Here is a 115343-nt window from a genome sequence, read left to right as displayed (position 1 = left end):
AGCTGTTGAACGCTTTTGCTTGATTGTTGGAAAAAGTGCGATATAATGAGTACAACCGATTCATAATTGTGAGCAGGGAACAAAGGAATTCCGCATGAACAAGAAAATCACGATCCGTGACGTTGCGCAGGCAGCAGGCGTTTCTATCAGTACAGTGCATCAGGCCCTGAACGACAAACCGGGCGTCAGCGATGCCACGCGGGAACACATCCGCATGATCGCCGACAATCTGGGCTACCGGCCCAACAAGATGGCTTCCGGCCTAAAGCGCCGCACCCAGCACATCGCTGTGCTGCTGCCAGATGAGAGCGGCCACAACCGCTTCTATTACCCGCCTCTGTGGCAGGGCGTGCGGGACTATCTGAAAAGCTCGGAAGACCTGAACGTGGAGTGCCGGGAATTCCGCTTTCCGAATGAAGTTGACCCGGCTTCCTCCGGCGCGGTGGAGCAGGTGCGCGCCCTGCTGGCAGAAGACAAACTGGACGGCCTGCTGACGGTGGGCCATCTGGAAGCACTGAGCCGGCAGGAGTGGCAGCATGTCCGCGACAGCGGTGTGGCGGTGGTGCAGGTGGGTTTCAGCAACCCGCAGTCGGCACCGCTGTGCAGCGTACAGCCGAACTACGAGGTCATCGGGCGGACAATGGCCGAGCTGATCTTCAGCCATATTCCTGTGTTCGGCAGCGTGGTGCTCTGCGCGGGCAGCCCGAAATGGGAGCAGCACGCCCGCATCGTGCAGGGCTTTGAGGATTACATGCAGGAGAACGGTGCGCAGAACCGCATCTATCTGGATCACTCCTGCTATATCAGCCCGGAGGCGCAGGCATCCATCCTGCATCTGCTGGAAAAGCCGGACGTTGCAGCCTGCTGCAGCGTGCTTTCGCAGAGCAGCGTGATGCTGGCGCAGGCGCTGCAGCAGTGCGGCAAGGCTGGCCGGATCTTTGCAGTGGGCAGCGATGTGTTTGCGGAAAACATGACGGCCTTGCAGGACAAAGTACTCAACAATCTGGTGCAGAAAAACCCCTATGCACAGGGATACCTGGGCATCAAGACACTGGTGGAGTATCTGGTGCAGGGCAAAGCGCCGGAGCAGAATACCATCTATGTTGGCTCCGAGGTGGTATTCCGCAGCAATGCCGTAATGTATGACAGCGGCAACTTCCGGGGGCTTCTGATTTAAAACAGAATGCAAACGAAAAGGGGCTGCTGCACAAGCTCCAACAAAAAGACCAGAGTTATTTAGCAAAAAGGCTTTACAACTCTGGTCTTTTGCTTTAACGTTGACAGTACGAAATGAAACGGATAAAGCAGGAAAAAGGGCTGCTGCACTGGCTTATATCCTTGTGCAACAGTCCTTTTTCCATGGAGATAATGGGGTAAATGGGAGAGAAAAATGAGCAGGTAAGAAAATAGCGATTTGCAGATCAGCCCTTATACTCGAGCTTACGGTAGCTGCGGCAGCTCTTCTCGATGAGATCCCAGTCTAGCTCGGCGCCGACGCCGGGGCCCTGCGGCACATGGATGATGCCGTGCTCATCGATGGGCAGCTTGCCCTTCATGGGCAAGGTATAGTTCTCTTCGGGCACAAAGTACTCAAAGTATTCGCAGTTCTTGATGGCGCAGCTGACATGCAGGTTGACCAGATCCATGTAGTTCATGGTGGTGGTGTGGATTTCGCAGTTCAGGCCGAAGGCTTCGGCCAGATGGGCGATCTTCAGTGTGCCGGTGATGCCGTCCTTCCAGCTGACATCCGCGCGGACGATGTCGGCGGCGTGCTGGGCGATGACCTGCGCCACGCCCCAGTGGCAACCGCGGGTGGTCTCGGTGGCAGCAATGGGAATATCCAGCGTGCGGCACAGCTCGGTGTATTTGTACAGTTCAAAGTCGCGAAAAGGCTCTTCGAACCACTTATAGTTCAGCTTTTCCAGCTGGCGGCCAACGGTAACGGCCTCGTTCAGGGTATAGTCGCCCACCGGGTCGCTCATCAGCAGGTAATCGGGGCCGACAGCATCGCGGATAGCCTGATGCACTTCCATGTCAAAGCTGACCGGTCCGCCCGGATGTGCCTTGTAGCCGGGGATGCCTTTGCTCTGGTAGTACAGGGCTTCGTCCACGTATTCCTTGACTGTGCCGTGGAAGTTGCCGCTGGCGTAGACCGGCAGGCTGTCGCGGCAGGCACCGATATACTTATAAAGAGGCAGGCCGGCTTCCTTGGCGCAGATATCCCACAGGGCCACATCCACCGGGCCGGGCAGGAACACCGGGAAAAACGCTTCGTGGCGGTCGATGGTCCACAGCTCCTGGAAGATGGCCTCGCGGTCATGGGGATCACGGCCCAGCACCACGGGACCGATGCTCTCCTGCAGGTAGGCTTCGCTCACAGCGCCGCTGCGGGCAGCCATACAGGTGGCAACGCCTTCAATGCCGGTATCGGTGGTCAGCTTGATGGCGATCACATCCCAGCCCATCTTAGCGCCGCCCTGACGCTTTTCGTCAAACAGGCAGCGGCCGCGCTCGACCCACCATGTCTCGAATTTGGTAATAATCATCAAAAGCACCTCTTTCTTTTTGGTACGGTGTGAGGGAAGAGAAATTCTTGGCCGAATCTTTGCTTTGTGGCAAAGAATCTTTAACGTTATAACGTTGATAAAAAATGCGAAACGTTTTGTATAATTATAATTCAAACATCAAAAAAAGTAAAGATGCTTCGGATTTTCGGAAAGAAAATCGGCACTTCGCAAAAACGGTTTTGATAAAAATTGTGCTATGTGTCAAAAATAAAGGCGAAACAGACGAAAAAATCTAAAAAATATTGACCTTGCGGTGGGAACGTGTTAAGATATTGACAATGAAAACTACAAAAACGTTTTTTGTAGCAGGGCGCGGCGAGGCACGAGGACGCTGCACCCACCCCGGTTCCACACACGATTTCAAAAGAGAGAAAAAAGGAGATTTCTTATGAAAAAGGCAATTTCTCGTCGTGACTTCCTGAAGGTCGTTGGTGTTTCTGCGACTGCTCTGGGCCTGACCGCATGCGGCGGTTCTTCCGCTTCTACCGCAGCCTCTTCCACCGCTGCTTCTTCTGCAGCGGGCGCAGGTGAGGGCGGCTCCGGCAACGACTTCACCCTGACCTGGAACGAGGTCAACGGTGAGGACTACGGCGCAACCGTGGGCGCACACACCTTTGCCGAGAAGATTGAAGAACTGTCCGGCGGCCACATCAAGATCGACCTGTATATCAACGGCACTCTGGGTTCCGAGGCAGAGTCCATGCAGGGCATCCAGATGGGCACTCTGGATATTTTCCGCGGCAACGCTTCCTCCCTGCCCAATTACGGTGCGGAACTGATCGGCACCACCGGCCTGCCTTACGTCTTCAAGGACATGGCACAGTTTGAGGATGTTGCCGAGAGCAGCCTGGGCGACGAGCTGCTGCAGAGCGTCGAGGATGCAAACTGCGGCTACGTGGCTCTGGGCTGGCTGGTCGAAGGCCCCCGCAGCCTGTTCATCACCCCGAAGGTCTACGATCGTCTTGGCAAACCCGATGCCTTCACGCTGGACAAGATGAAAGGCCTGAAGGTTCGCGTTCCCGAGACTGACCTGATGATCAGCACCATGGATGCTCTGGGAGCTTCCGCCACCGCAATCGCTTACTCGGAGCTGTATACCTCCCTGCAGTCCGGCGTCGTCGATGCCGCCGAGAACGGTGTCACTTCTTACATGAGCAACAGCTTCAACGAGGTCGCGCCCTACTTTATCGCCGATGCGCACACCTTCGGCTGCGGTGTCATCCTGATGAACGCCGACAAGTGGAACAGCTTCAACGACACCGAGAAGGGTTGGATCAAGGAAGCTGCTCTGGCAGCCCGCGCATCCTGCTACGAATACAATGAGAAGCAGGAGCAGGCATGCTACGATTCCTTCGGCGAAAAGGGCATCACCCTGCTGGAAGTTCCCGACATCGAGAAGTGGCAGGAAGCCTGCGCACCCCTGTACGAGAAGGAAAGCACCGAGGCACAGGATATCATCGCAAAGATCCAGGGCGGCAACTACTAAAAGTCTGCTCAGATCGATCCGGTACGAGCATTCCCCGCTGCCGACAGCGGCAGCGGGGAATTTTGGAAAAAGCAAAAATTAAGGAGCCGATTATGGACAAATTCAGAGCCGTGTGGGAAAAGGTCGACACCGCACTGTTCCAGATTCTGCGTCATATCTGCGCAGCGATCCTGGGTGCACTGGTGGCTGTGGTCTTTTACATCTTCTTCGGACGCTATGTGATGCACAACTCTCCCATGTGGGGCGAGCCGTTCTCCCTGCTGTGCCTGGTGTGGCTGAGCCTGCTGGGCAGCGTGCTGGTGGTGCGCAAGAACGAGCATCTGGCCGTGACCATGTTTGACGAAAAGCTGGGCAAGACCGGTGTGTTCCTCACCGACATCCTGTCTACTGTCTGCGTGGTGGGCTTTTCCATCTTCCTGATCGTGTACGGCATCAAGCTGGCACAGCAGGGCGCAAACAACAACATGGCCGGCATCAATGTGCCGTATTCCTTCATGTACAGCGCACTGCCCGTGACCGGCGTGCTGAACATCTTTGCCGTGCTGGGCCACTGGGTACTGGGTCGAAAGGAGAGCAAGTAAATGTCGACTGCAACGATCGCAACCATCCTGCTGCTGGGCGTATTCCTGGTGCTGGTGTTTCTCCGTGTGCCGGTGGTCTACGCCATCGGTGTAGCCTCTCTGCTGGACTTCTTCTATCTGAACATCAACCCCATGCAGATGGCTCTGAAATTTGTCAGTAACCTGAACTCTTATACCCTGCTGGCCGTGCCCTTCTTCATCCTGATGGGTGAGCTGATGAGCGCCGGCGGCATCACCGATACCCTGATCGCTTTCTCAAAGGAACTTGTCGGCTGGATGCGCGGCGGTGCTGCCATGGTCAACGTGGTGGCCTCCTTCTTCTTCGGCGGCATCTCCGGCTCTTCTTCTGCCGACTGTGCCTCTCTGGGCCCCATCGAGATCAAGATGATGGAAGAGCAGGGCTATGACCGCGAGTTCTCCACCTGCCTGACCATGGCGTCCTCCGTGGAAGGCATTCTGGTTCCCCCCTCTCAGAACATGGTCATCTTCACTCTGGCTGCTGCCGGCGTCACCACCGTTTCCATCGGCCAGCTGTTCGTGGCCGGCTACATGCCCGGCGCTGTGCTGAGCATCGTGCTGATGATCTACTCCTACTACTACTCCAAGAAGATGAACATCCCGGTCACCGGAAAGTTCAACCTGAAGAACTGCATCAAGGCGTTCTTCAAGGCCATCTGGGGCATGCTGGCTGTTATGTTCGTGGTCGTCGGCGTTATCGCCGGTGTCTTTACCACCACCGAGTCCGCCGCTGCTGCCGTTGTGTGGTCGCTGTGCGTCGGCCTGTTCATCTACAAGGGCTTCTCCTTCAAGGATATCCCCCACATCTTTGCAAACGTAGTGGAGACTCTGGGTAAGGTGCTGATCCTGCTGGGCGTGTCCGGTGCATTCACCTACCTGCTGACCTACCTGCGCATCCCCACCATGATTGCTACCGGTCTGTTCTCCATCACCAGCAACAAGATCATCATCCTGATCCTGCTCAACATCCTGATGCTGTTCCTGGGCTGCCTGATCGAGATGGCCTGCCTGATCCTGATGCTGACCCCCGTCATCCTGCCTATCTGGATGCAGCTGGGTCTGTCCCCCATCCATCTGGGCATCGTCATGGTGCTGAACCTCGGCATCGGCCTGCTGACCCCGCCGGTCGGCTCCACCCTGTTCATCGGTTCCGCCATTTCCGGCATCAAGATCGAGACTCTGTCCAAGAAGATGGTGCCCTTCTATATCACCATGTTCATCGCGCTGATCATCCTGACCTACTTCCCGCAGACCTTTATGTGGCTGCCCAATCTGCTGTACTGATTGCCGATGGAAACAGTAAAACTGCCGCTGGGGGCACGGCTCTGGTTTGCAGATGCCCCTGAAGACCCCAAAGGCATCGTGCTCATCTGCCCGGGCGGCGGTTACCAGTGGCTCTCGCCGCGTGAGGCCGAGCCGGTGGCCAACGCCTTTACCGCAGGCGGCTGGGCGGCGGCGGTGGTGTACTACACCGTCCGCGAAACGCCTGCGCAGCCCCCGCTGGGCACCCTGCCGGTGCGGCAGCTGGGCGAAGCGGTGCAGGCTGCAAAGCAGCGCTGCCCGGCACTGCCGGTGCTGGTGTGCGGCTTTTCGGCCGGCGGCCATCTGGCCGCAAGCCTCGGCGTGCACTGGAAGGAGCTGGGGCTGCCCCGCCCCGACGGCATGATCCTGGGCTACCCGGTGATCACCGCCGGAAAGTACGCCCACCGCGGCAGTATCCAAAATCTGGCCGGTTCGGACGATCCGGGCTGGTATTCGCTGGAAACGCAGATCACGGCAGATACGCCGCCTGCCTTCTTCTGGCATACCGTCACCGACTCGGAAGTGCCGGTGCAGAACAGCCTGCTTCTGGCAGGTGCGCTGAGCGCGGCCGGTGTGCGCTACGAAATGCATCTTTACCCCCGCGGAGTGCATGGCCTGAGCCTGGCAACGCCTGAAGTGGACGAACCGGCAAAACACCGCCTTGCAGACCCGCACATTGCCGGCTGGTTTGGGCAGTGCCTGGAATGGCTGGATACCCTGAGAACAATAAAGGAGTGACTTCCCATGGCTATGTGGAAAAACGACGACGAAATGTTCGCCCTGATGAAAGAAAAGCTGTATACCCCTGTGGTGGGCGATATTCTGGACCAGATGGGTTATAAGCACCAGTTCCTGCCTGCTTCCATCCGTCCGCTGGCAGCACAGGTGCCCACGGCACCCTACATCCTGCCCGGGGAGACCGAGGACAAGCGCCTGAAGGTGGCCGGCTATGCCTGCACCGTGCTGGAGAACGATGTCTTTGAGTACCCCGAGGATAAGCCGTTTGGCTATATGACCGAGGCGCTGGACGATCTGAAACCCAACGAGATCTACATTGCCACCGGTGCGCACAACAGCGCCCTGTGGGGCGAGCTGCTCACCGCCTGCGGCAAGGCCCGCGGCGCTGTGGGCGCTGTGCTGGACGGCTATACCCGCGATACCCCCAAGGTCATTGAGCAGAACTTCCCGGTGTTCTGCTCCGGCACCTGGGCACAGGATTCTTCCGTCCGTACCTATGTGTTCAAGTGGCGCTGCCCCATCGAGATCGGACAGGTCACCATCCACAACGGCGATATCGTGTTTGGCGACATCGACGGTGTGCTCATCATCCCGAAGAACGTCGCCCCCGAAGTGATCGAGAAGGCGCTGGTCAAGGCCAGTACCGAAAAGACCATGCGCAAGGCCATTGAGGACGGCATGATGGTCACCGATGCCTTTGCCAAGTTCGGAGTGCTGTAACATGGACGAAAAGCAGAACGCCTTTCAGATCGACCTTGCGGACAATGTGGCAACCGCCCTGACACCGCTGGTGCCCGGTTCTGTGGAGCTGCGCGGCGATGCCTGTGCTCCGGAGGTGCAGGCCACCACCGAAGTGCCGGTGGGCCACAAAATTGCCCTGCGGGATATCCGCAGCGGCGAGGACATCGTGAAGTACGGCGTCGTCATCGGTCGCGCAACGACGGATATCCCGGCGGGCAGCTGGGTACATCTGCACGTGATGCGCAGCGTGTACGACCAGCGTTCCAGCCATCTGGATGTCCGGACCGGTGCGCCCAAGGATACAAAATACGAGTAAAGGAGAGGCTTTTTTATGGATTGGAATGAACTGCAAAGCCTCACCTGGCCCGGCTACGCCCGCAAAAACGGCGCAAAAGGCATCCGGAACCGGGTGCTGGTGATCTATACGGTCAAGTGCGCCGAGTTTGTGGCCCAGCAGATCGTGGCAAAAAGCGGCAGCGCCGAGGTGGAGCTGCTGGGGTTCGACGGCTGCACCGATAATCAGTATGCCGTCAACCTGCTCATCAGCTTTATCCGCCACCCCAACGTGGGCGCGGTGCTGGCGGTGGGCCTTGGCTGTGAATATGTCCAGCCGGAATGGCTGTCCAAGATCGCGGACGAAGAAGGCAAGCCCACCAGCTGGATGTTCATCCAGAACGAGGGCGGCACCCAACCTACCGTCCGCAAGGGCGTGGAGTGGGTGCAGAGCGCACTCAAAGAGCTGGAGAACACCCCCCGCGTGGACATGTCGGTGAAGGATCTGGTCATCGGCGCAGAGTGCGGCGGCAGCGACTACACCAGCGGTCTTGCCGGCAACGTCGTGGTCGGCCGCTTCTATGACTGGCTGGTGGATCAGGGCGGCACCGCGATCTTTGAAGAGATCGTGGAAGCCATCGGTCTGGATCACCTGCTGCTCAAACGCGCCGCCTCGGAGCAGGCGGCAAAGGAGCTGCGCTATACCTATGATAAGGCGCTGGACTATTGCCGCAGTGTGCGACAGTATTCGGTCAGCCCCGGCAACTTTGCGGGCGGCCTGTCCACCATTGAAGAAAAGAGCATGGGTGCCGTCATCAAGAGCGGCTCCCGGCCCATTCAGGGCGTCATCAAGGTGTCCTGCCCGGCACCCCACCCGGGCCTGTGGCTGCTGGATTCCACCCCGGACCCCTACTGGATGCAGTTCGGCATCACCAACCCCAATGACAACGAAGGTCTGATGGACCTTGCCAGCTGCGGTGCCCACATCGTGTTCCTCGTCACCGGACGCGGCAATGTGGTGGGCAGCGCCGTGGCACCATGCATCAAGATCACCGGCAACGGTGCGACCTATGCCCGGATGGAAGGGGACATGGACTTCAACGCCAACCCCGTGCTGAAGGGCGAGTGCACCCAGAACGAGCTGGCTCGCCGCCTGACCGAGCTGGTGGTAAAAACTGCCGCCGGTCAGCCCACCAAGAGCGAAGCCCAGGGACACCACGAGTTCTTTGTACCGTATAAATATCAGGAAAAGCAGGTCGCTTTCAAGCGCGCCTGCGAAGAATGAGGAGGGCTGTTTCCATGGCAGCATTTACCGAAGAACAGATGAAGGAGTTCAGCATCAAGAACTGGTACGACCTGTCCGGCCAGGTGGCTGTTGTCACCGGCGGTGCAACGGGTCTGGGCCTTGCCATTACCCGGTGCCTTGTTTCCGCAGGCGCAAAGGTGGCCGTTGTGGCTTCCCGCGCTCCTGAGCTGGTGGCCGATACTCTGGCAGAGTTTGGCGGCAAGGCTGTGTACTATCAGTTCAATATCACCGATACCGACCACGCTCAGGAACTGGCCGATAAGATCACCGCCGAGCAGGGCCCCGTGAGCATCCTTGTGAACAACGCAGGCAACCATTGCAAGAAGTTTATCTGGGATATGACCGTGGACGACTACAAGCGCGTTCTGGATGTGCATCTGGTGGGTGCATTCGCACTGACCAAGGCTTTTGTTCCCCAGATGAAGGAGCAGGGTCATGGCCGCATCATCTTCCAGGCCAGCATGACCAGCTATATCGGCCAGCCCCAGGTGGCAGGCTACTCCACCGCAAAGGCCGGCTATCTGGGCCTGATCCACACCCTGACCGCTGAACTGGCCGAGTACGGCATCACCGTCAACGCCATTGCTCCGGGCTGGATCGACACCCCCATGTTCCACAAAGCTACCGACAACGACCCGCCGCGTCTGGCCAAGATCATGGGCCGCATCCCCGCCAAGAGCGTGGGCGACCCTATGGATGTCGGCATGTGTGCAGCGTTCCTGTGCAGTGACGCAGCCCGCTACATCAGCGGCACCTGCATCCCCGTGGATGGCGGTGCCCTGATCGGCTTCTGATGAAAACACGCCCACCCATCCGGAACAGACGGGTGGGCATTTTTGGAGGATATCTGGTATGAATAACCGTTTCAGCGAAGAACTTTTCCTCACAAATGAGGCGGGTAAGATGCTCTATCATAAGTATGCAGAGCATATGCCCATCATCGACTATCACTGCCATCTGCAGCCCTCCGAGATCGCGGAGAACAAGGAGTTTGAGGATCTGGGCGAGATGTGGCTGCGGGGCGACCACTACAAGTGGCGCTGCATGCGCACCTTCGGCATCGACGAAAAGTATATCACCGGCGATGCCAGCTACTACGAAAAGTACATGAAGTTTGCCCAGATCCTGCCCCAGCTGGTGGGCAACCCCATCTACATCTGGTGCGCACTGGAGCTGAAGCGCTATTTTGACATCGACGAGCCACTGACCGCTGCTAATGCGCAGGAGATCTACGACCGTACCAAGAAGCTCATCACCGAAAAGCACATGACCCGCCGCTGGTGCATGGAGCACAGCAATGTGCGTCTGGTGTCCACCACGGAGGATCCCATCGACGATCTGCGCTATCACAAGGCGCTGAACGAAGAAAAGATGTTCACCCGTGTGATCACGGCGTTCCGCCCGGACAAGGCCATGTTCTGCACCAATGCAGATTTCGCAGCCTATCTGGACAAGCTGTCTGCAGCCGCCCAGCAGCCCATCGGCAGCTTTGCCGACATGCTCGGTGCGCTGGAAAAGCGCCTGCAGTATTTCCAGCAGGTCACCGGCACCACGGTCAGCGACGACGGCATCCCCTACTTCAACTGGGCCGATTACACCCCTGCCGAGGTGGAGGGTATCTTTGCCAAGGCCCGCAGCGGCGGCAAGCTGACCCGGCACGAGATCGACCAGTACCAGAGCGCCTTCCTGTTTGAGATGGCCCGCATCTACAACCGCAATCACTACGTCATGCAGCTGCACATCGGCACCTATCTGGATGCCAACACCAGCCATGTGAAGAGCGTGGGTCAGTCCACCGGGTTTGACTGCTGCGACGATGCCGCTCCGGTCAAGGGCGTGGGCGAACTGCTGAACAACCTGACCACCATCGGCGAGCTGCCCAAGACCATCCTCTACCCGCTGGACGGCACCAAGATCGAGACCTGGGCCATTCTGGCTGCAGGCTTCTGCGATAACGGCACCAAGGCCAAAGTCCAGCTGGGCGCACCCTGGTGGTTCAACGATCAGGCTTTCGGCATCCAGCGCCAGTTCGAGGCCTGCGCCAACCTCTACCCCGTGTCGCTGTCCGTGGGTATGCTCACCGACAGCCGAAGCTTCATCTCCTACCCCCGCCACGAGCTGTACCGCCGTGTGCTGTGCAGCTATCTGGGCAGCCTGGTGGAGCGCGGAGAGTACTTCTCCGGCGAGGAAGAGCTGAAAAAGACCATTGAGAATGTCTGCTTCAACAATGTCAACGAGTTCTTTGACTTCAATGTCGAGATCTGATAGGAGGAGAGCACTATGGCAGATCTGAAAGGAAAAGCCGGTATCGTCACCGGCGGCAGCAGCGGCATCGGGTTCCAGATCGCGAATGTGCTGGCCGAGGCCGGCGCAACGGTCTATGTCATCAGTCGTACCGGAAAGCCCAAAGAGGGCGTGGGTGAAAGCGCCCCCGGTGTCGTACACCTGAAAGGCGATGTGGGCGACGTAGAGGCCATGAAGGTCATGGTCGCAGACCTTGCCGCAAAGCACGGCGGCTGCCTTGATTTTCTGGTCAACAACGCCGGTGTCAGCTTCAAGTGCCGCGCCGAGGACTTCCCCATGGAGCAGTTTGACAACATCATGAACGTGAACGTCAAGTACCTGTTCGAGATGAGCGTTGTCTGCTATCCCTATTTGAAAAAGAGTGCCGACAAGGGCCGCATCATCAACATTACCAGCATGAGCGCCCATCTGGGCTTCAGCGAAGTGGTGCCCTACTGCACCAGCAAGGGCGCTGTGCTGGCCATGACCCGCGCACTGGCTGTGGAGTGGGCACAGGACAACATCACCGTCAACAGCATTGCTCCGGGCTGGTTCCGCAGCAAGATGAACGAGCAGGTGGTGGATGCCGCCCGCGAGCAGAAGATCCTGAACCGGATGCCGCTGCACGCATACGGCGACACCCGCGATCTGGGCAAGATGGCCGAGTTCCTGGTGGGCGACGGTGCATCCTACATCACCGGACAGGATTTTGCTGTCGATGGCGGAGCACTGGCCTTTGGTTATTGATTCCTTGGTTTAGTTCAGGATATAATTGGCTGGAGGAGGTAATAGAGAAGCCAGAGCAACCGCGATGGAAAAACTCTTCAGCGAGAATCTGTAAATGAGAAAGGCCCATCTGTCTGCTGCAACGACGAGCATAGCAGACAGGTGGGCCTTTTTTCAGAACAGGGGATTTTTCTATTACATTATTCCGCAAAATATGGTATATCATTATACGAAGCAAAATTTTGAATGAACGCTCCACCGTTCATTGATGTAAAAGAGAGGTGTCTGCCATGACTGCCGTGATCTACGCTCGTTATTCCACTGACAACCAGCGAGAAGAATCCATCGAAGGCCAGATTCGTGAATGCACTGCCTATGCGGAGAAGAACGGCTTTAAAGGCGCACAACATTAAGAATTCGATGGGCGGGGAGATGTCCTACAATACGATTCAGCGGATGCTGAGTAATCGCCGGTATATCGGCGAATTGCGCTCGCGGGATGTGGTACAGCCCAATGCGATCCCGGCTCTCGTGTCAGAGGATTTGTTCAACAAGGTGCAGGAAAAGCTGGCAAAAAATAAGAAGGCCCCTGCCCGTCATAAGGCAGAGGAAAGCTATCTGCTCACTACCAAGCTGCACTGTGGTTGCTGCGGTGCTCTGATGTTTGGTGAAAGCGGCACGAGTCGGACGGGAGAAGTCTATCGCTATTATAAATGTGCCACCGCCAAAAAGAAGAAGGGTTGCAAGAAGAAAACCATCCGCAAACAGTGGCTGGAAGATTTGGTGGTCAACCAGACCATGCAGCTTGTGCGGGACGATGCCGCCATGGAATCCATCATCGCCAAGGTCATGGAACTGCAAGACCGGGAGAATACCAATCTTCCTCTTTATGAAAAGCAGCTCCGGGATGCGGAATCGGGTATCCAGAATATGCTCAATGCGATTCAAGCTGGAATCCTCACCAGCTCCACCAAGGAGCGGCTAGAGCAGCTCGAAGAAACCAAGCGTGAGCTTGAAGCTCGCATTGCGGAAGAAAAGCTGGCAAAACCCAAAATCAAAGAGGAATTTATCCGCTTCAATCGCAAGGGCAGGTTTGGAATACTGTTCTAACCGGCATATTTTGCGATATGCAATCCAACGATGTTGCAAACGCTTAAAAAGTTGGATTGCGATGGCTGATGCGCTTCCGCAAGTTGGACATGAGCCTGAAAGACCAGCGGCAGGCATTGGTGGATACGTTCATCAATGCGATTTACCTGTATGATGATAAGGTTCTCATCACCTTTATTTAACTATAAAGAAGGTACACAGACCATCACATTTGAGGAAGCGGCAGAAGCTGCTTCAAAGGGAAATGGTTCGGATTTGGATTGCATTCCTGCACCACAAAAAAGACAGCTTTTGATAGCTGTCTTTTTTGTTTTACATGACCGTTTCCCTTTAGTAGTAACCGCGGATAAGAGGACTTGAACAGGGCGGCGGCGCACAGCGGTCTGAACTGGACTATCTCATCTACAATGACCCGCTGGGCTACGCGGATTTGATTCTGAATGGCGACCCGGAGGAATACTTGAAGAATGCGGCCGGGAGCCACGGGCTAGAAATCTGAATGAATGCTGGACATTACCGCTTTTTTGAGCTGGTGATGTCCAGCATTTATTATTTGGTGTTGATCGATCAATTTTAATGGAATCTTTATATTTCTACAATTTTCTTTACGGCTCTTTTATCTATTCCATGCTAATCTTTATGCACACGGATAGGTAAAGGAGCTTTTATGATTCAATATCCTCGTTACAAGCGGCACCGTTTTTCTTCTTTTCAGGTCATTATTGCAGGTTTTGCGGCAGTCGATCTGGTGGGCGCATTGCTTCTGATGCTCCCAATCGCTGCACAGCAGCGGTGCGTTACACCGTTCCATGAGGCACTGTTTACCTCCACCTCCGCCCTTTGTGTGACCGGCCTTGTGGTACAGGATACTGGCAGCTACTGGTCGGCATTCGGGCAGAGCGTGATCCTTCTTCTAATCCAGATCGGAGGATTGGGTGTCATTACGGTGGGCGCTGCCTTTGCGCTGCTTTCCGGGCGAAAGATCTCCCTCAAGCAGCGCAGCACGATGCAGGAAGCTACGGCTGCCCCGCAGATGGGCGGCATCGTGCGGCTGACAGGCTTTATTCTGCGGATCACCGCCCTGTTTGAATTGGCCGGTGCTGCACTGCTGCTGCCGACATTTTGCGCCGATTATGGTTTGCGCGGGATCTGGTATGCGTTGTTTCATTCCATTTCGGCGTTCTGCAATGCCGGCTTTGACCTGCTGGGAACAGAGGGTGCAAAATTTGTTTCGCTGACACGGTATGCAGGTAACCCATTGCTTACCACAGTGATCGCGGCACTGATCGTCTTTGGCGGACTTGGCTTTCTGACATGGGAGGACATTTGTACATATCGCCTTGATTTTCACCGTTACCGGATGCAGAGCAAGGTGATCCTTGTCACAACGGCATTTCTTCTAGTATTGCCGACGCTGTACTTTTATTGCTTCGAGTTCACGGCAGGCTCTGCCCGGCAGCGCATTTTATTGTCGATGTTTCAATCCGTTACTCCCCGTACTGCCGGTTTTAACACCGCCGATCTTGCTGCGATGGGCAGCACTTCACAGGCGTTGATGGTGGTTCTGATGCTGTTGGGCGGTTCGCCCGGCTCTACGGCAGGCGGCATGAAAACCACAACATTTGCCGTTCTGCTGGCCAATATGTGGGCGACCTTCCGCCGCAGAGAAGATGCCGAATTTTTCGGGCGGCGCATAGATGGTTCCGCGGTCAAGAATGCTGCCACCATCGCAGGAATGTATTTGACGCTGTTCTTTCTCGGAGCCTTTGTCATTGCTGCAGCAGAGCAGCTGCCGATGTCGGTCTGTCTGTATGAGACTGCTTCGGCTGTGGCAACGGTGGGTCTGACATTGGGCATCACGCCGCAATTGGGCATCCTTTCGCAGGGGGTGCTGATCGCACTGATGTTTTTGGGACGTGTTGGCGGATTGACGTTGATCTATGCGGCATTTGGCAGCAGCCCTGCCCACTCTCGTCTGCCGCAGGAGAAGATCGCAATCGGATAAAGGAGACAAGTATGAAATCGATTCTTTTGATTGGGCTTGGCCGTTTTGGCCGCCATATTGCGCAGGAACTGAATGAGCTGGGTCATCAGGTCATGGCGATCGACAGCAACGAAGACCGTGTGAACGCCGTGCTTTCCTATGTGACGAATGCTCAGATCGGTGACAGCACCAGCGAATACTTTCTGCGCTCCCTTGGTGTTGGCAATTTTGATGTGTGTATCGTAACCATCGGCGGCAATTTTCAAAGCTCACTGGAAACAACATCGCTGCTCAAGGAGCTGGGCGCAAAGCTTGTGGTCTCGCGTGCAGAGCGGGATGTACAAGCCAAGTTCCTGCTGCGCAACGGTGCGGATGAAGTGGTCTACCCGGAAAAGCAGCTGGCAAAGTGGGCGGCGATCCGATACAGCTCCGAACACATTCTGGATTATATCGAGCTGCAGGACGACCACGCCATCATGGAAGTGACCATTCCGCCGGAATGGACGGATCGCACGATCGGTGAGATCAATATCCGAAAAAAGTATAACATCAATATTCTTGCGCTGAAAAAAGACGGAAAGCTTGATATGAACATCACGCCGGATACGCAGCTGTGCCGGGATGAAAGTATGCTGGTTTTGGGAAAATACGCATCGATCCAGAAGTGTTTCCGGCTTTAAAAAGGATAGGACGGATCATATGGATGTCGTTTTGTTGTTGATGGTTCTTGGAGTCATGTTGAGTGGTTTTTGGGCAGCAGATGCGCTGGATCACATACGGAAGGAGATCCTTCGACAGGAAGGAAAAAGACGTGGCTGGTGGTCGTGATCATCAAATTGTGCTATACTGTGGGCAAGGCAGGTGATTTTTATGAATCAGAACGACCCACCCACTGAACATATTCTGGCGTGTCTGTCGTCCTCTCCCTCCAATGCAAAGATCGTGCGGACGGCAGCAACGATGGCAAAGGCATTCGGTGGGACCTTTACAGCTCTGTATGTCCGGACTCCGGATTCGGATCAGATGGGACAAGAAGATCGTCGGCGTTTGCAGCAGCACATTCGTATGGCAGAGCAGGCGGGTGCCGACATCTCTACGATCTACGGAGATGACATTCCGCAGCAGATCGCAGAGTTTGCCCGCATCTCCGGCATTACAAAAATCGTACTGGGGCGCTCCAGCGTACATCGCCGCCATTTCTGGAGTGGACCGTCACTGACTGAAAAATTGACGCTGACTGCACCCAATCTGGATATTTATATCATCCCGGATGCAGCAGTGGAGCAGGATTACGGCTCTGGCAGAAGGCTGTTTGCCCGTTCCATCGTCCCATCGTTCCGTGACCTGCTGATTACGGCAGGGATTCTAGCCTGCATCACGGTGATCGGCTTTTTGTTCCTGCAACTGGACTTTGCGCGCTACAATATCATTATGTTCTACATGTTGGGTGTTTTGCTCACGGCTCTTACAACATCTGGCTATTCCTGCGGCGTTTTGGGTTCGATCGCCAGCGTTGCGCTCTATAACTTCTTCCTGACGGAGCCAAGACTGACATTCCATGCCTATGATCCGGGGTATCAAATCACCTTTGTGCTGATGCTGACTTCTGCCATCGTCACCTGTACGCTGACGACCCGGTTGAAAGATCAGGCAAAAATGTCTGCACAGGCGGCGTTTCGGACGAAGGTGCTGTTTGATACCAGCCAGCTTTTGCAGAAAGCGACCAACGAAGACGAAATTTTATCCCTGACGGCAGCGCAGCTTACCAAACTGCTAAACCGGAATCTGATCGTGTATCCAGAGCAGGATGGTTCTCTTGGACAGGGGCAAATTTTTAACACAGTGGAAGAAAGCAGCCGACTCAGTTTTGATTCTGCGCCGGAACGCAGTGCCGCTGAGTGGTGCTTTGCAAATAAGAAGCGTTCGGGTGCATCAACGGATTACTGTACCGATGCAAAAGGACTGTACCTTGCGATTCGTACAGGCAGCGGTGTGTTTGGTGTTATCGGCATCGACCTGTCGGAACGCTCCATGGATGCGTTTGAAAACAGCGTCCTGCTGTCGATCCTTGGTGAATGCGCATTGGCAGTGGAAAACCGTCGCATTGCGCTGGAAAAAGAACGAGCTACCATGCAGGCGCAGAATGAACAGCTTCGGGCAAACCTGCTGCGCACGATCTCGCATGATCTGCGCACCCCGCTGACCTCCATTTCCGGCAATGCCAGCAATCTGCTTTCCAACGGAGAAACGCTGGATGCAGAGACCCGGAACAAGATCTGCACCGATATTTTTGATGATGCACAATGGCTGATCGGTCTGGTGGAAAATCTGCTTTCCATCACCCGCATTGAGGATGGCCGGATGAATCTGCAGATCTCACCGCAGCTGATGGACGAAATGATCGAAGAAGCTCTGCATCATGTCAACCGGAAAAGCTGCGAACACACCATCACAACACAGTGTGGGGACGAGATCCTCCTGGTCAATGTGGATGCACGGCTGATCATGCAGGTCGTTGTCAATCTGGTGGATAACGCCATCAAATATACCCCTGTGGGCTCGGTCATTCGGATTTCGGCTTACCGGAAAGACCATCAGGTCGTAGTGGAAGTTGCAGATAACGGCCCCGGTATTCCGGATCGCGCAAAAGCACAGGTGTTCGAGATGTTTTATACCGGGCAGAGCCGTATTGCAGATAGCCACCGCAGCCTTGGCTTGGGCTTGCCCCTCTGCCGTGCGATCCTGACGGCTCACGGCGGAACATTGACCCTGTGTGACAACATTCCCAATGGCAGTGTCTTTTCCTTTGCATTGCCACAAAGTGAGGTGAACATTCATGAATAAGCCGTCCATTCTGGTCGTAGAGGATGATGTTCCGGTACGGTGTCTGATCACAACGACTCTGAAGACCCACGGCTATAAATATCTGACTGCTTCCAATGGGGAAACGGCGATCATGATGGCCACCAGCCACAATCCGGACATCATGCTGCTGGATCTTGGACTGCCCGATATAGACGGCATCGAGGTCATCCGCAGCGTCCGCACGTGGTCGAACCTGCCCATCATCGTCCTGAGTGCCCGGAGCGAAGATTCTGATAAGATCGAAGCACTGGACAACGGCGCAGACGATTATCTGACAAAGCCGTTTTCCGTGGACGAGCTGCTGGCAAGACTGCGTGTAACGCAGCGCCGATTGAATCTGTTGGCTTCTGACGGCATAAACAGTCCGGTTTTTGTCAATGGTCCTTTGAAGATCGACTTCTCGGCCGGGTGCGTCTGGCTGGGTGAGAATGAATTGCATCTGACCCCCATCGAGTACAAACTGCTGTGTGTGCTGGCGCATAATGTGGGCAAAGTGCTGACGCATACATCCATCACACAGCAAATATGGGGAAGCACGCAGGAAAATGATATTGCCTCCTTGCGTGTTTATATGGCAGCCCTGCGCAAAAAACTGGAACGATGCCCGAATGCGCCGCATCTGATCCAGACCCATGTTGGTGTCGGATACCGGATGCTTCGTGTGGAAAACGATGAAGCATAGTAAAAAAACAGGGTGCGCCCCCGAATAGAACGCACCCTGAAAAATCCATATACGATAGCGATATGTACAACAGGGAGTTCCCCAGCGGGAACTTCCTGTTTTTCGTTGTTTGCATGATGAGCCTGTTCCGCTGTTTATAAGATGCCTGTCTTTGGCCTGAACAATTTGCACAAAGAAATAGCGCAAAATCAGAAACCCGGAACCCTTTTTGAACCATTTTGGCCCCGAAAAGGTTCCGGGTTTTATGCGTTATTTTTTCATGGAGCTGTTTTGCAGCAGCCCCTCTCTGCCGTTAGCGGTTCTTATAAAGTTTCAGGTGCGGTCAACGCGCTTTTTGCCGAGGTATGCGGCCTTGACCTGTTCATTGGTCAGCAATTCAGCACCCGTGCCGGAAAGGGTCAGGGTACCGGTCTCCAGCACATAGGCATAATCGGCCACCTTCAGGGCCATGTTGGCGTTCTGCTCATTCAGCAGCACGGTGATGCCCTGCTGGTTCACGGTGCGGATGATATCAAAAATCTCCCGCACCACGATGGGCGCAAGGCCAAGGCTCGGCTCGTCCAGCATGAGCAGCTTCGGCTTGCTCATCAGGGCGCGGCCCACGGCCAGCATCTGCTGCTCGCCGCCGGAAAGGGTGCCGGCGCTCTGCCAGCTGCGCTCCTTCAGACGGGGGAACAGACTGTACACCCATTCAAGGTCTTTCTCGGTTTCGGCCTTATCCTTGCGCAGGTATGCGCCGATCTTCAGATTTTCCAGCACAGTCAGGTCGGCAAACACCCGGCGGCCCTCCGGCGACATGGCAATGCCGCTGGAAACGATCTGGTCGATGGGCTTGCCCAGCAGTTCCTGCCCGTTCCACAAAATGGAGCCGCTCTGTGCCTTTACAAGGCCGGAAATGGTGCGCATCAGGGTGGACTTGCCTGCGCCGTTGGCACCGATCAGGGTAACGATCTTGCTGTCCGGCACGTTCAGCGACACACCGCGCAAGGCCTGAATGCCGCCATAGGAAACATGTAAACCCTTGATCTCAAGCATCTTCGTCCACCCCCAGATAAGCGTCGATCACCCGCGGGTCGTTCTGCACCTCGGCGGGCGTACCCTCGGCGATCAAGCGGCCAAAGTCCAGCACATAGACCCGGTCGGAAATATCCATCACCAGATCCATGTGGTGCTCGATCATGAACACGGTCAGTCTGAAATCGGTGCGGATGCGGTCAATAAAGGCGGTCAGTTCTTCGGTCTCCTGCGGGTTCATACCGGCAGCAGGCTCATCCAGCAGCAGCAGCTTCGGCTCGGTGGCAAGCGCGCGCGCGATCTCCACCCGACGCTGCAGGCCGTAGGGCAGGCCGGTAGCCAGTTCATTGCGCACATCCTCAAGTCCCAGCACATGCAGCAGGTTTTCGCACTCCTCGCGCTGGCGCTTTTCCTCGTCTGCGTTCAGCCGGAAGGTGGCGCTCAGCAGGTTGGCCGAGCGACGGCAGTGCTTGGCGATGAGCACGTTCTCAAACACGGTCTGGCTCTTCCATAGACGGATATTCTGGAAGGTGCGGGCAATACCCATCTGGGTGATCTTATCGGGCGTGGGGGCGATCATGTGGGAATACCTGCCCGCGTTCTGGCCCTTATAGAGCTTTTTCATCTTGCCGTGGGGCGTGTTCTCAATGATCTTGCGTCCCTCGAACCACACCGCGCCGTTGGTGGGCGCATACACGCCGGTGACAACGTTGAACGCGGTGGTCTTGCCGGCACCGTTGGGGCCGATGAGGGAGACGATCTGATCTTTATCCACCTTCAGGTTCAGATTGTCCACAGCCACCACGCCGCCAAACTGCATCGTGGCGTTTTCAATGGTCAATACGTTTTCACTCATTTGGAACGCGCCTCCTTTTTGGCAGCTTTTGCAGTGGATGCGGGCTTTTTCTGGAACAATTCACGGTCGCCCATGATGCCCTTGCGGAAGAACAGCACCACCGCCATAATGATGATGCTGAACACCACCATGCGGAAGCCGGAACGCAGCAGCGGCACACGGAAGCCGCCGATCCAGGTCTCGTTGTCGAGGAAGCGCAGCAGCCATTCGGAGCTGGCGATGAACAGGAAGGACGCGATGATGGAACCGGACACCGAGCCAATGCCGCCAATGACCACGATCAGCAGGATCTCGTAGGTCATGCTGGATTTGAAGGTGGTGGCCTGCACGCTGGCCTGATACATGGCAAGCATTGCGCCGGAGATACCGGCAAAGAAGCTGCTGATGATAAAGCTCATGCGCTTGTGGCTGGCAAGGTTGATGCCCATGGCTTCGGCAGCGATCTCGTCATCACGGATGGCTTTGAAGGCACGGCCATAGGTGGAGTTGATGAGCAGCAGAATGATGGCGATGCACACGCCGGAGAAGAGGAAGGGCATCACGGTTTCCAGATGCAGGGTCGTGCCGCCCAGCGAAAGGTTGAAGCTGGCAAAGCTGGTAAAGCCGTACAGAAGGTTGGAGCCGTTGGTCAGCGGGCCAAAGCCCTCGTAAACCACGGCGGCACGGATGATCTCGGCAAAGCCCAGTGTAGCAATGGCAAGATAGTCGCTCTTGAGCTTCAGCACCGGCAGGCCGATGAGGAAGGCGAACAGCGCTGCGATAAAACCGGCCAGGATCAGGCAGAACACAACACCCAGCAGCAGGCCGAAGCCGCCCAGAGGTTTGGAGAGCAGTTCCGGGATGGAGAAGCCGATGCCGCCGTTTGCATAGCGCTGATAGATGGACTTCTGCGAAGCGGCGGGAATGGTGAGGATGGCGTAGGTGTAGGCACCCAGCAGCATAAAGCCTGCCTGACCCAGACTGAACAGGCCGGTAAAGCCGTTCAGCAGGTTCATGGAGACAGCCACCAGTGCATAGATGGCACCCTTGCGCAGCACGGTGAGCAGCATGGAGGGCACAAAGCTCAGGTTATCCAGTGCCAGCAGCACCACCAGCAGAGCGGCCAGCGCCAGTGCGGCCCGGAGATAGATGCATTTTTTCTCTTGTTTCATGGTCATCACACTTTCTCGGTCAGGTTTTCACTGAACAGGCCGGTAGGCTTGACGGCCAGCACCACGATCAGCAGTGCAAAGGTGAACGCATCACTGAAGGTGGTAGCGCCTGCACCTTTAATAAGGCTCTCGCAGATGCCGATGATGAAGCCGCCGATCACCGCACCGGGAATGGAGCCGATGCCGCCGAACACCGCAGCCACAAAGGCTTTCAGGCCGGGCATGGCACCCACAGTGGGGGTGACTGCCGTGTAGTTGGAAAAATACATCATGGAACCGATGGCCGCAAGGAAGCTGCCCACCGCAAAGGTAAAGGAGATGATATTGTTGATCTTGATGCCCATGAGCTGGGCGGTCTCAAAATCGCGGGAAGCGGCGCGCATGGCCATGCCGATCTTGGTCTTCTGGATCAGGGTAACAAGCGCTGCCACCAGCACAATGACGAGGAACGGCGTTACCACCGTCACCCGCTTGGTCTGGCAGCCCAGCACCGTGACGGTGTCGCTGATCCACGGCAGAGCAGGGTACTGCTTGGCCAGACCGCCGGTGACATACCACATCGAGTTCTGCAAAAGGTAGGACATGCCGATCGCGGAGATCATTACCGACATGCGCGGCGCAGTGCGCAGGGGCTTGTAGGCGATCTTTTCCACTGTGATACCCAGCAGTACCGTTGCCACCACCACCAGCGGGATGGAAATGGTCAGCGGAAGGGAAGCAGTAGCGTACACCATCAGAAAACCGGCTACGGTAAAGATATCGCCGTGGGCAAAGTTGATCAGGCGCAGGATGCCGTACACCATTGTGTAGCCAATGGCGATCAATGCATACTGGCCGCCCACCGAGATACCTGCCAGCAAATAGGGCAGAAACTTTGCAGCCATAAGGGGGACCCTCCATTTCTTACAACTTTTAATAAAATAAACTCCTCCAGTCACCTCCGGTGACAGCCCCCTCCCAGAGGGGGCCAAACCTGCCGGAAGGCTACAAAAAGGCTCCCTCGTTGACTGAGGGAGTTTAAAGTTTTGTTCAGCCTTCCACGCTCTGAGTCTTGACGAACTCAAATGCGCCGTCGGCAGCTTTCTTGATGTAAGCCATATCCTTGTTGGCATCACCGGTGGTCTGGTCAAAGGTGATGCTGCCGGTCACGCCGTCATAGTTTACGCCGTACAGAGCATCGCGGATGGCGGTGCCGTCGGTGCTGCCTGCTGCCTTGATGGCTTCCAGAGCCACCATGTAGCCGTCGTAGCCCAGTGCAGAAACAGCTGCCACGATGTCATTGCCGCCGTTGTTGGTCAGCTTCTGGCTGTCGGCGTTCAGCCACTCCTTAAAGCCGGTCACGAACTCCTTGGCTGCGCCGGAATCATCGTTCTCATCAAAGAAGGTGGAGCAATACACCTGCACGCTGGTGCCCTTCTGGGCATCCAGAATAACGCTGGACTCCCATGTGTCGCCTGCGGTAATGGGTTTGTCAAAGCCTGCAGAAGCAGCCTGTGTGATGATCTGGGCTGCGTAGGTGGTAGCGCAGGGAGCAAAGATCACATCTGCACCGGCGTTGATGGCGTTCTGGATGTAGGCGGAGAAGTCCGAGGTGCCCTCGGGGAACTGCTCGCTGGTAACAGTGCCGCCCAGATCCTCAAAAGCGTTGACGAAGTAGGTGGCCAGACCGGAGCCGTAGTCCTCGCCCAGCATGCTCAGCACGTAGGCGTTGGCAGCACTGAACTCATCCTTTGCAAAGTTTGCCATGACCGAGCCCTGGAACGGGTCAAGGAAGCAGACACGGAAGTAGTAGGGGTTGGCCTCGGTCACGGCGGGGTTGGTGCAGGAGCAGCCAATGGCCGGGATGGAAGCGGACTGGAAGGTGGGAGCGGCTGCAATGGAAACACCGGAGCCGTAGCTGCCCAGCACGATGGAGACTTTCTTGGAGACCAGCTCCTGTGCAGCAGTCACGGCCTTATCGGTGCTGGACTGGTTATCCACTTCCACCAGCTCCACGTTATAGGTCTCACCGCCGATCTCCACAGTGGGAGCAAGGCTGTTGGCATACTCGACACCCAGCACTTCCTGCTTGCCGCCTGCGCCGTTATCACCGGAAGCCGGTTCAAACACGCCGATCTTAATGGTCTTGTCGCCTGCAGAAGAGCCGCTTGCGGAACCGCCAGAAGAAGAGCAGCCTGCCAAAGCTGCTGCTGCGGTGATGCCTGCCGCTTTCAGGAAATCACGACGAGAAATGAATGCTTTCATAAGAATTGCCTCCTCTATTATTTCTTAACACTTCCCCAGATAAAACAAGAAAAACCCGCAACGGCGCAGTGATCCTCAGATCCTGCATCGTTGCGGGTTTCTTAGCATTGTTTTAGCACATGAAAAGGAACTTGTCTAGGCTGAATTTGAATTTTTTTTATTTTCGTCAGATGATAAAAAGAAACTGTACTTGAACAGCGTGCATTTTGGGCGGTTTTGATACAGGCTGTCTTTTGATTAAATACAGATTTGCCGTAAGGGTCGTACTTTAATCCACTGCACGTCCCAGCCGCATCTTGAAATCGCTGTAGCCGAACTTCACCAGCTCCCGGCAGGTGCCGTTTTCGTCCATTGCCCAGATGGGCGGCAGCGGCATCCCGTTGAAGGTGTTGTTCTTGCAGGTGGTGTAGATGGCCATATCGCCGAAAATGAGCCTTTGCCCCTCGGTGAGCGGGGAGGCAAAGCTGTAGTCGCCCACCACATCCCCGGCAAGGCAGGTGGGGCCGCCAAGGCGGATGAGGTACGGCTTTTCGCCGGGGTCTCCGGCATCCAGCAGCGGCGGGCGGTAGGGCATCTCGATCACATCCGGGGTGTGGCAGGCCGCAGACATGTCCAGAATGGCAAGGCTCGTCTCGCCATTTTGCAAAGTATCCAGCACAGTGGTAACAAGATACCCAGCGTTCAGCGCCCATGCTTCGCCCGGCTCCAGATACACCTGCACGCCGTACTTTTTCTGTGTTTCGGTAATGCACTGTTCCAGCGTGGCAAGGCGGTAGCCGGGGCGGGTGATATGGTGCCCGCCGCCAAAGTTGAGCCACTTCATCCGGGGCAGAAGATCCCCGAACTTTGCTTCCACCGCCGCCAGCGTCAGGGCCAGTGCATCGGCATCCTGCTCGCACAGGGTGTGAAAGTGCAGTCCGTCCAGTAATTCGGGCAGGGCCGGGTCTGCCTGCACGGCGGCATCCCACTGGGCGCGGGTGGTGCCAAGGCGGCTGCCCGGGGCGCAGGGGTCGTAAATTGCATGGCCTTCCTGCGTGGAGCACTCCGGGTTCAGCCGCAGGCCCACGCTCTTGCCCGCCGCCTTTGCTGCCGGGCCGAACTTTGCCAGCTGGCTGGGCGAATTGAACACGATGTGGTCGGCGTACTGCAGCAGCTCCGCGAACTCGTCTGCCCGGTAGGCCGCGCAGAATACATGGTTCTCTTTTTCCGGCAGCTCTTCTTTGCCAAGGCGGCTCTCGTACAGGCCGCTGGCCTCGGTGCCCGCCAGATAAGGAGCCAGCACCGGGTAAACATTAAAGTTGGAAAAAGCCTTCTGAGCCAGCAGAATTTTGCAGCCGGTGCGCTGCTGCACCCCCAGCAGAAGTTCGCCGTTGCGGCGCAGCTGCCCTTCGTCCAGCAGGTAGCAGGGGGTGGGCAGAGAGGCAAGCGCTTCCCAAGAAAGGTTTGCAAGGCCCGCAAAGGGCGGGCGGGTATCGGCCAGCCGCATCAGTCCACCAGCGCCGGGCTGTGGCTCTCGGAACGGGGCAGGCCGTACTTGTCCAGAGCGTCCAGATACGGGTCCGGATCAAACTCTTCCACAGTGTGCACGCCCTTGGTGGTCCACTTGCCGGTGAGCAGCATCAGTGCGCCGCACATGGCCGGTACGCCGGTGGTATAGCTGATGGCCTGAGAGCCGACCTCCTTGTAGCACTCCTGATGGTCGCACACATTATAAATATAGTAGGTCTTTTCCTTGCCGTCCTTCTTGCCGGTGAAGATGCAGCCGATGTTGGTCTTGCCCTTGGTGCGGGGGCCAAGGCTGGCGGGGTCCGGCAGCAGAGCCTTGAGGAACTGGATGGGCACGATCTCCTGCCCGTTGAAGTTGACCGGGGTGGTGGACAGCATGCCCACATCCTCCAGACAGCGCATGTGGTCGAGATAGCTCTGGCCAAAGGTCATGAAGAAGCGGATGCGCTTTGCCTCCGGGATGTTCTTGGCAAGGGACTCGATCTCCTCGTGGTGCAGCAGGTACATATCCTTGTCGCCCACCTGATCGAAGTTGTACTCCCGCTTGATGCTCATGGCCGGGATCTCCACCCAGTGGCCGTTCTCCCAGTAGCTGCCGGGAGCGGACACCTCGCGCAGGTTGATCTCCGGGTTAAAGTTGGTGGCAAAGGCATAGCCGTGGTCGCCGCCGTTGCAGTCCAGAATATCAATGGTGTCAATGGTGTCGAACTCGTGCTTTTTGGCGTAGGCGCAGTAAGCCTGGGTCACGCCCGGGTCGAAGCCGCTGCCCAGCAGGGCGGTCAGGCCGGCTTCCTCAAACTTCTTTGCGTAGGCCCACTGCCAGCTGTAATCAAAGTAGGCGGAGAAGCCTGCTTCCTTGCAGCGCTTCTCGTAGATGGCACGCCACTCCGGGTCGTCGGTGTTCTCCGGCTCGTAGTTGGCGGTGTCCATGTAGTTTACGCCGCAGGCAAGGCAGGCATCCATGATGGTAAGGTCCTGATAGGGCAGGGCAATGTTCATCACGAGGTCGGGCTGATAAGCCTTGATGAGGGCGATCACCTCGTCCACCTTGTCGGCATCCACCTGTGCGGTGGTGATCTTGGTAGCGGTTTTGGGGGCCAGCTCTGCAGCCAGCTTGTCGCACTTGGACTTGGTACGGCTGGCGATGCAGATCTCGGTGAACACCTCGGGTACCTGACAGCACTTGTGGATGGCAACGGAGGCCACGCCGCCGCAGCCGATGATCAGAACTTTGCTCATGATTTTTCTCCTTTATGTCAATGTGTGCAAATTCGGTCAGACCTGAAAGCCGGGCCAGCCCTTGTCCAGCGCGATCAGCGTTTCGCGCAGCACCTTGCAGGCGGTGGCGGTGGAAACGCCGGTGGTATCCAGCGTGGGAGCCAGCTCGTTGAGGTCTGCGGCTACGATGTTAGCTTTCGTCACGGTGCGGATGGCATCCAGAAGCTGCAAAAAGCTCACGCCGCCGGCTTCGGGCGTGCCGGTGCCGGGGAAGCAGGAGGGGTCCAGACAGTCGAGGTCGATGGTCAGGTAGACGGGCACCTTGCTCTCGCACAGCTGTTCCGTCAGCTCGGCAAGGCCGGTAAAATCGAATTTGTGCATCTCGGTGTGCTGGGCTGCAAACTCGAACTCGGCGCGGTCGCCGCTGCGGATGCAGAACTGATGGATGCGGCCGTCGCCCACCAGCTCATGGCAGCGGCGCAGCACGCAGGCGTGGCTCAGCTTTGCACCAAGGTAGTCGTCCCGCAGGTCGGCGTGGGCATCAAAGTGCACGATGTGCAGATCCGGATATTTCTTCACAGCAGCCCGCACGGCACCCAGCGTCACCAGATGTTCACCGCCCAGCAGCAACGGGAACTTGCCGTCCTGCAGGATCTCCTCTGCGCGGGCTTCGATGTCCGCAAGGGCGCTCTCGCTGGAGCCGAAGCACAGCTCCAGGTCGCCGCTGTCGAAGATGTCAAAATCGGTCAGGTCGGCATTCTGGTAGGGGCTGTAGGTCTCCAGACCATAGCTTTCGTGTCGGATGGCCGCCGGGCCGAACCGTGCGCCCGGGCGGTAGCTGGTGGTGGAATCGTAGGGCGCACCGTACAGCACGATGCTGGCGGCGCGGTAGCTGCTGTCACAGCCGATGAAGTTTTCAATGTTGGGTTGCATCAGTGTTCCTCCACTTCCCGCAGCATTTCCTCAAGGAATGCCGGCAGGTAAAATGCGCCGACATGCAGCCGGGCAGTGTAATAGCGGGTGCGCATGTTCAGCGCCTTCCATGCGTCTGCATCCAGATCATCGATGGGATGATACTTTTTGCTGGCAAAGCCGAACAGCCAGTACCCAGCCGCAAAGGTGGGAATGTGTGCCTGATACACTCGGCTGATGGGGAAGGTGGACGCAATGCGCTTGTGGCTGCGCTGCATGGCGCTGGCATCCTCGGCATAGAAGGGGCTGCCCTGCTGGTTCACCATGATGCCGTCCGCTTTCAGGGCATTGAAGCAGCTGCCGTAGAACTCGCGGGTGAACAGACCCTCGGATGGGCCGAAGGGATCGGAGGAGTCCACGATGATGAGGTCGTACTCCTCCTCGCAGCGGCGGATATACTTGAGGGCGTTCTCAAAATAGATGTGCACCCGGCGGTCATCCATGCGGCAGGCGTTGCTGGGCAGGAAGGCGCGGCAGGCTTCCACCACCTGCGGGTCCATCTCCACAAGGTCGATGCGCTCCACCCGGTCGTAGCGGGTCAGCTCCCGCACCACGCCGCCGTCACCGGCACCGATGACAAGGATGTCTTTTGCCTGCTTGTGCACCGCCATGGGCACATGCACGATCATCTCGTCATAGATGAATTCGTCGCGCTCGGTCAGCATCACATTCCCGTCCAATGTGAGCACCCGGCCAAACTCCGGCGTTTCAAAAATATCGATGCGCTGGTAATCGCTCTGCTTGGAGTAGAGCTGTTTGTTCACACGGATGCTGTGCTTCACGTCCGGGGTGTGAAACTCGGAAAACCAAAATTCCATCTGCATTCCCTCCTTATGCCAGAACGTTCAGCCGCTCGATGTCCGGGTCCTCGGGGCCGGTCATGCTGCAGCCCTTGGCCTTGGCGTACTCGATGTAGTTCAAAATTTCCTTGGTGATGCGCTCGCCCGGGGCCAGAATGGGAATGCCCGGCGGGTAGCACATGACGAACTCGCTGCACACCATACCCTCGGTCTCCCGGAGCGGCAGGCTCTTTTTGGGCGCATAGAACGCTTCCTGCGGGCTGGCGGCCACAACGGGGTCGATGTATTCCTGGCTCAGCAGGCCCGCGCCGTCGGTGCGGTAGCGGCGCTTGATCTCGGCCAGCGCGCTGACCAGACGCTCCACCTCCTGCGGGCGGTCGCCGATGGAAAGGTAGGCCAGAATGTTGCCAATGTCGCCGAACTCGATCTGGATGTCGTACTCATCGCGCAGGATGTCGTACACCTCAATGCCTGCAAGGCCGATATCCAGCGTGTGGACGCTGAGCTTGGTAGTATCAAAGTCAAAAACGGAGTCGCCGTTGCACAGCTCCTTGCCAAAGGCGTAGTAGCCGCCCACGGCGTTGATCTCCTCGCGGGCATACTCGGCCATGTCGGCCACTTGGTGGAATACCTGCCGCCCGCGCTGCGCAAGGTTGCGGCGGGAGATATCCAGACTGGACATGAGCAGGTAGCTGCCGGAGGTGGTCTGGGTCAGGTTGATGATCTGCCGCACATAGCCCGGGTGCACATTGGGGCCGATGAGCAGCAGGCTGGACTGCGTTAAACTGCCGCCGCTCTTGTGCATGGAGACGGATGCCATATCAGCCCCTGCCGCCATGGCAGACACCGGCAGGCCGCCGCCAAAGTAGAAGTGGGTGCCGTGGGCTTCGTCCGCAAGGCAGAGCATCCCGGCATCGTGGGCCATTTTTACGATGGCGCGCAGGTCAGAGCAGATGCCGTAGTAGGTGGGGTTATTCACCAGCACAGCCACAGCATTCGGATGCTCTTTAATGGCCTTTTCCACCTGTTCCCGCTTCATGCCCAGCGAGATGCCAAGGCGCTTGTCCACCTCAGGGTTCACATACACCGGCACCGCGCCGCACAGCACCAGTGCGTTCAGCACACTGCGGTGCACATTGCGGGGCAGAATGATCTCATCGCCGCGCTTGCAGGCGGTAAGCACCATGCTCTGCACACTGCTGGTGGTGCCGCCCACCATGAGGAACGCGTGGGCAGCGCCAAAGGCATCTGCGGCCAGCTCCTCTGCTTCCCGGATGACCGATACCGGGTGGCAGAGATTATCCAGCGGCTTCATGCTGTTCACATCCACGCCCACGCACTGCTGGCCCAGAAAGGCGGTCAGCTCCGGGTTGCCGCGGCCTCGCTTGTGGCCGGGCACATCAAAGGGCACCACCCGCATTTTGCGGAACTGTTCCAGCGCTTCATAGATGGGCGCACGGTTCTGGTTCAGCCGGAACCGTGTTCGGTTCTCACTCATGTTTTTCCTCCGTCCCTGATCCCGATGCAAACAAAAAAGCGCAAGTACCACACAAAAAGTGCAGACTTGCGCTTTGAAAAGCATTTGAATGCGCCGCTAAAGGCTCCCGGAAGAAACACCAGAGTACAAAGGCCGCTTCGCATGATTCAAAAAGACGGGATTATGAGAGTCTATATAGCAATTCTGCTTTTACTGCTCTTTATTGACCGTTTCACAAGTCTGCACACTGACTGCGCAATTTCATGGTTGTAAAGGAACCAACTTATAAAATTTGAGCTGCTACACTCAATCAATAATGGCGGCTGTGCCGCCGGTCGGCAGTGGACCCGGCTGTCCGTATGGCCTTAGCCCCGCTGGGCGGTCCATGGTAAATTGCTTTGAAAAGACGCTGACACGCTTTGTCTCTCAAAATCAAATGTGATTTTATCATGCACAGAAAGCGTTGTCAATGATTTTTTGAAAAATTAAAAAAATCATTGCACAGAGTACCAACCTGAATACCGTTGCAAAATATTATGATGCACGGTACACTATGGTTACTACGGTTCTTATTGTTCTGCTGATCCTTGCACTGCTGGAGATCGTCCTGCTGAACGGTGCCGCAGCTGTTCGGATCCACCCGCCCGATGAGTTTAGCCTTGTCGCAAAACAAAAACCTCAGCGTACTTGCATACGTTGAGGTTTTTTGGTGGAGCGAAGCAACCCAAATCCGAACCATTGCCCTCTGGGGCATCTTTGGCGGCGATTTCATCGAAAGTGATGGTTTTTGTGCCGTCTTTGTAGTTAAATGTAATTAAAACTTTTTCATCATAAAGATAAACGGCGTTCACGAACGTGTTGATAAGCGTCTCCCGGTGGCTTTTCACGTTCGGGTCGAGCTTGCGGAACCGGGTCAGCCAGAAACGAACCTGATTTTCGCTTAACCGTGGCCGAGCGATTTTTTCTTCGGCAATCCGAACCTCAAGTTCTTTCTGCTGGGCTTCCAGCTTTTCCAAACGCGACTTGGTGGAATTGGTCAGCACACCTGCTTGGATAGCGTTCAGCATATTCTCAATGCCGTTCTCTACCTCGCGCATCTGCTTTTCCAGCAAAGGGAGCGTGGTGTTTTCCTGATCCTGCAACTCCATGACTTCTGCAACGATGGCATCAATCACGGCATCGTCTTGAATCAGCTTCATGGTTTCAGCTACGACCAGATCTTCCAGCCATTCCTTACGGACGGTCTTTTTCTTGCAGGTCTTGAAACGCTTAGCAGTAGAGCACTTATAATAATGATGAACGACCTTGTTTCTGCCTGTTCCACACTCGCCGAACATCATCGCACCGCACATTCCGCAGAACAGCTTGGTGGTGAGCAGATAATCATCCTCGGCCTTATGGCGGGCAGGAGCACGGCTGTTCTTCTTGATTTTCAGCTGCACTTCCTCAAACAAGTCCTTGTCCACGATGGCAGGGATGCTGTCGGGCATCACAATGTCCTTGAAGTGGTTTTCACCGATGTACCGTTTGTTCGTCAGCAGCGTCTGAACACTGTTGTAGGTGAACTTCTGATTGCGGTTGGTGGTCACGCCGCTGTCGTTCAGCCAGTTCATCAATTCTTTCATGGTCGCGCCATCGTTGTACCGCTGGAAGGCTTCTACCACAAAGGGGGCTTTCAGCGGGTCGATCTGGAAGAACTTTTCCTCGTCCACCTTGAAGCCAATGGGAATCGTGCCGCCGTTGTACTTGCCCTTCAGAACATTCTCGGTCATGCCGCGCACAACTTTTTCAGAAAGTTCTGCCGAGTAGTATTCAGCCATGCCGGTGAGCATACTCTTGACCATGATACCCGCAGGGCTGTCAGAGATAGGCTCCGTGGCAGATACAAGCTTGACATGATTTCGTTCCAACTGATACTCATAGTGGGCCGAATCATAGCGGTTTCGGGCAAAGCGGTCGAGCTTCCAGACCAGCACAATGTCAAACAACCGTTTCTCGCTGTCCTTGATCATCTGCTGGAAGTCCGGGCGGTTATCGGTTTTGGCGGAAAGGGCGCGGTCAATGTAGTGCTTGACCACGGTAATGCCGTTCTTTTCGGCGTAGGCCATACACTCGCGAATCTGACCTTCGATGGATTCTTCACGCTGGTTATCGCTGGAATAGCGAGCATAGATCACGGCGGTCATGCAAACACCCCTTTCACTTCATTCTCCGCAGGCGGCGCACAAGGTCGGATGCACTGTACAGAACACGGGCCACCGACACGGCATCCTCGCCCACGATGTAGAACACCGAGTAGTTATCCACCAGCATCTGCCGCAGCCCTTGGGTGCGCTCCGGCTCGCTTTCCACCAGCGCACAGCGTTCCGGCAGGATGTTCAGCGACTGGATGGCTTCTGCAATGCGGTTATACTGCCCCATAGCCGTGTCAGGCTCCAGCAAACGGTCAGCAATGTAGCTGTAGATCTGCTCCATATCGCTGAGGGCTGCATAGGAAATTTTCACGTCATACTGCTTCATCGGTGCTGTTCCCTGAACTGGGCGAATGCGCTTGCGGCATCCACGGTGTCACCGTTCTGTATTTCTTTGATGCCCACCTGCAAGGCTGCATGGAGCTGGTCATCGGTCATAGTGTCAGCGTTCAGCGCAGCCGGAGCCTTCGGCAGGGACAGCGAGAAGGGAATGCCGCCCGTCAGCGTGATTTGGCGCAGGTACATATCAATGGCAGTTGCCATCGGGATGCCGAGCTGCTTCAACACATCCTCGGCTTGCTGCTTGACGGTAGGGTTGACACGAAGATTGAGCGTCATCGTTTTTCCATGGTTATCACCTCAGTCTCATTGTAACGCATTTTGCGTTGCAAGTCAATTCGAGGTGAACGCGCAAATGAAATTCTCCATATCGCACAATATATTCATCGTTAAATTGTTCAAAGCGCGGGATATTCACCCTCTATAATAAATTCTTGGAGTGTGCCTAGCTTTTGCTGGGTGGTGAGATTGAGCATTATCTCTCACTCAGCTGTGACCATGGCAGATTTAGAGGATTGACCTTTAATTAGAATATACAGATAAAACCGACAGCCATCTACTTGCGACTTGCAAATAGATGGCTGTCTATTATTAACTACGCATTTTAACAATGATTTTTCTTTTCAACAAGCATTCCGATAATAAACGAAAGTAGGAAAACGAGTAGCCAAATCAAAACTCCGTAGTGTGCCTTGAGCTGCCATACTTTTCCTATATACATATCCGGCGTGATTTTTGTGGCGTTTATTTTGATAATAAAATCGCCCAACACTTGTCCGATCAAAATTCCTGTCCAGTTTCCAGCTGTTGTGATAAGAGCTGCTCTATACATTTCCAGAAAACAGAAAGTAACAGATGCAACCCATAAACACAAATAATAATGGGCTGCTGTCCATTCAAACAAGTAGACTTCATGAAACACTGTTTGAGAAAGAAGATAGCACACCACATATGCTAAAAATACGATCAGCAAAAATCCGAGACAAGTTTTCTTTTTTGATGCTGTGTTCTTCATACGGCTTTTGAATCCTATTCCAATGTGTACCGCCATCTTTGCGTTTCATTATAAAACAGCTTGGCTGCTTACTTCGATACTATTTCGACAGTTGGCATCTTGCCTTCCAATCCGAGTTCGTCATCTTCTGCAACTCTATAATTGGTAACATTTATTGAATACATATAATCTGAAATATTTGGATTTTCTTCATCGTCTGGAAGTTCAACTTCAAAAGTCTCAAACTCAAACACATAAGCTGTTCCTTCAATAAGTTCACCAGTTAAGTCTTTCTGGAAATGAAGCAAAAATGGTCTGTCCTGAAAGAAGTGAACAACCGCAACCGTTTTTCCCGGCAGTGCATAGTAATCGGGCAAGATCTGCTCAACAGTGGCCGTAAAAGAACCCGAAAACCGTGCAAAATGTTTTTCATTTCCGGTTGCTTGCTCTTCTCCGTCATGATACCCGGCCTCGTAGCCAGCGGTATAGCCTTCTTCGTATTCTGCATTGTGCTCATCTGAACTTTGAACATTATTTCCACAGCCAATCAATGTAAGTACCAGCGCAAGGCAAAGAACTATTATAGCCTTCTTTTTCATACGGTTTCCTCCTTCCATGTTTTTCTTCACATTTATCGGACTTTTCCACAGTTTTTGCAAAAACGTTCAGAAGAAGCATTTAATGTTCCGCAGTCCGGGCAATACCATCTTCCGTCTGGCATCGGTTCAACAGGCGAGGGAGTTTGGTGTGCTTTTGCTGGAGTTTGAACGGGTGATGCAGTAAACAGCGGCGCAATATTCACATCTCTACGGCCAACACCAGCAAGGCTTCTAAAATCCAACGATTTAACTTCTTGCGCCAATGTCCGTTTGGGCTCAATGTATTGACCACACCGCTGACAATATCGAACACCCAGCTTGTTTTCATAACCACAATTTTTACAAGTCATCAAAGCTCCCTCCTTGCTTTTTGTTTAGATAACGAAATTTAAGCCTGATTTATTTCGTTTGTCCACAAAATTTTTCAAAATCGTATAGCTGCACATAAATTTCAAGAAAACTTGTAGCACAATCACGATTTTTTCTTTTTATTCAAAGAAACCACCACGGCAGTTCCAGCCACAGGTTATCCATGGCCTGTTCCTCCGTCTTTTTTGCGCGGCCTTTTGTCAGGTGAAAGTATATCGCCGTGCCGATCAGCGGATGCTCCTCGCCATCGGTAAAGCCATAGCGGTACAGCAGATAGGTCTGTTCCCGCTGGGTCAGCCGTTTCAAGGCATCGTACAGTTCCCGGCGCGATTCCTGTTCTTCCATAATGCTCTGCGGCTGCATGGCGTAGGGGTCGGCTATGGCTTCGATGCGCCGCAGCTGCTCTTCTCCCGGCAGAACATCGTCCAGCGAAACGCGCTGGTAGCAGATACCGTCCTTGTCCTCTGTCACCATCCGCTGCTCAAAAGCGGTAAAGGCATCCCGCACCATATCCATCATGGCGTTGCGGATAGCAGGAGCCGCATAGGTCAGGAACTTCATACCACGGGCTACATCGAACTTCGGCACAGCTTTCCATAAGCCCAGATTGCCCGCCTGTTTCAAATCGTCCGTGTCAAGGTTCAGGCCGGACTGTGCCAGATTCATGCTGCGGAAAAGGTCATATACGGTTACCTCTCTGCCCTTGCTGTTGCAGCCCTGCAACTAGTAAGGGCTTTTTTCTTTTTCCGTTGCAGTTCTGCCGCTTTTTCGCCTTTCCTGCAAAATTTTCCGTATATTCAGGCAGGAAGCAAAAAACACCAGAGTTCCCGCTTTGGGTACTCTGGTGCAACGCACGAAACAAAGGAGAAATGCCCTTGAGCCTGTATCAAACTGTCAAGTCCGCCATCACCGTTCGGCAGGTGGGAGAGATGTACGGCATGGAGCCCGACCGCCATGGCATGGTGTGCTGTCCGTTCCATTCTGACAGCGACCCCAGCATGAAGCTGAACGACACCTATTATTACTGCTTTGGCTGCGGAGCCAACGGAGATGCCATCGACCTCACCGCCAAGCTGTTCGACCTGAACCCCCGGCAAGCCGCCGAGAAGCTGATAAATGACTTCGCGTTTGCGAAGCAATGCAGTCCCCAGTGGGGACTGCAAGTGACAGAGCGGTCTTGCGTCAGCAAGATGGAGGGGCCTCGCCCCGACAAGCTCTGGCTTGACCCGGACAAGCCGCCCGCCAATGCCATCGCTCTGCCGCCGCCCAAGCGTGGCCTGACAGACGAGCAGTGGGCAGACATCGCCTACTGCCTGCGGGTGCTGACCGATTATCTTGATCTGTTGCACGACTGGCAGGAGCGCTACAAGCCCGCCACCCCGGAGGAACCGCATGACCCACGGTTTGAAGAAACCCTCCACACGACCGAGACCATCGAGCACCTGACGGACTGCGTTGCATTTGGGACACCCCAGCAGAAGGCCGCTGCCGCCGCACAGCTGCTATCCGGGTCGTACCTGCTGATGCTGGAGGAGCGCACCGACCGCCTTGCTCTGGCAAAGTGCGTCTGACGATTGATTCACCTGAAGTGGTGGGTCTCACCGTGAGACCCACCACTTCACTTTTCTAAAGGAGAATTACCCTATGAAGAAAAACATTTCCCGCAACCCCTTATGGCCGGACTGGTACAACGGCAAGAAAATTGACGAAGTCCAGTTTGGCCGTGCCTTTCTGGAACAGTGGCCGCTGAAATGCGTCAACGGAATGCTGTACACGCTGGACGGCCCGGTAGAGGACGAAAGCGAGATCAAGCAGCGCATCCTGGAGAACATCGAGGAATATGTCACCTCCGGCCTGTCCAAAAAGGTCACCAACATTCTGGAGACCATCAAGCTGCTGGCCTTTTCCGACCCCTTTCCCATCGAACAGGACTGCATCCACCTCCAGAACGGCGTGTACCATCTGCCGGACGGCTCTTTTCAGGAGAGCCGCCTGTTCTGCCAGAACCGCCTACCTGTGAGGTATGACCCCAAAGCCGCCAGCCCTGACCGCTGGCTGACCTTCCTGCACGAGCTGCTGGACGATGCCGACATCCCCACCTTGCAGGAGTATCTGGGCTACTGCCTCATTCCCAGCACCAAGGGGCAAAAGATGATGCTCATTGTCGGCAAGGGCGGCGAGGGCAAGTCCCGCATTGGGCTGGTGCTGAAACGGCTCATGGGAGATGCCGCCAGCAACGGCAGCGTCCAGAAAGTGGAGAACAACCGCTTTGCCCGTGCCGATCTGGAGCGCCGCCTGCTGATGATCGACGATGACATGGACATGAACGCCCTGCCTAAAACGAATTATATTAAGACCATCGTCACCGCCGAGGCCAAGCTGGACTTGGAGCGCAAGGGCGTCCAGAGCTACCAGCGGGACATCTACGCCCGGTTCCTCTGCTTCGGCAACGGCGCGCTGACCTCGCTGTACGACCATTCGGACGGCTTCTTCCGCCGCCAGCTCATCCTGACCACCAAGGACAAGCCTGCCGACCGCACGGATGACCCCTTCCTTGTGGAGAAGATGTGTGCCGAGATGGAGGGCATCCTGCTGTGGTGTCTGGAAGGGCTGCACCGGCTGGTACAGAACGATTTCCGCTTCACGGTCAGCGAACGAGCCGCTGCCAACGTAGACACCATCAAGCGCAGCAGCAATAACGTCATCGACTTCATGGAGTCCGAGGGTTACTTCCGCTTCAAGGCGGACCACTCCATCAGTTCCAAGGACTTCTATGAAATCTACAAACTGTGGTGCGAGGACAACGCCTGTCACAGCGTGTCTGCCATCCGTTTCAGCGCAGAGCTGCGCCAGAATGACCGCCGTTACAACCTTGAAGCAACCAACAACATCTACCTGCCCGGTGGCCGCAGGGTGCGGGGCTTTGTAGGCATCGAACCGCTTGTCCACCCCTGTCCGTAAAAAGTGCATTTTTTCACGGAATAAGTTTGTACAACCTGTACGGTCTGTACTTGTACGCACCTGTACGGCAAATCGGCGTAAATTAAAACGTGTTATCGTTTGTATTTTGCATTTTCGTACGCCGTACAGACCGTACAGGTTATTTGAAGTCCGTACGCAATTTTTTCAGATGCGTACGGAGCAATCAAGTTCGCATTGTGCGAACTTGATTGTAATTCTCCCGCAGGAGACGTTCCCCCTCGGAGAGTCCTCGAAGAGCCCACTACACTTTGCAGCCCATAGGGATGAAAGTGTTATAGTGGGTTATTACACTTCCGAAGAAGTGCATCTTCGTTCCCCGTCACCTCTCGATGAACCTTGAAAGGAGGGATGCCCTTTGGCAAGAAACGATGGCGTTGACCGCACCAGTGTCCGAAATCTCGCCGTTTCGGACAAGGCCGTTGGCAACACCCAGCAGCACAACGAGCGTGAAAAGGACAGCTATCGGAACCCCGATATTATCCCCCAACGCACCTCATGGAACGTCCACTTCAAAAAGTCTACCGCCAGCTACACTGACCTGTTCGCCCAACTGGAAGCCGTTGGAACCATTTCCACGCGCGGCCTGAAGCCGGATGCCACCCACTACTGCGAACTTGTCTTTGATGTCAACTCGGCCTATTTTGACAATCACGGTGGCTACGAGTTCGCCAAGCAGTTCTATGCGGATGCCTACAAAGCTGCCGTTCGGGTTGTGGGCGGTGAACAATATATTCTTTCGGCTGTCATGCACGCCGATGAGATCAACCGCGCCATGACCGAAGCATTAGGCCGGGAGGTCTACCACTACCATCTTCATGTGGTCTATGTGCCTGTGGTGGAAAAGCAAATCCTCTGGTCGAAACGCTGCAAGGACAAGGCACTGGTCGGCACAGTCAAGGAGACTGTCATGCAGGTCAGTAGGAGCAAGAAGTGGGCATCCAAGCCCCTGCTGGACGATGCCGGAAAGCCTATCCTGCAAAAGAACGGCAAGCCAGTCCTGAAGAAGTCGTACAGCATCCTGCAAGACGATTTCTTCAACTATATGCGTACTGCCGGGTACACCGATATAGAGCGCGGCGAGCGCGGCAGTACCGAAGAACACCTGACCGTCACCCAGTTCAAAGTTCAGCGGGAGCAGGAACGGCTGGACACCCTGACTGCTCAAGCCGACCAGCAAGCACAGTCGCTTGCCAAAACCTGTCAGACTCTCTCCCAAAAAGAGAAGGAACTTGCCGCTGTGCAGAAAAAGACCACGCTCACGAAAGAAGCTCTCATTCATGCGCGTGATCTGGATTATATCGGCAAGCGCACCTTCCTCGGCAACTACTCGCTGACCGAAGAAGAATTTTCCAAACTGAAAAAACAGGCCGACCACGGCTATATGATGGACGTGGAGAACCGCCGCCTGAAAGAAGAACTTTCCACCGCCAAAAAGGAAGCCATTCATTGGAGCAACAAGTACCACGACCTGTGGTACGATGTAAAGCCCTATTTGGATGCTCTCCACCGTGCGCCCGAACTGGTGCGCGGCTTTCTGGAAAAGATTCTTGCCCCCAAGCAGGAGCGCACCATGAATGTGCCGCAGCGAAACCGCAAGCGTGGGCAGGATATGGAACTTTGATTTTCGGAGGATACCATTTGAACAAAAAGAAGAAGTCGAACAAATCCGGCTACCCGGATGAAGCAATCAAGGTGCTGGCACGTTGCTTTTATCCCTCCATGGTTGAGTTTTTCAACAGCGAGGAAGGCCAGCGTGAATATGAGGAATGGCTGAAAGAGCAGGAAGCTCTACAAGCCTTGCCTGTTGCAGCATAAAAACAGCAGGACGCTCCCAGAGAAGGAAACGCCCTGCCTTATATAGATGTATCTCACCGAGGTGTGTCCAGTTGGGCGCACCTCTTATTTTTTTGCCCTTAATCTTCTAACCCATGGCTTCCAGCTACGTTTTTCAAACACTCCTCCGGGTCACTGTTCAGAATCAAATCCGCATAGCCCAGTGGGTCGTTGTAGATGAGGTAGTCCAGTTCAGTCTGCTGTGCCATAGTCACATTCAGTGCATCCTCAACCCCGGTGCAGTCAATGTAGATCATTCTCCCATCCCGGAGCAGCAGCTCCACGCACCCGGTGTCCATGTTGAAATGGCAGGCTCTTGCATCGTACTTCATCATCGTGTCCTCCAAACGCTTATTGTGTGGTTACGGTCTGTGACAAGGTATCGGAGTTTTACGCCGTCCACGGGAGCCTTCATTCTCAAACCCGAAGAAAACGAAAAATCCGAACCCTTCTCCAATCGGAAACAGGTTCGGATTTTTCTTGTTTGGTGGGCGCGGGTGGATTCGAACCACCGAAGCTGAAAGCAGCAGATTTACAGTCTGTCCCCATTGGCCACTCGGGAACACGCCCATATTCACTTTTTATGTCCTTCGCCGGACGACTTGCTTATTTTATCATGAAGGAAGGCTTTTGTCAACTGTTTTTTACGTTTTTCTTCAAATGCATTTTCCGTGCAGAGAAACGGCTGAGCAAAGGCGGGAAAAGCCCTGCAGCCATGCGGGCACGGCAAAGTCGGAGAAAAAGCCAACCGGAAGAAATTGATAGGAAAATTGCAAGAAAAACTCGGGACAATATGTGAAAAGTGCAAGACTTTTTTATCTCTGCATTGAAAAACACAGTAAGGCGTGATATATTAAAAACGTAACAAAGTGCAACAAAATGGATGGTGCTTTTGTCACTCTGTGGCAAATCAGGCGGGATAAGTAGAAAAAGAAAGGCATAGCGACAAACCATGACGATTCAGGAATGTTATAGACAGATGGGCGCAAATTATGAGGACGTGCTCAAGCGGCTTTACAACGAAGGCATGATCTGCAGATTTACGCTGATGTTTTTGAACGACGACAGCTATCCGAAACTGGAGCAGGCATTGAAGGAAGGAAATGTGAAGGAAGCATTCCGTGCGGCACACACGCTCAAGGGCGTGTGCCAGAACCTGGGCTTTACCAACCTGTATCAGCCCACCTGCGATTTGACCGAGGTGCTGCGCACAGGCACACTGGAAGGCACCAAGGAGCTGTTTGACAGCGTGACCTGCCAGTACAAAATCACCATCAATGCGATCCGTGCGCTCCAGTAAGCTCCGCATTTGGCTCGATCTCCAAACGGCATCCTTCCTTATAAAAAGGCAGGATGCCGTTTTTTATTGCATTCTGCGCAGTTTTGTGATATAATGCCGGACGAACTGAACAGAAAAACAGCAGGTGCCTTTTGCCGATGCACTGCACGGCGGAAAGGGTAAAAGGGAAGCGGGTGCAGATCCCGCACGATCTCGTCACTGTGATAAGGGAGTCCGCATCAGGGTGCTTTGCACCAGCCACTGGAGCTTTTGCTCTGGGAAGGAGATGACGGGCGGCGATCTTTCAGTCAGGAAACCTGCCTGCTGTTGGTACGGGGGTGCAAACCCCAGATCACGAGGAATTGGTTGTACCAAAAAGCCCTGAAACAACAGAGGTCTTTTTGTCATGCCATCCGCAGGACAAAAGGGCCTCTTTTTTACCTCACTTTCCTGTACCCTTTGTTTGGTTCAAACCGCAATTTATCCAGCAGGAAAGGACAAGACAATGAGAAAGATCGAAACCAAAAAGCTGGCCGCAGCTGTTACGGCTCTGGTTCTGTGCGCCGGTGTGCTCACCGGCTGCGGCGGTGCTGCTTCCGGCACTGCATCCAGCACCGCTGCGTCTTCCGCTTCCAGCGAAGCGAGCAGCGAGGAGGCTGACGAAATGGCAGCAAAGAACGTGGCAGACCTGATCGATGCCATCTATGTGCAGGAGCGCAATGAGGACACCGATGCCCAGTGCGAAGCCGCCAAGGCTGCATGGGATGCCCTGACCGACACCCAGAAAGAACTGGTGGAAGGTGAGAACGCCGACCCCGACTACTTTGGCCGTGACACCGGCGATGCTTCCAAGGACGATGCCCGCAATCAGGACGACATCGGCGACAACGAGCTGCTGGTGGTCTCCTTCGGCACCTCCTTCAACGACAGCCGCGTGAAGGACATCAAGGGCATCGAGGATGCTCTGCAGGCCGCATACCCGGATTGGTCTGTGCGCCGCGCATTCACCGCACAGATCATCATCAACCATGTGCAGGCCCGTGACGGCGAAAAGATCGACAACATGCAGCAGGCCATGGACCGCGCTGTGGAAAACGGCGTGAAGAATCTGGTCGTCCAGCCTACCCACCTGATGCACGGTGCTGAGTACGACGAGATGATGGAAATGATCGACACCTACCGCGACAAGTTTGAATCTGTCGCTGTGGCTGAGCCCCTGCTGGGTGAGGTCGGTTCCGATGCCACCATCATCAATCAGGATAAGGAAGACGTTGCCAAGGCGGTCACCGCTGCTGCCGTGAAGGAAGCCGGCTACGACAGTCTGGATGCCGCTGCTGCGGACAAGGTCGCCTTTGTCTTTATGGGCCACGGCACCTCTCACACCGCAAAGGTGAGCTACAGCCAGATGCAGACCACTATGCAGACTCTGGGCTACGACAATGTGTTCATTGGCACCGTTGAGGGCAAGCCGGAAGAGACTGCCTGCGAGAACGTGATCGAGGCTGTTAAGGCTGCGGGCTACACCAAGGTCATCCTGCGCCCGCTGATGGTGGTTGCCGGCGATCACGCCAACAACGATATGGCCGGTGAGGATGCCGACTCCTGGCTGAGCCAGTTCAAGGCTTCCGGTGCTTTCGACAGCATCGACTGCCAGATCGCTGGTCTGGGCGGGATCGAGGATGTCCAGAAGCTGTATGTCGCCCACACCAAGGCGGCGATCGATTCTCTGAACGGTTGATCTTCAAGAACCCTCTCCGTCTCGCGGCCGCTTTGCGGCATCCGGTGGAGAGGGTTCATTTTTTATCCGAACAATGGTATAATAAAAGCTGATTTTTTATAATGTAGAGGTATTTCCTATGAAACGCGTCTTTTCCTGTGTTGTCGCTGCTTCTCTGGCACTGAGCCTGCTGGCGGGCTGCGGCGCTTCTTCCACGGCATCTTCTGCAGCTTCCAGTGCTGCTTCTTCCGAGGCGGCATCCTCTGTGGCTTCTGCTGCTGCTGAGACCGCCGCTTTGGCGGATGGTGTGTATACCGCCGAGTTTGACACCGACAGCAGCATGTTCCACGCCAACGAAGCCTGCGACGGCAAGGGCACCCTGACCGTGGAGAACGGCCAGATGACCTTCCATGTCAGCCTTGCTTCCACCCATATCGTCAACCTGTATCTGGGCAAGGCTTCCGATGCCGCCGACCACGAGGCCGACTGGCTGCAGCCCACCACAGATACCGTCACCTACTCCGATGGCACCTCGGAGGAGGTGTACGGCTTTGACATTCCGGTCGCTGCTGTGGATACGGACTTTGACCTTGCCATTCTGGGCACCAAGGGCAAGTGGTACGACCATGTCGTCAGCGTGCGTGATGCCGTGGAAAAGGCTGCGGAAGCCGAGACCCCGGCAGACGGCACCTACACCTGTGATGTGACGCTGGAGGGCGGCTCTGGCCGTGCTGCTGTGGACAGTCCCGCAGCCCTGACCGTGGCGGATGGCAAGATGACCGCCACCATCGTGTGGAGCAGCCCGAACTATGATTATATGATCGTGGACGGCGAGAAGTATTTGCCCACCAACACCGAGGGCAATTCCGCCTTTGAGATCCCCGTTGCCGCGCTGGACACGGCACTGGACGTCACCGCCGACACCGTTGCCATGAGCACCCCCCACGAGATCGAGTATACGCTGACCTTTGATTCTGCAAGTCTGAAGTGACTCCTCCAGTCACCTTCTTTGGCAAAAAGATAAACTTTACCGTACTGCCAAAGCCTCCCTCTATGAGGGAGGTGGCACGGCGCAAGCCGTGACGGAAGGAGTTCCCTATGAAGATCACCCGAAAGCAATTTCTGAAACTGATCCCCGCTGCGGCGCTGACGCTGACCGGCTGCGGCAGCAAGGCTCAACCTGCCAATACGGAAAGTCTTGTTTTCTCCCATCATTACCAGCTGGACTATGCGCAGCAGTTCACAGCGGACTGCTATGAGGGCGGCTATACCATGCTGACCATCGCGGAGTCAGATGCACGGTTCCTTGTTGTGCCGGAAGATGCTGCGGAGGTGGACGGTCTGCCTGCTGATGTGACTGTGCTGCGCCAGCCGGTGGAGAATATTTATCTGGTCTCCACCTCGGTGATGGATCTGCTTTTACATCTGGACGCACTGGACAGCGTGGCCTTTTCCGGCACCAAGGCCGAGGGCTGGTATCTGCCCGCGGTGCAGCAGGCCATGGAAGAGGGAAAAATCGCGTATGCAGGCAAGTACAGCGCCCCGGATTACGAGCAGATCCTGGCGGCAGGCTGCCGCCTTGCCATTGAAAATACCATGATCCTGCACACGCCGGAGGTAAAGGAACAGCTGGAGCACTTTGGCATCCCGGTGCTGGTGGAGCGTTCCAGCTACGAGAGCGACCCGCTGGCCCGCATGGAGTGGATCAAGCTTTACGGCATCCTGCTGGGCAGGGAAGAACAGGCCGAGCAGGTGTTTTCCGCGCAGGAGACAGCCGTTCAGCCCATCCTCTCGCAGAAACCCACGGGAAAAAGCTGTGCCTTCTTCTCGCTGACCACCAACAACCTTGCCACTGTGCGCAAGGGCAGTGACTATGTGGCCCGCATGATCGAAATGGCAGGCGGCAGCTATGTCTTTGCGGACCTGACGGACAATGGCAACAGCCTTGCTACCATGAACCTGCCGCTTGAGGACTTCTATGCAGGCGCAAAGGATGCCGACGTGCTCATCTACAACAGCACCATCGAGGGCATGATCGCATCGGTGAGCCAGCTGACCGAGCGTTTCCCGCTGCTGAACGAGTTCAAAGCGGTGCAGAACGGTCAGGTGTGGTGCACCACCCAGAGCCTGTTCCAGCAGAGCATGGAGCTGGCAGACCTGATCGTGGATATGAACCGGGTGTTTACCAAGGGCACACCTGCCGCCAGTACCCTGAAATTCCTCACCCATGTGGATTAAAGAAGGAAAATTTTACAGAAAGGAAAGCCTATGACCCGTACCAGACGCCTTGCAGCCGCCTATATTGCCCTTGCGGCAGCCGTGGCGGTGCTTTTTGCGCTGAACCTGTTCTGGGGCAGCGTATCCCTTGCACCGGGTGCGGTGCTGACGGCGCTGCTGGGCAAGGGCGGCGATGCGCTTGCGGGGAACATCATCCTGCAGCTGCGCCTGCCCCGCGCGGTCATGGCGGCGCTGCTGGGGGCAGCCCTCAGTGCAGCGGGATACCTGCTGCAGACTTTTTTTGCAAACCCCATTGCCGGGCCATTTGTTATGGGCGTTTCCAGCGGCGCAAAGCTGGCGGTGGCCCTGACCATGGTGGTGTTTCTGGACCGCGGGATGCTGACCAGCTCGGCCACGATGATCGTGGCTGCCTTTGCGGGGGCCATGGCTGCCATGGCCTTTGTGCTGGCGGTGGCCCGGTGGGTGCAGCGCATGAGCATTCTGGTCATCTGCGGTGTGATGATCGGCTATATCTGCTCCGCCATCACCGATATCGTGGTGGCCTTTGCGCAGGATTCCAACATCGTCAATCTGCACAACTGGTCGCAGGGCAGCTTTTCCGGCGTGACATGGGCCAATGTGCAGGCTGCGGCACTGGTGACGCTGCCTGCACTGGCGGCATCCTTTCTGCTTTCCAAGCCCATGGCCGCCTACCAGATGGGCGAAGCATATGCCCGCAGCGTGGGCGTGAATGTCAAGCCTTTCTCGGCAGCGCTGGTGCTGCTTTCCAGCCTGCTGGCGGCCTGTGTCACCGCCTTTGCGGGGCCGATCTCCTTTGTAGGCATCGCGGTGCCGCACCTTGTCAAGCAGCTGCTGGGCAGCGCAAAGCCGCTGTATGTGCTGCCGGGGTGCTGCTTGGGCGGTGCGGCTTTCTGCCTGTTCTGCGACCTGCTGGCCCGCAGCCTGTTCGCGCCCACGGAGCTGTCCATCAGCTCGGTCACGGCCGTGTTCGGCGCACCGGTGGTCATCTGGCTGCTGGTGCGGCGCAATTCAGAGCGGGAGGGCGCATGATGAACGAAAAAGCACTTTGCACTGCGCGGGAGCTTGCCATCGGCTACGGCAAGACACCGCTGCTCTCGGATATTTGCCTCGGGGTGCAGCCGGGCCAGATCCTGACCCTCATCGGCCCCAACGGCGCAGGCAAATCCACCTTACTGCGCACACTGGCGGGCCAGCTTGCCCCCATGGGCGGCACAGTGCTTCTGGCGGGGAAGGATCTTACTGCCTATACCGGTACCCAGCGGGCGCAGAAGCTGGCTCTCATGGCTCCCCACAGCCGCCGGATGGAGCTGACCACCTGCTTTGACTTTGTTTCGGCTGGGCGCTATCCCTACACCGGACGGCTGGGCATTTTGTCTGCCGAGGACAGGCAGCAGGTGCACAGAGCTTTGGAGCTGGTGGGTGCGGCGCAGCTGGCAGACCGGGATTTTAACCGCATCAGCGACGGCCAGCGCCAGCGCATCCTGCTGGCCCGGGCACTGTGCCAGCAGCCGGAAGTGATCCTGCTGGACGAACCGACCTCTTTTCTGGATATCAAGGGCAAAATTGAACTGCTCACCATTTTAAAGGAGCTGGCCCATACCGGCCAGCTGGCGGTGATCCTGAGCCTGCACGAGCTGGAATTGGCCGAAAAAATAGCGGACACGGTGGTGTGCGTTTCGCCCGGCGGTGTTTCCGGCGTGCTGACCCCGGAACAGGCGTTTCAGCCGGAGAACATCCGCACCCTGTACGGCCTGACCGAACAGCAGTACACGGCTCTGTTCGGCACACCGGAGCCGGAAGCCGAAAAGGCACCCGCCGGAAAGCCGCAGTTTGAGCATTACGTCCGCAGCGGGCAGAAGCTGCTGCGCTGCGGCTATACCACCGGCACCTGTGCCGCGCTGGGGGCTGCCGGGGCGGCGCGTCTGCTGCTGACCGGCCGCGAACCGGAAACGGTGGCTCTGCGCACGCCCAAGGGCATTGTGGTGGAGGTGGCACCCCTCTGGTGCCGCAGCACGGACACAGGTGCCGCATGTGCCATCCGCAAGGACGGCGGCGACGATGTGGATGTGACTACGGGCTTGCCGGTGGTCGCGTCGGTGGTACTGGAACCGGATGCCCCCGGCGTACGCATCTTTGGCGGCGAGGGGGTGGGCCGGGTGACGAAGCCCGGCCTTGACCAGCCCGTAGGCGAAGCCGCTATCAACCATGTGCCCCGCCAGATGATTGCCGAGGCGCTGGAACGGGAAGCTGAAAATGCTGCCTACACCGGCGGCTTTGCGGTGACCATCTCTGTGGAAGGCGGTGCCGAGACGGCAAAGCGCACCTTCAACCCGCACATCGGGGTGGAGGGCGGGCTTTCCATTCTGGGCACCAGCGGCATCGTGGAACCCATGAGCCAGCAGGCCATTCTGGATACCATCCAGCTGGAAATGAATCAGGCCGCACTGCGCGCAAAAAATGCCGCCGGCCCCCGGCGGCTGGTGCTGGCCCCCGGCAACTACGGGCTGGATTATCTGGCCAGCGCTCTGCCGCAGTTCGAGCGGTTCCCGGTGGTCAAGACTTCCAACTTCATCGGGGATACGCTGGATATGGCTGCCACGGCCAAATTTGAGGAAGTGCTTCTGGTAGGCCACGTGGGCAAGCTCTGCAAGCTGGCGGCAGGGGTCATGAACACCCACTCCCACACGGCGGATGGCCGCGCTGAAGTGTTTTGCGCCCATGCGGCGCTGTGCGGTGCCGCGCATGAGGTGTGCGCCGCCCTGATGGATGCCGCCACCACCGATGCCTGCCTTGACATTCTGGACGGCGCGCAGCTGCGTGCACCGGTGCTGGAAAGCATCCTTGCCGCCATCCAGATGCATCTGGACCGACGGGCAGGCGGGGCCTTCCGGGTGGGCGCGGTGCTGTTCTCCAACCAGCACGGCCCGCTGGGCGAGACAAAAACGGCAAAGGAGCTGATGCAGGAATGGCAGAACTGAAAGGCACATTTTACGGTGTCAGCGTCGGCCCCGGCGACCCGGAGCTGATGACGCTGCAGGCTGTGCGGCTCATCCGGCAGTGCCCGGTGATGGCCGCGCCGCAGACTGCTTCCGGCCAGATGCTGGCGCTGGACATCGCCCGCAGTGCGCTGGGAGAAGCGCTGGACGGCAAGACCATCGTCCCGCTGTACTTTGCCATGAGCCGTGACCCGGCCGCGCTGGCGGCTTCGCACGAAAAAGCAGCCGCCGCGGTGCGGCAGTATCTGGATGCCGGGCAGGACGTTGCCATGCTGAACATCGGTGATGTTTCCATCTATGCCACCTTTGGTTACCTGCAGGAGATCTTGCAGGCCGAGGGTTATGCCACCGTCATGGCGGCAGGCGTGCCCAGCTTTTGTGCGGCGGCGGCGCGGCTGAATGTGCCGCTGACCGGCGGCATGGATACGCCGCTTACCATTGCGCCCGGCGGCTGGACAGACCGCGTGCTGGAAATGCCCGGCACCAAGGTATTGATGAAAGCCGGCAGGCAATTGCCTGTCTTATTGGATACCCTGCAGCAGGCAGATAAGCTGAAAAAAAGCGCACTTGTGTGCAACTGCGGTCTGCCGGACGAGCGGGTCTACCCGGATCTTTCCCTTGAGCGGCCGCAGGAACAGGCCGGTTATTTTGCCACCGTTTTGGTAAAGGAGTAACGTTATGGTACATTTTGTTGGTGCAGGCCCCGGCGCACCGGACCTCATCACCCGGCGGGGCGCGGCCCTGCTTCAGAAAGCCGACTGCATCATCTATGCGGGCAGTCTGGTGAACCCGGCCCTGCTGGGCCTTGCAAAGGCAGACTGCGCCATTTATAACAGCGCTGAAATGACGCTGGAGCAGGTGCTGGATGTGATGCGGCAGATGGAAGCTGCGGGTAAGATCACCGTGCGCCTGCACACCGGTGACCCCTGCCTTTACGGTGCCATCCGGGAGCAGATGGATGTGCTGGACGCCGAGGGCATTCCCTACGATGATACCCCCGGTGTTTCCAGCTTCTGCGGCGCGGCAGCGGCGCTGAATGCAGAGTACACGCTGCCCACCGTCAGCCAGACCGTCATCATCACCCGCATGGAGGGCCGCACCCCGGTGCCGGAAAAAGAAAAGCTGGCAAGCCTTGCTGCCCACGGGGCAACGATGGTCATTTTCCTATCCATCGGCCTTGTGGACAAAGTACAGCAGGCGCTTCTGGCAGGCGGTGCCTATACGCCGGATACCCCGGCAGCGGTGGTGTATAAGGCCACATGGCCGGAAGAAAAAACGGTTCGCTGCACCGTAGGTACGCTGGCGGAAAGCGTTCATGCAGCGGGCATCACCAAAACGGCGCTCATCGTGGCAGGCGGCTTTCTGGGCCGGAACTATGAGCGCAGCAAGCTCTACGACCCGGCCTTTACCACCGAGTTCCGCAAGGGGACAGACCAGTGACCCGCGCCTATCTGGCCTTTACGGCAAAGGGCCTTGCACTGGCCCAAAAACTGGCGGCGGCATATCCCGGCAGTGTGACCCGCTGCGGCCATGAAGCCGGGCAGGTGCACCTTGCCGATTGGACGGCCCGCCAGTTTGCCGGGAGCGATGCCCTTGTTTTTGTAGGTGCTGTGGGCATTGCGGTGCGGGCCATTGCGCCCCACTGCCAAAGCAAGGCACAGGACCCTGCCGTTGTGGTGCTGGACGAGTGCGGCCGCTTTGCCGTGCCCATCCTCTCAGGCCACCTGGGCGGTGCCAACGACCTTGCCCGGGCGCTTGCCGCTGTGTGCGGTGCGGTGCCGGTGATCACCACAGCCACCGACGCAAACGGTGTGTTTGCGGTGGACGAGTGGGCAAAGCACCAGAACTGCACCGTGCTGGAGCCGGAGCGCATCAAGCTTGTCAGCGGTGCACTGCTGGCGGGCAAAACGGTGCAGTTTGCATCCGACTGGCCCATTGCGGGTGCACCGCCTGATGGGATCACGGCGGGAGATGCCCCGGACTTTGCCCTCACCCTCTGCCCGGCGGGGGATGCGCTGCATCTGGTGCCGCGCATCGGCGTGCTGGGCGTGGGCTGCAAACGCGGCACCAGCGCCGAAACGCTGGCCGAAGCCTTTGCAGCTTTCTGTGCCCAGAACCGCCTTGCGCCGCAATGCATCACGGCGGCGGCAAGCATCGACTTAAAACAAAACGAGGCGGGCCTGCTGACCTTCTGTAAGAGCCACAGCTGGCCGGTGCAGTTTTTCACAGCAGAACAGCTGCGTGCCGCCCCCGGCAGCTTTACGCCTTCGGCCTTTGTGCAGAGCGTTACCGGCGTGGACAATGTCTGTGAACGGTCGGCAGTGCTGGCCGCAGGCGGGACACTCGTTTTTCACAAATATGCCTATACCGGCGTGACCTTTGCGCTGGCCGTGCGGCCCTATGCCCCGGACTGGAGGTGGCAGAATGTTTGACCCGATGGAATTTGAGATCGACGAACCGGAAAAGGTAGTCTACGTGGTGGGCATTGGCCCCGGAGATGTTTACTACCTGACGCAGGAAGCCCAGACCGTTCTGGAACACGCAGATGCCATCTGCGGCTATAAACTTTATCTTGACCTGATCGAGCCGGAGTTCCCATGTGAGGAATATTATTCCACCGGCATGACGCAGGAGATCGACCGCTGCCGCTGGGCGCTGGAAAAGGCGGATACCGGCAGGCGCGTGGTGATGGTGTGCAGCGGCGACGCAGGCGTTTACGGCATGGCCAGCCCTGTGCTGGAACTGGCGCAGGATTACCCGGACGTTGCCGTAGAAGTGGTGCCCGGCCTTACGGCCGCCCTCAGCGGCGGGGCTGTGCTGGGCGCGCCGCTGGCCCACGATTTCTGCGTGATCTCCCTTTCCGACCGGCTTACCCCGTGGGAGGTCATCGAAAAGCGGCTGGCCTGCGCAGCGCAGGGAGATTTCTGCGCTGCACTCTATAATCCTTCCTCCAAGGGCAGGCCGGACTACCTGCAAAAGGCAGTGCGCATCCTGCGCGCAAACGGCAAGGCGGATGATACCGTCTGCGGCCTTGTGCGCAACATTGGCCGCGAGGGCCAGAGCGCCCGGGTGCTGACGCTGGCCGAGCTGGAAGACACGCCGGTGGATATGTTCACCACCGTGTATATCGGCAACAGCAATACCCGCGCCCTTTCGGGCCGGATGGTCACGCCGCGGGGGTACCGTAAGTGAAGGCGGTCGTGTTCAGCGGCACCACCGAGGGCCGTCGCTTTTCCAAAAAGCTGGCAGAGCTTGGCGTTGCGGTAACGGTGTGCGTGGCAACGCCGCTGGGTGCCGAGGAGCAGGGCGAAATGGCGGGCATCACGGTGCACGCCGGGCGGCTGCAGCCGGATGCCATGGCGGCATTGCTGGCGGGAGCTGATCTCTGCGTGGATGCCACCCACCCTTATGCAGTGGATGCCACCAGGAACATCCGCGCTGCAGCGGTGCAGGCGGGCGTGGAATACCGCCGCCTGCTGCGTGCGCAAAGCCCCTTGCCGCCCGGCTGTGCGGTGTTTGAAACAGCAGCGCAGGCTGCAGAATATCTGGCCGGGACAGAGGGCAATATCCTGCTTGCCACCGGTGCCAAGGAGCTGGCTGTGTTTGCCGGGCTGGAACCGGCGCGGCTTTACCCGCGCGTCCTGCCCACGCCGGAGGGCATTGCCGCCTGCGAAGCGGCCAATGTCCCGCACCGGAATATCATTGCCATGCAGGGGCCGTTCAGTCTGGCGCTGAATAAGGCGTTGATAACACAGTTCCAGATCCGGTACCTCGTCACCAAGGACGGCGGCGCAGCGGGCGGCTTTGCCGAGAAGGTGCAGGCCGCTGCCGATACCGGCGCACAGCTGGTGGTGCTGCGCCGCCCGCCGGAAACTGGCGAGACGGAAACACAAATTTTAGCGTATTGCAAGGAGATTTTGCAATGGTCACACTGATCGGCATGGGCAGCGGAAAATGGGAAGCCCTTTCGGCGCAGGCGCAGCAGGCTGTGCGCAGCGCGGGCCTTGTGTTCGGTGCAAAGCGGCTGCTGGCGGGCCTGCCTGCAGACTGCACGGCCCGGCAGTTCGCGCTCTACCAGCCCGCTGACATTCTGGAAACACTGGCACAAAACCCCGGGCAGGATGCTGCCGTGCTTTACAGCGGCGATACCGGATTTTACTCCGGTGCGTCCGGTCTGCTCACGCCGCTGCGGGCGCTGGGCATCCCCGCGCGGGTGTATCCGGGCGTTTCCAGCATCCAGCTGCTTTCAGCGGCGCTGGGCCGACCGTGGCAGGACTGGAAGCTGGTCTCGGCCCATGGCTGCGCCTGCGACCCGGTGGCCGAGTGCATGATGAACCGTTCGGTGTTCTTCCTCACCGGCGGCACTGAAACGCCCGCCTCTCTGTGCCAGAAGCTGACCGATGCCGGTATGGGCGAAGCCCACGGCGTGGTGGGCGAAAACCTTGGCACCGAGGCGGAAGCCATCCGCTACGGTTCTGCTGCAGAGCTGGCGGGGCAGAGCTTTGCACCACTCAGCGTGCTTCTGGTGGAAAACTTTGATCTGCCGCAGCTGCGTGCGCCGGGCTTCCCGGACGAAAGCTTCATCCGGAGCGAGGTGCCCATGACCAAGCAGGAGGTGCGCGCTGCTGCGCTGGCAAAGCTGGCGGTAATGCCCACCGACACTCTGTGGGATGTGGGCGCAGGCACCGGCAGTGTGAGCGTGGAGCTTGCGCTGGCGGCACCCAAAGGCCGCGTTTACGCCGTGGAGTGTGAACCGGATGCCTGTGAACTGATCCGTAAAAACCGGGCAAAGTTCCATGCTTGCAACCTCATCCTCATCGAGGGCCGCGCACCGGATGTTCTGGCAGACCTGCCTGCGCCGGATGCCGTGTTCATTGGCGGCACCAAAGGCGGCATGGAAGCTGTGCTGGATGAAGTGCTCGGCAAGAATCCGAACGCACGCATCTGCATTTCGGCCATTGCGCTGGAAACGCTGGGCGCTGCCATTGCCGCCCTCACGGCCCGGGGCCTGACTGCAGAGGTAACGCAGATCGCCGTCAGCCGCACAAAACCGGCGGGCCGACTGCACCTGCTCATGGCCAATAACCCCATCTTCCTCATTACGGGTACACGCAAATGATGCAATTCCTCATCGCCGCGCCTTCTTCCGGCAGCGGCAAGACCACGGTTGCCTGCGCAGTGCTGGCGGCGCTGAAAAAGCGCGGGGCCGACCCCTGTGCGTTCAAAAGCGGGCCGGACTACATCGACCCCATGTTCCACCGCTCGGCTCTGCAGGTGGACAGCCACAATCTGGATCTGTTTCTTTCCGACAGGGATATGGTGCGGGCCATTTTTGCCCGCTATGCCGCCGGGCATGGTGCCGCCGTGTGCGAGGGCGCTATGGGCTTTTATGATGGTCAGGGCCTGACCACCCGTGCCAGCGCTTGGGAACTGGCGGATACGCTGGGCCTGCCGGTGCTGCTGGTGGTACAGCCCAAGGGTGCCAGCGTGACGCTGGCCGCGCAAATTCAGGGCCTTGTGAACTTCCGCAAAAACAGCCATGTTTCGGGCATCCTGCTCAATGATTGTTCCGAAAAGCTGTATAAAATGCTCAAGACCCTGCTGGAAAGGGAGACCGGCCTGCCGGTGCTGGGCTATCTGCCCCATTTGCCGCAGGCAGCGGTAGAAAGCCGACACCTCGGCCTGAAGACTGCAGATGAAATTGCCGACCTGCAGGAAAAGATCGCCCTGCTGGCCGATGCACTGGTGCTGGATTGGCAGCGCCTTGCCGTGCTGACCGAAAAGCCTGCGCCGGAAGCTTTGCCGGGAGCAGCTGCACCCACATCCGTCCGCATTGCGGTGGCAAAGGACGAGGCGTTCTGCTTTACCTATGCCGAAACGCTGGACGCATTGCGGGATGCCGGGGCGGAGCTTGTGCTTTTCAGCCCGTTGCGGGATGCGGTTTTGCCGGAAAATATAGGCGGGCTGTATCTGCCCGGCGGCTACCCGGAGCTGCACGCCAAAACTCTGAGTGAAAACAAAACCATGCTGGCTTCCATCCGGCAGGCCGTGCAGGCGGGCCTGCCCACAGCAGCCGAATGCGGCGGCTTTCTGTATCTGGGCCGGAGCCTTGAGGATGCCGACGGTAAGGCGTGGCCCATGGCAGACGTTCTGCCGGGCGATGGCATCCGGGTGGGAAGGCTGGTGCGCTTTGGCTATGCCGAAATGACCGCCAAGGCGGACAGTATGCTCTTCTGCGCCGGAGAAACGCTGCCCATCCACGAATTCCACCACTGGGATTCCACCGCAAACGGCGCTGCATTTACTGCCTGCAAAAACGAAAAAATGCAGTGGGAATGCGGCTATGCAAACGAAAATTTCTATGCGGGGTTCCCGCATTTATACTGGGCGGGCACGCCCCTGCCGGGCCGCTTTGTGCGCGCGGCAGAACGATACAGCAAAACAAAAGGATGACCAAAATGACCGAAACGGAACTGAATGCACTTTTGGCGGGTATCACCCCTGCCAACGAAGCTGCCCGCGCGGCGGCACATGCCCACTGGGCCAGCCTTGCAAAGCCTCTGGGCGGGTTGGGCCGGCTGGAGACCATGCTGGAGGATGCCGCCGCCCTTACCGGCAGTGCGGAGCTTGATCTTTCCCGCCGGGTGGTGGTGGTGCTCTGCGCGGATAACGGCGTAGTGGCGCAGGGCGTGAGCCAGACCGGGCAGGAAGTGACCCGTGCCGTGGCCGAAAACCTTGCCATGCGGCGCACCAGTGTGTGCCAGATGGCCCGCACGGCCCACTGCGATGTTCTGCCCGTGGATATGGGCATGGCAGGCGAACCGGTGCCCGGCGTGCGCAGCTGCCGCATTGCCGCAGGCACGGCGGATTTTACCCAAGGCCCTGCCATGAGCCGGGCCGAGGCCGTGCAGGCCGTTGGGGAGGGCATTGCCCTTGCCCGGGAACTGGCAGAGGATGGCTACAGGCTCATCGCCACCGGTGAAATGGGCATTGGCAATACCACCACCTCCAGCGCGGTGGCGGCAGTGCTGCTGGGCCAGCCCGTGGAGCTTATGACCGGGCGCGGTGCGGGCCTCTCGGACGAAGGGCTTGCCCGTAAGGTGGATGCCATCTGCCGCGGCATCCTTTGCAATGAGCCGGACCCGGAAGACACATTGGATGTTCTTGCAAAGCTTGGCGGCTTTGATATCGCGGGCCTGTGCGGTGTGTTTCTGGGCGGTGCACTGGCCGGTGTGCCGGTGCTGGCAGATGGCTTTATCAGCGGAGTGGCCGCGCTGTGCGCCGTGCGGCTGTGCCCGGCGGCGGCAAAGGCTGTGTTTGCAAGCCACTGCTCGGCAGAGCCTGCCGCGCGCATCGTGCTGGAAGCACTGGGCAAGGCACCCATCATTACGGCGGGGCTGCATCTGGGCGAGGGCACCGGCGCGGTGGCCAGCATCCCGCTGTGGGATATGGCGCTGGCCGTATACGGCGGGTGCTACTCCTTTGCGGAGGGCGGCATTGCGCCGTATACGCCCCAATGTTGACGCTGGTTCTGGGCGGCGCGGCCAGCGGCAAAAGTGAATATGCCGAGAGCCTTGTGCTGAAAACCACCGGCCCCCGCTACTATTTTGCCACCATGCAGGTGTGGGATGCCGAGTGTGCCGCCCGGGTGGAAAAGCACCGCAAAATGCGGGCCGCAAAGCAGTTTGAAACGGTGGAGTGTCCCTTGCATCTGGGCAATGTGCGCCTGCCTGCGCGAGGCACCGCCTTGCTGGAAGACCTTGGAAACCTTGCCGCCAACGAGCTGTACGACCCGGCGGGAGCAGGGGAAAACGCGGCCAAAGCCATCCTGCACGGGCTGGAAAGCCTTGCAGCCCAGTGCGAAAACCTCATCGTTGTTTCCAACGAGGTGTTCAGCGGCGGGGCCGACTATGCCGGTGACACAGGCCGCTATCTGCTGGCACTGGCGCAGGTGAACAATGCCTTTGCCGCCCGGGCAGATGCGGTGGTGCGGGTGGTATGCGGCATCCCCGTGTACTATAAAGGAGTGGAAAAATGATCGTTTTGCAGACCATTGCGGTGGCCTTTGCCATGTTTTCGGCCATCCCGGTGCCGCAGTTCGAATGGAACGAAAAGAATATGCGTTATGCCATGTGCGCCTTTCCGCTCATTGGTGTCGTTATTGGTGCGGCGTGGTGTGTGTGTGGCACGCTGCCCCTGCCGGACCTTGCCAAGGCGGCAGGCTTTGCGCTGATCCCGGTATGGATCACCGGCGGCATCCATCTGGACGGCTATGCCGACACCTGCGATGCCCTTTCCAGCTACGGCGACCGAGAAAAGAAGCTGGAAATATTAAAAGACCCCCACTGCGGTGCCTTTGCGGTCATCCGGCTGTGCAGCTATTTTCTGGCCTATTTTGCCCTGTGCACCTGTGTGAGTTTTGCACCCCGCGTGGGTGTGCTGTGGGTTTTGGCACTGGTGCTGGAACGGGCGCTTTCGGGCCTTGCGGTGGCATCGTTCCCCATGGCAAAAAACACCGGTCTTGCACACACCTTTGCCACTGCAGCAGACAAAACTGTGGTGCGCCGAGTGCTGGCGGTGCTGGCCGCAGTGCTGTGCGTGGGTATGGCGGCGCTGGGCGGCTGGGCACTGGTGCTGGCAGCGCTGGCGGTGCTCTGGCGCTACCATGCTGTGAGCCGGAAGCAGTTCGGCGGCATCACCGGCGACCTTGCCGGGTGGTTTTTGCAAAAGGCCGAGCTCTGGATGCTGGCGGCACTGTGTGCCTGCCAGTGGGGAGGGCTGCTATGATCTTTATTACCGGGCCGCTCTACAGCGGCAAGCGCACCTTTGCGCAAACACTTCCCGGCAAGCGTCTTTCGGACGTGCAGGTATTGGCTGCCGATGCCGCCGACCGCGAGGCACTGGAACGGCTGGCAGACCGCCTTGCTTCTGAATACGATATCCTCATCGCCACCGAGGTAGGCGGCGGTGTTGTGCCGATGGATGTCAAACAGCGCGCCGACCGCGAGGCGGCGGGCAGGCTTGCCTGCCTGCTGGCCGCACGGGCCGAATGCGTGGTGCAGATGTTCTGCGGCATCCCAACGGTTTTGAAAGGAGAATTGTCTCAATGCTGATCTATCTTCTGCGTCATGGCCAGACGGAATACAACGCCCAGAAGCGTTATCAGGGCCAGCGCGATATCCCGCTCTCACCCGAAGGCGCTGCCCAGCTGCGCCGGGCAGATTTTGACCCCGATGTGGTCTATGTTTCCACCCTGCAGCGCACCAGCCAGACGGCGCGCATCCTGTTCCCGGAGGCAAAGCTTGTGCCGGTGGACGGCCTGAAAGAGATGTGCTTTGGCAGCTTTGAGGGACGCAATTTCATCGAGATGGAAAAGGACCCCGAGTATCAGGCATGGGTGAAGGCCAACTGCGAAAGCCCCTGCCCGGATGGAGAGCGCAAGACGGATTTTTCAGACCGCATCTGCCGCACCGTGGCAGAGCTGATCGATAAAGCTCTTGCCGCAGGCGAAGAACGGCTGGTCATTCTGGCCCACGGCGGCACCCAGATGGCCGCCATGGAGCGGTTTGCCGTCCCCCACAGGGACTATTATGCGTGGTGCGGGCCCAACGCGGGCGGCTTTGTGCTGGATGCAAAGGACTGGCAGACGAAGCACGTTTTGTATCTCATCAAGACGGTGCAGTATACAAAGGGGGCCGAGTGATGGTCCTGTGGGCTGTACTGGGCGGTTTTGTGCTGGACGCGCTCTTCGGAGACCCGGCGTGGCTACCGCACCCGGTGGTGCTTATGGGCAGATGCATCTCCCGGCTGGAAAAATTCCTGCGTGCCCGCCTGCCCGGCACCCCGCAGGGCGAGCTGCTGGGCGGTGCCGTGACGGCGTTCTGCCTGCCGGTGGGCACCTTTCTGGTCACGAGCCTTGTGTGTCTGGCGGCGGCAAAGCTCAGCCCGTGGCTGGGCCTTGCGGTGCAGATGTTCTGGTGCGGGCAGGCGCTGGCGGCAAGGGGCCTTGCGCAGGAGAGCACAAATGTGTATAACGAGCTGGTCCGGAACGACCTGCCCGCTGCTCGCAAAGCCGTGAGCCGCATCGTGGGCCGCGACACCCAGAACCTGACCTCAGAGGGTGTGACCAAAGCTGCGGTGGAAACGGTGGCCGAAAATGCCAGCGACGGTGTCATTGCGCCGCTGCTGTATATGCTCATCGGCGGGGCACCGCTGGCGCTGACCTACAAGGCCATCAATACCATGGACAGCATGCTGGGCTACAAAAACGAGAAGTATCTTTACTTTGGCCGCGCAGCCGCGAAGCTGGACGACCTTGCCAACTACATCCCCAGCCGCCTTGCCGCCCTTTTGTGGGTGGCCGCTGCGGCCTTTACCGGCAACGATGCCAAGGGCGCATGGCGCATCTGGCGGCGGGACCGGCGCAACCACGCCAGCCCCAACAGCGCCCAGACCGAAAGCGCCTGCGCCGGTGCACTGGGCGTGCAGCTGGCCGGCCCAGCTTACTATTTTGGCGAATATTACCCCAAGCCTACCATCGGTGATGCCCTGCGCCCCATTGAGCCGCAGGACATCCTGCGCGCCAACCGCATGATGTATGTGGCAAGCGGCTTTGCGCTGGCATGGGGTGCAGCAATACGGGGGTTCCTTGCATGAAACAATTGACCCATGGCGGCGACTGGGCGGGCTACCGCGCCGAGTTTGGCCGCGACCCGCTGGATTTTTCGGCCAATGTCAGTCCGCTGGGTCTGCCGGAAGGGGTGGCAAAGGCCATTACGGCAGCGCTTGCCACGGCCGACCGCTACCCCGACCCGCTGTGCCGGGCCCTGCGTGAAAAACTGGCGGTGGCTGAGGGAGTGCCCGCCGAATGGCTGCTGTGCGGCAACGGCGCGGCAGACCTCATCTTCCGGCTGGCGCTGGCTGCAAAGCCCTGCACTGCACTGGTAACGGCCCCCACTTTTGCCGAGTATGCCACCGCCCTTGAAACGGCAGGCTGCACGGTGGAACGGCATTTTTTGCGGGAAGAAAACGATTTTGCGGTGGCGAAAGATCTCCTGAACGCGGTGCACCCGGGTACAAATATGGTGTTCCTCTGTCAGCCCAACAACCCCACCGGCCAGCTGGCAGAGCCTGCCCTTGTGGAAGCGCTGCTGCACAAATGCGAAGCCGTGGGTGCGGTGCTGGCCGTGGACGAATGCTTTCTGGATTTTCTGCCGGAGGGCGAAGGCCTTTCGGCAAAGCATCTGCTGAAAAACAGCAAAAAACTGATTATTTTAAAAGCCTTCACCAAGCTTTACGGCATGGCAGGCGTGCGGCTGGGCTGCTGCCTGTGCTCTGATACAGAGCTGCTTGCCCGGATGCGGGCAGCGGGCCAGCCGTGGGCGGTGTCCGGTCTGGCGCAGGCGGCAGGCATCGCTGCGCTGGACGAGACGGAATATGTGGCGAAGGTGCGTGCATTGATCGAAGCACAGCGGCCTGTGCTGGCAGACGGCCTGCGGGCGCTGGGCCTGCGGGTGATCGAGGGCCGGGCTAACTATCTGCTGTTCCGCGCGCCGGAAGCGCTGGGCGAAGCGCTGCGCCGCAAGGGTGCAGTACTGCGCAGCTGCGGCAATTATCCGGGCCTTGATGCCAGCTGGTACCGCACCGCCGTGCGCACAGAAAACGAGAACCGGCAGCTGCTTGCACTGCTGGCCGAAACCCTGCCGGAGGTGGCACAATGAGCAAGGCAAAATGCATTATGGTGCAGGGCACCATGAGCGGTGCGGGCAAAAGCCTGCTGTGCGCGGCGCTGTGCCGCATCTTTGCGCAGGATGGCTACCGCGTGGCCCCTTTCAAAAGCCAGAACATGGCCCTGAACAGCTTCGTCACCCGCAACGGTGCAGAGATGGGCCGTGCTCAGGTGGTGCAGGCACAGGCTGCAGGCGTGGAGCCGGATGTGCGCATGAACCCCATCCTGCTCAAGCCCAGCAGCGATGTGGGCAGCCAGGTGATCGTGAACGGCAAGGCCCGGGGCCAGATGTCTGCTGCCGCCTACTTTAAAATGAAGCGCAGCCTTATCCCGGACATTCTGGAAGCCTACAACAGCCTTGCCGCCGAGAACGACATTATCGTGATCGAAGGCGCGGGCAGCCCGGCGGAGATCAACCTGAAAGCCGACGATATCGTGAACATGGGCCTTGCAAAGCTGGTGGATGCGCCGGTGCTTCTGGCGGGCGATATCGACCGGGGCGGCGTATTCGCGCAACTGTACGGCACTGTGGAGCTGCTGGAAGCCGACGAGCGTGCCCGCATCAGGGGGCTCATCATCAACAAGTTCCGGGGCGATGTGGAGATCCTGCGGCCCGGCCTTGCCATGCTGGAAGAAAAAACGCAGCTGCCCGTAGTGGGTGTGGTGCCGTATCTGCGGGTGGAGATCGAGGACGAGGACTCTCTCTCGGATCGTCTGGAAGCAAAAAGCGCCGTCAAGCCGCTGGATATCGCCATCCTGCGCCTGCCGCATGTGTCCAACTTCACCGACTTTATCCCGCTGGAACAGCACCCGTTGCTGGGTGTGCGGTACGTGCAGCGCACCCGCCAGCTGGGTGCACCGGATCTCGTCATTCTGCCCGGCACCAAAAACACCATGGATGACCTGCGCTGGCTGCGGGAAAGCGGACTGGAAGCGGCGGTGCTCAGGCTTTCGGCAACCGGTACGCCGGTGCTGGGCGTGTGCGGCGGCTATCAGATGCTGGGCGAACAGCTCTGCGACCCGGCAGGGGAGGAGAGCGGCACCCCCTGCACCCTGCGGGGCCTTGGCCTGCTGCCCACCACGACGGTGTTCAGCACCGAAAAGCACCTGACCCAGACCGCAGCCTGTGTGACCACAGAACCCTTTGCAGGCGCAAAGCTGACGGGCTACGAGATCCACGCAGGCCGCACCGAGGTGCGGGGCAGTGCGTTCTGCATCCTTGCAGACGGCACGCCGGAGGGCTGTGTGCAGGACGGTGTATTCGGTACCTACCTGCACGGCCTGTTCGACACCGGCGAACTGACCGAAAAACTGACCGCATTTTTGTGCAAACGGAAGGGCATCGATCCGGCCGGGGCCGAGCTTATCCCCATGGAGCAGTACCGTCAGCAGCAGTTTGATCTGCTTGCCGATGGTGTGCGCGCGGCACTGGATCTGCCTGCCATCTATGCTGCTATGGGAATGCAAAAAGGAGACAACACATGACACCGCAGCATCATCTGCCCGCCGACATTGAACGGACGAGCATCTCCATTATCACAAGGGAACTGGACGAGCTGGGCCTGACCCCGCCGCCGGAGACGGCTGCGGTGGTCAAGCGGGTCATCCATACCACCGCGGATTTCGACTACGCAAACAATCTGCGCTTTACACCCGGCGCGGTGGAAGCCGCAGTCAAGGCCCTGCACGCGGGTGCTTTCATCGTTACCGACACCAATATGGCGCTGGCAGGCATCACAAAACCGGGCCTGAAAAAACTGAACGGTGAAGCCATCTGCTACATGGCAGACCCCGCTGTGGCCGAAGCCGCAAAGCAGGCGGGCACCACCCGTGCCGTTGCCGCCATGCACCGCGCTGCCCGGGAGCACCCGGGGGCCATTCTGGCCATTGGCAATGCGCCCACGGCCCTTTTGACCATTGCGGAGGAAATGGAAGCCGGTCTGCGGCCTGCACTGGTCATTGGCGTGCCGGTAGGGTTTGTGAATGTGGTGGAAAGCAAGGAAGTGCTGTTTGCCGCCTGCGAGCGATACGGCGTGCCTGCCATCGCCGCCATGGGCCGCAAGGGCGGCAGCAATGTGGCTGCAGCCATCTGCAACGCCCTCATTTACTCTGCCGCCGAAATGCTGGACCCCTCTGCCAGAGGGTGGAACGGATAAGGCGGAAACAGCATAACATCAAAAACCCGGAACCCTTTTTGAGCCGTTTTGGCCGAGAAAAGGTTCCGGGTTTTGTTCATGATTTTTTCAGAGAGCTATTTTGTAACAGCCTCATTTTCACGGAAAAGGTCCGAACCGAGCACGGCATCCACACTGCCGGCATCAGGCTGCGGGGAACGTCTTGTTCCACACTTCGATCACCTTGAACTTCGGGGTCCAGCCTTCGGGCTCAAAGCGGTCGCCCTTGGCAACCATGGTGCCCTGCTCGGTGCACCACTGTGCGGCCTTGGCCATATCAGGGTCGGTCACATCCGCAAAGGCGGGTGCGCCTGCGGGTTCGGGCCTGCCTGCGGTGTTCCACACCAGCAGAGCCAGTTGGCCGCGGCTTGCCGGGATGACTGCACCCTCGGGCAGGAGGCTGTGCAGGATCACGCGGGTGGCGATCTCGTAGCCGCCCCAGATGGCTGCACCGCCAACGGCCACGGCGGCAATGGTACCGCCTGTGGTATCCATGGGTGCAGGTTCCACGCCGAAGTCTTCATCAAGAGGTTCGTCCGGGTCGATGGGCTGATACGGGTCAAGCGAGCTTGCCGACCACTGAGCGACCAGTTCCACCGGGCCATTGGGCATTTTAAAGGTAAAGGTTGTGCTGGTGCTTTTGTTTGTCTCTGTCCAGCCGCCCTCCGGCTCTTCGGGTGCAGTGCCGGTGGAGTTCCACTTCTCAAACTCCATCCAGTAGCCGTCTTTCAGGGTGGTAGCCACTGCCACCGTCTCGCCTTCCTTGACCCAAAGGCTGCTGCGCGGTTCGCCGTTGATGGTCACACTGCCCAGACTGTCGTTGATGGATACCTTGTACAGCTGGTCCCGCTGTGCTTCCAGCGTCACATTGCCGTAAGGCATTTTAAAGGTGAACTCCGGGCTGGTCTGCCAGCCGTCATCCGGCTCTACGGGTGCTTTGCCGGTATACGTCCACTGCAGGAAGGGGTTCTCCTCCGTGCTCTCGGCCCGGACGGTGACCGGCTGGCCCGGCTTCACGATCTTTTTGGATGTGCCGGTGTCGCCGGTTCCGTCCACGATGGTGCCGTGTGTGACGTTGACATCGTACAGGGTCGTCCTGTGTGCCACCAGGAGCACTATGTCGGACGGCATGGTGAAGCTGAAGCTCGGCTTGTTCTCCCAGCCTTCCTCCGGGTCTACAAGAGTCGTGTAGCTCTGCCACTGATCAAATTCGTGGTGGTCGTTGATGAAACCATCCACAAGCTTTACGGTAACGCGGACGCCTGCCGGTGCCTGATAGACCTGCTTACCGTCCACAAAGAACTCGGCTTTACTCTTATCTTCATACAGGTGATATGTCTCCCGATACGCTGCGCTCAGGCTCACGTTGCCCTCAGGCATCTTAAGGTCCGTTGTTGTCCCGCCTTTTGTAAGCGTGATCATCGCCGCGCTTCCTATTTCCGGTTCTGCCGCCAGTGCCGGTGCGCACACGCTCAGCACCATGCACAGCGCCACGAGGGCTGAGAGCAGCCTTTGGGTCAGGGTCGTCTGCTTCATACGGAATTCCTCCTTTTTGCTTACGGGGGGGGGTATGCGTCCACCTTGAAAATACCATATTTCACCTTCTTTTTCAATAAAACCTGCGTGAAACGCCCCAAAAACTGCGTGAAAAACGTTTTGCACCGCTGTGCGCGCCTTTGCCCCCTCTTGCAATTTGTGCGCAAAGGGTGTAGAATACAATCACAATCAAATACAGGGGAGCTTGTGAAGCAGGCTGAGAGGAAGTACCCAAACTTCGACCCTTTTACCTGATGCGGATAATGCCGCCGTAGGAAGTCAGAATGGATGATTTTTTGCAGGAGGCACCGCGGAAGGTGTCTCCTGTTTTTTGTTGTGCACCTATTACCATTAAGGAGGATGCCTTGTACTTTTCTGCGGAAGTGCCGCAGCGGGCTGAGGGGGAGCGCCCTGAGCTTTGTGACCGTCAGCGATGGGAAGCCGTGTTCCGGCGTGAGAGGAGACCAGAAAGTCTCGACCGCTTCTTATAGTTCCTGCGCCGGGTCTGGCACCGGGTGCGGGCTGTTTGCGGAGGCGCTGTATGGTTTTTGCTGCTTCCGCAGGTTTGGAAAGGAGCCTTGCCTTATGAAAAAACTCTCTGTGAAAAAGCTGGCGCTGGCCGGCATGCTGTGTGCTCTGTGCGTGGTGGGCAGCGTATTCAGCTTCCCCATGTTCGGCAGCAAATGTGCACCCATCCAGCACATGGTCAATGTGACCTGCGCGGTGCTGCTTGGCCCGTGGTGGGGCGTGGGCGTGGCCTTTGTGGCCTCGCTGCTGCGCAATCTGCTGGGTCTGGGCAGCCTGATGGCCTTCCCCGGCAGCATGTTCGGCGCACTGCTGTGCGGCCTTGTGTACCATAAGACCAAAAACATCCTTGCCACCATGGTGGGCGAGGTGTTCGGCACCAGCATTCTGGGCGGCCTGTGCGCTTACCCGGTGGCCATCTTCCTCATGGGCAAGAGCGCTGGCGATATCGCGTTCTATGCCTACATCGTGCCGTTCCTCATCTCCACTGCAGTGGGTTCCATCATTGCGGGCGTGCTGGTGTACAGCCTGCAGCGCTCCGGCGCTCTGCGCTCCATGCAGAACAGCCTTTCCTGACGGTGGTGCGTGCAAATGTTTAAAACAGAGTTTGAAAATGTCCGCCGCACCTGCCCGCTCATCCATAACATTACCAACTACGTCACCGTGAACGACTGCGCCAACATGGTGCTGGCCTGCGGTGCTTCGCCCATCATGGCCGACGATGCCGCCGAGGTGGAGGACATCACCACCATCTGCGGCGGTCTGAACATCAACATCGGCACCCTGAACAGCCGCACCATCACCAGCATGCTGCTGGCGGGCAAAAAGGCAAACCAGCTGGGCCATCCTGTGGTGCTGGACCCGGTGGGTGCGGGTGCATCCCGCCTGCGCACCGACACGGCTTTCCGCCTGCTCCGGGACGTAAAGTTCACCGTGATCCGCGGCAACATCTCGGAGATCAAAACGCTGGCTTCCGGCGCGGGAACCACCAAGGGCGTGGATGCCGATGTGGCCGATAAAGTTACTGAGGCCAATCTGGATTCTGCCGTGGCCTTTGCCAAGGCCTTTGCAGCCCAGACGGGTGCCGTTATTGCCATTACCGGTGCCATCGACATCGTGGCCGATGCCCACACCGCCTACTGCATCCGCAACGGCAATGCCATGATGAGCAGCATCACCGGCACAGGCTGCCAGCTTTCGGCCCTGACGGCGGCGTTCGTTACCGCCAACCCCGGCCATCCGCTGGAAGCCGCTGCAGCTGCAGTGTGCGCCATGGGCCTTGCGGGCGAGACCGCCCACAAACGCCTGACCCCGCTGGACGGCAACTCCACCTACCGCAATTATATCATCGATGCCATTTACAATATGACCCCGGATCAGCTGGAAGAAGGAGCAAACTATGAAGTGCGATAAGCAGAACATGCTTCTGTATGCCGTCACCGACCGCGCATGGGTGGGCAAACAGACCCTCTATGAACAGGTGGAGAGCGCCCTGAAGGGCGGTGTCACCTGTGTGCAGCTGCGTGAAAAAGAGCTGGACGACGAAGCCTTTCTGAAAGAGGCGGTGGAGCTCCATGCTCTGTGCCAGCGCTACGGCGTGCCGTTCTTTGTGAACGACAACGTGGACATTGCCATCCGCTGCCACGCCGAAGGTGTGCACGTGGGGCAGGAGGATATGGCTGCAGCGCAGGTGCGCGCCCGTGTGGGCGAGGGAATGATGATCGGCGTTTCCGTCCACAGTGTGGAGGAAGCACGGGAAGCCGTCAAGCACGGCGCAGACTGCCTTGGCGTGGGCGCGGCCTTTGCCACCCATACCAAGACCGATGTGGATGTTCTGCCCCACGAGACCCTGAAGGCCATCTGTGATGCCGTGGACATCCCGGTGGTGGCCATTGGCGGCATCCACAAGGAGAACATCCTGCAGCTCAAGGGCACCGGTGTGGATGGCGTGGCCCTTGTGAGCGCCATCTTTGCAGCAGACGACATCGAGACCGAGTGCAAAGAGTTGAAAGCCCTGTCGGAGCAGATCATCTGACCGATCCCGCGGCAAACTGGGGACACCACCTTGGGCCGCGTTATAAAATTCATGGAGAAAACCAACATGAAAAGCGTATTTTGCGCAGGTGCCGGCATCCAGAACGTTCTGTTTTTTCTGAATGACGGCTGCCTTTCCCTACCCTTGTATGACCAGCACCCTGCTGTTCAGAGATAAACTGTCATTTGGAGGAACAGAGCGTATGCAGACTTATACCACTCAGATGGATGCTGCCCGCAAGGGCATCATCACGCCGCAGATGGAGATCGTGGCTAAAAAAGAGTATCGCACCACCGAGGAGATCCGCCAGTGGGTGGCCGAGGGCAAGGTAGCCATTCCGGCCAACAAGCACCACGAGTGTTTGAACCCCGAGGGTGTCGGCTCCATGCTGCGCACCAAGATCAACGTGAACCTTGGTGTCTCCCGCGACTGCAAGGACTACAACGTGGAGATGCAGAAGGTGATGAGCGCCGTCAACATGGGTGCGGAAGCCATTATGGATCTTTCCAGCCACGGCAACACCCAGCCCTTCCGCCAGAAGCTGACCCACGAGTGCCCGGTGATGATCGGCACTGTGCCGGTGTACGATTCGGTCATCCACTACCAGCGCGATCTGGCTGAGCTGACCGCACAGGACTTCATCGATGTGGTGCGCCTGCATGCAGAGGACGGTGTGGACTTTGTCACCCTGCACTGCGGCATCACCCGCAAGACCATCGAGCAGATCCGCAAGCACAAGCGCAAGATGAACATTGTCAGCCGCGGCGGCTCTCTGGTGTTTGCATGGATGAGCATGACCGGCAACGAGAACCCCTTCTACGAGCACTTTGACGAGATCTGCGAGATCTGCGCCGAGCACGATGTGACCATCTCGCTGGGCGATGCCTGCCGTCCCGGCTGTCTGGCTGACGCCACCGATGTGTGCCAGATCGAGGAGCTGGTGCGTTTGGGCGAGTTGACCAAGCGCGCATGGGCACACAACGTGCAGGTGATGGTGGAAGGCCCCGGCCATGTGCCCCTGAATCAGGTGGCTGCAAACATGGAGGTGCAGAAGAGCATCTGCATGGGCGCACCCTTCTATGTGCTGGGACCCCTCGTCACCGATATCGCCCCCGGTTACGATCACATCACCGCTGCCATCGGCGGCGCTGTGGCTGCAGCCAGCGGTGCAGCTTTCCTGTGCTATGTGACCCCCGCCGAGCATCTGGCTCTGCCCAATGTGGACGATGTGAAGCAGGGCATCGTGGCCTCCAAGATCGCTGCCCACGCCGCCGATATCGCCAAGGGCATCCCCCACGCCCGGGACATCGACGATAAGATGGGCGATGCCCGCCGTGTGCTGGACTGGGATGCACAGTTCGCCTGCGCACTGGACCCGGAGACCGCAAAGGCCATCCGCGATGCCCGTCTGCCGGAGGACGACCACAGCGACACCTGCAGCATGTGCGGCAAGTTCTGTGCCGTGCGCAGCATGAACAAGGCGCTGGCCGGTGAGTACATCGACATTCTGTAAAAATCTTCTGTTTTGCGCGCAGCAGCGTGCATCTTCCTCCGCCGCCCGGTATGACCGCCGGGCGGCTTTTTTATTATCGATTATTTCTATCAATTTTTTAGAATTTACAATTCTTCTGTACTGTACTATAATAAAGTTAACAACTTCATTCACCCAAAGTACAGGAGGAATCTGCCTTGCTGGTAAATCTTATCGAATCCGTCTATCGCCTTTTGTGGGGCGACTTGTTCACCATCCCGCTGGGCGGCGGCATCGGCATTTCCTTCATGGTGGTGCTGCTGTTCACGGCGGGTATCTGGTTCACCTGCCGCACCCGTCTTTTGCCGGTGCGGCTGTTCCGGGATATGATCGCCGCCGTGTGCGAGAAAAAGCAGGGCAGGGACGGCCTTTCCTCCTTCCAGACGCTGGTCATTTCCACCGCCACCCGCGTGGGCATGGGCAATCTGGTGGGCGTGGTGGCTGCTGTTTCTGCAGGCGGTGCCGGTGCGGTGTTCTGGATGTGGGTCACTGCCATTCTGGGTGCGTCCACCTCCTTTATCGAATCCACCCTTGCCCAGAAATACCGCCAGCCCGACCCGCTGTACGGCGGCTGGCGCGGCGGCCCGGCCTACTATCTGCATGTGCTGGCGGAGCGCAGGCGCGGCAAAAAGCTCAAACGCTCTGTGGTAGCGGCGCTGTTTGCGGTGTCTGGCCTCATCTGCTGGTGCGGCATCAGTCAGGTGATCTCCAACTCGGTCAGTTCTGCGTTTGAAAATGCGTTCCATATTCCGCCGCTTACTACCACACTGGTGCTCACGGCCATTGCGGCGGTGATCGTGCTGCGCAAGAATGCCACCGTGAAAAGTCTGGACGTGATGGTGCCCATCATGGCGGTGTGCTATTTTGTCATCACCGTGGGCATCGTGCTGTTCAACCTGCCCAAGCTCCCGGCGGTGTTCGGGCGCATCTTTGCGGAAGCGTTCGGTCTGCGGCAGGCCGTGGCTGGCGGCTTTGGTGCTGTGCTGATGAACGGTGTCAAGCGCGGCCTGTTCTCCAACGAAGCGGGCAGCGGTTCGGCACCCTGTGCAGCTGCCGCCGCAGAGTGCGACGACCCGGTCAAGATGGGCTTTGTGCAGGCACTTGGCGTGCTGATCGATACGGTGGTGATCTGCAGCTGCACGGCTTTTTTGATGCTGCTGGTGCCGCAGGAGATCACGGAAGGACTTGCGGGCATGGACCTTTTGCAGACTGCCCTGCAGTACCATCTGGGCGGCTTTGGTGTCGTGTTCATTGCGGCCACGCTGGCGCTATTCAGCTTTTCCACCTTTCTGGGCGTTTTGTACTATGCCCGCGGCAATGTGGCCTATCTGTGCGGCGACAACTGGTGGAGCCAGACCGTGTATAAGCTGATTGCGCTGGTCATGCTGGTGATCGGCGGTATGCAGGCCTACACGGTGGTGTGGGATCTGGGCGACGTTGGCATCGGCTTGATGACCATTTTCAACATGATAGCCTTGGTGCCCATGGCAAAGGAAGCGCTTGCCGCCCTGAACGACTATGAAAAACGCAAAAAACTGCAGTAAATAGCAAAGGCCCGGCTCCCTGTAACATGGGAACCGGGCCTTTCAGATTGTTTTATTGCAGATCAGATTTGTTTAAAAGCAGTCCGGCTGCCAGTCCCACCGCTGCGGGCAGCACCCAGCCAAAGCCCATGCTGCCCAGCGGCAGAGCGTTGGCGGCGGCAGATACTGCCCCCAGCGGCAGCGCAGCGGCGATGCTCTGCAGGGCGGTCAGGCCCATGCACAGCGGATACACCGCCCGGTGCTTTTCAAGGCCCGGCATAAAGGAAAGCAGGATCAGCACGATGGCTGCGGGATAAATGGCGTTCAGCACCGGAGTGGACAGCCGGATGATGGCAGCAAGGCCGAGGTTCGATACCAGCATACTGGCCACAGCAAAAAAAGCTGCGATGGCAGGGTAGGGGATGCGGGGCAGAAGCTGATGAAAATACTGTCCCACGCAGGCGATCAGGCCCACGCAGGTGTTGAAGCATGCGATCACAAAAATGGCCGCAATAAGCACAAGGCCCGCCCGGCCGAACAGCTGCTGTGCCAGAGCGGTGAGCACCTCGGCCCCGGTGGCAAGGCCCGGGTATACCGCTCCGGTCTCGGCCCCGGCGTGGCCCAGCATGGCGTAGACCACCAGCATCAGCCCGCCTGCAATAAAACCGGCCCGGATGGTGCCGCCCTCCACGGCACGGCTTTCTGTGACACCCCGGGCGCGGATGTTCAGGGCGATGACCGCGCCAAAATTCAGCCCGGCCAGCGTGTCCATGGTCTGGTAGCCGTACAGGATGCCCTGCACAGCGGGCAGGGCTGCGTACTCTGCGCTGGGTGTGCCGTAGTGTGCCGCCAGCGGATGGATGAGACACCCGGCAAACAGCACCACGATGAGCACGATCAGGCAGGGGCAGAGGATGCGGCCCAGCCAGTCGGTAAGCTTTTCCGGCCGCAGCGCCACCAGAAAGGCCGCTGCAAAAAACAGCACCGAGTAGGCCAGCTGCAGCCCGGTACCGCCGCCTATCAGCGGCACCAGCATCTGGAAGGAGGTACTGGCGGTGCGGGGGATGGCAAGGCAGGGCCCGATGGAAAGATACACCAGAATGGTGAACACCATGGCGAACACCGGATGCACCCGGCCGGCAAGCTTATCCAGACCGCCCGCCCGGGCCACAGCCACCACGCCCGCAATGGGCAGGCCGACGGCGCTGACGGCAAGGCCCGCAAAGGCAGGCCAGAGGCTGGTACCGGCCTGTGCGCCCAGATGCGGCGGGAAGATCAAGTTCCCGGCTCCGAAAAACATGGAAAATAGCGTAAAACTGACCAAAAGCAGGCTTTTGCCGGAGAGCTTCTGCATAGGACAGACACCTCATTTCTTTCCTGCATCAAAGATGACAGAGATTTATACAGTTCAGTTTATCGTTTTATTGATTTCATGTCAAGAAAGAAAAACATGAAGAAAAGTAATGGCAGGCATGATAAGCTCTTATGCATCATGATGCACGGGTCATTGGCGTTTGGAAAAAGATGTGGTATGATACTTATACGATCCGCAAAGCGGAGGCCATTTCAGACCGTCAGGAGAAGGAAAGAACCATGAACCAACACAAACAACTTTTTGAGCGGCTGGCTGCTGCGGCCTTCTGGCTGGCGGTGTGGCAGTGCGCCGCCATGGCGGTGGGACAGGAGGTGTTCCTTGTTTCGCCGGTGCAGGCGGGGCGCACTCTTTTGCAGCTTTTGCCGCAGGCAGAGTTCTGGCAGCGGGTGGGTTTCAGCTCCGGGCGCATTCTGCTGGGTTTTGGGCTGGGCGTGGCCGTAAGCATCGTGCTGGCTGTGGCCGCACAGGCGTGGCACACGGCAGATGTGCTGCTTGCTCCGGTGCTGCAGCTGGTCAAAGCCACGCCGGTGGCAAGCTTTATCATTCTGGCGCTGGTGTGGGTGCGGGGGGCATCGCTTTCGGTGCTCATCAGCTTTTTAATGGTGCTGCCCGTGCTGTACGGTGCGGTGCGCACCGGCATCCAGAGCGCAGACCCACAGCTGTTGGAGATGACGAAGGTGTTTCGCCTTCCGCTGGGCCGACGGCTGCGAGCGGTGTGGCTGCCTGCGGTGCTGCCGGCTTTCCGGCAGGGATGCAGTGTGGCCCTTGGCATCTGCTGGAAGAGCGGCGTTGCCGCTGAGGTGATCGGCCTGCCCAATGGCAGCATCGGCGATGCACTCTACCGGGCCAAGATCACCCTTTCCACCGGGGAGCTGTTCGCATGGACGTTTGTGATCATCCTGATCAGCGCCGGGTTTGAAAAACTGTTCCTGCTGCTTCTGGACTGCGTGACCCGCGCCGTGACCGGGGAGGTGCCGCAATGCTGACCATCAAGCATCTGACAAAACAGTTCGGGGAGAAAACGCTGTTCCGGGACCTGACCTTGGCCGTGGACAGCCCGGCGGTGCTGTGGGCACCCAGCGGCTGGGGCAAGACTACATTGCTGCGCATCCTCATGGGGCTGGAAGAACCCACTTCTGGCATAGTACAGGGCATTGGCCGGGTGGCAGCAGTGTTTCAGGAAGACCGGCTCTGCCCGCAGCTGACAGCTGTGCAGAACGTGACGCTGGTATTGCCCGGCAGTGCAGAACAATACAAAGAGCAAATCATAAAAGATTTTCAACAGTTTGGAATGGACGCTGCCGCACTGGCCCTGCCTGCAGCACGGCTTTCCGGCGGACAGAAGCGACGCACGGCTCTGCTGCGGGCTTTGTGGGTCGCCAGCGATACGTTGCTGTTAGACGAACCCTTTACCGGAATGGACCCGGACACCCTTGCCGCTGCTGCGGCGCTGCTGCGGGAGCGCTGCGGAGAAAAGCCTGTCTTGCTGGCTACCCACGACCGCGAAGCCATCCGCCTTCTGGGCTGGCCGGTGGTTGAGCTGGAAAATGCCTGAGCCTGCATCTATCCTATAGAATGAAAAATCGGAAAGACCAGAACGGCCTTTCCGATTTTTTGCTGCTTGGAATATTTTACTGAAAAATACGCAGGGGATACGGCGAACTGCATCAGTTCAGCAGCTTTGCCGGGTCAAGGTACTGCTCACCCTGCAGTACTTCCAGATGGATATGCGTCTCCTCGGCGCATTCGTTGGGAATGCTGCCTGCACGGCCAAGTATCTGGCCCACACTCACTTCATCGCCGGTCTGCACCGTGGGGTCGGCTGTGCCGCACACCCGCCACAGGTGCCCGGCGCTGTCCTCGATGCACACCACACTGCCCCAGCGGCTATCGGTGTCCACGGCGGTCACCTTACCGGCGGCGGGAGCACACACCTGTGCATCCTGCGCACAGGCGTAGTCCACACCGTTGTGGGTGCGCCAGTCGCCAAGGGTGCTGCTGTACACCAGCTCATCGCCGCTGTAGGCGTTCAAGACCCTGCCCGAGACGGGCTGCGTGGAGGCAGGCGCAGCTGAACTGCTGGCAGGCGAGGATGCGCCCTGCAGTGCGGAGGGTTCGTGCACCAAACCAGAGCCAGACTGCGCCCCAGAAGAGGACGCAGAGGATGCGGGCTTGGGTACATTTGCCGCAGATTCTGCGGCGTCGGTCACGGGCTGCTGCCATACATCGTCCTCCTGTGGGTCAAGGGTGAGCTGCGGCTCCGGGGCAGGTTCTTCCTGCGGGGTCGTCAGGTCGTCGTAGCTCTTTTTCAGTTCATCCCGCACGGTGCGCACTGCCCACACGCCCGCCGCTGCGGCTGCGACGAGACAGGCCAGCAGTGCCAGTGTAAAGCCCCTGCTGCGCAAAAACTTTTTGATCTGCTCCATTGTCGTTACTCCCATCTGCTGCATTGTGTACGCATTGCTTCTGGGCTTAGTGTGGGACAGCAGGGCAGGTTTTATGCACGGAACGATTTAAAATGGCCTCCATTTCATTCTGGCCATAATAGCGGAATTGTATTTATAGTGATGCAGAACCGGTCAGACTGCGGTCTGACCGGTTCTGCGTTTTCATGAGAGGGCCGCAGCCGGAAAATGCATCTTCCCTCTATGGCCTTCTGTGTTGATACCCAGAGCGAAGCGGAGGATATTCTAAATGATAGTACCAAACAAAAAGGCCCTCCCTTTTCGGGAGAGCCCTTGCAGACCAAAAATCAGTTGCGGCGGCGGCTGTTCATGCCCAACAGGCGTACAACATACAGGAAGATGTTGATGAAGTCCAGATACAACGTCAGTGCGCCGTAGATGGAAGCCTTCTCGGCCAGCTCGCCGTCATAGGCGTAGTAGGAGAACATCTGGCTCAGTTTCTGGGTGTCGTAGGCGGTCAGCAGCATGAACACCACCAGACCGACAGCGCTGTACAGCACCGTGGTAAGGAAGCTCATGCCGAACAGCATGCCCACAAAGCCGGTGATGATGAGCGCGAACAGGCCCATCATCAGCTTGGGACCCCAGCCGGACAGATCCTTGTGGGTAGTAGTGCCGTAGACCGCCATCAGGCCGAAGTACAGCGAGGTGGCAAGGAAGGCCAGCACCAGAGTGCCCAGATCAAATACCAGGAAGTAGTAGCTCAGCACCATGCCGTTGAGCAGTGCATAGGCAAAGAAGGTGGCTCTTGCACCGCCCACCGACATGTTCTGCACGCGGGAGCTGAGCACATACACCAGCACCAGCTCTGCGATGGTGAACACCAGATACAGTGAGTTGACAACGTACAGCAGCGGGGTAGCGGCTGTAACGAACGCCGCTGCAAAGGTGATGAGCAGGCCTACCGCCATCCAGCGGTAGGTGCGGTTCATATAGTCAGCCGAGGTCATGGCAGGCTCCGTGTATCCTCGATCGTAACCATTGTAATTGTAATCCATATGGGACTCCTCCAGTCTCTTTCTGCCGGAACACTTTTTCCTTGCTCCGGTCTACGGAATATAGTATACTGCATAGAAATGAACGTTTCATGAAAAAGGCTGTGATATTGTATGTCTCTTGGGCTTTATTTACACATTCCGTACTGTTTTTCCAAATGCAGGTACTGTGATTTTTATTCCCACCCCGGTGAGCGCGGCGTACCGGAAGCTTATGTGAATGCTCTTTTGCGAGAGCTTGACCGCTTTGCGCCGGAAGCACCTCTGCAGCCGGACACCCTTTATTTTGGCGGCGGCACGCCCAGCCTGCTGTGCCCGGAGCAGGCAAAACGGCTGATCGATGCGGCCCGGCCGATGCCGGGGGCCGAGATCACACTGGAAGCAAACCCGGAGACGGTGACGGAAGAAAGTCTTGCAGGCTTCCGGGAGGCGGGAGTGAACCGTATCTCCTTCGGGGTGCAGTCTGCCCGGGATACCCAGCTGCGCACGCTGGGCAGGCCGCATACGGCAAAACAGGCGCGGGCTGCCTTTGCCGCCGCCCGGCGGGCAGGCTTTGCGAACATCAGCGGCGACATCATGCTGGCACTGCCGCACTACACCGAAGCCGAGTTTGACGAAACGCTGGAACTGATCGAGGGTGGTGGGGCTACCCATATTTCGGCATATCTGCTGAAGATCGAGCCGGATTCGGCCTTTGGAAAGCATCCACCCGAAGGCCTGCCCACCGGCGATGAAGCCGCCGATTTTTACCTTTATGCAGTGGAACAGCTGGAACACCACGGCTACAAACAGTACGAGATCTCCAACTTTGCAAAGCCCGGCTATGAGGGCAGACACAACCTCATCTACTGGGACTGCGGCGACTATCTGGGCCTTGGCCCGGCGGCGCACTCCTGCATGGGCGGCAGACGGTTCTACTACCCGCCGGACACCGCCGCTTTCCTGAACGATGCCGCCGCCCCGGTGATGGACGGCAGCTGCGGCGCAGAGGACTACCTTATTTTACAGCTGCGTCTGCGCAAAGGCCTTTCGCTGGATGCATACAAAAAACTTTACGGGAAAGAATTTTCCGCCGCACAGCTGGCCTTTGTGCAAAACTGCGTCCGGGCAGGCTATGCAAGCTTTGACGGCCGCACCCTTGCCCTGACCCCGGCGGGTCTCATCGTGCAGAACAGCATCCTTGCCCAGCTGTTGTAATTGGCAGAAATACGGCAACACATTGCTTTTGTGTGTCGATTCTGGTATGATATACTCGTATTATCAGGCGATGGGAGAGAAAACGGATGGCGAAAGTATTGATCGTCGGCGCAGGCGCGGCAGGACTGATGGCGGCGGGTGCCGCCGTGCGGGAGGGGCATCAGGTGACGGTGCTGGAACACATGGACAAGCCCGGCCAGAAGATCCTTGTCACCGGCAAGGGCCGCTGCAATGTGACCAACGACTGCCCGGCGGAGGAATTTCTGCGCCATGTGCGCACGAACCCGCGCTTTCTGTATTCGTCGCTGGGGGCCTTTCCACCGGCAAAGACCATGGAACTGTTCGAGGGCCTTGGCGTGGAGCTGAAGGTGGAGCGCGGCCGCCGGGTGTTTCCAGTATCGGACAAGGCTGAGGAGATCCGGCAGGCTCTTTTGCGCTATGCGCAGGATGCTGAACTCGTGCATGACGGCGCGAAAAAGCTGCTATTGGAAGAGGTGACACCGGAGCCGGAAGCAGCTCCCGCCGCACCGGAAAACCCGCGCCACCCCAAAAAGAAAAAGGCAGGCCCGGCACTGCGGTGCATCGGTGTGCGGGGCACCTCCGGCCGGGAGTACCGGGCGGATGCCGTGCTGGTGGCCACCGGCGGCGTGAGCTACCCCACCACCGGCTCTACCGGCGACGGCTACAAACTGGCCCAGCAGGCCGGGCACACCCTCATCGAGCCGGTGCCCAGTCTGGTCAGTCTTGTGAGCCATGACGCGGACTGCAAAAAGATGATGGGCTTGGCGCTGAAAAACGTCACCCTGACCCTGTTCGAGGACAGCAAGGCCATTTTTGACGAGCAGGGCGAAATGCTGTTCACTCATTTTGGCATCAGCGGCCCGCTGACTTTGAGCGCATCCAGCCATCTGGGTGACATGAAAAAACACAAGTATCATGCGGAGATCGACCTCAAGCCCGCTCTCAGCGAGGAGCAGCTTTACGACCGCATCACGCGGGATTTTTCCCTGCTGGCAAACCATGCGGCGCAGGGCGCGTTGGTAAAGCTTTTGCCGTCCAGTATGCAGCCGGTGATGGTGGCGCGCTGGGGCATCGACCCGGCTACCAAGGCAAACCAGATCACCCGGGAGCAGAAGAGGGAGCTGGTGCAGCTGATGAAGCACTGGCGGGTGTCCATTGATGCCCGGGGCGATCTGGCCCACGCGGTGATCACCAGCGGCGGCGTGTCCGTGCGCGAGGTAGACCCCAGGACGATGCAGAGCAAAAAGGCGATGGGCCTTTACTTTGCAGGCGAAGTGCTGGATGTGGATGCCTATACCGGCGGCTACAACCTGCAGATCGCCTTCTGCACTGCACAGGCATTTGCAAATAATCTGTAATTACAGATAAAACAATTTTAAATGCCCTCCGCGCTGCTCTGGGCATATTTATAGGAATAGGTTTTTTTGATTTGTATATTGAAAACGACTGCGGTCGTTTTCAATATACGTTTTCACAAAAAGAGTTGTTGCCGGGATAGTCTCACAGACCGCTGCGCAACTGTTCCTGAAGGGAACGAGCAGCAGATTCAGTTGGCCGTTGCGGCCCCACTTGTGAAAAATCAAATCTGGAAAATCCGCAGATTTTCCAGATTTGTAAATATTTAAAATATTTTTCCGCTTAAAAAGGAGAAGATATAAAATGGTATCTGTTGCGATCGACGGGCCTGCAGGTGCAGGCAAATCTACGCTGGCACGCCGTCTGGCGGCTGAAATGGGCTATATTTATGTGGATACCGGTGCCATGTACCGCGCCATCGGCCTGTATGCCCTGCGCGCAGGCAAGGACCCCAAGGACAACGCAGCGGTCAACGCGCTGCTTCCCCAGATCGAGCTGCGGCTGGCCTCCATTGAGGGCGAGCAGCACATTTATTTAAAGGAAGAGGATGTGAGCACCGCCATCCGCACCGAGGCCGCAGGTATGGCTGCCTCTGCCGTGGGCGCAAACCCGGCTGTGCGCGCCTTTCTGCTGGAACTGCAGCGGGATATGGCCAAAAAGCAGGACGTGCTGATGGACGGCCGCGACATCGGCACGGTGGTGCTGCCGGATGCCACGGTGAAGATCTTCCTCACCGCCACGCCGGAAGCCCGCGCCACACGCAGGTGGAAAGAGTATCAGGCCAAGGGCATCGATACTCCCTATGAAGAGGTTCTGGCCGACGTGAAGCAGCGGGACTATCAGGACACCCACCGTGCCGCTGCGCCCCTGAAGCAGGCGGACGATGCCGTGCTGCTGGACACTTCGGAGCTGGATTTTGAACAGAGCCTTGCTGCAATGAAGAAGATCATTGCGGAGAAAGTGAATCAAACGATAAAATGATATTATATTACATCTTAGTGCCCTTTGCGTGGCTTTTGTGGCATATCGGCTTCCGCATCCATGTAGAGGGCCGCGAAAACCTGAAAAAGGTGCAGACAAAGGGCTGCATCCTTGCGCCCACCCATGTCTCCGCCATCGATCCGGTGTTCATCGTGGTCACCCGGTGGGGCAGGCGGATGATCGTGTTCGCCAAGAAGGAACTGTTCGAGATCAACGCCCTGCTGACCTGGTTCTTCCGGTGCTGCGGTGCGGTGTGCGTGCGCGGCACAAAGGATGAGATGGCTGCCATTGAGCAGACCGTAGAAAAGTGCAGAAACGGCGAAACACTGCTCATCTTCCCGGAGGGCACCCGCGAAAAGGACGGGAAGCTTCTGCCGCCCAAGAGCGGACTGTTCGTCATTGCGGCGGGGGCCGGGGGGGACGTAGTGCCCTGCCGCATCCTGTACGATACGCCGGATGGAAAGATGCACCTGTTCTGCAAAGTACGGGTGATCTACGGCGAGCCGATGCCTGCAGAGCAGTTTGCTATGGAGAGCCGCCGCGACACCAAAAAGCTGCGTGCCAACAAGCAGGCCCTGCTGGATGCGTGGGAAAAGATGGGGGCGTAAAAGATGGAGATCCGAGTTGCCAAAACGGCGGGGTTCTGCTTTGGTGTCAAGCGGGCGGTGGACCTGACCTATGGCCTGCTGAACGAAGGCTGCAAGGTGGCCACCCTCGGCCCGCTGATCCATAACCCGCAGGCTGTGGAGGATATGCAGAAAAAGGGTGCCCTTGTGGCGGATGCCATCGCCGATGTGCCCGCCGGGTACGAGGCGGTCATCCGCAGCCACGGTGTGCCGCGCACTGTGTACGACGAGCTGGATGCGCGCGGCATCACTTACCATGATGCCACCTGCCCCTTCGTGCAGAAGATCCAGCGCATTGCCGCCGAGGCCGAAAAGGCGGGGGCGGTGCTGCTGGTGGCAGGCGACAAGACCCATCCGGAGGTGCAGGGGATCGTGGGCCACACCCGCGGAGAGGTGTTCGTTTTTGCCGATCTGGCCGAGTTGAAGGCATGGAAAGGCCCCTCTGACCCGCAAAAACCCCTGTTTGCAGTTGCACAGACCACATTTCAGGTTACAAAATGGCAAGAAAGTTCGGAGTTTCTCAAAAAAGCCTATACAAACGCCCGAATTTTTGATACAATATGTAATGCGACGTGGGCGAGGCAACAGGAAGCGGAAGACCTCAGCCAAAAATGCGACATCGTTGTTGTCATTGGCGGTCATCATTCTTCCAATACCCAAAAGCTGGTACAGGTCGCCGCAAAACACACGCGTGCCGTAACGGTCGAGACAGCGAGCGAACTTCGGCCGGAATGGTTTGCAGATGTTAAAGTGGCGGGCGTGACAGCCGGGGCTTCAACGCCATCGTCTATTATTGAGGAGGTACTTAACAGTATGAGCGCAGAAATCAATGACAGCATGAGCTTTGAGGAGATGCTGAATGCATCCGAGGAAAAGCGTGTTCATGCAGGCAGTATTGTGAAAGGAATCGTGACCAGCATCTCTGCCAACGAGATCCAGGTGGATATCGGAGCGAAGCAGACCGGCTTTGTCAAGCTGAGCGAGCTGACCGATGATTCCTCCGCCAAGGTCGAAGACCTGGTGAAGGTTGGCGATGAGCTGGACCTCATCGTCGAGAAGGTTATGGATCAGGATGGCGTCATCCAGCTCTCCCGCAAGAAGCTCGCATCTCGCAAGGGCATGGAAGAGATCGCTAAGGCCGCTGAGTCCGGCGAGGTCGTCGAGGGCGATGTCACCGAGTTCAACAAGGGCGGCGTTGTGGTCAACGTCAAGGGTGTCAAGGTGTTCGTTCCTCGTTCTCAGGCTACTATGCGCCGTGATGAGGACTACACCGCTCTGGTTGGCCAGCACGTTCAGCTGGTTGTCACCGAGTGCTCCGGCCGCAAGATCGTCGGCAGCATCAACAAGGTGACCGCTGAGCAGAACAAGGCAAAGCGTGAAGAGTTCTGGGCAAACGTTGAGGTGGGCAAGACCTACACCGGCGTTGTCAAGAGCCTGACTTCTTACGGTGCATTCGTCGATATCGGCGGTGTGGACGGTCTGTGCCACATCAGCGAGCTGAGCTGGAACCGCATCAAGCATCCTTCCGAGGTCGTCTCCGTTGGCGACACCATCGAGGTGTATGTGAAGGATATCGACACCGAGAACCACAAGGTCTCTCTGGGCTACAAGAAGGCCGAGGACAACCCCTGGGAGCAGCTGAAGAACAACTACCCCATCGGCAGCACCTTCCATGCTCCGGTCGTCTCCCTGACCAAGTTCGGTGCATTTGTCCGCATCCTGCCGGGTGTGGATGGTCTGGTCCACATCAGCGAGATCAGCAATGACCGCGTTGAGAAGGTCTCTGACGCACTGAAGGTCGGCGATATGGTCGATGTGAAGCTGCTGGATGTGGACTTCGACAAGAAGCGCATCAGCCTGTCTATGAAGGCCCTGCTGAACGACGACGCTGAGTAATCAGCCTTTCGTTCGGAAGAAAAGCTTCTGACACAATGCGATCAACAGCCCCGTTGCCGGGAAAACGGCGGCGGGGCTTTTTTTGTTAAGGGAGAAACCCTTCTCAGTCACGGCTTGCGCCGCGACAGCTCTCCCGAAGGGCGAGCTTTTAACAGTGAGCGAAAAAGTTTGAGGAAAACTGACAAAACCTCTCCCTTTCGGGAGAGGTGGACGCGAACAACGTGAGCGGACGGAGAGGGTTATTTTTTATGATAAAATTTTTCAAGAAACACTGGGAAGTGCTGAGCTATCTGGTTTTCGGTGTGCTGTGCACCCTGCTGAACATTGTGCTGTATGCGCTGTTCAACAAACTGTTCGGCTATACAGCCGCCAACAGCTGGGGCAATGTGCTGGATAACATCATCTGCATCTTGTTTGCCTACTGCACCAACCGCGCCTTTGTGTTCCACAGCAAAACGCAGGGCAAGGCCATGGCGAGAGAATTTGGTGCATTTGTCACCTGTCGTCTGGGTACAATGCTGCTGGACACCGCAATTATGCTGGTGCTGGGCAATCTGCTGGCTGCGCAGGGTGCAGCGCTGATGGACGAGCTGATGCAGGGGGTGCTGAGCGTGGTGGCCCACTGGCTTGGCCCGGATACGGCCATCCAGATGGCAGCCTCCTATGCAGGCACACCGGCGGGGGTCACGGATGGCTCTGCCGCCATTGCCGTCATCGGCGGTGCAGACGGCCCCACGGCGATCTTCGTTACCAGCCGCTACAATGCGCAGGCACTGTGGGGCCTTGCCGTGAAGGTCTTTTCCAATGTACTGGTGATCGTGCTGAACTATGTGTTCAGCAAACTCATCATTTTTAAAAAGAAAAAATAATTTTTTAGGAGGTACGGTCTTATGAAACGTGGTCTGAAAGGTTTTGCATTTCTGGTCTCCGGTCTGGTGCTGGGCATCATTGGTGCAACGGTCTCTGCAACTGCAATTGCCCTGAGTGCTGTCGGCATGGCAAAGGTGCGCCGTGCCAGCAAGTAAAAAGGAGAAACAAACATGACTCGTGAAGAAATTCTCTCCCATGTCGATCACACCCTGCTGAAGCCGGAGGCCACCTGGCCCCAGATCCAGACCCTGTGTGACGAAGCCATTGCCAACCACACCGCATCCGTCTGCATCAACACCTGCTACGTCAGGCAGGCTGTGGAGTACATGGCGGGCCGCATCCCGGTATGCTGCGTGGTAGGCTTCCCTCTGGGTGCCATGGATACCGCCAGCAAGGCGTTTGAAGCCAAGACTGCCATTGAGAATGGTGCCGCCGAGGTGGATATGGTCATCAACATCGGCCGCCTGAAGAACAAGGAGTACGATGCCGTCCGCGAGGACATCCGCGCCGTGAAGCAGGCGGTGGGCGACAAGGTCCTGAAGGTCATCATCGAGACCTGCCTGCTGACTGACGAAGAAAAGGAAAAGATGTGCGATATCGTCTGCGAGGCAGGCGCTGACTACATCAAGACCAGCACCGGCTTCTCCACTGCCGGTGCCAACTTCCACGATGTGGAGCTGATGGTCAAGGGCGTGCATGGCCGCTGCAAGGTCAAGGCTGCCGGCGGCATTTCTACCGTGGAGGACATGGAGACCTTCCTTGCGCTGGGTGCTGACCGTCTGGGCACCTCCCGTGCCGTCAAGATCCTGAACGGCGAGCAGGCAAAGGGCTACTGAGCAAATTTTATGGAAAAGGCACGGCTGAGGCTGTGCTTTTTCTTTTTTGGGACCGCAAAAGCTCCATCAATTTCAGAATAATGTCTAAAAAGAGTGATACTCTTCTTGACAATCTGACGAAGCAATGATAGAATACTGAACGTACCAACTGAATACCGACTTATCAAGAGCGGCTGAGGGGACAGGCCCTGTGAAGCCCGACAACCTGCGCGTGAGCGCAAGGTGCCAAATCCTGCGGGAAACCGAGAGATAAGAGTGCAACGCTCAGAGCTTTCGGGCTCTGGGCGCTTTTATTTTTCGCGCAAAAAGCTTGAACGGAATGTTGGAGCAAGAAATACACACCCTGCCAGTAAAAAAAGTTTAGGAGGCAAAACAATGGCAAGACACCTGTTTACTTCTGAGTCCGTCACTGAAGGACATCCCGACAAGATCTGCGACCAGATCTCGGATGCCATTCTGGACGAGATCCTGACCCACGACCCCAATGCCCGCGTGGCCTGCGAGACCTGCGCATCCACCGGACTTGTGCACATCATGGGCGAGATCACCACCAATTGCTATGTGGATTTCCAGAAGGTCGTCCGCGAGGTGGTGGCAGATATCGGCTACACCCGCGCAAAGTTCGGCTTTGATGCCGACACCTGTGCCGTCATCTCCAACATCGACGGCCAGAGCCCCGACATCGCACTGGGCACCAACGATCAGGTGGGCGGTGCAGGCGATCAGGGTATGATGTTCGGCTATGCCTGCGATGAGACCCCGGAGCTGATGCCCATGCCCATCAGTCTGGCTCACAAGCTGGCAAAGCGCCTGACCGAGGTGCGCAAGAACGGCGAGATGGACTACCTGCGTCCGGATGGCAAGAGCCAGGTCACTGTGGAGTACGATGAGAACAACAAGCCCGTGCGTGTGGATGCTGTGGTCATCTCCAGCCAGCACAGCGAGAGCGTCAGCATGGAACAGCTGCGCGCCGATGTGATGGAGAAGGTCATCAAGGCCACCATCCCTGCCGAGCTGCTGGACGAGAACACCAAATACTACATTAACCCCACCGGCCGATTCGTTGTGGGCGGCCCGCAGGGTGACACCGGCCTGACCGGCCGCAAGATCATCGTGGACACCTACGGCGGCTATGCCCGTCACGGCGGCGGCGCCTTCTCCGGCAAGGACCCCAGCAAGGTGGACCGCAGCGCAGCCTATGCGACCCGCTGGGTGGCAAAGAACATCGTGGCTGCAGGTCTTGCCAAGCAGTGCGAAGTGCAGGTGGCGTATGCTATCGGCGTGGCAAAGCCTGTGTCCATCATGGTAGATACCTTCGGCACCGGCACCGTCTCGGATGAGAAGATCGAGCAGGCTGTGGAGAAGGTGTTCGATCTGACCCCCGCCGCCATCATCCGCGAACTCGACCTGCGCAAGCCCATCTACCGCAAGCTGGCCGCATACGGCCACATGGGCCGCGAGGATCTGGGCGTGAAGTGGGAGAACACCGACCGCGTGGATGCGCTGAAGGCTGCTGTTGCTGCTTTGTAAGCGGAACACAAAAGCACCGATCACTGTCATATAAAATAAGAAGGCATCTGCAACGATCGCTTCTGAGTTTCAGAAGAGCAGCGAATTTGTTGCAGGTGCCTTTGTTTTTAGCGGGTTTGTCAGAGGGTACAAATGGGCGAAAACAGCAGAATCTCCGCTGCCTGACACACTGCATTTTTGTCTCCCGGAAGAACGATCCCGGGAGGCTGCTCAGGCAAAGAAAAGTCCTACTTTTCCGCGAAAATCAGCCGAAATTTGCGAAATGGCAAAGAATTGGCTGTCTTTTTGTCGAAAACACACAGTCTCTTTTTAAAAAAGGTAAAACAGATGTGCAAGGCGCAGAAAATGTGAAGGTGAAACAAATTGATATGGCGCAAATGTCAAATTGTGATAAAATAAAAGTAGATATGCACTTTCGTGTGACGATCATTCGGATTGTACAGCAGCAATAAGGAGTTGTGATTATGTCCATTGAAATTTCCCCGAAGTCGTTCTTTGAGCAGCCCAGCGTGGCGGATATGCGCCTCATCGCCTGCCCCGGTGCGGAGGAACTTACCGGCCTGATCGATAAGCACCTGACCCGCTGGGCCAGAGAAGCCGGCATCGATAAGGAGACCTTTATCATCCCCTGCGACTGCCCCCGCTTCCAGAGCGGTGATGCCAAGGGTCTGGTGAAGGAGTCTGTGCGCGGCGACGATATCTTCATCGTGGTCGATCCCGGCAACTACAGTGTGACCTACAAGCTGTTCAACTACGAGAACCACATGTCTCCGGACGATCACTTCGCCAACCTGAAGCGCCTGATCCAGGCGGTGGCCGGCAAGGCACACCGTGTGTCGGTCATTATGCCCAGCCTGTACGGCGGCCGTCAGCATCGCCGTGTGGTGCGCGAAAGTCTGGACTGCGCTGTGGCCCTGCAGGAGCTGCAGACCATGGGTGTGCGCAACATCATCACCTTTGATGCTCACGATCCCCGCGTGCAGAACGCTGTGCCCCTGATGAGCTTTGATAACGCAATGCCCACCTATCAGGTGCTCAAGAGCCTGCTGAAGAAGGACCCGGACATCTCCTTTGATAAGAGCAAGTTTACCGTGGTCAGCCCGGACGAGGGCGCGATGAACCGCAACATGTACTTCTCCAGCGTGCTGGGCTGCAATCTGGGCATGTTCTACAAGCGCCGCGATTACACCCGCGTGGTGAACGGCCGCAACCCCATTGTTGCCCACGAGTATCTGGGCGAGAGCGTGGAGGGCAAGACCGTCTTCATCGCGGACGATATCATTGCTTCCGGCGAGAGCATGCTGGAGGTCGCCGGCAACCTGAAGGAGCGCGGTGCAAGCCGCATCATTGCAAACGCTACCTTCCCCCTGTTCACCAGCGGTCTGGAGAAGTTCGACAAGGCTGTGGCCGAGGGCAAGCTGACCTATGTTGTGGGCACCAACCTGACCTACCGTATGCCTGAGCTGCTCACCCGTGACTGGTATGTGGATGTGGATGTTTCCAAGTACGCTGCATACTTTGTGGTGGCTCTGAACCACGACATGTCTGTTTCCAGCATCATCGATCCGCTGAAGAAGATCGAGAATCTGCTGGCAAGCCGCAAGTAAGTTTGATACGAAAAAGGCTCTGCATCCTTGCGATGCAGAGCCTTTTTCGTATCACAAATCAAATAAAACGATTATAATTCGTCTCCATGGCTGCGCAGATACCGAACCAGCATGGGCAGCTCGTAGAGCAGCATGACGACCCAGCCCACCGCATAGCTGTAAGGCAGAGCTTCGATCTCCATTTTCCACACCAGCACGAACACCGCAGCTGCCGCCACACGGAACACCATGTTGAAGGTGCTGGACACCAGCGTGACCTTCAGATCGCCAATGCCGCGGAAGAAGCCCTGAATGCCATTGGTGGCTGCGGGCATCAGGTAGAACAGGGAAACCGTGCGCAGGAAGCGCACACCCAGATGGACGACCTCCGGGTCGGTGACGAACAGCTTCATGATAAAGGGCGCACCGGCAAAGCATACAACGGCGATCAGCACGCCGTAAGCGGCTTCGATGCGCATACCGCAGTGGAAGCCCTGCTTCACACGGTCGTGCTTGCCGGCACCCCGGTTCTGCGCCATGAGGGTGGTCATGGCGTGGCCGATGTTCTGCTGCGGGGTGTAGGCAAAGTCGTCAATGCGGGAAGCAGCGGTAAAGGCGGCCATGGCGTTGACACCCATGGTGTTCACGATGGCCTGCACCGCGATCTTGCCAAGCTGCACGGTGGCTTGCTGCATGGCGCTGGCCCAGCCGTAGCTGACCGTTTTGCGCAGCAGCTTGCCATCAAACACCAGCCAGCGCCTGCCCAGCTGCAGGATAGGCACCTTCCAGCGGATGTACAGTACGCACAGCACGCAGCACAGTGCTTCGCTGACCACGGTGGAAAGGGCGCAGCCGTTGCTGCCCCAGTTCAGCACCTGCACAAAGAACAGGTCGCCGCCGATGTTCAGCACAGAGCTGATCATCAGGAAATACAGGGCACTCTTGCTGTCGCCCAGTGCACGCATGGTGGCGGCAAGGAAGTTATAGAAGAAGGTGAAGATCAGGCCTGCAAACACGATGCGCAGGTAGCTGACCGCAATGGGCAGGATATCGGCGGGTACCTGCATCAGCCGCAGCAGGGGCGTGGCCAGAATGACGCACAGCGCCGAGAATGCCAGCGAGAACACGGTGCCTGCAATGGCGGTGGTGGACACCTGACGCTCCATCAGCTGGGTATCACCGGCACCGAATGCGGTACTGACCAGAATGCCGGCACCCAGACACATGCCGTTGATAAACAGGATGGCCAGAGTCATGAGCGGGTTGGAAGTGCCGACGGCGGCAAGAGCTTCCTCGCCCACGAACTTGCCCACGATGATGCTGTCGGCGGCGTTGTAGGTGAGCTGGAACAGGTTGCCAAGTACCAGCGGAATGGTAAAACGGATCAGGAGCGGTGTAATGGCTCCCTTTGTCATGTCGTTTGTCATGGGAACTCTATGATCTCTCCTTATAATGTATTTACGATCTGCCGTCCGGGCAGGATGGCAAGGGCAGAGCGGCTGGCACCTACATGGATGAGCTGTGCGGCCGCCTGCAAAACGGCACCGGATGCCACCGAAGCCGGGATGGCATCGGTGCGCAGCACCTTTTGCGCGGCCCGCTGCGCATCGGTGGTGTTCACCGCCACCACGTTGTCCACCACATAGGCGTTGAAGTTTTCCGGCACAAAGCCGTAGCCCAGATCGCTGATGCCGTGGGGGCCGGTCAGGCCGCCGCCCAGCGCCTGCGATTCGTAAGGCTCCACGGCGGCGATGCGCACATCGTTCGTCCATGCCTTGATGGTCTCGCCCACGCCGGTCACGGTGCCGCCGCTGCCCACGCCGATCACGATAGCGTCCACGGCGCTTTTGCCCTCCCGCGCGATGCTCTGCACAATGGCAGGGCCGGTAACGCGGCGGTGGTACTCCGGGTTATCATCGTTGGCAAGCCAGTCCATGTAGTACCAGCCGTTGGCGGCGGCGGTCTGTGCCGCCAGACGGCGGGCACCGTTCACACCGCTGCGGGCCGGGCTGTGGCGGATCTGCGCACCCAGCCGCAGCAGGGTCTCCTGCCGCAGGGCGGGGGCATCCTCAGGCATCACCAGAACCACCGGGTGACCGGCGGTCAGGCCCGCCAGCGTGAGCGCAGCGGCAAACGGGCCGGAGGCCGCTTCAATGATGGGCTGACCGGAGATCAGCTCCTTTTTTTCAATGGCAAGGGCCAGCATCCCTTCGGCAAGGCCGTCCCGGGCCGTGCCGGTGGGGCCTGCAAAGTCCAGATAGGCATACAGCCGTCCCTTCAGCCCGCAGGCGGCAGCATAGCCGCGCAGCTCCACGATGGGGCAGGCGCTGAGCGTCTGGTAAAAATTGGGGTAGATCGGCACGAAGACCCTCCTTTCATGGGATACAACAATATTATCCTAACGCAAAAGGACTGCGCGCGTCAAGATGCGTTTTAGCAAAAACGGCGAATTTTTGGCGGATTTTCTGGAAAAATCTCCGAAAGGCTCTTGACAGGATGCGGTGCATCTGCTATACTTCATCCGTAAAGCAAATTAACTTTACATCACTTCTCGAAAGTACAGGCACAAAACCGGGGGATCAGAGGATGGCAAAAGATCTGGAAATGGGCTATCTGCTGGACTTTTACGGCGAGGTGCTCACCGAGAAACAGCGCGAAATGCTGCGCCAGTATTACAACGATGACCTTTCGCTGAGCGAGATCGGCGAGAACTTCGGCATCACCCGTCAGGGGGCGCGGGATGCCATCAAGCATGGCGAGAACGCGCTGAAGGAGCTGGAGGAAAAGGTCGGCTTTGCGGCGCGTTACCGCCGCGTGCAGCAGAAGCTGGAAGAGCTGGAGCAAATGGTGATCGATGCACGGTTCGAGTGCACCGGCCCGCAGGGCCTGACCACCACCGAGTACGAACACCAGCTGACCAAAATGTTAAAGCTCATCCGCTCCATCGACGAAGCAAACGAGAGCTGAAACCTGTGAAAGGAGCACCGTACAATGGCATTTGAATCCCTTACCGACCGCCTTGCCGGTGTGTTCAAAAAGCTGCGCGGTCACGGCAAGCTGACCGAGGCAGATATCAAGGCCGCGATGCGTGAGGTGCGCATGGCCCTGCTGGAAGCCGATGTCAACTACAAGGTTGCCAAGGACTTCTGCGCAAAGGTGTCCGAGCGCGCCATGGGTCAGGAGGTCATGGAAAGCCTGACCCCGGCACAGCAGGTGGTCAAGATCGTCAACGAAGAGCTGGTTGCCCTGATGGGCGGCAGCGAAGCGGCCCGCCTGAACATCAAGAACAAGGGCCAGACGATCATCATGCTCTGCGGCCTGCAGGGCAACGGTAAAACCACCCACGCCGCAAAGCTGGCAAAGTACTTTATCAAACAGGGCCGCCGCCCCATGCTGGTGGCCTGCGATATTTACCGCCCTGCGGCCATCGATCAGCTGCAGGTGGTGGGCAAACAGGCGGGCGCACCGGTGTTCACCCTGCCGGGCGCAAAGCCGCCGGAAATTGCAAAGAAGGCGCTGGCACACGCCAAGGATTACGGCAATGACGTCGTGATCCTGGATACCGCCGGTCGTCTGCAGATCGACGATGTGCTCATGCAGGAGCTGGTGGACATCAAGGAAGCCGTTCCTGTGGACGAGACCTTGCTGGTGGTGGATGCCATGGCCGGTCAGGATGCCGTGAACGTTGCCAAGACCTTCAACGAGAAGGTAGGCATCGACGGCATCATCCTCACCAAGACCGATGGCGATACCCGCGGCGGTGCGGCACTTTCGGTGCTGGCCGTCACCGGCAAGCCCATCAAGTTCCAGGGCACCGGCGAAAAGCTGGACGATCTGGATGTGTTCCACCCGGACCGCATGGCAAGCCGCATCCTTGGCATGGGCGATGTGCTGAGCCTGATCGAGCGCGCGCAGGAGACGGCCGACGAAAAGGCAGCCGAAGAGACCGCCAAGCGGATGATGGAGAACAAGTTCGACATGAACGACATGCTGGACCAGTTCGCACAGATCCGCAAGATGGGCGGTGCAGGCGCGATGCTGAGCATGCTGCCCGGCGGCAGCGGCATCGATTCCAGTCAGGTCGATGAAAAGGCGTTCGACCGCATCGAGGCCATGATCTATTCCATGACCAAGGAAGAACGCGAGAAGCCCTCCATCATCAACCCCAAGCGCAAGCGCCGCATTGCAGCAGGCAGCGGTACCACCGTGGCCGACGTGAACAAGCTGCTCAAGCAGTTTGAGATGATGCAGAAGATGATGAAGCAGTTCAAGAAAAGCCCCAAGGGCTTTGCCCGCCGTCTGGGCGGCATGATGGGCAACCCCAATGCCTTCCGCGGACTGAAATAATTTTTGTGATACAACCCCCTTGCGGGTTTGTACAATATAATCAACATGCGCCCGCAAGGGCCGCACAAAACAATTTTTGGAGGATATTTACCATGGCAGTTAAGATTCGTCTGCGCCGCGTTGGCGCCAAGAAGGCTCCCTTCTATCGTGTTGTTGTTGCTGACAGCCGCTTCCCCCGTGACGGCCGTTTCATCGAAGAGATCGGCACCTACGATCCCAACAAGGAGCCCTCTGAGATCAAGATCGACGCTGAGAAGGCAAAGCAGTGGATCGCCAACGGCGCACAGCCCACTGATACCGTTCGCGTCCTGCTGAAGAAGTCCAACGTTCTGTAAGTAGGGAGGGCTGACTCATGCAGGAGCTGTTGCTGGCAGTTGCCCGCGGTCTCGTGGAGGATAAGGAAGCCGTTAAGGTCACGGTGGACGAGCCTCGCGAGGACGGCACCATCGTCTACCACCTGAGCGTGGCAGAGGGAGATATGGGCCGTGTCATCGGCAAGCAGGGCCGGATCGCAAAAGCCATTCGTGTGGTGATGCGCGCGGCTGCTGTGCGGGTCGATGAAAAGGTCCTTGTTGAGATCGACTGAGCACCCTACAGGCCCTTTGCCCTTGCGGCAAGGGGCCTTTTTGATTATAGGAGCAAGATTATGCAGCAATATCTGGAAGCGGGCAAGGTCGTGACCACCCACGGCGTGCGCGGCGAAATGAAGCTGGAGCTTTGGTGCGACGGCGTGAATTTTCTCAAAAAGGTGGGCAGGCTGTACCCCTCGGCACAGGGCGGCAGGGCCTATAAGATCGTGTCCATCCGCGCACAGGGCCAGATGGCTCTGCTGCAGCTGGAAGGCGTGGACGATATGGATGCTGCCCGTGCGCTGCGGGGGCAGGTGTTCTACTTTGACCGCAATGATGCCACCCTGCCCGCAGGCCGCTGGTATGTGGCCGACCTGATCGGGTGCGAAGTGCGGGATGCCGACACCGGCAGGGTGTACGGCGTTGTGACCAGCGTGGATCACCCCGGTGCACAGGATATCTACACCGTCAAAGCACCGAACGGCAAGGAATACATGTTCCCGGGCGTGGATGCTTTTCTGAAAGAGCGCAACCCGCCGGAGGGCTATCTCCTCGTCACCCCCATTCCGGGCCTGCTGGACGATGACTTTGACAGCGAACGGGAGGAAGAGTGAGCCATGGGAATGCGTGTGGATATCGTGACCCTGTTCCCGGAAATGTGCCAGCAGGTGCTGGATGCCAGCATCATCGGGCGCGCGGCAAAGAAGGGCTTTATTGAGACCCACTGCCACCAGATCCGGGACTACACCCTGAACAAACAGAAGCAGACCGACGATTACCCCTACGGCGGCGGCTGCGGCATGGTGCTGTACGCTCAGCCCATCGCAGACTGCCTGCGTGCTGTGCAGCAGGAAGTGGCTTCACAGGGCCGTCCGGCCCCGCATATCGTGTTCCTGACGGCAGGCGGCCAGCGCTACACCGAGGAGCACGCAAAGCGGCTGGCCCAGTACGATAACCTGACACTGGTATGCGGCCACTATGAGGGCATCGACGAGCGTGTGATCGATGCTTTTGCGGATGAAGAGATCTCCATCGGTGATTACATCCTCACCGGCGGCGAGCTGGCCAGCCTTGTGGTGGCGGACAGTGTGCTGCGCCTGAAGCCCGGCGTGCTGGCTGAGCAGAAGGGCTACGAGGAAGAAAGCTACTGGGACGGCCTGCTGGAGTATCCCCAGTACACCCGCCCCGAGGTGTGGGAAGGCCGCGCCGTGCCGCAGGTGCTGCTGGGCGGCGACCACCAGAAGATCGATGCATGGCGCGGAGAACAGAGCCGGGAGCGCACCCGCCTGCGCCGCCCGGAGCTGTACGAGAAGTGGTGTGAGACCCACCCTGTGACCGAGCTGCCCAAGTGGAAGCGCGGCGAGAACATGCGCCTTGTCAAGACCGACGAGCAGTTTGCTGCCGCTGCCCGCATTTTTGTGGAGGGACGGCGTGCGACCTGTGCCGAGAACTGGACCCCGGAATACTGTGCCAGCCTCAACGAGGAAGAATATCTTTTGCAGCTGCGGCAGGAAAAGGCCGCAGGCTGGGTGTGCTACCTGCACACCACCAAGGATGTGCCGGACGGCATCGTGAGCATCAACCACAAGGTGGGGCACATCGAACATCTGTTCGTCACTGAAAAAGCCCGCGGCAGGGGCATTGGCATGAAGATGCTGGACTTTGCCCGCAGGAAGCTGCCGGAGCATCCGCACCCGGTGCTGAGCGTGCTGAACACCAACACCCGCGCCATAGCGCTTTACACCCGCATGGGCTGGAAGCTGACCAGCGGCACCGAGCTGGAGTTCACGCCGGAGCAATATCCGGCTGTGGTGAAAAAGTGCGCGCTGGTCTGGATGCGGTACGAGGGCAGCGCACAGAAGTAACTCCGGGCGGCAGCTGCAGGTGCATCGGACAGCGAAAAAGGCACGAAAATGGATGCTCGGACCGGAGGGTATGGTGCTGGAAACGCACAAAAATGGCCGAGATATTGCCCGATGGTCGAAAAAATGTTGAAAACTTTTGTATCTACCCTCTAACCTTCGGGGAATAATTTTATTATCTTTGTATAAATAATGAAAAATGGGCCGCTTTTCATTGGAGAAACCGCCAAAAATGCGCCGGGGGGCTGTACAACCGTTTCGACTTGCGCTAAAATAATCGTAACGCAACAGGCACAGGATACAGATTCTATACCCAAAACGATATTAGATAGGAGCGCTTTACTATGTACGTGAAAGAAGTTACCGTTGAAAATCAGGTTGGTCTGCACGCTCGTCCGGCTACCTTCTTCATCCAGAAGGCTAACGAGTTCAAGTCTTCCATCTGGGTCGAGAAGGAAGAACGCCGCGTGAACGCAAAGAGCCTGCTGGGCGTTCTGTCTCTGGGCATCGTGGGCGGTACCACCATCCGCATCATCGCTGACGGCGCTGATGAGCAGGCTGCTGTTGACGGCCTGATCAAGCTGGTGGAGTCCGGTTTTGCTGAGTAATTTGTGTCTATAAATGGAGCGGCGGGGGAACCTGCCGCTTTTTGTTTTTCAAGGAGAATCCATGACCAAAGCTGAACTGTATCAGAAAGCCTGTATGCTGCCGCTGCTGCCCGGCGTTTATATCATCCGGGATAAGACAGACACCATCATTTATATCGGCAAGGCAAAGCGGCTGCGCATCCGGGTGAGCCAGTACTTCCGCGAGGGCGTGCCCCACGACAACAAGGTCAGCCAGATGATCGCCCATGCCTATGCCTTTGACGTGATCGTCTGCCAGAGCGAGTTTGAAGCGCTGGTGCTGGAAGCCAGCCAGATCAAGGCCCACACGCCGAAGTATAACATCCTGCTCAAGGATGATAAAGGCTACAGCTATATCAAGGTGACAAAGGAGCCATGGCCCAGGCTCTCCTTCGTGCTGCAAAAGGAGGAGGACGATGCCGAGTATATCGGCCCCTATACCTCCAGCTTTGCGGCCCGGCAGATGGCGGAAACGGCCATGGATGCCTTTCTGCTGCCGCGCTGCAATAAGCGCTTCCCGCAGGAGATCGGCAAAGGACGGCCCTGCCTGAATGCACACATCGGCAAGTGCATGGCAGTGTGCAGCGGCAGGATCAGCTGCGAAAACTACAATCAGGCCGTCAAGAGCGCCGTGCACCTGATCCGCTATGGCAAAAAGGACATCCTGAAGATCCTTAATGAGCGGATGCAGGAGGCCTCGGACCGGCTGGAATTTGAGACGGCGGCCCTGCTGCGGGACCAGATCGCGGCCATCACCAAGGTGAGCGCTGGGCAGAAGGTCATTGTGGACCCGGATGTGGAGATGGATGTGGTGGCGCTGGCAGGCACGCCGGACAGCGTGTGTGCGGCGGTGCTGCGCTTCCGGGACGGACGGCTGACCGATAAGCGGGAATTTTTGTTCCACGATACCTCGGACATTGCCGCCGTGCGGGAGGAATTTCTGCCCCGGTATTATCTGGATGACGAACAGATCCCCAAGATCATTGCGGTGGACGAGCTGCCGCCGGACAGCGACGCTTTGCAGCAGGCGCTGAACGAAAAGCGCGGCAGTGAGGTGCAGCTGTATGTGCCCCAGCGCGGCGATAAGGCCCATCTGGTGGAGATGGCCCACACCAACGCGGTGGAGCGTCTTGCCCGGGAGAGCGGCCGCTATGCCCGGGAGGAAAAGCTGCTGGACGAGCTGGCGCAGGTGCTGGGCCTTGCAAAGCCGCCCCGGGCCATTGAGAGCTACGATATCTCCAACTGGGGCGATGGCTCCAGCGTCTGCGGCATGGTCACCTTCAGGGATGGCAAACCCTATAAGGCGGGCTACCGCAGATTCAAAATGAAGACCGTTGCGGGCACTGACGACTATGCATCACTGGCAGAGACTGTCTCCCGGCGGGCGGCAGAGTACGAAAAGTACGCAGAGCTTGCAAAAAAGGGAGAACCCTGCAGCAACTGGTTCGGGCAGAAGCCGGATCTGCTTTTGATGGACGGCGGCAGGGGGCAGGTGAGTGCGGCAAAAGAAGCATTGGCCGGGACTGCCCTTGCGGATGTGCCGCTCTACGGCATGGTGAAGGACGACCACCACCGCACCCGCGCCATTGTGGACAGCGACGGCCGGGAAATTGCCATCAATATGAACCGGGGCACCTTTACCTTTATCACGGCCATTCAGGACGAGACCCACCGCTTTGCCAATGCCTACCGCAAGCAGCAGATGAAGCAGAAGAGTTATTCCTCCACCCTGACGGAAATCCCCGGCATCGGCCCCAAAACGGCCAAGGCGCTGATGGCCCAGTTCAAAAGCGTGGGTGCGGTGAAGGAAGCCACGCCTGACCAGCTGGAAAACACCCCCGGCGTGGGCAAACAGACGGCACAGATCATCTACGATTATTTTCATGCATAATGAAAGAAGACTATGGACAAAACAAAACAGGAAAGTGATTATTTTTATATCTGGAAAGCTTTAGCATGCACCCTTGTGGTATTTATTCACTGCCCATTTCCTGGTGCTGCCAGATGGATTTTAACGGCGGCAGCGCGGATCAGTGTACCGTTTTTCTTTTCGGTATCCGGCTGGTATCTGTTCCGAACCGATGACTCCGAACAGCAGGTGGAACAGCTGAAAGGCAAAATAAAAAAGACGGCACATATGCTGCTCCGAGTTGGTGCAGCGTACACCCTGTTTGCAGTGATAGTGGAACTGTCTGTGGGAACATTTATTCCTGAATGGCTTTCAGAAAAATTCAGCATTTCTGAAATTTTAAAGCTACTGGTGTATAACAGTAATAGTCTGGTAGACAGCTACGCATGGCATTTATGGTGGCTGTTTGCCATGCTGAACTGCTACGTAGTGCTTTACTGCTGGAAAAAACTGTGCAAAGATTTTAACTTGGAAAAATATGGCAATAAAATTGGCATAGTGCTTTTGGCGGTGATGCTTATCTTGCAGGCAGTTGTTCCACAAAAGTTGGCATGGTATCGGAACTGGCTTTTTGAAGGAATGCCGTTTATTCTGATTGGAATATATGCCCAAAAGAATAGACTGCCCGCGATGTTTAAACTGCCGACAGCTTTTTGGCTTGTGATGAGCGTTCTGGAGGCTCATGCTTTTGGAAAGAAAGAAATTTATTTCAGCACGGTGCTGGCAGTGCTTTCAATTCTGAACAGGGGACATTTTACAAGTTTTGCATGGATGTCGGAACGACTGAAAAAGGTATTGGTTCATATTGGCAGGGAGCTGTCTGCTGAAGTTTACTGCTACCATCTGATGATTTATACCACCTTGATTTTTCAGATCCATATAGATGGTGATGTATGGGGAGTGTGCAGAACGTTTCTGGTGCTGGGCTTATCGATGCTTCTTGCAGAACTGTTATACCGGACAAAAGTAAAAACACATAAAAAGCAGTTAGTATAATAATAAAAAGACCCTCGATCCTTAGCTTTCAAAGGACTGAGGGTCTTTTACGATTTGAGAAAAGCTTTAGTTCTCCGCAGAAATATCCTGACCGAAATACTTTTCGCTCAGCTCCTTCAGGGTGCCGTCGGCACGCAGCTCGTCGATGGCGGTGTTGATGGCATCCAGCAGGGTGGCGCTGGCATCGCCCTTGCGCAGAGGAATGGCAACGTGGGATGCGTCCTCGGTCTGGGCCACCAGCTTGAAATCTGCATCCGGGTGGACGTTCAGGTAATCGTAGAAGGAGACATCAGCGTTCAGGGTGGCATCGATGCGGCCGGCGGTGAGCAGCTGGATGGTTTCTTCCAGCGTGTCGATGCCCTGTACGGTGGCACCATAGCTTTCGGCCAGTTCCATGTAGGTGGAAGCAAGGCTGTTGGCGGTGGTCTTGCCCTTCAGGTCTTCAAAGCTGGTGATCTCGTCGTTATCCTTGCGGACGGCAAGGGCAGTGTGGATGTAGCCGTAGGGCTCGGTGAAATCATAGGTCTTGGCGCGCTCATCGGTCACTTCCACGCCGTTGCACACGATGTCGTAGCGGCCTGCGTCCAGACCGGCAAACAGGCTGTCCCAGTCGCTTTCCACGTACTCCGGCTCCACGCCCAGCTTTTCGGCAATGGCGCGGGAGACTTCCACATCGTAGCCTACCAGAGTATCGGATTCGTCGTGGTAGCTCCAGGGCTGCCATGCGCCTTCCAGTGCAACAATCAGCTTGCCGCTGGACTGGATGTTGGACAGCTGGTCGCCGGCAGCAGGAGCCACAGAGGCGGCCGTGCCGGAAGCAGCGGTGCTGCCGGAAGAATTGGAGCAGCCGGACAGAGTCAGCACGCCGGCAGCGGCCATGACGCTCATAAGAGAAATAAAGGTTCTGCGTTTCATAATGATAAGTCCTTTCAGTAGATACTATAAGTTGGCAGGTCATCGGGAAGCTTTCTCCTCGGACGCGAGTACGGGTTGCGGCACCCAGCGGATGCTTCGTGCTTTGAGCAGCACTCGCATCCTGCTGGCCGCTGTCCCAACAGCAACTTCCTGTTTCCGCCACTGGCGGCGGTCGTTGCTGTTGCAGGCCATTCCATCGCCCGCCCTATTGCCTTCGGCAACAGGGTCCCACCCCAGCGGACGGTCCTCAGAGAAACTTCCCGCCGTCCTGCTGGGACAGATGCAGCTGTCCATTACGACCCTTTTGGTGAAAATGTGTTTGGAGCGGCCCGCAGGCCGCGACAAACACGAAATAAAAACAAAATCCCGCTGATTATGGCCAGAGCGAAGCGGAGGCCATTCTAAATGGTAACCTCACTCGGTGTGAGCGATCTTGCGCAAAAATTCGCGGGTGCGCTCCTCTTTGGGGTTGGCGAAAAACTCATGCGAGGGAGCCTGCTCCACTACCACGCCGTTCTCCATGAAAACGGTCTTGGAGGAAACATTGCGGGCAAAACCCATCTCGTGGGTGACCACCAGCATGGTCATGCCCTCTTCGGCCAGCTGCCGCATCACGGCCAGCACTTCGCCAGTCAGCTCCGGGTCAAGGGCTGAAGTCGGCTCGTCAAAATAGATGATCTCCGGGTCGGAGGCCAGCGCACGGGCAATGGCCACGCGCTGCTGCTGGCCGCCGGAAAGCTGGCGCGGATAGTAGTCGGCTCGGTCGGCAAGGCCCACCTTTTCCAGCATCCTCATGCCAACGGCATCCGCCTGCTCTTTGGGCATTTTGCGGGCAATGATGAGGCCCTCGGTCACGTTCTGCAGGGCAGTCTTGTTGCGGAACAGATTGTAGCTCTGGAACACAAAGGCCGTCTTTTTGCGCAGCCGGGCAATGTCGGCGCGGCTGGCCTTGGCAAGGTCGAACGTCTCGCCGTCAAAGGTGAGCTGGCCTGCGTCGGCAGTCTCCAGAAAGTTCAGACAGCGCAGCAGGGTGGTCTTGCCGGAGCCGGAGGGGCCGAGGATGGCCACTACATCGCCCTTTTCCACGGTCAGGTCCACGCCGCGCAGCACCTGCAGCTCGCTGGTCACTTTGCGTGCACCGGGCCGGTGGAAGATGCCTGCCTGCAGGCGGGGCTTTGTGTAGGTGAAAAAGGACTTGTGGACGTTTTTGATCTCTAACATGGACATGGTTGCCACACTCCTTTCTTACTGGAAGCCGTGGGCGTTGAGCCGACGTTCCAGCAGTGCCTGCAGCTTGGTAATGACCGTGCAGAACAGCAGATACACCACGGCCACCTCACAGTAGATGGGCAGGAAGATGTAGGTGCGGGCGGCCACGCGCTGACCGGCCATGAACAGCTCGGCTACCGTGATATTGGACGCCAGCGAGGTGTCCTTGATCATGCCGATGAGCGAGTTGGAGAGGGCGGGCACTGCGGTGCGCAGGGCCTGCGGCAGCACGATGCGGCGCATGATCTGCCACCAGCTCATGCCCACGCAGTAACCGGCTTCCAGCTGGCCCTGCGGCACGCTTTCCAGTGCGCCGCGCATGGTCTCGGCACAGTAGGCACCCTCGTTGAAGGCAAAGGCGATGACCGCAGCAGGGAAAGCGTCCAGCATGATGCCCACGCTGGGCAGACCATAAAAGATGATGAACAGCTGCACCAGCAGCGGCGTGCCGCGGATGACCCAGATGTAGAACCGCGCGATCTGCCGCAGCACCGGCACATTGGCGTACTGCACCAGCGCAACGGCCACGGCAATGATCATGGCAAAAAAGAAGGAGACCAGCGTGAGCGGGATGGTCATGGTAAGGCCTGCCGTGAGGATACGGGGCAGGGCCTCCGCCAGCACGCTGACCGTACGGTTGGAAAGAAATGCTTCAAACATGAAAAATGTTCCCTCAGAACGGTATTCAAATACTTTGTAAATCGGAAGAACAAAGGTATTATAAGGCTTGGAGTGCGCTTGAAGTCAAGGGCTTTTTCTAAAATTCCTACAAAACCTACCAGAATACTATAGCATGAATCCGGATGGAGTGCAAACGGTTTGCTCAAAACGCGTGATGTGTACAAAAACGGACGACTCATCTGGAAAACTTTGTGCAATGCGGCAAGCGGTTGACGGCGCACCGGCTTTCGTGTACAATGAACATAACAACGCGCACCGGGCTTGGCCCGGCACAGGCGCAAATTCACCGCAGAGGGTGCAGTGCCCTTTGCGCGGTGCAGACACGGAGGACACGAACGTGACGAAGAAAAAAATTGGCGTTCTGGGTGCAGGTACCTGGGGCATGGCTCTGGCACGGATGCTGTGTGTCAGCGGCAATGATGTGCAGGTGTGGTCGGCGCTTCCGGCTGAGGTGGAGAACCTTTCCGCTACGCGGGTGCACCCCAATCTGCCGGGCATGAAGATCCCGGAAGAGCTGCAGTTTACCAAGAGCATTGAGGAAGTGTGCACTGGCAAGGATGTGCTGCTGTTTGCAGTGCCGTCGGTATTTGTGCGCTCCACCACGGCCAAGGCCCGGCCTTACATCCCGGACGGCCAGATCCTTGTGGACGTTGCCAAGGGCATGGAGCCGGACACCTTATATACCATGACCGAGGTCATCGCCGACGAGCTGAACAAAGAGGGTGGCCCCCAAAACGCAAAGCTGGTGGCCCTTTCCGGCCCGACCCATGCGGAAGAGGTGGCGCTGGACATGCCCACCACCATCGTTTCGGCCTGCCCGGATGAAGCCGCTGCCGAGTATGTGCAGGATGTGTTCAGCAACACCTGTATGCGTGTGTACACCAACGCCGACATCAAGGGCGTGGAGCTGAGCGGCGCGCTGAAGAATGTGATTGCGCTGGGTGTTGGCATCTCCACCGGCCTTGGCTACGGCGACAACGCCCGCGCAGCCCTCATCACCCGCGGCATTGCCGAGATCGCCCGGCTGGGCGTGGCCATGGGCTGCAACATCCACACCTTTGCGGGTCTGGCCGGTATCGGCGACCTGATCGTGACGGCGACCAGTATGCACAGCCGCAACAACCGCGCCGGCATTCTGATCGGCAAGGGCAAAAGCCCGGAGCAGGCCGTGAAGGAGGTCGGCATGGTGGTGGAGGGCATCAATGCACTGCCTGCCGCTATGGAGCTGGCAGCAAAGTACAATGTGGAAATGCCCATTGTGCAGACGGTGAACGCCATCGTGAAGGAGGGCATGAGCGCCAGCGACGCGCTGCGCACCCTGATGGACCGCAACCGGAAGAACGAGATGCCGCAGGGCTACGAAAAAGTCTGAATTTTAAGGGAGAAGGCACAGCTGTCTGCAGATGGCTGTGCCTTTTTTGCTGCGCGGCCTGCCCACTGGCCGAAAACACAAAATAATTCAAATTTTTTACCGAAATCAGACGTAAAAGGGTAGAAGGTCGGGAAACTTTCTGCTATACTGAAACAGAACGCAAAAACCGGGGGACGTTTTGTGCACCCTGTCGGAGAGAAAGAGAGGAATCTGCCATGCCGTCAACTTATGCACACCGCCGCTTTGGCACCAATGTGCTGGAACATCTGCCGGATGAACTGCGTGCTCAGCTGGAACAGAACCGTGAGCTTTACGATATCGGCCTGCACGGGCCGGACCTGCTGTTTTATTACCATGCTGCCAAGTCCAACCCGGTGGGTGCATTGGGCAATGCCATGCACGAGGAGCCGGGGCGGGTCTTTTTTGACCGGGCGCGTAAGGTGGTGCACTGCGAGACGGATCGGGATGCCGCACTGGCCTATGCACTGGGTTTTGTTTGCCACTTTGCGCTGGACAGCACCTGCCACCCGTATGTGGAGCAGTTCACCCGGGAAAGCGGCGTGACCCACTGCGAGATCGAGACCGAGTTTGACAACATGCTGCTGCGCCGGGACGGATACGACCCGCTGAAGTTTTTCACAGCCAGCCATATCCACCCGTCGGAACAGAATGCAAAGGCAATCGCGCCCTTTTACGAGGGCATCTCGGAGCAGGTGGCACTGGAAGCGCTCAAGGGCATGATCTCAGTGCACAGGCTGCTGCAGGTATCCAATCCTGTCAAGCGCTGGGTGGTGCTGACAGGCATGAAGGTGGTGGGCAAATACGACATGCTGCACGGCCTTGTGGCAGATCCGCAGCCGAACCCGAAGTGCGTGGAGAGCGGCAAGCGGCTGGAAGAACTGTATGCGCAGGCGCTTCCGCTGGCAGAAACGCTGATTTTGGAATTTGTGGCAAAGCTGGACACGGACCAGCCCCTGAGCAAGGCCTTTGACCACACCTTCGGGGAGTTTTGAGCGGGCACAAAAAATGAGGGTGCACCGCCCGGCGGTGCGAGAGGAAACAAGATGAAACATGAAAAATTCAAGATGACACCGCTGGAACGCGCGTGGATCCTGTACGATGTGGGCAACTCGGCCTTTGTGCTGATGATCGCCACACTGGTGCCCATTTTCTTTAATGCGCTGGCCGAGGCCGGGGGATTGAGTCCGGTGAACTATCTGGCCTACTGGGGCTATGCAAGCTCGGTGGTCACGGTGATCACGGCAGTGCTGGGACCGATTTTGGGCACGCTGGCCGATACCAGAGGCTTTAAAAAGCCCATCTTCATGCTCTGCCTGTTCGTGGGCGTGGCAGGCTGCTGTGCCATGGGCCTTGCCACTACTTGGCTTCCGTTCCTGATCATCTTCATCCTTGCAAAGATCGGCTTTTCGGGCAGTCTGGTGTTCTACGATTCCATGCTGGGCGATGTGACCACCCCGGAACGCATGGATGTTGTGTCTTCGCAGGGCTATGCATGGGGCTACATTGGCAGCTGCGTGCCCTTTGTGGTGTGTCTGGCACTGGTGCTGGGCAGCGGGGCTATCGGTCTGAGCCAGATGACCGCCCTTTCCGTGGCGCTGCTCATCACCGCTGTGTGGTGGCTGGGCACCACCTTGCCGCTGCTGCGGAACTATAAGCAGATCAACTATGTGGAGGTAGAGCAGCACGCCATCCGGCAGAGCTTTGTGCGCATCGGCCACACCCTCAAGCATCTGCGCGAGGATAAGCAGGTGTTCTGGTTCCTGCTGGCCTTCTTCTGCTACATCGATGGCGTGTATACCATCATCGATATGGCCACCGCCTACGGCACGGCACTGGGGCTGGAGACCACCGGCCTTTTGCTGGCCCTGCTGGTAACGCAGATCGTGGCCTTCCCTTCGGCGCTGATCTTTGGACGGCTGAGTGCAAAATACCCGTCCAGCCAGCTTATCCCGGTCTGCATCGCGGCCTACACCGGCATTGCGGTGTTCGCCTTCTTCCTGACCAGCCAGTGGCAGTTCTGGGTACTGGCCGTGCTGGTGGGCATGTTCCAGGGCGGCGTGCAGGCACTGAGCCGCAGCCACTTTGCCAAGATCATCCCGGCGGAAAAATCCGGCGAATACTTTGGCCTGTTCGACATCTGCGGCAAGGGCGCGTCCTTCCTTGGCACCATGATCGTGAGCGTGGGCAGCCAGCTGACCGGCAGCGCCAATGTGGGCATTGGGATGCTGGCGCTGCTGTTTGCAGTGGGCTTTGTGCTGTTCCGGGTGTCCTGCCGGACTGAGGGTGCAAAACAGGTGTGAAAAATACGATTTAAAATTGCCGATGCTTTCGCTTTGGCAATATCAGAGGAAATATTATTTTATAATTTTGCAAACAAGCCAGCCCTGCGGGGCCGGCTTGTTTCCTTTTTCACGGGAAGCGAATGGTTGAAAATCGTCCTTCTGGTTATTATTAACAAACCGGTAATTGTCTTTTTGAGCGGCGAATGATACAATAGTGTCAAACGATTTCAAAACCACAAAGGAGAAAACGAAATGGAACGATTTCCCGGTTATACCCTCGTGCGTACCGAGGACTGCCCTGAACAGCACGGAACCCTGACCGTGCTTACCCACGATGTGAGCGGTGCCACGGTGCTGCTGGTGGAAAATGAGGATACCAACAAGGCGTTTGGCATCGGCTTTGGCACCTTCCCGTCCGATGACACCGGCGTGTTCCACATTCTGGAGCACTCGGTGCTGGCAGGCAGCGAAAAATACCCGGTGACCTCGCCGTTCTTGCAGCTGCTCAAAAGCAGCATGGCATCTTTCCTGAATGCGATGACCTTCCCGGATAAGACGGTCTACCCGTTTGCTACGCCCAATGAGACCGACTTCAAAAACCTGATGGATGTCTACCTGAACGCGGTGTTCTGCCCGCTGGCCATGGTGGACAAGAGCGTGTTTGAGCAGGAGGGCTGGCACCGCAGTGCCGACGGCACCGTGAGCGGAGTGGTGTACAACGAGATGCAGGGCGCTCTGGCTGCACCGGATGCTCAGTTGGAAAATGCACTGGAACGGGCCATGTTCCCGGATACGGCCTACGGCTTTGTTTCCGGCGGCGACCCGGCCAGCATCCCGGCGCTGACCTATGAAAAGTATAAGCGGGTATATCACCGCCACTACAGCGCCGACAACTGCTGCATTACCCTCTATGGCAAAATGGATATGGCTGAAAAGCTGGAACTGCTGGACGGGGATTATCTTTCAAAAATGCCCAAGGGCACCAGCCGTCCGCAGCTGACCGTGCAGCACGAGCAGGCGGGTGCCTGCGTGGAACTGCCCTACTATACCGAAAACCCGGAGCCGGACGAGGTGCAGTGTGCTCTGGCATGGTACACCGGTGCCTTTGCAGACCGGGAGCGGCAGCTGGGCGTGGAGATCCTGCTGGATGCCCTGCTTGGCACCAATAACTCCCCGCTGAAGGCGGCGCTGCTGGCCGAAAAGCTGGGCGCAGATATTGACATTGGCTTTGACGACAGCACCCTGCAGCCGGTGCTGGAACTGGTGCTGCGCGGTGCCACCGAGGGGAGCGCTCGCAAGTTTGCTGCCGCTGTGCGCAAGGCGGTAGACGGCATTCTGGCCGAGGGCATCCCGCAAGAACTGCTGTTGGCTTCGCTGAACGCAGCAGAGTTTGCATCGCTGGAGCGCCCGGGCACCCTGCCAGACGGCGTGCTGGATGCCATCAACGCTTCCACCGGTTGGCTGCACACCGGCGACCCTGCCCTGCTGCTGCACACGGACAGGCTGTTTGCTTCCCTGCGGGAAAAGATGGCCGCTGGCTGGTTCGATGGGCTGCTGCGTGAGCTGTTTGCACCGGCTCCGGTGCAGGTGGTGCAGGTGCCCACCCTGCCTGAAAAGGAGGAGGGCGAACCCATCCGCACCGACGGCAAGCTTGTGCTGGAGCACCCGCTGACCGTTGCCGACCTTGGCGACGGAGCAAGGACGGCCCCAGGCGAGCGGGAACTTCTGGCCGGTGCGCAGCTGGTGCATCACCCTTCGGCAGGCAACCTGTACCTGAACTTCTACTATGACCTTGGCAATGTGAAGCCCGAGGACATGCCGTATCTGGACCTGCTGACCGATGTGCTGGACGAGCTGGACAGCACCGAACACACCGCTCAGCAGCTGAACACTCTGCGCAGCACATGGCTGGGCGACAGCCGCACCCAGCTGGACATCTGGACCGGGCGGCAGGAGGGTGCACCCTGCCACGCCAAGCTGAGCCTGTGCCTGAGCCTTCTGGAACGCAGTCTGGAAAAGGCTGTGGAGCTGGGCGGCGAATGGCTGTATGATACCATCCTCACCGGCCCGGCGGCAGAAGCTGCCTTTGCACGGGTGATGAGCCAGCAGAAGCTGAACATGGAACAGCAGTTCATCCAGCAGGGCAACGTATACGCAGCCACCCGCGCCAGTGCCCACTACACGGTGGACGGTGCGGTGAGTGAACGCTGCAGCGGTGTGAGCTATTACAGGTTCTTGTGCGGCGTGCAGGAGCGCGGCAATTGGGCAGCACTGGGCGAAAAGCTGGATGCCCTGCGCACAGAGGTGCTGCAGCACGCGGAGCTGACGGTCAGCCTGTATGGCAGCGAGGATGCCCTTGCAAGGCTGCGCACTCTGCTGCCGGACAGCCGCTTTGCTGCCGAGGGCCGCGCTGCGGCAAAGCCCTATGTGGAACCGCTGACACCGCCGGTGAACGAAGCATTTATCATTGACGGCAGTGTGAACTACGATGTACAGGTATGGCCCATGGAGCGCCGCAGCGACCGCAAGGCGCTGGCCCGCGTGATGAGCTACGAATACCTGTGGCACAACATCCGCGAGGTGGGCGGCGCTTACGGCACTGGAATGCTCTCCTCGGACGGCGTGGAATACCTGTACACCTACCGCGACCCCCATGTAAAGGAAAGCTACGACACCTTTGCAAAAGGCCCGGCAGAGCTGGCAGCACGGGAGTACACCGAAAAAGATCTGAACGATTTTATTGTGGGTACTGTGGCCAAGCTGGACACCCCCCGCAAGCCGCGTGCTGAGGCCCGCGAGACGGACCGCCGGTATTTCTGCGGCATCACGGATGAAATGATGGCGGCAGACCGCAAAGCCCTGTGTGCGGTGGATGCCGCACTGCTGAAGGAGCAGGCCGCAGAGCTGGGTGCCGCCATGGCAAACGGCGTGCGGGTGGTGTTTGGCAGCAAGGATGCTGTGGAAGCCGCAAAAGAACTGTTTGATACGGTAGAGACCCTGTAAGCAAAGAGCCTTCCATCCCGCCCGGGACATGCGCTGACAGGATAAAAGTGCCTGATGATACGAAAAATGTCATCGGGCACTTTTACTTTTTGTAAAGAAACGGAAAAATTTAAAAAGCAGGGTTGACGCGGCAAAAAAGCAGTGGTAAAGTAATGGGCGGAAAAGGCAAAAAGTGTCTTTTTACAACAGGAAAACGAGGTGGTTGTCATGGAACCTGCTGGCAGTAGCAGCAGTCTTTCTCCCCGATTATTTTATATAATGGCAGCCGCCGTTTCTGCTTTGCGCAGACCCTGCTGTGTGTGAATGCACACGGTGCGTGTTTGTGTTTCCTGAAAAGAAGAAACGAGAGCTGCCACTGAAAAGGAGGCAGCTTTTTTATGTCTGAAATCTCGATCGATACCCTCAAGACCATGCTGGCAAATCTGGACGATGCCAAGAAATACCAGAGCTTGCGGGATGTGATGGAAACTCTGCCCGCGCCTGACCTTGCGGCGGTGTTTGAGGATCTGCCCGCAGAAAAGCTCCCGGTGCTGTTCCGTCTGTGCCCGAAGGATCTGGCCGCAGATGTGTTCACCGAACTGACCCCTGAGACCCAGCAGAAGCTGATCGACGGCCTGACCGATACCGAGCTGAAGGCTGTGGTGGACGAACTGTTCGTGGACGATGCCACCGACCTTGTGGAGGAAATGCCTGCCAACGTGGTCAAGCGCATTCTGGGTCAGGCCGACCCCGCCACCCGCCGCATGATCAATGAGCTGCTCAAGTACCCGGAGGACTCAGCCGGCGGCGTGATGACCACCGAGCTGATGGAGCTGCGGCCGGACATGACCGTGGCACAGGCCATGGAGGCCATCCGCAGGAATGGCTTTGACAAGGAGACCATCAACAACTGCTATGTGACCGATGACAGCCGCAGGCTGATCGGCGTGGTGTCCCTGCGGGCGCTGGTGCTGGCAAAGAACACAGAAGAGCCTATCAAGGACCTGATGGATTTCAATGTGGTCAGCGTGAGCACCACCACCGATCAGGAGGATGTTTCCAACCTGTTCGAGAAATACGGCTTTCTGGCCATTCCGGTCGTGGACGCGGAAAACCGGCTGGTGGGCATCGTGACCATTGATGATGCTATCAGCATCCTGCAGGATGAGGCCAGCGAAGATATTGCAAAGATGAACGCAATCGGCCCCTCCGACAAGCCCTACTTCAAGCAGAGCATGTGGGACCTGTACAAGAGCCGCGCACCGTGGCTGCTGTTTTTAATGATCAGCGCCACCTTCTCCAGCATGGTCATCCGCGGATACGAGGATGCACTGGCCGCTGTGACCGTGCTGACCGCCTACATCCCCATGCTGACCGACGCAGGCGGCAACGCGGGCAGCCAGAGCACTTCCACCATCATCCGCGGCATGGCAGTGGGCGACATCCAGCCCCACGACCTGCCCCGCATCCTCTGGCGTGAGAGCCGCGTAGCCCTGATGTGTGGCGGCACGCTGGCCGTATGCAATTTTGTAAAGCTGCTGGTGTTTGACCGCATCGCGGCTCCGGTGGCGCTGGTGGTGTGCCTGACTTTGATCTGCACCGTTCTGCTCTCGCAGCTGATCGGCGGCATTCTGCCGGTGGCGGCAGAAAAGCTGCATGTGGATCCGGCCGTGATGGCTTCACCCCTGATCACCACCATTGTGGATACCACCACGCTGCTGATCTACTTCAACATTGCAAAGATGCTGCTGCATCTGTAAAAGATACTCGGATCGGGATGCCCGGAGGCTCAGGAAAGCTTCCGGGCATTTTCTTTGCAAAAAGGCGGGCGGCAGGAACCGGGAATAGCAGGCGATTTGCAGAAAATTGCGGAAATGAAGCGAAAAAATGCGGAAGAACAGGGGTGAACTATTCCTGAAAATATTTTTCAAGATATACAAGAAATGAAAAAGCTGCAAAAACCGAACGATGCAACATTTTGTAATCTTTTTGAAAGAAAAACAACACATCATTTTTATATTTATCTAACGGTTGCAAAAGCATGAAAAATTGTGATGCTTCGCGAAAAGAAATCATCGACCCTATAAACCATTTGTTGAAATAGCACAAAATAAATCCGTCAATCTTGTGAACTTGTTCTCTTGAACAGTGGGGTGCTGCAAGGGTATAATACGAGCAGGAATTACAGGTGCATGCAAGATTGCTCCTGTGAAAATGCTGAGATACGAATTGAAGGAGAACATTATTATGAAAATGATTTCGCGTCGTGACTTCCTGAAGGCATCTGCTGTTGTTGGCGCAACTGCTGCTATGACCGCCTGCGGCGGCTCTTCCCCCACCAGCACCGCTGCTTCCAGCGTTGCTTCTTCCACCGCTGCTTCTGCCGCTGCTACCAACGGCTCTGCCAACATCGGCGTTTGCATCTATCAGTTTGCTGATAACTTCATGACTCTGTACCGCTCCGATCTGGAAGAGTACCTGAAGGACATGGGCTACTCCGTCACCATCATGGACGGCAAGAACGACCAGAACACCCAGACCGAGCAGATCAACACCTTCCTGCAGCAGGGCGTGGACGTGCTGGTCATCAACCCCGTGCAGACCACTTCCGCACAGACCATCGTTGATACCGTCAAGCCCTCTGAGACTCCTATCGTCTTCATCAACCGTGAGCCCGACAAGAGCGTTCTGGACTCCTACGCAGACAAGTGCTGCTACGTTGGTGCTGACGCACGTCAGTCCGGTACTTATCAGGGCGAGCTGATCCTGGAGACCGAGACTCAGGGCGATATCAACGGCGACGGCAAGATCACCTACATTATGTGCAAGGGCGACCCCGAGAACATCGATGCTCAGTACCGCACCGAGTACTCCATCAAGGCCCTGACCGATGCCGGCAAGGAAGTTGAGTGCCTGTACGAGTACCTGGACAACTGGGATCAGACCACCGCTCAGCAGGACGTTGCAAACGCTCTGTCTCAGTACGGCGACAAGATCGAAGTTGTCTTCTGCAACAACGACGCAATGGCACTGGGCGCTCTGCAGTCCATCCAGCAGGCTAACCGCACCGTCGGCAAGGACATCTATCTGGTTGGTGTCGATGCACTGGCTGAGGCTGTTCAGGACGTTCTGGATGGCAACATGACCGGTACCGTGCTGAACGACGACGTGGGTCAGGCTACCGCAGCTGCTGAGGCTACCAAGCTGTACGTTGAAGGCTCCAAGGTCGAGCAGTACTACTGGGTCGACTATGTGAAGGTGACCAAGGACAACGCTTCCGAGTACGTGAAGTAAGACCAAAGTTTTCCTGAAACAATGCAAGGTGCGCAGTGGACCTTGACGGCTTGAACAAAGCTATAAAGCGCGTGCGTGCGAGAAATATTCTCCGCGCACGCGCCTTGTTTTGAAAAAAGGTTTTTCTGCGGCCTTATAACAAACGACAAGGAGGCTCTACGGAATGTCAGAATACCGTCTGGTAATGAAAGGCGTGGTCAAGACCTTCCCCGGCGTCAAAGCGCTGGATCACGCCCAGTTGGAGCTTCGCCCCGGTAAGGTCATGGCGCTGATGGGTGAAAACGGCGCCGGTAAGTCCACACTGATGAAATGCATGTTCGGCATTTACAAGATGGACGAGGGCGAAATTGAATACGAGGGCGAAAAAGTTACCATCACCACCCCTCTGGATGCACTGAACCGCGGCATTGCCATGGTGCATCAGGAACTGCAGCCGATCCCGGCACGCACTGTGGCCGAGAACATCTGGCTGGGCCGTTACCCCACCAAAAAGTACGGTCCTGTTACGGTGGTGGATCACGCCAAAATGTACAAGGATACGGAGGAGCTGCTGAAAAAGCTGAAGCTGGAGATCAATCCCCATGCAAAGCTTGGCTCTCTGAGCATCGCACAGATGCAGATGGTGGAAATTGCAAAGGCTGTTTCCGCAAACTGCAAGGTGCTGATCCTGGACGAGCCCACTTCCTCGCTGACCGCAAACGAAGTGGAATCTCTGTTCCGCATCATGCGCGAGCTGAAGGCTCTGGGCGTGGCACTGGTCTATATCAGCCACAAGATGGACGAGATCAAGGTGATCGCGGACGAAGTCACCATCATGCGCGATGGCCAGTACATCGGTAAGTGGGACGTTGCCAACATGACCAAGGAAGAGATCATTGCAAAGATGGTCGGCCGTGAGCTGTCGAACCTGTATCCCCCGCTGGAGAACCATCCCTCGGACGAGGTCATGATGAAGGTGGAGGACTTCACCTCCATCCATCCGCGTTCCTTCCGCCACTGCAGCTTCGAGATCAAAAAAGGCGAGATCCTGGGCGTGGCCGGTCTGGTGGGCGCACAGCGCACCGAGCTGATGGAAGGCATCTTCGGCCTGCGTGCCCATACCTCTGGTAAGGTGTGGATCAAGGGCGAAGAGGTCAACATCAAGCAGCCCCGCGATGCCATCCAGAAGAGCGTTGCTCTGCTGACCGAGGACCGCCGTGCTACCGGCATTCTGGGCGTGCTGAGCGTTGCCGATAACATCTCCATTGCATCACTGGATGCCCTGCGCAAGGGCCCCATCATGCTGGACAACAAGAAGATCCTGGATCTGGTGGCTACCAACAAGGAAAAGATGGCCATCAAGGTACCCAGCCCCAAGACCCAGATCAAGAGCCTTTCCGGCGGCAACCAGCAGAAGGTGCTGATCGCCCGCTGGCTTGCCAACAACCCCGATGTGCTCATTCTGGACGAGCCTACCCGCGGCATCGACGTCGGTGCAAAGTATGAAATTTACTGCATCATCGCCGATCTGGCCAAGCAGGGCAAGAGCATTATCATGATCTCCTCCGAAATGAGCGAGATCATCGGTATGTCCAACCGTGTCATGGTCATGTGCGACGGCCGCATCACCGGCTTTATCGACGGCAAGGACGCTACGCAGGAAAACATCATGGCACTGGCTACCCAGTTCGAGACCGCACCTGACGCAGCTGCGGCAAATCAGTAATTAAGGAGGCTGTCTATCGTGGAAGCTACCAAAAAATTGAATGGCAAGGCTGTGGGCAAGTGGCTCAGCAACAACGCCATTATTATGATGATGCTGGCCATCACTCTGATCGTTGGCATCATGCACCCCAACTTCTTCTCCGGCACCAACATGATCAACCTGTTCAAGAACGTGTCCATCCGCTACATCATCGCGCTGGGCATTTCCGGCTGCCTGATCACCACCGGTAACGACCTGTCGGCCGGTCGTCTGGCTGGTTTTGCCGCCTGCCTTGCCTGCATTTTTGCGCAGACCGAGGGCGCATCCGGTAAGTTCTACCCCAACATGCACACCCTGTCCACCCCCGTGGTGTTCATTCTGGTTATTGCCATCTGCGCCATCGTGGGTCTGTGCAACGGTCTGGTGGTCAGCTACCTGAAGGTGCAGCCCTTCATTGCTACCTTGGGTATGCAGCAGGTGGTCTACGGTATCTGCCTGGTGTACACCGGCGGTACCCCCATCGGCTCTTTGAACAAAAACTTCACCTCTCTGGCCTCCAACACCATCATCGGTGTGCCTGTGCTGATCTGGATCGCTCTGATCGTGGCCGGGTGCTTCTGGTTCCTGTACAACAAGACCCGTCACGGCAAGTACATGTACGCCATCGGCGGCAACGAAGCTGCTGCTGAGGTGGCCGGTGTCAACGTCAACGCCACCAAGATCCGCATCTACATCCTGGCTTCCTGCATGTTCGGTCTGGCAGGCTGCCTGCTGGCTGCAAAGTCCGGCGGCGCATCCGTCAACACCGCACAGGGCTATGAGCTGGACGCCATCGCAGCCTGCACCATCGGCGGTGTTTCCACCACCGGCGGCGTTGGTACTGTTCCCGGCGTTCTGGTCGGCGTTCTGGTTTTTGAGCTGATGAAGGTGGCTCTGCAGTTCATGAATGTCAACTCTTCTTACACCTACATCGTTCAGGGTCTTGTCATTATCGTGGCTGTGGCCATCGATATCCGCAAGTATCTGGCAAAGAAGTAAGAGCTTTTTCTGTGGGTCGTCTGCTTTTGGGCAGGCGGCCCGCTTTTTTTATCTGCATTTGTGTGGTATTATAATAAAAACACCATCAGGAGGTACGTTATGGCACAGGAAAAACAGACACCCGAAGAGCGCGAGGCTGAACTTGCCCGCCGGGAAGCTGCCCTTGCGGCCCGGGAAGCACAGCTGGCGCAGGAACAGGCGGAGCTGGCAGGCCGGAAGGCAGACTTTGAGGAAGGCAAAAAGAGCCTGCTCAACAACGGTGACAAGAATTTTGTGAACGCGAAAGAAAAAATGTACGACCATTTTCCGCTGACCGTGCACCAGATGGATATTATCATCGGAGTGCTGTTTGCACTGATCGCACTGTTCCTTGTGCTGGGCGTGACCCACACCAGCTTCTTCGGGCTGTTCGGAGGGTAAGAATATAGGTGATTGTATTTCATCCGCAATATGCGTATAATTTAGGATAAAAGTTCTGCCGCATTGCGGCGGCAGGAAGAGGAGTGGTGATCTTGAAAAAGAAATGGCTCGCGGCGGCACTGGCAGGCATTCTGCTGGCAGCTGCGGTTCTGAGCGGATGTGCAGCGACAGAAAAGGCCAAACGGCTGCGCTTCGGTGTGGCTGGCGAGGGCGGCATCTACCGGGAGTTCGGTGAGCGGTTCGCAGCATTGGAAAACGAGACGGACAACGGGCAGGTGGAGCTGAAGGCTACCGCCGGTTCCGCAGCGAACCTGCGTCTGCTGACCGGCGAATACCTGCAGCTGGCCATTGCACAGGCAGACCTTGTGCAGGATGCCTATGACCAGACCGGCATCTTTGCCGACGAGGAGGAAAGCCGGGGCTTTGGTGCCGTGGCGGCGCTGTACACCGAGACCTGTCAGGTGGTGGTGCGGGTGGATTCCGACATCCAGTCCATTGAGGACCTGCATGGCAGGACGGTGAGCATCGGCGCGGAAGAATCCGGTTCGGAGCAGAACGCGCGGCAGATCTTATCTGCCTATGGCCTGAACGACAAGATGGTGAGCATGGTAAACCTGAACTATGAGGATGCCGCTGCCCAGCTGAAGGCGGGCAGGGTGGATGCCATCTTTATGACGGTGGGCGCGCCCAGCCCGGTGCTGACCGCTCTGGCAGGCGAGTGCGGCATCCGGCTGCTGAACGTGGACGGTGCGGCAGCACAGCGCCTGCAGAGCGCTTACAGCGCCTACAGCGGCGTTACGCTGCCGGCAGGCACCTATCCCGGACAGACGGAAGAGGTGCAGACGGTGGGTGTGAAAGCCGTTCTGCTGGCCAGCAACGCGCTGCCCGCAAAGCAGGTGCAGCAGCTGACACAGCTTCTGTTCTCCAGCCGGGAAGGGCTGGAAGAGCAGCTGGGCATCCCGCTGGATCCGGAGGAAAACGCAGTAGAGGGCGTTGGCATCCCGTTCCATGCGGGCGCGGCCGCATACTATAAGGCGGCAGGAATTACGGTCGATGAAGCGGCTGGGAACTGAGGGAAAGTAGAGCAATGAAGATCGAATTGGATATGTATCAGACACTGGCCGTTGCTGTGCTGGTGCTGATGCTGGGCAAATTTTTGCGGGCAAGGGTGCAGGTGCTGGAACGTTTCTGCATTCCGGCTCCGGTCATTGGCGGCGTGCTGTTCGCCATTTTTAACTGTGTGTGCTATGTGACCGGCGCTGCCGAGTTTGCATTTGATGATATTCTAAAGGAAGTCTGCATGGTGATGTTTTTCACCTCGGTGGGCTTCCAGGCAAACCTCAAGGTACTGAAAAGCGGCGGAAGAGCGATGATCGTGTTTCTGGGCGTGGTCATCGTGCTGATCGTCAGCCAGAACTTTGTGGCCGTGGGGCTGGCAAAGCTGCTGGGCGTGGATGCGCTGGTGGGCCTTTGCACCGGCTCCATCCCCATGGTGGGCGGTCACGGCACCGCCGGTGCCTTTGGCCCGGTGCTGGAGGACTTTGGCATTCAGGGGGCCACCACCCTGTGTACGGCAGCGGCCACCTATGGCCTGATCGCGGGCAGCATGATGGGCGGCCCCATCGGTAAGATGCTCATTGAGCGGCACAACCTGCTGGCCACGGTGGTACCGGAGGATGACAGCCTACTGGTGGAAGAAGAAATGAAGCACGAGCGCCACACCACCATGTACCCGGCGGCAAGCTTCCAGCTGATCGTCGCAATGGGCATCGGCACGGTGCTGTCCAGACTTCTAAGCCTGACGGGCATGACCTTCCCCATCTATATCGGTGCCATGATCGCGGCGGCCATCATCCGCAATGTGGGTGAGTATGGCGGCGGCTACACCGTGTATATGGGCGAGATCAACGATATTGGCGGCATCTGCCTTTCGCTGTTCCTGGGCATGGCCATGATCACCCTGAAGCTGTGGCAGCTGGCAGAGCTGGCCTTGCCGCTGATCGTGCTGCTGGCCGGGCAGACTCTGTTCATGATCCTGTATGTGGTACTGGTGGTGTTCAACATCATGGGCCGCGATTACGACGCGGCGGTGATCGTATCCGGCACCTGCGGCTTTGGCATGGGCGCAACGCCCAACGCTATGGCCAACATGCAGGCCATCTGCGATAAATATTCGCCCTCGGTCAAGGCGTATCTGCTGATCCCGCTGGTGGGCAGTCTGTTTGCGGACTTTCTGAACAGTCTGGTCATTACGGTGTTCATCAATTTTATCTGAAGCTGATCTTTACAGTTCGGGCGGGCTTCCGCACCGGGAAAGGAGACGTGCAATGTCGCTTTATCACCATCTGAAAACGTGGCTCGGAAAAAAGCGGGAGCATCCCCATGAGGAAGAAACCGTGGCCGTGCCGGAGATCCATACCGGCAAGGTGGCGCACCATGTGGACGCGGACGGCACTCCGGCGGCAGATAAGCCGATCCACTATGATAACGTGGCTATCCCGGAAGTGCATATCCACCCGCGGCGCAAATAACCCTGATCGCTAAAAAAGAATAGTTCCACGCCGGACAGCCCGGAGCGAATGCACAGGCTGTTCCGGATCACAGGAAGCAGAAAAGCTCCCGTCCATCATCAGGACGGGAGCTTTTTTGCTTGCGGTAAGATCAGCGGCTTAGAGGAACACGTACTTGAGGATGAACAGCACGGTCAGCACATACATCAGGGGGCTGATCTTCTTTTCCTTGGCCTTGCCGGTGACCAGATTGATCAGGGTCCAGGAGATCACGCCGATGGCGATGCCCTCGGAAATGCTGTAAGCGGTGGGCATGGCCAGAATGGTCAGGAAGGCGGGGATGCCCTCGCTGGGGTCATTGAAGTCGATCTTGACGGCGGAACCCATCATGTAGAAGCCCACGATGATCAGGGCCGGAGCCGTTGCAAAGGACGGGATGGTGAGGAACAGAGGGCTGAAGATGGTTGCCAGCAGGAATAGGATGCCGGTGGTCATGGCGGTCAGACCGGTGCGGCCGCCCTCGGTAACGCCGGAAGCACTCTCGACGAAGGTGGTGGTGGTGGAAGTGCCCAGCACAGCGCCTGCGCAGGTGGCGATGGAGTCGGCCATCAGTGCGCCCTTGATGTGGGGCAGCTTGCCGTCCTCGTCCAGCATGTCGGCCTTGGAGGCAACACCGATCAGGGTGCCCAGAGTATCGAACAGGTCAACGAACAGGAAGGAGAACATGACGGCGAAGAAGTTCAGGATGCCAACGCCGGAGAAATCGGTCTTGAATACCTGACCGAAGGTCTTGCCCAGCGCGGAGAAGTCGAAGCTGACAAAAGCGGTGGGGATAACGGAGTACATGCCTGCGTCGGGGTTGGGAACATAGATGCCGGCGATCTCGCAGAGGATGCCCAGCACCCAGGTGATAAGAATGCCGTACAGGATACCGCCCTTGACCTTCTTTACCAGCAGGATGGCGGTGATCACGATACCCAACAGGGCAAGGATCGCGCCCATGCCCACGCTGGAGAAGGTGTCGCCCTTGAAGTGCTGGTAGGTGACGAGGGTGGAATCGCTGTTGACGATCAGCTTTGCGTTCTGCAGGCCAACGAAAGCAACGAACAGGCCGATGCCCACGCTGACGGCGCTCTTCAGGGTCATGGGGATGGCATTGAAGATGCCTTCACGGACATTGGTGAGGGACAGCACGATGAAGATGATGCCCTCTACAAAGACGGCCATCAGGGCCAACTGCCAGCTGTAGCCCATGGTGAGAACGACCGTGTAGGAGAAGTAGGCGTTCAGGCCCATGCCGGGTGCCAGTGCAAACGGATAGTTGGCAAGCAGAGCCATAAGCGCAGTGCCAACAAAGGATGCCAGCGCGGTGGCGATCAGAACGGCTTCCGAATCCATGCCGGAAGCAGAAAGGATGTTGGGATTGACCGCAAGGATGTAAGCCATGGTCATGAAGGTGGTGATACCTGCCATGATCTCGGTCTTGACATCGGTGTGGTTCTCTTTCAGATGAAAGATGTTTTCTAACATGAGAAACCTCCTGATTCAGATAAAACATCCCGTCCGTGCGTGGGACGGGAAAGAACAGAACCTATTGTAACATTTTACAAAAGCATTTGTCCACAGAATAAACACACTTTTTTAATTTTCTGTCCAAAAATCGCAAATGAGTATGACTTTGAAGGTTTTCTGCGGGTCTGCCACAAATTTTGATGGAGAAAAAACACTGCTTTTGAAAAGATACGAAACAGCGATGAATTACAAGAAACGAAAATATACGAATCGGATTCTTGAATTTAAAATATACGCTATGGCCCTGTAAAAGTGCACACTGTTGGGAAAGCAGCACCAGTGGTATCCTTTTGCCATAGCCCAGCACACCAGGGCGGAAAGGAGCTGATACCCAACACCATGGGGCAGACAAAACAGGCCAGAGGGCTGGCCAGCCTGAGCCGAGCCACGGACACCCTGAGCACCCTGCTGGCACAGCAGGTGCGGGAACTGAATGCCCGGCAGAAGGCAGCAAAAAAGGAAGGCGCATCGGGGGCAGGCACCATGAAAGACCTCAAGGAGGCCACGGCGGTGCTCAAGGATCTGGCCGGTGTAGCCAAGACCCTGAACGATCAGGGGGCACAGGCAGAAGGAGCGGAGTGCGGCGTGGTGCTGCTGCCGACGGTGGAGGAAGAACCATGAGCATTGTACAAGCAAGAGTGCCGGTGATCTGGCGGCCCCAGCCGCGGCAGGCCGAATTTATGAGCCGCCCGGAACCGGAAGCGCTGTACGGCGGTGCAGCAGGCGGCGGCAAGAGCGACGCGCTGGTG

111 protein-coding genes, 1 tRNA gene, 3 pseudogenes and 3 riboswitches (1 of these 118 only partly in view) are annotated in these 115343 nt (G+C 57.6%); of the genes and pseudogenes, 85 read left to right on the top strand and 30 right to left on the bottom strand.

The window, feature by feature from the left end; all coding sequences use genetic code 11:
- Positions 1-94 precede the first annotated feature (94 nt).
- Positions 95-1177 (top strand): LacI family DNA-binding transcriptional regulator, encoded by a 1083-nt coding sequence (locus tag DW937_RS08620; RefSeq protein WP_097776312.1) that lies wholly within the window; start codon positions 95-97, stop codon positions 1175-1177.
- A 244-nt stretch (positions 1178-1421) separates the two neighbouring features.
- Here the strand turns inward: DW937_RS08620 and DW937_RS08615 are convergent, their stop codons facing one another.
- Positions 1422-2546 (bottom strand): enolase C-terminal domain-like protein, encoded by a 1125-nt coding sequence (locus DW937_RS08615; RefSeq protein WP_097776313.1) that lies wholly within the window; start codon positions 2544-2546, stop codon positions 1422-1424.
- Positions 2547-2955: 409 nt separating this feature from the next.
- Between DW937_RS08615 and dctP the strand changes: the two genes are divergently transcribed.
- The 16 genes and pseudogenes from dctP (at position 2956) to DW937_RS08535 (ending at position 18662) form a co-directional block, all read left to right on the top strand.
- Positions 2956-4053, top strand: coding sequence for a TRAP transporter substrate-binding protein DctP (gene dctP / locus DW937_RS08610; RefSeq protein WP_120120661.1), 1098 nt, complete (start codon positions 2956-2958; stop codon positions 4051-4053).
- 92 nt (positions 4054-4145) lie between these two features.
- Positions 4146-4634: a TRAP transporter small permease gene (locus DW937_RS08605; protein ID WP_097776315.1), complete on the top strand. Its 489-nt coding sequence runs from the start codon at positions 4146-4148 to the stop codon at positions 4632-4634.
- Positions 4635-5936: a TRAP transporter large permease gene (locus DW937_RS08600; protein ID WP_120120660.1), complete on the top strand. Its 1302-nt coding sequence runs from the start codon at positions 4635-4637 to the stop codon at positions 5934-5936. It begins immediately after the preceding gene.
- 6 nt (positions 5937-5942) lie between these two features.
- Positions 5943-6692 carry an alpha/beta hydrolase gene (locus DW937_RS08595; protein ID WP_120120667.1) on the top strand — a complete coding sequence of 250 codons (750 nt, stop codon included), beginning with the start codon at positions 5943-5945 and terminating at the stop codon, positions 6690-6692.
- A 6-nt stretch (positions 6693-6698) separates the two neighbouring features.
- Positions 6699-7412, top strand: coding sequence for an RraA family protein (locus tag DW937_RS08590; protein ID WP_120120659.1), 714 nt, complete (start codon positions 6699-6701; stop codon positions 7410-7412).
- Between the two features lies 1 nt (position 7413).
- Entirely contained in the window at positions 7414-7749 is a 336-nt protein-coding gene (locus DW937_RS08585) for a UxaA family hydrolase (RefSeq protein ID WP_120120658.1), read from the top strand.
- Positions 7750-7764: 15 nt separating this feature from the next.
- On the top strand, positions 7765-8991 hold the full coding sequence (locus DW937_RS08580) for a UxaA family hydrolase (protein ID WP_120120657.1): 1227 nt from the start codon (positions 7765-7767) through the stop codon (positions 8989-8991).
- A 14-nt stretch (positions 8992-9005) separates the two neighbouring features.
- Complete coding sequence (locus DW937_RS08575) at positions 9006-9806, top strand: SDR family NAD(P)-dependent oxidoreductase (RefSeq protein WP_207666639.1); 801 nt, start codon at positions 9006-9008, stop codon at positions 9804-9806.
- Positions 9807-9864: 58 nt separating this feature from the next.
- Positions 9865-11277 (top strand): glucuronate isomerase, encoded by a 1413-nt coding sequence (uxaC, locus tag DW937_RS08570; protein WP_120120656.1) that lies wholly within the window; start codon positions 9865-9867, stop codon positions 11275-11277.
- Positions 11278-11292: 15 nt separating this feature from the next.
- A complete protein-coding gene (locus DW937_RS08565) occupies positions 11293-12042 on the top strand; it encodes an SDR family oxidoreductase (protein ID WP_120120655.1) in 750 nt (249 codons plus the stop codon).
- Between the two features lie 269 nt (positions 12043-12311).
- Positions 12312-13491: pseudogene (locus DW937_RS15045) on the top strand (recombinase family protein).
- Between the two features lie 13 nt (positions 13492-13504).
- A pseudogene (locus DW937_RS15200) lies at positions 13505-13630 on the top strand (DUF6061 family protein); the annotation flags it as partial.
- A gap of 168 nt (positions 13631-13798) precedes the next feature.
- Positions 13799-15136 carry a potassium transporter TrkG gene (locus tag DW937_RS08550; RefSeq protein ID WP_005943337.1) on the top strand — a complete coding sequence of 446 codons (1338 nt, stop codon included), beginning with the start codon at positions 13799-13801 and terminating at the stop codon, positions 15134-15136.
- Between the two features lie 11 nt (positions 15137-15147).
- Complete coding sequence (locus tag DW937_RS08545; protein WP_097776324.1) at positions 15148-15795, top strand: TrkA family potassium uptake protein; 648 nt, start codon at positions 15148-15150, stop codon at positions 15793-15795.
- 190 nt (positions 15796-15985) lie between these two features.
- Positions 15986-17959, top strand: coding sequence for a DUF4118 domain-containing protein (locus DW937_RS08540; protein ID WP_120120654.1), 1974 nt, complete (start codon positions 15986-15988; stop codon positions 17957-17959).
- Positions 17952-18662, top strand: coding sequence for a response regulator transcription factor (locus tag DW937_RS08535; protein ID WP_118526881.1), 711 nt, complete (start codon positions 17952-17954; stop codon positions 18660-18662). The genes DW937_RS08540 and DW937_RS08535 overlap by 8 nt, the downstream gene beginning before the upstream one ends.
- A gap of 312 nt (positions 18663-18974) precedes the next feature.
- On the opposite strand, the gene DW937_RS08530 is transcribed toward DW937_RS08535, so the two are convergent.
- The 13 genes from DW937_RS08530 to DW937_RS08470 form a co-directional block, all read right to left on the bottom strand.
- Entirely contained in the window at positions 18975-19697 is a 723-nt protein-coding gene (locus DW937_RS08530; RefSeq protein WP_120120653.1) for an ABC transporter ATP-binding protein, read from the bottom strand.
- Positions 19690-20532: an ABC transporter ATP-binding protein gene (locus DW937_RS08525; RefSeq protein WP_120120652.1), complete on the bottom strand. Its 843-nt coding sequence runs from the start codon at positions 20530-20532 to the stop codon at positions 19690-19692. The genes DW937_RS08530 and DW937_RS08525 overlap by 8 nt, the downstream gene beginning before the upstream one ends.
- Positions 20529-21683, bottom strand: a complete 1155-nt coding sequence (locus DW937_RS08520) for a branched-chain amino acid ABC transporter permease (protein WP_243111448.1) — start codon at positions 21681-21683, stop codon at positions 20529-20531. The genes DW937_RS08525 and DW937_RS08520 overlap by 4 nt, the downstream gene beginning before the upstream one ends.
- A 5-nt stretch (positions 21684-21688) precedes the next feature.
- Complete coding sequence (locus tag DW937_RS08515; RefSeq protein WP_120020460.1) at positions 21689-22567, bottom strand: branched-chain amino acid ABC transporter permease; 879 nt, start codon at positions 22565-22567, stop codon at positions 21689-21691.
- Positions 22568-22712: 145 nt separating this feature from the next.
- A complete protein-coding gene (locus tag DW937_RS08510; protein WP_120120650.1) occupies positions 22713-23927 on the bottom strand; it encodes an ABC transporter substrate-binding protein in 1215 nt (404 codons plus the stop codon).
- 268 nt (positions 23928-24195) lie between these two features.
- Complete coding sequence (locus tag DW937_RS08505) at positions 24196-25413, bottom strand: carboxynorspermidine decarboxylase (RefSeq protein WP_120120649.1); 1218 nt, start codon at positions 25411-25413, stop codon at positions 24196-24198.
- Complete coding sequence (locus tag DW937_RS08500) at positions 25413-26672, bottom strand: saccharopine dehydrogenase family protein (RefSeq protein WP_005943308.1); 1260 nt, start codon at positions 26670-26672, stop codon at positions 25413-25415. Before DW937_RS08500 ends, DW937_RS08505 begins: the two co-directional genes overlap by 1 nt.
- A 36-nt stretch (positions 26673-26708) precedes the next feature.
- On the bottom strand, positions 26709-27584 hold the full coding sequence (gene speB, locus DW937_RS08495) for an agmatinase (protein ID WP_005943304.1): 876 nt from the start codon (positions 27582-27584) through the stop codon (positions 26709-26711).
- On the bottom strand, positions 27584-28441 hold the full coding sequence (gene speE / locus DW937_RS08490) for a polyamine aminopropyltransferase (protein ID WP_044953854.1): 858 nt from the start codon (positions 28439-28441) through the stop codon (positions 27584-27586). The genes speB and speE overlap by 1 nt, the downstream gene beginning before the upstream one ends.
- A 13-nt stretch (positions 28442-28454) precedes the next feature.
- Positions 28455-29921 carry an aminotransferase class I/II-fold pyridoxal phosphate-dependent enzyme gene (locus DW937_RS08485; RefSeq protein ID WP_120120648.1) on the bottom strand — a complete coding sequence of 489 codons (1467 nt, stop codon included), beginning with the start codon at positions 29919-29921 and terminating at the stop codon, positions 28455-28457.
- A 632-nt stretch (positions 29922-30553) separates the two neighbouring features.
- Positions 30554-32086 carry a recombinase family protein gene (locus tag DW937_RS08480; RefSeq protein WP_120120647.1) on the bottom strand — a complete coding sequence of 511 codons (1533 nt, stop codon included), beginning with the start codon at positions 32084-32086 and terminating at the stop codon, positions 30554-30556.
- Between the two features lie 13 nt (positions 32087-32099).
- Positions 32100-32420: a type II toxin-antitoxin system RelE/ParE family toxin gene (locus tag DW937_RS08475; RefSeq protein ID WP_120120646.1), complete on the bottom strand. Its 321-nt coding sequence runs from the start codon at positions 32418-32420 to the stop codon at positions 32100-32102.
- On the bottom strand, positions 32417-32710 hold the full coding sequence (locus DW937_RS08470) for a type II toxin-antitoxin system RelB/DinJ family antitoxin (RefSeq protein ID WP_120120645.1): 294 nt from the start codon (positions 32708-32710) through the stop codon (positions 32417-32419). The genes DW937_RS08475 and DW937_RS08470 overlap by 4 nt, the downstream gene beginning before the upstream one ends.
- Before the next feature lie 134 nt (positions 32711-32844).
- On the opposite strand from DW937_RS08470, the pseudogene DW937_RS15195 reads away from it, so the two are divergent.
- Positions 32845-32961: pseudogene (locus DW937_RS15195) on the top strand (DUF6061 family protein); the annotation flags it as partial.
- 74 nt (positions 32962-33035) lie between these two features.
- Here DW937_RS15195 and DW937_RS08465 read toward each other — a convergent pair.
- From DW937_RS08465 to DW937_RS08450, 4 genes are all read right to left on the bottom strand, one after another.
- On the bottom strand, positions 33036-33446 hold the full coding sequence (locus DW937_RS08465) for a hypothetical protein (protein WP_015537810.1): 411 nt from the start codon (positions 33444-33446) through the stop codon (positions 33036-33038).
- 68 nt (positions 33447-33514) lie between these two features.
- The gene (locus tag DW937_RS08460) at positions 33515-34024 is read right to left on the bottom strand and encodes a hypothetical protein (RefSeq protein ID WP_118526899.1); all 510 of its coding nucleotides are present in this window, start codon (positions 34022-34024) and stop codon (positions 33515-33517) included.
- A gap of 32 nt (positions 34025-34056) precedes the next feature.
- Positions 34057-34374, bottom strand: coding sequence for a zinc-ribbon domain-containing protein (locus DW937_RS08455; protein ID WP_118526901.1), 318 nt, complete (start codon positions 34372-34374; stop codon positions 34057-34059).
- A gap of 142 nt (positions 34375-34516) precedes the next feature.
- A complete protein-coding gene (locus DW937_RS08450; protein ID WP_243111447.1) occupies positions 34517-35059 on the bottom strand; it encodes a sigma-70 family RNA polymerase sigma factor in 543 nt (180 codons plus the stop codon).
- Between the two features lie 203 nt (positions 35060-35262).
- Here DW937_RS08450 and DW937_RS08445 point away from each other — a divergent pair, with 203 nt between their 5' ends.
- The 4 genes from DW937_RS08445 to DW937_RS08430 all read left to right on the top strand — a co-directional run bounded on the left by DW937_RS08445 (position 35263) and on the right by DW937_RS08430 (position 39190).
- Positions 35263-35964 carry a CHC2 zinc finger domain-containing protein gene (locus DW937_RS08445; RefSeq protein ID WP_120120644.1) on the top strand — a complete coding sequence of 234 codons (702 nt, stop codon included), beginning with the start codon at positions 35263-35265 and terminating at the stop codon, positions 35962-35964.
- 73 nt (positions 35965-36037) lie between these two features.
- Positions 36038-37354 (top strand): phage/plasmid primase, P4 family, encoded by a 1317-nt coding sequence (locus tag DW937_RS08440; protein WP_120120643.1) that lies wholly within the window; start codon positions 36038-36040, stop codon positions 37352-37354.
- A gap of 376 nt (positions 37355-37730) precedes the next feature.
- Positions 37731-38996, top strand: coding sequence for a plasmid recombination protein (locus DW937_RS08435; RefSeq protein ID WP_120120642.1), 1266 nt, complete (start codon positions 37731-37733; stop codon positions 38994-38996).
- Positions 38997-39013: 17 nt separating this feature from the next.
- Positions 39014-39190 carry a hypothetical protein gene (locus DW937_RS08430; protein ID WP_243111446.1) on the top strand — a complete coding sequence of 59 codons (177 nt, stop codon included), beginning with the start codon at positions 39014-39016 and terminating at the stop codon, positions 39188-39190.
- Between the two features lie 98 nt (positions 39191-39288).
- On the opposite strand, the gene DW937_RS08425 is transcribed toward DW937_RS08430, so the two are convergent.
- Both DW937_RS08425 and DW937_RS08420 read right to left on the bottom strand, forming a co-directional pair.
- On the bottom strand, positions 39289-39540 hold the full coding sequence (locus DW937_RS08425; RefSeq protein WP_120120640.1) for a DUF6061 family protein: 252 nt from the start codon (positions 39538-39540) through the stop codon (positions 39289-39291).
- Between the two features lie 153 nt (positions 39541-39693).
- A tRNA-Tyr gene (locus DW937_RS08420) sits at positions 39694-39778 on the bottom strand.
- A gap of 409 nt (positions 39779-40187) precedes the next feature.
- Here DW937_RS08420 and DW937_RS08415 point away from each other — a divergent pair.
- The 22 genes from DW937_RS08415 to DW937_RS08310 all read left to right on the top strand — a co-directional run bounded on the left by DW937_RS08415 (position 40188) and on the right by DW937_RS08310 (position 61343).
- Complete coding sequence (locus tag DW937_RS08415; RefSeq protein WP_347561898.1) at positions 40188-40508, top strand: Hpt domain-containing protein; 321 nt, start codon at positions 40188-40190, stop codon at positions 40506-40508.
- Between the two features lie 105 nt (positions 40509-40613).
- Positions 40614-40827: riboswitch (cobalamin riboswitch) on the top strand.
- Between the two features lie 165 nt (positions 40828-40992).
- Complete coding sequence (locus DW937_RS08410) at positions 40993-42225, top strand: sirohydrochlorin cobaltochelatase (protein ID WP_120120638.1); 1233 nt, start codon at positions 40993-40995, stop codon at positions 42223-42225.
- Between the two features lie 118 nt (positions 42226-42343).
- A complete protein-coding gene (locus DW937_RS08405) occupies positions 42344-43195 on the top strand; it encodes an iron transporter (RefSeq protein WP_120120637.1) in 852 nt (283 codons plus the stop codon).
- 107 nt (positions 43196-43302) lie between these two features.
- A complete protein-coding gene (locus tag DW937_RS08400) occupies positions 43303-44442 on the top strand; it encodes an ABC transporter substrate-binding protein (RefSeq protein WP_120120636.1) in 1140 nt (379 codons plus the stop codon).
- Between the two features lie 30 nt (positions 44443-44472).
- Positions 44473-45492, top strand: a complete 1020-nt coding sequence (locus DW937_RS08395; protein ID WP_120120635.1) for an iron ABC transporter permease — start codon at positions 44473-44475, stop codon at positions 45490-45492.
- A complete protein-coding gene (cbiD, locus tag DW937_RS08390; RefSeq protein WP_120120634.1) occupies positions 45489-47441 on the top strand; it encodes a cobalt-precorrin-5B (C(1))-methyltransferase CbiD in 1953 nt (650 codons plus the stop codon). The genes DW937_RS08395 and cbiD overlap by 4 nt, the downstream gene beginning before the upstream one ends.
- Positions 47429-48133 (top strand): precorrin-2 C(20)-methyltransferase, encoded by a 705-nt coding sequence (cobI, locus tag DW937_RS08385; protein ID WP_120020478.1) that lies wholly within the window; start codon positions 47429-47431, stop codon positions 48131-48133. Before cbiD ends, cobI begins: the two co-directional genes overlap by 13 nt.
- Before the next feature lie 4 nt (positions 48134-48137).
- On the top strand, positions 48138-48899 hold the full coding sequence (cobM, locus tag DW937_RS08380; RefSeq protein ID WP_097775026.1) for a precorrin-4 C(11)-methyltransferase: 762 nt from the start codon (positions 48138-48140) through the stop codon (positions 48897-48899).
- On the top strand, positions 48896-49891 hold the full coding sequence (locus tag DW937_RS08375) for a cobalamin biosynthesis protein (protein WP_120120633.1): 996 nt from the start codon (positions 48896-48898) through the stop codon (positions 49889-49891). The genes cobM and DW937_RS08375 overlap by 4 nt, the downstream gene beginning before the upstream one ends.
- Positions 49884-50651 carry a precorrin-3B C(17)-methyltransferase gene (gene cobJ, locus DW937_RS08370; protein ID WP_120120632.1) on the top strand — a complete coding sequence of 256 codons (768 nt, stop codon included), beginning with the start codon at positions 49884-49886 and terminating at the stop codon, positions 50649-50651. The genes DW937_RS08375 and cobJ overlap by 8 nt, the downstream gene beginning before the upstream one ends.
- On the top strand, positions 50648-51394 hold the full coding sequence (gene cobK, locus DW937_RS08365) for a precorrin-6A reductase (RefSeq protein WP_097781490.1): 747 nt from the start codon (positions 50648-50650) through the stop codon (positions 51392-51394). The genes cobJ and cobK overlap by 4 nt, the downstream gene beginning before the upstream one ends.
- Positions 51382-52578: a precorrin-6y C5,15-methyltransferase (decarboxylating) subunit CbiE gene (gene cbiE, locus DW937_RS08360; protein ID WP_118528961.1), complete on the top strand. Its 1197-nt coding sequence runs from the start codon at positions 51382-51384 to the stop codon at positions 52576-52578. The genes cobK and cbiE overlap by 13 nt, the downstream gene beginning before the upstream one ends.
- Positions 52575-53912, top strand: coding sequence for a cobyrinate a,c-diamide synthase (locus tag DW937_RS08355; protein ID WP_120120631.1), 1338 nt, complete (start codon positions 52575-52577; stop codon positions 53910-53912). Before cbiE ends, DW937_RS08355 begins: the two co-directional genes overlap by 4 nt.
- A gap of 5 nt (positions 53913-53917) precedes the next feature.
- Entirely contained in the window at positions 53918-54982 is a 1065-nt protein-coding gene (cobT, locus tag DW937_RS08350) for a nicotinate-nucleotide--dimethylbenzimidazole phosphoribosyltransferase (RefSeq protein WP_097781493.1), read from the top strand.
- Positions 54976-55497, top strand: a complete 522-nt coding sequence (locus DW937_RS08345; protein WP_120120630.1) for a bifunctional adenosylcobinamide kinase/adenosylcobinamide-phosphate guanylyltransferase — start codon at positions 54976-54978, stop codon at positions 55495-55497. Before cobT ends, DW937_RS08345 begins: the two co-directional genes overlap by 7 nt.
- Positions 55494-56246 carry an adenosylcobinamide-GDP ribazoletransferase gene (locus DW937_RS08340; protein ID WP_120120629.1) on the top strand — a complete coding sequence of 251 codons (753 nt, stop codon included), beginning with the start codon at positions 55494-55496 and terminating at the stop codon, positions 56244-56246. Before DW937_RS08345 ends, DW937_RS08340 begins: the two co-directional genes overlap by 4 nt.
- Positions 56243-56572 carry a bifunctional adenosylcobinamide kinase/adenosylcobinamide-phosphate guanylyltransferase gene (locus DW937_RS08335; RefSeq protein ID WP_120120628.1) on the top strand — a complete coding sequence of 110 codons (330 nt, stop codon included), beginning with the start codon at positions 56243-56245 and terminating at the stop codon, positions 56570-56572. Before DW937_RS08340 ends, DW937_RS08335 begins: the two co-directional genes overlap by 4 nt.
- The gene (locus tag DW937_RS08330) at positions 56566-57162 is read left to right on the top strand and encodes a histidine phosphatase family protein (RefSeq protein ID WP_120120627.1); all 597 of its coding nucleotides are present in this window, start codon (positions 56566-56568) and stop codon (positions 57160-57162) included. Before DW937_RS08335 ends, DW937_RS08330 begins: the two co-directional genes overlap by 7 nt.
- Complete coding sequence (gene cbiB / locus DW937_RS08325; protein ID WP_120120626.1) at positions 57162-58115, top strand: adenosylcobinamide-phosphate synthase CbiB; 954 nt, start codon at positions 57162-57164, stop codon at positions 58113-58115. The genes DW937_RS08330 and cbiB overlap by 1 nt, the downstream gene beginning before the upstream one ends.
- Positions 58112-59179 carry a threonine-phosphate decarboxylase gene (locus DW937_RS08320; RefSeq protein ID WP_120120625.1) on the top strand — a complete coding sequence of 356 codons (1068 nt, stop codon included), beginning with the start codon at positions 58112-58114 and terminating at the stop codon, positions 59177-59179. The genes cbiB and DW937_RS08320 overlap by 4 nt, the downstream gene beginning before the upstream one ends.
- Entirely contained in the window at positions 59176-60672 is a 1497-nt protein-coding gene (locus tag DW937_RS08315) for a cobyric acid synthase (RefSeq protein ID WP_120120624.1), read from the top strand. The genes DW937_RS08320 and DW937_RS08315 overlap by 4 nt, the downstream gene beginning before the upstream one ends.
- Positions 60669-61343, top strand: coding sequence for a precorrin-8X methylmutase (locus DW937_RS08310; protein WP_120120623.1), 675 nt, complete (start codon positions 60669-60671; stop codon positions 61341-61343). The genes DW937_RS08315 and DW937_RS08310 overlap by 4 nt, the downstream gene beginning before the upstream one ends.
- Before the next feature lie 162 nt (positions 61344-61505).
- Here DW937_RS08310 and DW937_RS08305 read toward each other — a convergent pair whose 3' ends face one another.
- Positions 61506-62897: a hypothetical protein gene (locus DW937_RS08305; protein WP_120120622.1), complete on the bottom strand. Its 1392-nt coding sequence runs from the start codon at positions 62895-62897 to the stop codon at positions 61506-61508.
- Between the two features lie 187 nt (positions 62898-63084).
- Positions 63085-63192, top strand: a riboswitch (TPP riboswitch).
- A 290-nt stretch (positions 63193-63482) separates the two neighbouring features.
- Here DW937_RS08305 and thiW point away from each other — a divergent pair.
- From thiW to DW937_RS08280, 5 genes are all read left to right on the top strand, one after another.
- Positions 63483-63998 (top strand): energy coupling factor transporter S component ThiW, encoded by a 516-nt coding sequence (gene thiW, locus DW937_RS08300; protein ID WP_118528981.1) that lies wholly within the window; start codon positions 63483-63485, stop codon positions 63996-63998.
- Between the two features lie 15 nt (positions 63999-64013).
- Complete coding sequence (gene thiM, locus DW937_RS08295) at positions 64014-64835, top strand: hydroxyethylthiazole kinase (protein WP_118528983.1); 822 nt, start codon at positions 64014-64016, stop codon at positions 64833-64835.
- Positions 64822-65457, top strand: a complete 636-nt coding sequence (gene thiE / locus DW937_RS08290; protein ID WP_120120621.1) for a thiamine phosphate synthase — start codon at positions 64822-64824, stop codon at positions 65455-65457. Before thiM ends, thiE begins: the two co-directional genes overlap by 14 nt.
- Positions 65458-65659: 202 nt before the next feature.
- Positions 65660-66970, top strand: a complete 1311-nt coding sequence (gene thiC / locus DW937_RS08285; RefSeq protein WP_044953845.1) for a phosphomethylpyrimidine synthase ThiC — start codon at positions 65660-65662, stop codon at positions 66968-66970.
- Positions 66971-67146: 176 nt separating this feature from the next.
- Positions 67147-68532, top strand: a complete 1386-nt coding sequence (locus DW937_RS08280; protein ID WP_097776360.1) for an alanine/glycine:cation symporter family protein — start codon at positions 67147-67149, stop codon at positions 68530-68532.
- 52 nt (positions 68533-68584) lie between these two features.
- Here the strand turns inward: DW937_RS08280 and brnQ are convergent, their stop codons facing one another.
- Positions 68585-69865 carry a branched-chain amino acid transport system II carrier protein gene (gene brnQ / locus DW937_RS08275; protein ID WP_120120620.1) on the bottom strand — a complete coding sequence of 427 codons (1281 nt, stop codon included), beginning with the start codon at positions 69863-69865 and terminating at the stop codon, positions 68585-68587.
- Positions 69866-70104: 239 nt separating this feature from the next.
- Between brnQ and DW937_RS08270 the strand changes: the two genes are divergently transcribed.
- Positions 70105-70872: an ABC transporter permease subunit gene (locus DW937_RS08270; protein ID WP_120120665.1), complete on the top strand. Its 768-nt coding sequence runs from the start codon at positions 70105-70107 to the stop codon at positions 70870-70872.
- Positions 70866-71441: an ATP-binding cassette domain-containing protein gene (locus tag DW937_RS08265; protein WP_120120619.1), complete on the top strand. Its 576-nt coding sequence runs from the start codon at positions 70866-70868 to the stop codon at positions 71439-71441. The genes DW937_RS08270 and DW937_RS08265 overlap by 7 nt, the downstream gene beginning before the upstream one ends.
- A gap of 112 nt (positions 71442-71553) precedes the next feature.
- On the opposite strand, the gene DW937_RS08260 is transcribed toward DW937_RS08265, so the two are convergent.
- Both DW937_RS08260 and DW937_RS08255 read right to left on the bottom strand, forming a co-directional pair.
- Positions 71554-72312 (bottom strand): M23 family metallopeptidase, encoded by a 759-nt coding sequence (locus DW937_RS08260; protein ID WP_165852915.1) that lies wholly within the window; start codon positions 72310-72312, stop codon positions 71554-71556.
- Between the two features lie 326 nt (positions 72313-72638).
- Positions 72639-73349, bottom strand: coding sequence for a Bax inhibitor-1/YccA family protein (locus DW937_RS08255; protein ID WP_118528998.1), 711 nt, complete (start codon positions 73347-73349; stop codon positions 72639-72641).
- Positions 73350-73460: 111 nt separating this feature from the next.
- Between DW937_RS08255 and hemW the strand changes: the two genes are divergently transcribed.
- The 11 genes from hemW to DW937_RS08200 all read left to right on the top strand — a co-directional run bounded on the left by hemW (position 73461) and on the right by DW937_RS08200 (position 84266).
- Complete coding sequence (gene hemW / locus DW937_RS08250) at positions 73461-74543, top strand: radical SAM family heme chaperone HemW (RefSeq protein WP_120120618.1); 1083 nt, start codon at positions 73461-73463, stop codon at positions 74541-74543.
- Positions 74544-74629: 86 nt separating this feature from the next.
- Positions 74630-75922: an NAD(P)/FAD-dependent oxidoreductase gene (locus DW937_RS08245; RefSeq protein WP_120120617.1), complete on the top strand. Its 1293-nt coding sequence runs from the start codon at positions 74630-74632 to the stop codon at positions 75920-75922.
- 301 nt (positions 75923-76223) lie between these two features.
- The gene (cmk, locus tag DW937_RS08235; protein WP_120120615.1) at positions 76224-76901 is read left to right on the top strand and encodes a (d)CMP kinase; all 678 of its coding nucleotides are present in this window, start codon (positions 76224-76226) and stop codon (positions 76899-76901) included.
- Positions 76898-77509: a lysophospholipid acyltransferase family protein gene (locus DW937_RS08230; RefSeq protein ID WP_120120614.1), complete on the top strand. Its 612-nt coding sequence runs from the start codon at positions 76898-76900 to the stop codon at positions 77507-77509. Before cmk ends, DW937_RS08230 begins: the two co-directional genes overlap by 4 nt.
- A 3-nt stretch (positions 77510-77512) precedes the next feature.
- The gene (locus DW937_RS08225; RefSeq protein WP_118529006.1) at positions 77513-79423 is read left to right on the top strand and encodes a bifunctional 4-hydroxy-3-methylbut-2-enyl diphosphate reductase/30S ribosomal protein S1; all 1911 of its coding nucleotides are present in this window, start codon (positions 77513-77515) and stop codon (positions 79421-79423) included.
- Positions 79424-79671: 248 nt separating this feature from the next.
- Positions 79672-80292 (top strand): GtrA family protein, encoded by a 621-nt coding sequence (locus DW937_RS08220; RefSeq protein ID WP_120120613.1) that lies wholly within the window; start codon positions 79672-79674, stop codon positions 80290-80292.
- A gap of 21 nt (positions 80293-80313) precedes the next feature.
- On the top strand, positions 80314-80448 hold the full coding sequence (locus tag DW937_RS15415; RefSeq protein ID WP_005944717.1) for a hypothetical protein: 135 nt from the start codon (positions 80314-80316) through the stop codon (positions 80446-80448).
- 15 nt (positions 80449-80463) lie between these two features.
- Positions 80464-81129, top strand: coding sequence for a deoxyribose-phosphate aldolase (gene deoC / locus DW937_RS08215; RefSeq protein ID WP_118529008.1), 666 nt, complete (start codon positions 80464-80466; stop codon positions 81127-81129).
- A gap of 157 nt (positions 81130-81286) precedes the next feature.
- Positions 81287-81385: riboswitch (SAM riboswitch) on the top strand.
- Between the two features lie 119 nt (positions 81386-81504).
- Entirely contained in the window at positions 81505-82659 is a 1155-nt protein-coding gene (gene metK / locus DW937_RS08210) for a methionine adenosyltransferase (protein WP_097776372.1), read from the top strand.
- Between the two features lie 86 nt (positions 82660-82745).
- Positions 82746-83111 carry a hypothetical protein gene (locus tag DW937_RS08205; RefSeq protein ID WP_120120612.1) on the top strand — a complete coding sequence of 122 codons (366 nt, stop codon included), beginning with the start codon at positions 82746-82748 and terminating at the stop codon, positions 83109-83111.
- Between the two features lie 12 nt (positions 83112-83123).
- Positions 83124-84266 (top strand): ribose-phosphate pyrophosphokinase, encoded by a 1143-nt coding sequence (locus DW937_RS08200; RefSeq protein WP_097776374.1) that lies wholly within the window; start codon positions 83124-83126, stop codon positions 84264-84266.
- 71 nt (positions 84267-84337) lie between these two features.
- Here the strand turns inward: DW937_RS08200 and DW937_RS08195 are convergent, their stop codons facing one another.
- Both DW937_RS08195 and DW937_RS08190 read right to left on the bottom strand, forming a co-directional pair.
- Positions 84338-85672: an MATE family efflux transporter gene (locus tag DW937_RS08195; protein ID WP_120120611.1), complete on the bottom strand. Its 1335-nt coding sequence runs from the start codon at positions 85670-85672 to the stop codon at positions 84338-84340.
- 20 nt (positions 85673-85692) lie between these two features.
- Complete coding sequence (locus DW937_RS08190) at positions 85693-86607, bottom strand: pyridoxal-phosphate dependent enzyme (protein WP_120120610.1); 915 nt, start codon at positions 86605-86607, stop codon at positions 85693-85695.
- Between the two features lie 224 nt (positions 86608-86831).
- Here DW937_RS08190 and DW937_RS08185 point away from each other — a divergent pair, with 224 nt between their 5' ends.
- The 9 genes from DW937_RS08185 (at position 86832) to DW937_RS08145 (ending at position 94554) form a co-directional block, all read left to right on the top strand.
- The gene (locus tag DW937_RS08185; RefSeq protein ID WP_097775061.1) at positions 86832-87212 is read left to right on the top strand and encodes a sigma factor-like helix-turn-helix DNA-binding protein; all 381 of its coding nucleotides are present in this window, start codon (positions 86832-86834) and stop codon (positions 87210-87212) included.
- Between the two features lie 24 nt (positions 87213-87236).
- Complete coding sequence (gene ffh, locus DW937_RS08180) at positions 87237-88592, top strand: signal recognition particle protein (RefSeq protein WP_120120609.1); 1356 nt, start codon at positions 87237-87239, stop codon at positions 88590-88592.
- 92 nt (positions 88593-88684) lie between these two features.
- Positions 88685-88927: a 30S ribosomal protein S16 gene (gene rpsP, locus DW937_RS08175; protein WP_005944692.1), complete on the top strand. Its 243-nt coding sequence runs from the start codon at positions 88685-88687 to the stop codon at positions 88925-88927.
- Positions 88928-88944: 17 nt separating this feature from the next.
- On the top strand, positions 88945-89178 hold the full coding sequence (locus DW937_RS08170; protein WP_005934928.1) for a KH domain-containing protein: 234 nt from the start codon (positions 88945-88947) through the stop codon (positions 89176-89178).
- A 60-nt stretch (positions 89179-89238) separates the two neighbouring features.
- On the top strand, positions 89239-89775 hold the full coding sequence (gene rimM / locus DW937_RS08165) for a ribosome maturation factor RimM (protein WP_005944690.1): 537 nt from the start codon (positions 89239-89241) through the stop codon (positions 89773-89775).
- Positions 89776-89778: 3 nt separating this feature from the next.
- Positions 89779-91026: a tRNA (guanosine(37)-N1)-methyltransferase TrmD gene (gene trmD, locus DW937_RS08160; RefSeq protein WP_097776378.1), complete on the top strand. Its 1248-nt coding sequence runs from the start codon at positions 89779-89781 to the stop codon at positions 91024-91026.
- Positions 91027-91367: 341 nt separating this feature from the next.
- On the top strand, positions 91368-91631 hold the full coding sequence (locus tag DW937_RS08155) for an HPr family phosphocarrier protein (protein WP_005920365.1): 264 nt from the start codon (positions 91368-91370) through the stop codon (positions 91629-91631).
- A 61-nt stretch (positions 91632-91692) separates the two neighbouring features.
- Positions 91693-93540: an excinuclease ABC subunit UvrC gene (uvrC, locus tag DW937_RS08150; RefSeq protein WP_120020503.1), complete on the top strand. Its 1848-nt coding sequence runs from the start codon at positions 91693-91695 to the stop codon at positions 93538-93540.
- 12 nt (positions 93541-93552) lie between these two features.
- Positions 93553-94554: an acyltransferase family protein gene (locus tag DW937_RS08145; RefSeq protein WP_120020504.1), complete on the top strand. Its 1002-nt coding sequence runs from the start codon at positions 93553-93555 to the stop codon at positions 94552-94554.
- Positions 94555-94620: 66 nt separating this feature from the next.
- Here the strand turns inward: DW937_RS08145 and DW937_RS08140 are convergent, their stop codons facing one another.
- From DW937_RS08140 to DW937_RS08125, 3 genes are all read right to left on the bottom strand, one after another.
- The gene (locus tag DW937_RS08140; protein WP_120120608.1) at positions 94621-95469 is read right to left on the bottom strand and encodes a transporter substrate-binding domain-containing protein; all 849 of its coding nucleotides are present in this window, start codon (positions 95467-95469) and stop codon (positions 94621-94623) included.
- A 414-nt stretch (positions 95470-95883) separates the two neighbouring features.
- Positions 95884-96696 carry an amino acid ABC transporter ATP-binding protein gene (locus DW937_RS08130; RefSeq protein WP_118529028.1) on the bottom strand — a complete coding sequence of 271 codons (813 nt, stop codon included), beginning with the start codon at positions 96694-96696 and terminating at the stop codon, positions 95884-95886.
- Between the two features lie 18 nt (positions 96697-96714).
- On the bottom strand, positions 96715-97398 hold the full coding sequence (locus DW937_RS08125; protein WP_097775067.1) for an amino acid ABC transporter permease: 684 nt from the start codon (positions 97396-97398) through the stop codon (positions 96715-96717).
- A 403-nt stretch (positions 97399-97801) separates the two neighbouring features.
- On the opposite strand from DW937_RS08125, the gene DW937_RS08120 reads away from it, so the two are divergent.
- From DW937_RS08120 to DW937_RS08065, 12 genes are all read left to right on the top strand, one after another.
- Positions 97802-98791, top strand: coding sequence for an NAD(P)H-dependent glycerol-3-phosphate dehydrogenase (locus tag DW937_RS08120; RefSeq protein WP_343214660.1), 990 nt, complete (start codon positions 97802-97804; stop codon positions 98789-98791).
- 215 nt (positions 98792-99006) lie between these two features.
- Entirely contained in the window at positions 99007-99804 is a 798-nt protein-coding gene (locus tag DW937_RS08115; protein ID WP_120120607.1) for a zinc dependent phospholipase C family protein, read from the top strand.
- A gap of 51 nt (positions 99805-99855) precedes the next feature.
- Positions 99856-101112 carry an MFS transporter gene (locus DW937_RS08110; protein WP_120020507.1) on the top strand — a complete coding sequence of 419 codons (1257 nt, stop codon included), beginning with the start codon at positions 99856-99858 and terminating at the stop codon, positions 101110-101112.
- A gap of 234 nt (positions 101113-101346) precedes the next feature.
- Complete coding sequence (locus DW937_RS08105; RefSeq protein WP_120120606.1) at positions 101347-104097, top strand: insulinase family protein; 2751 nt, start codon at positions 101347-101349, stop codon at positions 104095-104097.
- Positions 104098-104474: 377 nt separating this feature from the next.
- Positions 104475-105836 carry a magnesium transporter gene (gene mgtE / locus DW937_RS08100; RefSeq protein WP_120120605.1) on the top strand — a complete coding sequence of 454 codons (1362 nt, stop codon included), beginning with the start codon at positions 104475-104477 and terminating at the stop codon, positions 105834-105836.
- Between the two features lie 487 nt (positions 105837-106323).
- Positions 106324-107370, top strand: a complete 1047-nt coding sequence (locus tag DW937_RS08095; RefSeq protein WP_120120604.1) for a substrate-binding domain-containing protein — start codon at positions 106324-106326, stop codon at positions 107368-107370.
- Positions 107371-107533: 163 nt separating this feature from the next.
- Positions 107534-109075 carry a sugar ABC transporter ATP-binding protein gene (locus tag DW937_RS08090; protein WP_120120603.1) on the top strand — a complete coding sequence of 514 codons (1542 nt, stop codon included), beginning with the start codon at positions 107534-107536 and terminating at the stop codon, positions 109073-109075.
- An 18-nt stretch (positions 109076-109093) separates the two neighbouring features.
- Complete coding sequence (locus DW937_RS08085; protein ID WP_097775075.1) at positions 109094-110092, top strand: beta-methylgalactoside transporter; 999 nt, start codon at positions 109094-109096, stop codon at positions 110090-110092.
- 99 nt (positions 110093-110191) lie between these two features.
- The gene (locus tag DW937_RS08080; protein ID WP_097775076.1) at positions 110192-110512 is read left to right on the top strand and encodes a hypothetical protein; all 321 of its coding nucleotides are present in this window, start codon (positions 110192-110194) and stop codon (positions 110510-110512) included.
- An 86-nt stretch (positions 110513-110598) separates the two neighbouring features.
- Positions 110599-111585, top strand: coding sequence for a TAXI family TRAP transporter solute-binding subunit (locus tag DW937_RS08075; protein ID WP_165852914.1), 987 nt, complete (start codon positions 110599-110601; stop codon positions 111583-111585).
- 14 nt (positions 111586-111599) lie between these two features.
- Positions 111600-112787 (top strand): sodium/glutamate symporter, encoded by a 1188-nt coding sequence (gene gltS, locus DW937_RS08070; protein ID WP_118529046.1) that lies wholly within the window; start codon positions 111600-111602, stop codon positions 112785-112787.
- Between the two features lie 52 nt (positions 112788-112839).
- On the top strand, positions 112840-113043 hold the full coding sequence (locus tag DW937_RS08065) for a hypothetical protein (protein WP_120120601.1): 204 nt from the start codon (positions 112840-112842) through the stop codon (positions 113041-113043).
- A 138-nt stretch (positions 113044-113181) separates the two neighbouring features.
- Here DW937_RS08065 and DW937_RS08060 read toward each other — a convergent pair whose 3' ends face one another.
- Entirely contained in the window at positions 113182-114552 is a 1371-nt protein-coding gene (locus DW937_RS08060; RefSeq protein ID WP_120120600.1) for an NCS2 family permease, read from the bottom strand.
- Between the two features lie 381 nt (positions 114553-114933).
- Here DW937_RS08060 and DW937_RS08055 point away from each other — a divergent pair, with 381 nt between their 5' ends.
- Both DW937_RS08055 and DW937_RS08050 read left to right on the top strand, forming a co-directional pair.
- A complete protein-coding gene (locus DW937_RS08055; protein WP_097775081.1) occupies positions 114934-115215 on the top strand; it encodes a chemotaxis protein in 282 nt (93 codons plus the stop codon).
- Positions 115212-115343: the 5' portion of a phage terminase large subunit gene (locus tag DW937_RS08050; protein ID WP_120120599.1), read on the top strand. The gene runs 1317 nt beyond the window's last position; the window shows 132 of its 1449 coding nt (coding positions 1-132); its start codon is at positions 115212-115214; the stop codon falls past the right edge of the window. The genes DW937_RS08055 and DW937_RS08050 overlap by 4 nt, the downstream gene beginning before the upstream one ends.

The organism is Faecalibacterium sp. AM43-5AT (assembly GCF_003603345.1).
GTDB classification, from domain to species: domain Bacteria; phylum Bacillota; class Clostridia; order Oscillospirales; family Ruminococcaceae; genus Faecalibacterium; species Faecalibacterium taiwanense.
The sequence above is the reverse complement of the archived record's forward strand: the minus strand, read 5'-3'. Positions and strand labels throughout refer to the sequence as shown.

Coding starts and splice junctions, on each gene's coding strand:
- DW937_RS08620 (WP_097776312.1), top strand. CDS start 95: ATGAACAAGAAAATCACGATCCGTGACGTTGCGCAGGCAGCAGGCGTT.
- DW937_RS08615 (WP_097776313.1), bottom strand. CDS start 2,546: ATGATTATTACCAAATTCGAGACATGGTGGGTCGAGCGCGGCCGCTGC.
- dctP (WP_120120661.1), top strand. CDS start 2,956: ATGAAAAAGGCAATTTCTCGTCGTGACTTCCTGAAGGTCGTTGGTGTT.
- DW937_RS08605 (WP_097776315.1), top strand. CDS start 4,146: ATGGACAAATTCAGAGCCGTGTGGGAAAAGGTCGACACCGCACTGTTC.
- DW937_RS08600 (WP_120120660.1), top strand. CDS start 4,635: ATGTCGACTGCAACGATCGCAACCATCCTGCTGCTGGGCGTATTCCTG.
- DW937_RS08595 (WP_120120667.1), top strand. CDS start 5,943: ATGGAAACAGTAAAACTGCCGCTGGGGGCACGGCTCTGGTTTGCAGAT.
- DW937_RS08590 (WP_120120659.1), top strand. CDS start 6,699: ATGGCTATGTGGAAAAACGACGACGAAATGTTCGCCCTGATGAAAGAA.
- DW937_RS08585 (WP_120120658.1), top strand. CDS start 7,414: ATGGACGAAAAGCAGAACGCCTTTCAGATCGACCTTGCGGACAATGTG.
- DW937_RS08580 (WP_120120657.1), top strand. CDS start 7,765: ATGGATTGGAATGAACTGCAAAGCCTCACCTGGCCCGGCTACGCCCGC.
- DW937_RS08575 (WP_207666639.1), top strand. CDS start 9,006: ATGGCAGCATTTACCGAAGAACAGATGAAGGAGTTCAGCATCAAGAAC.
- uxaC (WP_120120656.1), top strand. CDS start 9,865: ATGAATAACCGTTTCAGCGAAGAACTTTTCCTCACAAATGAGGCGGGT.
- DW937_RS08565 (WP_120120655.1), top strand. CDS start 11,293: ATGGCAGATCTGAAAGGAAAAGCCGGTATCGTCACCGGCGGCAGCAGC.
- DW937_RS08550 (WP_005943337.1), top strand. CDS start 13,799: ATGATTCAATATCCTCGTTACAAGCGGCACCGTTTTTCTTCTTTTCAG.
- DW937_RS08545 (WP_097776324.1), top strand. CDS start 15,148: ATGAAATCGATTCTTTTGATTGGGCTTGGCCGTTTTGGCCGCCATATT.
- DW937_RS08540 (WP_120120654.1), top strand. CDS start 15,986: ATGAATCAGAACGACCCACCCACTGAACATATTCTGGCGTGTCTGTCG.
- DW937_RS08535 (WP_118526881.1), top strand. CDS start 17,952: ATGAATAAGCCGTCCATTCTGGTCGTAGAGGATGATGTTCCGGTACGG.
- DW937_RS08530 (WP_120120653.1), bottom strand. CDS start 19,697: ATGCTTGAGATCAAGGGTTTACATGTTTCCTATGGCGGCATTCAGGCC.
- DW937_RS08525 (WP_120120652.1), bottom strand. CDS start 20,532: ATGAGTGAAAACGTATTGACCATTGAAAACGCCACGATGCAGTTTGGC.
- DW937_RS08520 (WP_243111448.1), bottom strand. CDS start 21,683: ATGAAACAAGAGAAAAAATGCATCTATCTCCGGGCCGCACTGGCGCTG.
- DW937_RS08515 (WP_120020460.1), bottom strand. CDS start 22,567: ATGGCTGCAAAGTTTCTGCCCTATTTGCTGGCAGGTATCTCGGTGGGC.
- DW937_RS08510 (WP_120120650.1), bottom strand. CDS start 23,927: ATGAAAGCATTCATTTCTCGTCGTGATTTCCTGAAAGCGGCAGGCATC.
- DW937_RS08505 (WP_120120649.1), bottom strand. CDS start 25,413: ATGCGGCTGGCCGATACCCGCCCGCCCTTTGCGGGCCTTGCAAACCTT.
- DW937_RS08500 (WP_005943308.1), bottom strand. CDS start 26,672: ATGAGCAAAGTTCTGATCATCGGCTGCGGCGGCGTGGCCTCCGTTGCC.
- speB (WP_005943304.1), bottom strand. CDS start 27,584: ATGCAACCCAACATTGAAAACTTCATCGGCTGTGACAGCAGCTACCGC.
- speE (WP_044953854.1), bottom strand. CDS start 28,441: ATGGAATTTTGGTTTTCCGAGTTTCACACCCCGGACGTGAAGCACAGC.
- DW937_RS08485 (WP_120120648.1), bottom strand. CDS start 29,921: ATGAGTGAGAACCGAACACGGTTCCGGCTGAACCAGAACCGTGCGCCC.
- DW937_RS08480 (WP_120120647.1), bottom strand. CDS start 32,086: ATGACCGCCGTGATCTATGCTCGCTATTCCAGCGATAACCAGCGTGAA.
- DW937_RS08475 (WP_120120646.1), bottom strand. CDS start 32,420: ATGAAGCAGTATGACGTGAAAATTTCCTATGCAGCCCTCAGCGATATG.
- DW937_RS08470 (WP_120120645.1), bottom strand. CDS start 32,710: ATGACGCTCAATCTTCGTGTCAACCCTACCGTCAAGCAGCAAGCCGAG.
- DW937_RS08465 (WP_015537810.1), bottom strand. CDS start 33,446: ATGAAGAACACAGCATCAAAAAAGAAAACTTGTCTCGGATTTTTGCTG.
- DW937_RS08460 (WP_118526899.1), bottom strand. CDS start 34,024: ATGAAAAAGAAGGCTATAATAGTTCTTTGCCTTGCGCTGGTACTTACA.
- DW937_RS08455 (WP_118526901.1), bottom strand. CDS start 34,374: ATGACTTGTAAAAATTGTGGTTATGAAAACAAGCTGGGTGTTCGATAT.
- DW937_RS08450 (WP_243111447.1), bottom strand. CDS start 35,059: ATGAATCTGGCACAGTCCGGCCTGAACCTTGACACGGACGATTTGAAA.
- DW937_RS08445 (WP_120120644.1), top strand. CDS start 35,263: ATGCCCTTGAGCCTGTATCAAACTGTCAAGTCCGCCATCACCGTTCGG.
- DW937_RS08440 (WP_120120643.1), top strand. CDS start 36,038: ATGAAGAAAAACATTTCCCGCAACCCCTTATGGCCGGACTGGTACAAC.
- DW937_RS08425 (WP_120120640.1), bottom strand. CDS start 39,540: ATGAAGTACGATGCAAGAGCCTGCCATTTCAACATGGACACCGGGTGC.
- DW937_RS08415 (WP_347561898.1), top strand. CDS start 40,188: ATGGGCGCAAATTATGAGGACGTGCTCAAGCGGCTTTACAACGAAGGC.
- DW937_RS08410 (WP_120120638.1), top strand. CDS start 40,993: ATGAGAAAGATCGAAACCAAAAAGCTGGCCGCAGCTGTTACGGCTCTG.
- DW937_RS08405 (WP_120120637.1), top strand. CDS start 42,344: ATGAAACGCGTCTTTTCCTGTGTTGTCGCTGCTTCTCTGGCACTGAGC.
- DW937_RS08400 (WP_120120636.1), top strand. CDS start 43,303: ATGAAGATCACCCGAAAGCAATTTCTGAAACTGATCCCCGCTGCGGCG.
- DW937_RS08395 (WP_120120635.1), top strand. CDS start 44,473: ATGACCCGTACCAGACGCCTTGCAGCCGCCTATATTGCCCTTGCGGCA.
- cbiD (WP_120120634.1), top strand. CDS start 45,489: ATGATGAACGAAAAAGCACTTTGCACTGCGCGGGAGCTTGCCATCGGC.
- cobI (WP_120020478.1), top strand. CDS start 47,429: ATGGCAGAACTGAAAGGCACATTTTACGGTGTCAGCGTCGGCCCCGGC.
- cobM (WP_097775026.1), top strand. CDS start 48,138: ATGGTACATTTTGTTGGTGCAGGCCCCGGCGCACCGGACCTCATCACC.
- cobJ (WP_120120632.1), top strand. CDS start 49,884: ATGTTTGACCCGATGGAATTTGAGATCGACGAACCGGAAAAGGTAGTC.
- cbiE (WP_118528961.1), top strand. CDS start 51,382: ATGGTCACACTGATCGGCATGGGCAGCGGAAAATGGGAAGCCCTTTCG.
- DW937_RS08355 (WP_120120631.1), top strand. CDS start 52,575: ATGATGCAATTCCTCATCGCCGCGCCTTCTTCCGGCAGCGGCAAGACC.
- cobT (WP_097781493.1), top strand. CDS start 53,918: ATGACCGAAACGGAACTGAATGCACTTTTGGCGGGTATCACCCCTGCC.
- DW937_RS08345 (WP_120120630.1), top strand. CDS start 54,976: ATGTTGACGCTGGTTCTGGGCGGCGCGGCCAGCGGCAAAAGTGAATAT.
- DW937_RS08340 (WP_120120629.1), top strand. CDS start 55,494: ATGATCGTTTTGCAGACCATTGCGGTGGCCTTTGCCATGTTTTCGGCC.
- DW937_RS08335 (WP_120120628.1), top strand. CDS start 56,243: ATGATCTTTATTACCGGGCCGCTCTACAGCGGCAAGCGCACCTTTGCG.
- DW937_RS08330 (WP_120120627.1), top strand. CDS start 56,566: ATGCTGATCTATCTTCTGCGTCATGGCCAGACGGAATACAACGCCCAG.
- cbiB (WP_120120626.1), top strand. CDS start 57,162: ATGGTCCTGTGGGCTGTACTGGGCGGTTTTGTGCTGGACGCGCTCTTC.
- DW937_RS08320 (WP_120120625.1), top strand. CDS start 58,112: ATGAAACAATTGACCCATGGCGGCGACTGGGCGGGCTACCGCGCCGAG.
- DW937_RS08315 (WP_120120624.1), top strand. CDS start 59,176: ATGAGCAAGGCAAAATGCATTATGGTGCAGGGCACCATGAGCGGTGCG.
- DW937_RS08310 (WP_120120623.1), top strand. CDS start 60,669: ATGACACCGCAGCATCATCTGCCCGCCGACATTGAACGGACGAGCATC.
- DW937_RS08305 (WP_120120622.1), bottom strand. CDS start 62,897: ATGAAGCAGACGACCCTGACCCAAAGGCTGCTCTCAGCCCTCGTGGCG.
- thiW (WP_118528981.1), top strand. CDS start 63,483: ATGAAAAAACTCTCTGTGAAAAAGCTGGCGCTGGCCGGCATGCTGTGT.
- thiM (WP_118528983.1), top strand. CDS start 64,014: ATGTTTAAAACAGAGTTTGAAAATGTCCGCCGCACCTGCCCGCTCATC.
- thiE (WP_120120621.1), top strand. CDS start 64,822: ATGAAGTGCGATAAGCAGAACATGCTTCTGTATGCCGTCACCGACCGC.
- thiC (WP_044953845.1), top strand. CDS start 65,660: ATGCAGACTTATACCACTCAGATGGATGCTGCCCGCAAGGGCATCATC.
- brnQ (WP_120120620.1), bottom strand. CDS start 69,865: ATGCAGAAGCTCTCCGGCAAAAGCCTGCTTTTGGTCAGTTTTACGCTA.
- DW937_RS08270 (WP_120120665.1), top strand. CDS start 70,105: ATGAACCAACACAAACAACTTTTTGAGCGGCTGGCTGCTGCGGCCTTC.
- DW937_RS08265 (WP_120120619.1), top strand. CDS start 70,866: ATGCTGACCATCAAGCATCTGACAAAACAGTTCGGGGAGAAAACGCTG.
- DW937_RS08260 (WP_165852915.1), bottom strand. CDS start 72,312: ATGGAGCAGATCAAAAAGTTTTTGCGCAGCAGGGGCTTTACACTGGCA.
- DW937_RS08255 (WP_118528998.1), bottom strand. CDS start 73,349: ATGGATTACAATTACAATGGTTACGATCGAGGATACACGGAGCCTGCC.
- hemW (WP_120120618.1), top strand. CDS start 73,461: ATGTCTCTTGGGCTTTATTTACACATTCCGTACTGTTTTTCCAAATGC.
- DW937_RS08245 (WP_120120617.1), top strand. CDS start 74,630: ATGGCGAAAGTATTGATCGTCGGCGCAGGCGCGGCAGGACTGATGGCG.
- cmk (WP_120120615.1), top strand. CDS start 76,224: ATGGTATCTGTTGCGATCGACGGGCCTGCAGGTGCAGGCAAATCTACG.
- DW937_RS08230 (WP_120120614.1), top strand. CDS start 76,898: ATGATATTATATTACATCTTAGTGCCCTTTGCGTGGCTTTTGTGGCAT.
- DW937_RS08225 (WP_118529006.1), top strand. CDS start 77,513: ATGGAGATCCGAGTTGCCAAAACGGCGGGGTTCTGCTTTGGTGTCAAG.
- DW937_RS08220 (WP_120120613.1), top strand. CDS start 79,672: ATGATAAAATTTTTCAAGAAACACTGGGAAGTGCTGAGCTATCTGGTT.
- DW937_RS15415 (WP_005944717.1), top strand. CDS start 80,314: ATGAAACGTGGTCTGAAAGGTTTTGCATTTCTGGTCTCCGGTCTGGTG.
- deoC (WP_118529008.1), top strand. CDS start 80,464: ATGACTCGTGAAGAAATTCTCTCCCATGTCGATCACACCCTGCTGAAG.
- metK (WP_097776372.1), top strand. CDS start 81,505: ATGGCAAGACACCTGTTTACTTCTGAGTCCGTCACTGAAGGACATCCC.
- DW937_RS08200 (WP_097776374.1), top strand. CDS start 83,124: ATGTCCATTGAAATTTCCCCGAAGTCGTTCTTTGAGCAGCCCAGCGTG.
- DW937_RS08195 (WP_120120611.1), bottom strand. CDS start 85,672: ATGACAAACGACATGACAAAGGGAGCCATTACACCGCTCCTGATCCGT.
- DW937_RS08185 (WP_097775061.1), top strand. CDS start 86,832: ATGGCAAAAGATCTGGAAATGGGCTATCTGCTGGACTTTTACGGCGAG.
- ffh (WP_120120609.1), top strand. CDS start 87,237: ATGGCATTTGAATCCCTTACCGACCGCCTTGCCGGTGTGTTCAAAAAG.
- rpsP (WP_005944692.1), top strand. CDS start 88,685: ATGGCAGTTAAGATTCGTCTGCGCCGCGTTGGCGCCAAGAAGGCTCCC.
- DW937_RS08170 (WP_005934928.1), top strand. CDS start 88,945: ATGCAGGAGCTGTTGCTGGCAGTTGCCCGCGGTCTCGTGGAGGATAAG.
- rimM (WP_005944690.1), top strand. CDS start 89,239: ATGCAGCAATATCTGGAAGCGGGCAAGGTCGTGACCACCCACGGCGTG.
- trmD (WP_097776378.1), top strand. CDS start 89,779: ATGGGAATGCGTGTGGATATCGTGACCCTGTTCCCGGAAATGTGCCAG.
- DW937_RS08155 (WP_005920365.1), top strand. CDS start 91,368: ATGTACGTGAAAGAAGTTACCGTTGAAAATCAGGTTGGTCTGCACGCT.
- uvrC (WP_120020503.1), top strand. CDS start 91,693: ATGACCAAAGCTGAACTGTATCAGAAAGCCTGTATGCTGCCGCTGCTG.
- DW937_RS08145 (WP_120020504.1), top strand. CDS start 93,553: ATGGACAAAACAAAACAGGAAAGTGATTATTTTTATATCTGGAAAGCT.
- DW937_RS08140 (WP_120120608.1), bottom strand. CDS start 95,469: ATGAAACGCAGAACCTTTATTTCTCTTATGAGCGTCATGGCCGCTGCC.
- DW937_RS08130 (WP_118529028.1), bottom strand. CDS start 96,696: ATGTCCATGTTAGAGATCAAAAACGTCCACAAGTCCTTTTTCACCTAC.
- DW937_RS08125 (WP_097775067.1), bottom strand. CDS start 97,398: ATGTTTGAAGCATTTCTTTCCAACCGTACGGTCAGCGTGCTGGCGGAG.
- DW937_RS08120 (WP_343214660.1), top strand. CDS start 97,802: ATGGCTCTGGCACGGATGCTGTGTGTCAGCGGCAATGATGTGCAGGTG.
- DW937_RS08115 (WP_120120607.1), top strand. CDS start 99,007: ATGCCGTCAACTTATGCACACCGCCGCTTTGGCACCAATGTGCTGGAA.
- DW937_RS08110 (WP_120020507.1), top strand. CDS start 99,856: ATGAAACATGAAAAATTCAAGATGACACCGCTGGAACGCGCGTGGATC.
- DW937_RS08105 (WP_120120606.1), top strand. CDS start 101,347: ATGGAACGATTTCCCGGTTATACCCTCGTGCGTACCGAGGACTGCCCT.
- mgtE (WP_120120605.1), top strand. CDS start 104,475: ATGTCTGAAATCTCGATCGATACCCTCAAGACCATGCTGGCAAATCTG.
- DW937_RS08095 (WP_120120604.1), top strand. CDS start 106,324: ATGAAAATGATTTCGCGTCGTGACTTCCTGAAGGCATCTGCTGTTGTT.
- DW937_RS08090 (WP_120120603.1), top strand. CDS start 107,534: ATGTCAGAATACCGTCTGGTAATGAAAGGCGTGGTCAAGACCTTCCCC.
- DW937_RS08080 (WP_097775076.1), top strand. CDS start 110,192: ATGGCACAGGAAAAACAGACACCCGAAGAGCGCGAGGCTGAACTTGCC.
- gltS (WP_118529046.1), top strand. CDS start 111,600: ATGAAGATCGAATTGGATATGTATCAGACACTGGCCGTTGCTGTGCTG.
- DW937_RS08065 (WP_120120601.1), top strand. CDS start 112,840: ATGTCGCTTTATCACCATCTGAAAACGTGGCTCGGAAAAAAGCGGGAG.
- DW937_RS08060 (WP_120120600.1), bottom strand. CDS start 114,552: ATGTTAGAAAACATCTTTCATCTGAAAGAGAACCACACCGATGTCAAG.
- DW937_RS08055 (WP_097775081.1), top strand. CDS start 114,934: ATGGGGCAGACAAAACAGGCCAGAGGGCTGGCCAGCCTGAGCCGAGCC.